The organism is Streptomyces longwoodensis (genome assembly GCF_001514125.1).
GTDB classification, from domain to species: domain Bacteria; phylum Actinomycetota; class Actinomycetes; order Streptomycetales; family Streptomycetaceae; genus Streptomyces; species Streptomyces longwoodensis.
In genome coordinates this window covers 595,438-707,231 of the sequence record NZ_KQ948549.1, presented here as the reverse complement: position 1 = coordinate 707,231, position 111,794 = coordinate 595,438, and the positions used below count along the sequence as shown (strand labels likewise).

100 protein-coding genes and 2 pseudogenes are annotated in these 111,794 nt (G+C 73.5%); 52 read left to right on the top strand and 50 right to left on the bottom strand.

Features of this window, described 5'->3' with window-relative positions:
- Positions 1-525 (top strand): alpha/beta hydrolase (locus AQJ30_RS03180; protein WP_245726781.1); only part of this gene is annotated, 525 nt, incomplete at its 5' end.
- A gap of 30 nt (positions 526-555) precedes the next feature.
- Here AQJ30_RS03180 and AQJ30_RS03175 read toward each other — a convergent pair.
- A complete protein-coding gene (locus tag AQJ30_RS03175; protein ID WP_067228957.1) occupies positions 556-1,023 on the bottom strand; it encodes a flavin reductase family protein in 468 nt (155 codons plus the stop codon).
- Positions 1,024-1,245: 222 nt separating this feature from the next.
- On the opposite strand from AQJ30_RS03175, the gene AQJ30_RS03170 reads away from it, so the two are divergent.
- Positions 1,246-1,779 carry a DoxX family protein gene (locus tag AQJ30_RS03170; RefSeq protein ID WP_067228289.1) on the top strand — a complete coding sequence of 178 codons (534 nt, stop codon included), beginning with the start codon at positions 1,246-1,248 and terminating at the stop codon, positions 1,777-1,779.
- 136 nt (positions 1,780-1,915) lie between these two features.
- Positions 1,916-3,490, top strand: a complete 1,575-nt coding sequence (locus AQJ30_RS03165; protein ID WP_079083756.1) for a hypothetical protein — start codon at positions 1,916-1,918, stop codon at positions 3,488-3,490.
- A 28-nt stretch (positions 3,491-3,518) separates the two neighbouring features.
- On the opposite strand, the gene AQJ30_RS03160 is transcribed toward AQJ30_RS03165, so the two are convergent.
- Entirely contained in the window at positions 3,519-4,997 is a 1,479-nt protein-coding gene (locus AQJ30_RS03160; RefSeq protein ID WP_067228287.1) for a glutamate-cysteine ligase family protein, read from the bottom strand.
- Positions 4,998-5,206: 209 nt separating this feature from the next.
- Between AQJ30_RS03160 and AQJ30_RS03155 the strand changes: the two genes are divergently transcribed.
- Positions 5,207-6,388, top strand: a complete 1,182-nt coding sequence (locus AQJ30_RS03155) for a PP2C family protein-serine/threonine phosphatase (protein WP_067228285.1) — start codon at positions 5,207-5,209, stop codon at positions 6,386-6,388.
- Between the two features lie 9 nt (positions 6,389-6,397).
- Here AQJ30_RS03155 and AQJ30_RS03150 read toward each other — a convergent pair whose 3' ends face one another.
- Entirely contained in the window at positions 6,398-6,589 is a 192-nt protein-coding gene (locus AQJ30_RS03150) for a hypothetical protein (RefSeq protein ID WP_067228283.1), read from the bottom strand.
- Between the two features lie 252 nt (positions 6,590-6,841).
- Between AQJ30_RS03150 and AQJ30_RS03145 the strand changes: the two genes are divergently transcribed.
- Positions 6,842-7,639 (top strand): SAM-dependent methyltransferase, encoded by a 798-nt coding sequence (locus AQJ30_RS03145; RefSeq protein ID WP_067228281.1) that lies wholly within the window; start codon positions 6,842-6,844, stop codon positions 7,637-7,639.
- Between the two features lie 38 nt (positions 7,640-7,677).
- On the opposite strand, the gene AQJ30_RS03140 is transcribed toward AQJ30_RS03145, so the two are convergent.
- Positions 7,678-8,655, bottom strand: coding sequence for an alpha/beta fold hydrolase (locus AQJ30_RS03140; RefSeq protein ID WP_079083754.1), 978 nt, complete (start codon positions 8,653-8,655; stop codon positions 7,678-7,680).
- Between the two features lie 153 nt (positions 8,656-8,808).
- Here AQJ30_RS03140 and AQJ30_RS03135 point away from each other — a divergent pair, with 153 nt between their 5' ends.
- Positions 8,809-9,501: a lysophospholipid acyltransferase family protein gene (locus AQJ30_RS03135; protein WP_067228280.1), complete on the top strand. Its 693-nt coding sequence runs from the start codon at positions 8,809-8,811 to the stop codon at positions 9,499-9,501.
- Between the two features lie 88 nt (positions 9,502-9,589).
- Here the strand turns inward: AQJ30_RS03135 and AQJ30_RS03130 are convergent, their stop codons facing one another.
- Positions 9,590-10,576: a polysaccharide deacetylase family protein gene (locus AQJ30_RS03130; protein ID WP_067228278.1), complete on the bottom strand. Its 987-nt coding sequence runs from the start codon at positions 10,574-10,576 to the stop codon at positions 9,590-9,592.
- A 32-nt stretch (positions 10,577-10,608) separates the two neighbouring features.
- On the bottom strand, positions 10,609-11,589 hold the full coding sequence (locus AQJ30_RS03125; RefSeq protein ID WP_067228276.1) for a glycoside hydrolase family 11 protein: 981 nt from the start codon (positions 11,587-11,589) through the stop codon (positions 10,609-10,611).
- 374 nt (positions 11,590-11,963) lie between these two features.
- Between AQJ30_RS03125 and mgrA the strand changes: the two genes are divergently transcribed.
- On the top strand, positions 11,964-13,007 hold the full coding sequence (gene mgrA, locus AQJ30_RS03120) for an L-glyceraldehyde 3-phosphate reductase (protein WP_067228274.1): 1,044 nt from the start codon (positions 11,964-11,966) through the stop codon (positions 13,005-13,007).
- A 58-nt stretch (positions 13,008-13,065) separates the two neighbouring features.
- On the opposite strand, the gene AQJ30_RS03115 is transcribed toward mgrA, so the two are convergent.
- Positions 13,066-14,139: an NAD(+)/NADH kinase gene (locus AQJ30_RS03115; protein WP_067228273.1), complete on the bottom strand. Its 1,074-nt coding sequence runs from the start codon at positions 14,137-14,139 to the stop codon at positions 13,066-13,068.
- Positions 14,140-14,363: 224 nt separating this feature from the next.
- Between AQJ30_RS03115 and AQJ30_RS03110 the strand changes: the two genes are divergently transcribed.
- Entirely contained in the window at positions 14,364-14,690 is a 327-nt protein-coding gene (locus AQJ30_RS03110) for an antibiotic biosynthesis monooxygenase family protein (protein WP_067228271.1), read from the top strand.
- Positions 14,691-14,708: 18 nt separating this feature from the next.
- Here AQJ30_RS03110 and AQJ30_RS03105 read toward each other — a convergent pair whose 3' ends face one another.
- A complete protein-coding gene (locus AQJ30_RS03105) occupies positions 14,709-16,760 on the bottom strand; it encodes a discoidin domain-containing protein (RefSeq protein ID WP_067228270.1) in 2,052 nt (683 codons plus the stop codon).
- A gap of 138 nt (positions 16,761-16,898) precedes the next feature.
- Positions 16,899-18,125 (bottom strand): aminotransferase class V-fold PLP-dependent enzyme, encoded by a 1,227-nt coding sequence (locus AQJ30_RS03100; RefSeq protein WP_067228268.1) that lies wholly within the window; start codon positions 18,123-18,125, stop codon positions 16,899-16,901.
- A gap of 319 nt (positions 18,126-18,444) precedes the next feature.
- Here AQJ30_RS03100 and AQJ30_RS03095 point away from each other — a divergent pair, with 319 nt between their 5' ends.
- The 4 genes from AQJ30_RS03095 (at position 18,445) to AQJ30_RS03080 (ending at position 23,189) form a co-directional block, all read left to right on the top strand.
- Positions 18,445-19,164, top strand: coding sequence for an FAD binding domain-containing protein (locus AQJ30_RS03095; RefSeq protein WP_067228266.1), 720 nt, complete (start codon positions 18,445-18,447; stop codon positions 19,162-19,164).
- A gap of 66 nt (positions 19,165-19,230) precedes the next feature.
- On the top strand, positions 19,231-20,409 hold the full coding sequence (locus AQJ30_RS03090) for a YihY/virulence factor BrkB family protein (protein ID WP_079083749.1): 1,179 nt from the start codon (positions 19,231-19,233) through the stop codon (positions 20,407-20,409).
- Between the two features lie 169 nt (positions 20,410-20,578).
- On the top strand, positions 20,579-22,006 hold the full coding sequence (rox, locus tag AQJ30_RS03085) for a rifampin monooxygenase (RefSeq protein WP_067228265.1): 1,428 nt from the start codon (positions 20,579-20,581) through the stop codon (positions 22,004-22,006).
- A gap of 169 nt (positions 22,007-22,175) precedes the next feature.
- Positions 22,176-23,189, top strand: a complete 1,014-nt coding sequence (locus tag AQJ30_RS03080; protein ID WP_079083746.1) for a GNAT family N-acetyltransferase — start codon at positions 22,176-22,178, stop codon at positions 23,187-23,189.
- 155 nt (positions 23,190-23,344) lie between these two features.
- Here AQJ30_RS03080 and AQJ30_RS03075 read toward each other — a convergent pair whose 3' ends face one another.
- From AQJ30_RS03075 to AQJ30_RS03050, 6 genes are read right to left on the bottom strand one after another with little or no spacing between them, the layout of a single operon-like run.
- Positions 23,345-23,770 (bottom strand): hypothetical protein, encoded by a 426-nt coding sequence (locus AQJ30_RS03075; RefSeq protein WP_067228263.1) that lies wholly within the window; start codon positions 23,768-23,770, stop codon positions 23,345-23,347.
- The gene (locus tag AQJ30_RS03070) at positions 23,767-24,660 is read right to left on the bottom strand and encodes an STM4011 family radical SAM protein (protein ID WP_067228261.1); all 894 of its coding nucleotides are present in this window, start codon (positions 24,658-24,660) and stop codon (positions 23,767-23,769) included. The genes AQJ30_RS03075 and AQJ30_RS03070 overlap by 4 nt, the downstream gene beginning before the upstream one ends.
- Positions 24,661-24,669: 9 nt before the next feature.
- Positions 24,670-26,067, bottom strand: coding sequence for an STM4012 family radical SAM protein (locus AQJ30_RS03065; protein WP_067228260.1), 1,398 nt, complete (start codon positions 26,065-26,067; stop codon positions 24,670-24,672).
- On the bottom strand, positions 26,064-26,879 hold the full coding sequence (locus AQJ30_RS03060) for an STM4013/SEN3800 family hydrolase (protein ID WP_067228258.1): 816 nt from the start codon (positions 26,877-26,879) through the stop codon (positions 26,064-26,066). The genes AQJ30_RS03065 and AQJ30_RS03060 overlap by 4 nt, the downstream gene beginning before the upstream one ends.
- 55 nt (positions 26,880-26,934) lie before the next feature.
- Positions 26,935-28,185, bottom strand: a complete 1,251-nt coding sequence (locus tag AQJ30_RS03055; RefSeq protein ID WP_079083745.1) for an STM4014 family protein — start codon at positions 28,183-28,185, stop codon at positions 26,935-26,937.
- Positions 28,182-29,138: an STM4015 family protein gene (locus tag AQJ30_RS03050; RefSeq protein ID WP_067228257.1), complete on the bottom strand. Its 957-nt coding sequence runs from the start codon at positions 29,136-29,138 to the stop codon at positions 28,182-28,184. Before AQJ30_RS03050 ends, AQJ30_RS03055 begins: the two co-directional genes overlap by 4 nt.
- A 166-nt stretch (positions 29,139-29,304) precedes the next feature.
- On the opposite strand from AQJ30_RS03050, the gene AQJ30_RS03045 reads away from it, so the two are divergent.
- The 3 genes from AQJ30_RS03045 to AQJ30_RS03035 all read left to right on the top strand — a co-directional run bounded on the left by AQJ30_RS03045 (position 29,305) and on the right by AQJ30_RS03035 (position 33,704).
- Entirely contained in the window at positions 29,305-29,631 is a 327-nt protein-coding gene (locus tag AQJ30_RS03045) for a hypothetical protein (RefSeq protein WP_067228255.1), read from the top strand.
- 197 nt (positions 29,632-29,828) lie between these two features.
- Positions 29,829-30,839 (top strand): DUF6745 domain-containing protein, encoded by a 1,011-nt coding sequence (locus AQJ30_RS03040; RefSeq protein WP_425424125.1) that lies wholly within the window; start codon positions 29,829-29,831, stop codon positions 30,837-30,839.
- A 312-nt stretch (positions 30,840-31,151) separates the two neighbouring features.
- Positions 31,152-33,704 (top strand): discoidin domain-containing protein, encoded by a 2,553-nt coding sequence (locus AQJ30_RS03035; protein ID WP_067228939.1) that lies wholly within the window; start codon positions 31,152-31,154, stop codon positions 33,702-33,704.
- 82 nt (positions 33,705-33,786) lie between these two features.
- Here AQJ30_RS03035 and AQJ30_RS03030 read toward each other — a convergent pair whose 3' ends face one another.
- Complete coding sequence (locus tag AQJ30_RS03030; protein ID WP_067228253.1) at positions 33,787-37,161, bottom strand: pyruvate carboxylase; 3,375 nt, start codon at positions 37,159-37,161, stop codon at positions 33,787-33,789.
- A 368-nt stretch (positions 37,162-37,529) separates the two neighbouring features.
- Between AQJ30_RS03030 and AQJ30_RS03025 the strand changes: the two genes are divergently transcribed.
- Entirely contained in the window at positions 37,530-38,852 is a 1,323-nt protein-coding gene (locus tag AQJ30_RS03025) for a lipase family protein (RefSeq protein ID WP_067228252.1), read from the top strand.
- An 85-nt stretch (positions 38,853-38,937) separates the two neighbouring features.
- On the opposite strand, the gene AQJ30_RS03020 is transcribed toward AQJ30_RS03025, so the two are convergent.
- Both AQJ30_RS03020 and AQJ30_RS03015 read right to left on the bottom strand, forming a co-directional pair.
- Positions 38,938-39,714 (bottom strand): chitosanase, encoded by a 777-nt coding sequence (locus AQJ30_RS03020; RefSeq protein ID WP_079083839.1) that lies wholly within the window; start codon positions 39,712-39,714, stop codon positions 38,938-38,940.
- A gap of 258 nt (positions 39,715-39,972) precedes the next feature.
- Positions 39,973-40,245, bottom strand: a complete 273-nt coding sequence (locus tag AQJ30_RS03015) for a hypothetical protein (RefSeq protein WP_067228248.1) — start codon at positions 40,243-40,245, stop codon at positions 39,973-39,975.
- A 183-nt stretch (positions 40,246-40,428) separates the two neighbouring features.
- On the opposite strand from AQJ30_RS03015, the gene AQJ30_RS03010 reads away from it, so the two are divergent.
- On the top strand, positions 40,429-41,130 hold the full coding sequence (locus AQJ30_RS03010; RefSeq protein WP_245726780.1) for a hypothetical protein: 702 nt from the start codon (positions 40,429-40,431) through the stop codon (positions 41,128-41,130).
- 9 nt (positions 41,131-41,139) lie between these two features.
- On the top strand, positions 41,140-41,658 hold the full coding sequence (locus AQJ30_RS03005; RefSeq protein WP_067228246.1) for a molybdenum cofactor biosysynthesis protein: 519 nt from the start codon (positions 41,140-41,142) through the stop codon (positions 41,656-41,658).
- 51 nt (positions 41,659-41,709) lie between these two features.
- Here the strand turns inward: AQJ30_RS03005 and AQJ30_RS38635 are convergent, their stop codons facing one another.
- The 8 genes from AQJ30_RS38635 to AQJ30_RS02970 all read right to left on the bottom strand — a co-directional run bounded on the left by AQJ30_RS38635 (position 41,710) and on the right by AQJ30_RS02970 (position 47,310).
- Positions 41,710-41,880, bottom strand: coding sequence for a hypothetical protein (locus AQJ30_RS38635; RefSeq protein ID WP_169808452.1), 171 nt, complete (start codon positions 41,878-41,880; stop codon positions 41,710-41,712).
- Positions 41,881-41,988: 108 nt separating this feature from the next.
- Positions 41,989-42,759, bottom strand: a complete 771-nt coding sequence (locus AQJ30_RS03000; RefSeq protein ID WP_067228245.1) for a metallophosphoesterase family protein — start codon at positions 42,757-42,759, stop codon at positions 41,989-41,991.
- Complete coding sequence (locus AQJ30_RS02995; protein WP_067228243.1) at positions 42,756-43,022, bottom strand: hypothetical protein; 267 nt, start codon at positions 43,020-43,022, stop codon at positions 42,756-42,758. Before AQJ30_RS02995 ends, AQJ30_RS03000 begins: the two co-directional genes overlap by 4 nt.
- Positions 43,019-43,711 (bottom strand): nucleotidyltransferase family protein, encoded by a 693-nt coding sequence (locus AQJ30_RS02990; RefSeq protein ID WP_067228241.1) that lies wholly within the window; start codon positions 43,709-43,711, stop codon positions 43,019-43,021. Before AQJ30_RS02990 ends, AQJ30_RS02995 begins: the two co-directional genes overlap by 4 nt.
- Positions 43,712-43,826: 115 nt before the next feature.
- On the bottom strand, positions 43,827-45,467 hold the full coding sequence (pgm, locus tag AQJ30_RS02985; RefSeq protein WP_067228240.1) for a phosphoglucomutase (alpha-D-glucose-1,6-bisphosphate-dependent): 1,641 nt from the start codon (positions 45,465-45,467) through the stop codon (positions 43,827-43,829).
- Positions 45,468-45,566: 99 nt separating this feature from the next.
- The gene (locus AQJ30_RS02980) at positions 45,567-45,839 is read right to left on the bottom strand and encodes a DUF6510 family protein (protein ID WP_067228238.1); all 273 of its coding nucleotides are present in this window, start codon (positions 45,837-45,839) and stop codon (positions 45,567-45,569) included.
- 158 nt (positions 45,840-45,997) lie between these two features.
- The gene (locus tag AQJ30_RS02975; protein WP_067228236.1) at positions 45,998-46,711 is read right to left on the bottom strand and encodes a ferredoxin reductase; all 714 of its coding nucleotides are present in this window, start codon (positions 46,709-46,711) and stop codon (positions 45,998-46,000) included.
- Positions 46,711-47,310: a molybdopterin-dependent oxidoreductase gene (locus tag AQJ30_RS02970; protein ID WP_067228235.1), complete on the bottom strand. Its 600-nt coding sequence runs from the start codon at positions 47,308-47,310 to the stop codon at positions 46,711-46,713. Before AQJ30_RS02970 ends, AQJ30_RS02975 begins: the two co-directional genes overlap by 1 nt.
- 158 nt (positions 47,311-47,468) lie before the next feature.
- Here AQJ30_RS02970 and AQJ30_RS02965 point away from each other — a divergent pair, with 158 nt between their 5' ends.
- Positions 47,469-48,605 (top strand): aromatic acid exporter family protein, encoded by a 1,137-nt coding sequence (locus AQJ30_RS02965; protein ID WP_107119464.1) that lies wholly within the window; start codon positions 47,469-47,471, stop codon positions 48,603-48,605.
- A gap of 103 nt (positions 48,606-48,708) precedes the next feature.
- Complete coding sequence (locus AQJ30_RS02960) at positions 48,709-49,182, top strand: hypothetical protein (protein ID WP_067228233.1); 474 nt, start codon at positions 48,709-48,711, stop codon at positions 49,180-49,182.
- 57 nt (positions 49,183-49,239) lie between these two features.
- On the opposite strand, the gene AQJ30_RS02955 is transcribed toward AQJ30_RS02960, so the two are convergent.
- From AQJ30_RS02955 to AQJ30_RS02930, 6 genes are read right to left on the bottom strand one after another with little or no spacing between them, the layout of a single operon-like run.
- Positions 49,240-50,859 carry a fused response regulator/phosphatase gene (locus AQJ30_RS02955; protein WP_067228231.1) on the bottom strand — a complete coding sequence of 540 codons (1,620 nt, stop codon included), beginning with the start codon at positions 50,857-50,859 and terminating at the stop codon, positions 49,240-49,242.
- 15 nt (positions 50,860-50,874) lie between these two features.
- A complete protein-coding gene (locus tag AQJ30_RS36450; RefSeq protein WP_079083743.1) occupies positions 50,875-52,974 on the bottom strand; it encodes a hybrid sensor histidine kinase/response regulator in 2,100 nt (699 codons plus the stop codon).
- Entirely contained in the window at positions 52,971-54,008 is a 1,038-nt protein-coding gene (locus AQJ30_RS02945; RefSeq protein ID WP_067228931.1) for an ATP-binding SpoIIE family protein phosphatase, read from the bottom strand. The genes AQJ30_RS36450 and AQJ30_RS02945 overlap by 4 nt, the downstream gene beginning before the upstream one ends.
- Entirely contained in the window at positions 54,005-54,424 is a 420-nt protein-coding gene (locus AQJ30_RS02940; RefSeq protein WP_067228230.1) for an ATP-binding protein, read from the bottom strand. The genes AQJ30_RS02945 and AQJ30_RS02940 overlap by 4 nt, the downstream gene beginning before the upstream one ends.
- Entirely contained in the window at positions 54,421-54,789 is a 369-nt protein-coding gene (locus tag AQJ30_RS02935) for an STAS domain-containing protein (RefSeq protein WP_067228228.1), read from the bottom strand. Before AQJ30_RS02935 ends, AQJ30_RS02940 begins: the two co-directional genes overlap by 4 nt.
- On the bottom strand, positions 54,786-55,634 hold the full coding sequence (locus tag AQJ30_RS02930) for an STAS domain-containing protein (RefSeq protein WP_067228227.1): 849 nt from the start codon (positions 55,632-55,634) through the stop codon (positions 54,786-54,788). Before AQJ30_RS02930 ends, AQJ30_RS02935 begins: the two co-directional genes overlap by 4 nt.
- Before the next feature lie 336 nt (positions 55,635-55,970).
- On the opposite strand from AQJ30_RS02930, the gene AQJ30_RS40015 reads away from it, so the two are divergent.
- Positions 55,971-57,773: a sensor histidine kinase gene (locus tag AQJ30_RS40015; RefSeq protein ID WP_159052287.1), complete on the top strand. Its 1,803-nt coding sequence runs from the start codon at positions 55,971-55,973 to the stop codon at positions 57,771-57,773.
- A 264-nt stretch (positions 57,774-58,037) separates the two neighbouring features.
- Here AQJ30_RS40015 and AQJ30_RS02920 read toward each other — a convergent pair whose 3' ends face one another.
- The gene (locus tag AQJ30_RS02920) at positions 58,038-58,694 is read right to left on the bottom strand and encodes a TetR/AcrR family transcriptional regulator (protein WP_067228224.1); all 657 of its coding nucleotides are present in this window, start codon (positions 58,692-58,694) and stop codon (positions 58,038-58,040) included.
- 83 nt (positions 58,695-58,777) lie between these two features.
- Between AQJ30_RS02920 and AQJ30_RS02915 the strand changes: the two genes are divergently transcribed.
- Complete coding sequence (locus AQJ30_RS02915) at positions 58,778-59,515, top strand: SDR family NAD(P)-dependent oxidoreductase (RefSeq protein ID WP_067228222.1); 738 nt, start codon at positions 58,778-58,780, stop codon at positions 59,513-59,515.
- 25 nt (positions 59,516-59,540) lie between these two features.
- Here the strand turns inward: AQJ30_RS02915 and AQJ30_RS02910 are convergent, their stop codons facing one another.
- From AQJ30_RS02910 to AQJ30_RS02900, 3 genes are read right to left on the bottom strand one after another with little or no spacing between them, the layout of a single operon-like run.
- A complete protein-coding gene (locus AQJ30_RS02910; RefSeq protein WP_067228220.1) occupies positions 59,541-60,341 on the bottom strand; it encodes a phosphatase PAP2 family protein in 801 nt (266 codons plus the stop codon).
- Position 60,342: 1 nt separating this feature from the next.
- Positions 60,343-61,296: a YihY/virulence factor BrkB family protein gene (locus tag AQJ30_RS02905; protein ID WP_067228219.1), complete on the bottom strand. Its 954-nt coding sequence runs from the start codon at positions 61,294-61,296 to the stop codon at positions 60,343-60,345.
- 1 nt (position 61,297) lies between these two features.
- Positions 61,298-63,055 (bottom strand): bifunctional phosphatase PAP2/diacylglycerol kinase family protein, encoded by a 1,758-nt coding sequence (locus AQJ30_RS02900; protein ID WP_079083738.1) that lies wholly within the window; start codon positions 63,053-63,055, stop codon positions 61,298-61,300.
- 226 nt (positions 63,056-63,281) lie between these two features.
- On the opposite strand from AQJ30_RS02900, the gene AQJ30_RS02895 reads away from it, so the two are divergent.
- The 3 genes from AQJ30_RS02895 to AQJ30_RS02885 all read left to right on the top strand — a co-directional run bounded on the left by AQJ30_RS02895 (position 63,282) and on the right by AQJ30_RS02885 (position 69,772).
- On the top strand, positions 63,282-64,787 hold the full coding sequence (locus AQJ30_RS02895) for an MFS transporter (RefSeq protein WP_067228216.1): 1,506 nt from the start codon (positions 63,282-63,284) through the stop codon (positions 64,785-64,787).
- Between the two features lie 377 nt (positions 64,788-65,164).
- Positions 65,165-68,002 (top strand): PQQ-dependent sugar dehydrogenase, encoded by a 2,838-nt coding sequence (locus AQJ30_RS02890; protein WP_079083737.1) that lies wholly within the window; start codon positions 65,165-65,167, stop codon positions 68,000-68,002.
- Between the two features lie 18 nt (positions 68,003-68,020).
- Positions 68,021-69,772, top strand: coding sequence for a ThuA domain-containing protein (locus tag AQJ30_RS02885; RefSeq protein WP_067228214.1), 1,752 nt, complete (start codon positions 68,021-68,023; stop codon positions 69,770-69,772).
- Between the two features lie 23 nt (positions 69,773-69,795).
- Here the strand turns inward: AQJ30_RS02885 and AQJ30_RS02880 are convergent, their stop codons facing one another.
- Positions 69,796-70,248, bottom strand: a complete 453-nt coding sequence (locus tag AQJ30_RS02880; RefSeq protein ID WP_067228212.1) for a flavodoxin family protein — start codon at positions 70,246-70,248, stop codon at positions 69,796-69,798.
- A gap of 324 nt (positions 70,249-70,572) precedes the next feature.
- Between AQJ30_RS02880 and AQJ30_RS02875 the strand changes: the two genes are divergently transcribed.
- Complete coding sequence (locus AQJ30_RS02875) at positions 70,573-71,064, top strand: hypothetical protein (RefSeq protein WP_067228211.1); 492 nt, start codon at positions 70,573-70,575, stop codon at positions 71,062-71,064.
- A gap of 10 nt (positions 71,065-71,074) precedes the next feature.
- Here AQJ30_RS02875 and AQJ30_RS02870 read toward each other — a convergent pair whose 3' ends face one another.
- Entirely contained in the window at positions 71,075-71,455 is a 381-nt protein-coding gene (locus tag AQJ30_RS02870; RefSeq protein WP_425424118.1) for an SCO0607 family lipoprotein, read from the bottom strand.
- Positions 71,456-71,600: 145 nt separating this feature from the next.
- On the opposite strand from AQJ30_RS02870, the pseudogene AQJ30_RS36445 reads away from it, so the two are divergent.
- The 7 genes and pseudogenes from AQJ30_RS36445 to AQJ30_RS02830 all read left to right on the top strand — a co-directional run.
- A pseudogene (locus AQJ30_RS36445) lies at positions 71,601-71,959 on the top strand (zinc-binding dehydrogenase); the annotation flags it as partial.
- A 244-nt stretch (positions 71,960-72,203) separates the two neighbouring features.
- The gene (locus tag AQJ30_RS02855) at positions 72,204-73,778 is read left to right on the top strand and encodes an ATP-binding protein (protein WP_245726779.1); all 1,575 of its coding nucleotides are present in this window, start codon (positions 72,204-72,206) and stop codon (positions 73,776-73,778) included.
- On the top strand, positions 73,775-74,197 hold the full coding sequence (locus tag AQJ30_RS02850) for a roadblock/LC7 domain-containing protein (protein ID WP_067228206.1): 423 nt from the start codon (positions 73,775-73,777) through the stop codon (positions 74,195-74,197). The genes AQJ30_RS02855 and AQJ30_RS02850 overlap by 4 nt, the downstream gene beginning before the upstream one ends.
- Positions 74,194-74,553 carry a DUF742 domain-containing protein gene (locus AQJ30_RS02845; protein ID WP_067228204.1) on the top strand — a complete coding sequence of 120 codons (360 nt, stop codon included), beginning with the start codon at positions 74,194-74,196 and terminating at the stop codon, positions 74,551-74,553. The genes AQJ30_RS02850 and AQJ30_RS02845 overlap by 4 nt, the downstream gene beginning before the upstream one ends.
- Complete coding sequence (locus AQJ30_RS02840) at positions 74,528-75,148, top strand: GTP-binding protein (RefSeq protein WP_067228202.1); 621 nt, start codon at positions 74,528-74,530, stop codon at positions 75,146-75,148. The genes AQJ30_RS02845 and AQJ30_RS02840 overlap by 26 nt, the downstream gene beginning before the upstream one ends.
- Complete coding sequence (locus tag AQJ30_RS02835) at positions 75,145-76,383, top strand: cytochrome P450 family protein (protein WP_067228201.1); 1,239 nt, start codon at positions 75,145-75,147, stop codon at positions 76,381-76,383. Before AQJ30_RS02840 ends, AQJ30_RS02835 begins: the two co-directional genes overlap by 4 nt.
- Entirely contained in the window at positions 76,380-77,597 is a 1,218-nt protein-coding gene (locus AQJ30_RS02830; RefSeq protein ID WP_067228199.1) for a cytochrome P450 family protein, read from the top strand. Before AQJ30_RS02835 ends, AQJ30_RS02830 begins: the two co-directional genes overlap by 4 nt.
- Before the next feature lie 129 nt (positions 77,598-77,726).
- Here AQJ30_RS02830 and AQJ30_RS02825 read toward each other — a convergent pair whose 3' ends face one another.
- Positions 77,727-79,244 carry a helix-turn-helix domain-containing protein gene (locus AQJ30_RS02825; protein ID WP_067228197.1) on the bottom strand — a complete coding sequence of 506 codons (1,518 nt, stop codon included), beginning with the start codon at positions 79,242-79,244 and terminating at the stop codon, positions 77,727-77,729.
- Between the two features lie 145 nt (positions 79,245-79,389).
- Here AQJ30_RS02825 and AQJ30_RS02820 point away from each other — a divergent pair, with 145 nt between their 5' ends.
- The 3 genes from AQJ30_RS02820 (at position 79,390) to AQJ30_RS02810 (ending at position 82,246) form a co-directional block, all read left to right on the top strand.
- The gene (locus AQJ30_RS02820; RefSeq protein WP_067228195.1) at positions 79,390-80,010 is read left to right on the top strand and encodes an L-threonylcarbamoyladenylate synthase; all 621 of its coding nucleotides are present in this window, start codon (positions 79,390-79,392) and stop codon (positions 80,008-80,010) included.
- A 53-nt stretch (positions 80,011-80,063) separates the two neighbouring features.
- Positions 80,064-80,837: a dienelactone hydrolase family protein gene (locus tag AQJ30_RS02815; RefSeq protein WP_067228194.1), complete on the top strand. Its 774-nt coding sequence runs from the start codon at positions 80,064-80,066 to the stop codon at positions 80,835-80,837.
- Between the two features lie 215 nt (positions 80,838-81,052).
- Positions 81,053-82,246, top strand: coding sequence for a glycoside hydrolase family 64 protein (locus tag AQJ30_RS02810; RefSeq protein ID WP_067228192.1), 1,194 nt, complete (start codon positions 81,053-81,055; stop codon positions 82,244-82,246).
- A 75-nt stretch (positions 82,247-82,321) separates the two neighbouring features.
- Here the strand turns inward: AQJ30_RS02810 and AQJ30_RS02805 are convergent, their stop codons facing one another.
- A complete protein-coding gene (locus tag AQJ30_RS02805; protein ID WP_067228191.1) occupies positions 82,322-84,724 on the bottom strand; it encodes a M4 family metallopeptidase in 2,403 nt (800 codons plus the stop codon).
- 362 nt (positions 84,725-85,086) lie between these two features.
- On the opposite strand from AQJ30_RS02805, the gene AQJ30_RS02800 reads away from it, so the two are divergent.
- The 6 genes and pseudogenes from AQJ30_RS02800 (at position 85,087) to AQJ30_RS02780 (ending at position 93,340) form a co-directional block, all read left to right on the top strand.
- Positions 85,087-86,592: a metallophosphoesterase family protein gene (locus tag AQJ30_RS02800; RefSeq protein ID WP_067228189.1), complete on the top strand. Its 1,506-nt coding sequence runs from the start codon at positions 85,087-85,089 to the stop codon at positions 86,590-86,592.
- Between the two features lie 147 nt (positions 86,593-86,739).
- Positions 86,740-87,771, top strand: coding sequence for an LLM class flavin-dependent oxidoreductase (locus tag AQJ30_RS02795; RefSeq protein WP_067228923.1), 1,032 nt, complete (start codon positions 86,740-86,742; stop codon positions 87,769-87,771).
- A gap of 325 nt (positions 87,772-88,096) precedes the next feature.
- Positions 88,097-88,921: an NAD(P)H-binding protein gene (locus tag AQJ30_RS02790; protein ID WP_211278914.1), complete on the top strand. Its 825-nt coding sequence runs from the start codon at positions 88,097-88,099 to the stop codon at positions 88,919-88,921.
- Between the two features lie 411 nt (positions 88,922-89,332).
- Positions 89,333-92,125 carry a serine/threonine-protein kinase gene (locus AQJ30_RS02785; protein ID WP_483855232.1) on the top strand — a complete coding sequence of 931 codons (2,793 nt, stop codon included), beginning with the start codon at positions 89,333-89,335 and terminating at the stop codon, positions 92,123-92,125.
- 134 nt (positions 92,126-92,259) lie between these two features.
- Positions 92,260-92,491, top strand: a pseudogene (locus tag AQJ30_RS36440) (IS5/IS1182 family transposase); the annotation flags it as partial.
- 204 nt (positions 92,492-92,695) lie between these two features.
- A complete protein-coding gene (locus AQJ30_RS02780; protein ID WP_067228185.1) occupies positions 92,696-93,340 on the top strand; it encodes a GAP family protein in 645 nt (214 codons plus the stop codon).
- Here AQJ30_RS02780 and AQJ30_RS39075 read toward each other — a convergent pair.
- From AQJ30_RS39075 to AQJ30_RS02770, 3 genes are all read right to left on the bottom strand, one after another.
- The gene (locus tag AQJ30_RS39075; RefSeq protein WP_245726810.1) at positions 93,333-93,671 is read right to left on the bottom strand and encodes a DUF1214 domain-containing protein; all 339 of its coding nucleotides are present in this window, start codon (positions 93,669-93,671) and stop codon (positions 93,333-93,335) included. The genes AQJ30_RS02780 and AQJ30_RS39075 overlap by 8 nt on opposite strands.
- Positions 93,590-94,666, bottom strand: a complete 1,077-nt coding sequence (locus AQJ30_RS02775; RefSeq protein ID WP_245726778.1) for a DUF1254 domain-containing protein — start codon at positions 94,664-94,666, stop codon at positions 93,590-93,592. The genes AQJ30_RS39075 and AQJ30_RS02775 overlap by 82 nt, the downstream gene beginning before the upstream one ends.
- 164 nt (positions 94,667-94,830) lie before the next feature.
- Positions 94,831-95,850, bottom strand: a complete 1,020-nt coding sequence (locus AQJ30_RS02770) for a TauD/TfdA dioxygenase family protein (RefSeq protein WP_067228184.1) — start codon at positions 95,848-95,850, stop codon at positions 94,831-94,833.
- Positions 95,851-95,989: 139 nt separating this feature from the next.
- Between AQJ30_RS02770 and AQJ30_RS02765 the strand changes: the two genes are divergently transcribed.
- Entirely contained in the window at positions 95,990-96,820 is an 831-nt protein-coding gene (locus AQJ30_RS02765) for an aldo/keto reductase (protein ID WP_067228918.1), read from the top strand.
- 27 nt (positions 96,821-96,847) lie between these two features.
- On the opposite strand, the gene AQJ30_RS02760 is transcribed toward AQJ30_RS02765, so the two are convergent.
- The 4 genes from AQJ30_RS02760 to AQJ30_RS02745 form a co-directional block, all read right to left on the bottom strand.
- Positions 96,848-97,315: a peroxiredoxin gene (locus AQJ30_RS02760; RefSeq protein ID WP_067228182.1), complete on the bottom strand. Its 468-nt coding sequence runs from the start codon at positions 97,313-97,315 to the stop codon at positions 96,848-96,850.
- Positions 97,312-97,692 carry a MauE/DoxX family redox-associated membrane protein gene (locus AQJ30_RS02755; RefSeq protein ID WP_067228180.1) on the bottom strand — a complete coding sequence of 127 codons (381 nt, stop codon included), beginning with the start codon at positions 97,690-97,692 and terminating at the stop codon, positions 97,312-97,314. Before AQJ30_RS02755 ends, AQJ30_RS02760 begins: the two co-directional genes overlap by 4 nt.
- A gap of 143 nt (positions 97,693-97,835) precedes the next feature.
- Positions 97,836-98,249, bottom strand: a complete 414-nt coding sequence (locus tag AQJ30_RS02750; protein ID WP_067228178.1) for a VOC family protein — start codon at positions 98,247-98,249, stop codon at positions 97,836-97,838.
- A gap of 10 nt (positions 98,250-98,259) precedes the next feature.
- Complete coding sequence (locus tag AQJ30_RS02745) at positions 98,260-98,634, bottom strand: helix-turn-helix transcriptional regulator (protein ID WP_241678818.1); 375 nt, start codon at positions 98,632-98,634, stop codon at positions 98,260-98,262.
- 166 nt (positions 98,635-98,800) lie between these two features.
- On the opposite strand from AQJ30_RS02745, the gene AQJ30_RS02740 reads away from it, so the two are divergent.
- From AQJ30_RS02740 to hemC, 5 genes are all read left to right on the top strand, one after another.
- Positions 98,801-99,244 (top strand): VOC family protein, encoded by a 444-nt coding sequence (locus AQJ30_RS02740; RefSeq protein ID WP_067228915.1) that lies wholly within the window; start codon positions 98,801-98,803, stop codon positions 99,242-99,244.
- A gap of 90 nt (positions 99,245-99,334) precedes the next feature.
- Positions 99,335-101,797, top strand: coding sequence for an ATP-binding cassette domain-containing protein (locus AQJ30_RS02735; RefSeq protein ID WP_245726777.1), 2,463 nt, complete (start codon positions 99,335-99,337; stop codon positions 101,795-101,797).
- 110 nt (positions 101,798-101,907) lie between these two features.
- Complete coding sequence (locus AQJ30_RS02730) at positions 101,908-102,888, top strand: ATP-dependent DNA ligase (RefSeq protein ID WP_067228174.1); 981 nt, start codon at positions 101,908-101,910, stop codon at positions 102,886-102,888.
- Between the two features lie 181 nt (positions 102,889-103,069).
- Positions 103,070-103,846, top strand: coding sequence for an NPP1 family protein (locus tag AQJ30_RS02725; protein ID WP_067228172.1), 777 nt, complete (start codon positions 103,070-103,072; stop codon positions 103,844-103,846).
- Positions 103,847-103,907: 61 nt separating this feature from the next.
- A complete protein-coding gene (hemC, locus tag AQJ30_RS02720) occupies positions 103,908-104,843 on the top strand; it encodes a hydroxymethylbilane synthase (RefSeq protein WP_067228171.1) in 936 nt (311 codons plus the stop codon).
- Positions 104,844-104,862: 19 nt separating this feature from the next.
- On the opposite strand, the gene AQJ30_RS02715 is transcribed toward hemC, so the two are convergent.
- A complete protein-coding gene (locus AQJ30_RS02715; RefSeq protein ID WP_067228169.1) occupies positions 104,863-105,387 on the bottom strand; it encodes a hypothetical protein in 525 nt (174 codons plus the stop codon).
- A 422-nt stretch (positions 105,388-105,809) separates the two neighbouring features.
- On the opposite strand from AQJ30_RS02715, the gene AQJ30_RS02710 reads away from it, so the two are divergent.
- The gene (locus tag AQJ30_RS02710; protein WP_067228167.1) at positions 105,810-106,601 is read left to right on the top strand and encodes a SigB/SigF/SigG family RNA polymerase sigma factor; all 792 of its coding nucleotides are present in this window, start codon (positions 105,810-105,812) and stop codon (positions 106,599-106,601) included.
- A gap of 163 nt (positions 106,602-106,764) precedes the next feature.
- A complete protein-coding gene (locus AQJ30_RS02705; protein ID WP_067228166.1) occupies positions 106,765-107,568 on the top strand; it encodes a VOC family protein in 804 nt (267 codons plus the stop codon).
- Between the two features lie 86 nt (positions 107,569-107,654).
- On the opposite strand, the gene glgX is transcribed toward AQJ30_RS02705, so the two are convergent.
- A complete protein-coding gene (gene glgX / locus AQJ30_RS02700; RefSeq protein WP_067228164.1) occupies positions 107,655-109,817 on the bottom strand; it encodes a glycogen debranching protein GlgX in 2,163 nt (720 codons plus the stop codon).
- Entirely contained in the window at positions 109,814-110,311 is a 498-nt protein-coding gene (locus tag AQJ30_RS02695) for a pep a2 (protein ID WP_067228162.1), read from the bottom strand. The genes glgX and AQJ30_RS02695 overlap by 4 nt, the downstream gene beginning before the upstream one ends.
- Positions 110,312-110,560: 249 nt before the next feature.
- Here AQJ30_RS02695 and AQJ30_RS02690 point away from each other — a divergent pair, with 249 nt between their 5' ends.
- Positions 110,561-110,812 (top strand): DUF5133 domain-containing protein, encoded by a 252-nt coding sequence (locus tag AQJ30_RS02690; RefSeq protein WP_067228910.1) that lies wholly within the window; start codon positions 110,561-110,563, stop codon positions 110,810-110,812.
- 127 nt (positions 110,813-110,939) lie between these two features.
- Positions 110,940-111,794: maltotransferase domain-containing protein (locus AQJ30_RS02685; protein WP_159052286.1), on the top strand; the 855-nt coding region annotated here is incomplete at its 3' end.

Sequence of the window (111,794 nt, the reverse complement as noted above, 5' to 3'; positions counted from 1 at the left end):
GCCCAGGGCCTGGACGCCACCCGGCTGGCCGTGGCCGGTGACTCGGTCGGCGGCAACATGAGCGCCGCCCTCACCCTCATGGCCAAGGAACGCGGCGACGTGCCCCTCGTCCAGCAGGTGCTGTTCTACCCGGTCACCGACGCGAGCTTCGACACCCCCTCCTACCACCAGTTCGCCACCGGCTACTTCCTGCGCCGCGACGCCATGCAGTGGTTCTGGGACCAGTACACCACCGACGAGGCCGAACGCGCCCAGATCACCGCCTCCCCCCTGCGCGCCACCGTCGAACAGCTCACCGGCCTGCCCCCGGCCCTGGTCATCACCGGCGAGGCCGACGTCCTGCGCGACGAGGGCGAGGCCTACGCCAACAAGCTCCGCACAGCCGGTGTCCCCGTCACCGCCGTCCGCTACCAGGGCGTCATCCACGACTTCGTCATGCTCAACGCCCTGCGCGAGACCCACGCCGCCGAAGCCGCCATCACCCAGGCCGTCACCACCCTGCGCACCGCGCTCCACACCGCCTGACCCGGCCGGCCCCCGGCCCCGACCGCCCCGTCACTCCGCGGGGTGGCCGGGGTCGATGTCGTGCGCGTCACCCAGGCGCAGCAGCGGGCCGGCCGCCGGGTCACCGGCGTCCCACTGCACCGGGTCGAGCACGAACCCCATGTGGTCGCCGCCGTCGAGGCGCTGGACGACGGCGCCGACGAACCACGCGGCCGCGTCCGGCAGGACGACCGCCCCGCCGTGCCCGGTGGTCCACCGCACGCGGGCGAACTTGTCCACCTCGTCGCCCGTCTCCCCGCCGAACAGCTCCGCCAGCGCGTGCTGGTCGCGGCCGAGCAGGTGGACGGCGAGGAAGTCGGCGTCGCGGGCCACGCCGAAGGTGTGGTTCGCCTTGGACAGCCACACCGCGAACCGCACCGGCCGCAGGGAGCACTGCGAGGAGAAGCCCACCAGGCATCCCGACCGCTCCTCGCCCGCCGTCGCGGTGACCACGCACATCTCCGGATCCAGCCGGTGCATGAACGCATCGGCATCGGCGTTCGCCACGCCCCCCACTCCCGTCCACGTCGTCGGTCCGCACTCCTGCGGCTGCCGGCACACGCGTGCCCCGCATCCCGCGCCCCTCACCTGGCCGTCCGGGCGGACGGCGGGCCGGACGCGGCGCCGATTGGCCCGTCCGCGGACGGGGAACCCGTTGGCCACGCTCCATCACCCAACTGGTCAACCCTCTGGAGAAGGCCCATGACTTTGTTGCGCCTGGTCGGTCGTCCTCTGCTGGCCTCCATGTTCGTCTCCGGCGGCCTGCAGTCCCTGCGCGCCCCCGAGCAGGTCTCGCCGGTCGCAGAGCCCGTCGTCCGCCCCGTCACCGACCAGGTGACGGCGCTGCCCGACCGGACCGAGGACGTCGTACGCCTGACCGGGGCCGTGCAGGTCGCGGGCGGGCTGCTGCTGGCGACCGGCCGGGTCCCGCGGGTGGCGGCCCTCGCCCTCGCCGCGACCCTGGTGCCCACCACCTGGGCGGCCCACCGGTTCTGGGAGGCGGAGGACCCCGAGGAGCGCACCCAGCAGCGCCTGCACTTCCTCAAGAACCTCTCGATGCTGGGCGGCCTGCTGATCGCGGCCGCGGACACGGGCGGCAACCCGTCCCTGGCCTGGCGCGGCCGGCACGCGGCGCGGGGCGTGCGCCGCGAGGCGCGGCTGGTCCGGCGGTCGGTGCGGGCCACCGCGCGTCCCGCGGCCGCCGTGGGCGCGGTGCGCGCCAAGCTGCCGGGCTGACCGCACCGCCGGCCGCACGGCGGCCACGCCCTCCTCGCGCCCACCCGCGTGCCCCGGGCTCCCTGTCGCCCGCGCGACGGTGCCCGTACACTGCCAAGTCTGCGGCGTGCGGGCGTAGTTACGGGGGGAGCCAGCCATGTCCGAGGGTCGGTCCGGCATGTACGACGGCACGTACGGTCAGCCTTTCGTCCCACCGATGCCCTCGGCGCCGCCACCGGCGCCGGCCGACCCCGTCCGGGCCCTCGCCGTCGCGGTGCTCAACCTCAGCGGCCTGGGCCTCGGGTACGCGGTGGTGCGGCGCTGGGCGCTCGTGGCGCTGTGCTGGCTCGCCACCGGGGTCCTGCTGTTCGTGGCGCTGCCCGCCGACCCGGGCGGTGTCCCGGTGGCCGCGCTGGTGCTGTACGCCCTGTTCCTGCTCGCGGTCGCGGCGCACGGCGCGCGCGTGGGCCTGCGCACCCGGCTGTCGGGCCCCGGCCCGGCGCCGCTCGCGCTCGCCCTCGGCCTGGTGCTGCTCGCCGTTCCGGCGGGGGGCGTGGTCTGGTACGACAGCGCCCGCGACGAGGCCGTCCAGCAGATGCTGCTCGACCGGCTGGAGCGGGCCGACCGGCTCGTCGCCGCGGCCGGCGGGAAGGCGTTCGGGAGCGGCGAGTCCGACTACCGGCGCGCCCTCGCGGCCTACGAGGACCTCAGCGCCGCACACCCCGGCTCCCGGGCCGCTCGCCAGGTGCCGGCCCGGATGCGGACGTACTACACGACCGTCGGCGCCCCCTACGCCCAGGGGCAGTACTGCGACGCGATCGCGCCGCTCACCTACCTGCGCACGGTGCCCGGGCACATGCCGCGGACCCGGCTGGGCGAGCTGGCGTCCTGGCCCGACGACCGGCTGGCCGCGTCGCTGTACGCGTGCGCGTCGAGCGGGCTGGCCGGCGGGCAGTCCACCTGGCCGCAGCAGTTCGGGCAACTGCTCACCACGTTCCCCCGGTCGGACCAGGCCGCCCAGGTGCAGCCGGCCGTCGCCTCCGCGGTCACCCGGGCGGCCGCCGACCTCGGCGGCACGGACCCGTGCGGCGCGATCGACCGGCTGCGCACGCTCGGGTCGAGCATCGGGACCATCACGGCGGGCGGCGCGGACGCCGGCGACGCGCTCGGCAAGGAGGCCCGGCGGGCGACGGCCTCCGCGGACTCGGGGACGTACGCCTGCGGCGTCGACCAGTACCGCGACGGTGACTTCGAAGCCGCGCAGAGCACGATGGACGACTTCGTGAAGGCGAACCCCCAGCACAAGAACCGGGCGCTGGCCCAGAAGATCGCGATCGCCGCCGAGATCGCGCAGACCGTGCCGGCCGCCGGGAAGCGGCTGCCCACCACGCGCAGCGGCGGCGGCATCGCCGTCACCGTCCGCAACGACAGCCCCGACCCGGTCACCGTCCTGTACACCGGCCCCGTCACGGGCAGCTTCACCCTGAAGGGCTGCTCGGGCTGCACCGCCTACTCCCTGGTGGACACGCTGTCGCCCGGGTTCAAGCCGTGCCACGGCGGCCGCTCCTACCCGCAGCGCACGATCAGCCTGCCGGCCGGCACCGTCTACTTCCTGCACAAGCCGAACGGCGACAGTTCCGCCTCCCCCGCGTCCGACACCGCGAAGCTGTCCCCGGGCTACGTCTACACGGAGTGCGCCTACACCACCCAGTCGCTCGGCAGCGGCACCTGACCCGGCCGGGCGGGCGCGCCGCCCGGGCTCACTCGACGGGCCAGGTGTGCACCGGGGCGTTGAGGTGCATGTAGGCGATGTACTGCTCGGTCATGCGGCGCAGCGCCTCGTGGCGGCCGCAGTGGGCGCGGGACTCGATGTGGTGGACCATCTCCTTCTGCCACACCGCGCCGTTGCGGGCCGTGACGCACCGCTGCTCGATGATGCCGAGCAGCGGCTCGCGCCACGCCTCGTCCATGCCGGAGCGCTCCAGGCCCTGGTGGGCGAGCGGCAGCAGGCGGCGCAGCACCAGCTCGTTCGCCGGGACCTCGCCGGTGCCCGGCCAGTACAGCCGGGCGTCGATGCCGTGCCGGGCGGCCGCGTGCAGGTTGTCCTCGGCGGCGGAGAAGGACATCCGGGACCACACCGGCCGGTCCTCCTCGACGAGCGCACGGGTCAGGCCGTAGTAGAAGGCGCCGTTGGCGAGGGTGTCGGCCACGGTGGGGCCGGCCGGCAGCACCCGGTTCTCCACCCGTACGTGGGGTCTGTCGTGGGCGATCGCGTAGACCGGCCGGTTCCAGCGGTAGATGGTGCCGTTGTGCAGGGTCAGCTCGGACAGCTCCGGGACGTCCCCGCGCTCCAGGACCTCCCCGGGGTGCTGGTCGTCGCACAGCGGCAGCAGCGCGGGGAAGTAGCGCAGGTTCTCCTCGAAGAGGTCGAAGACGCTGTTGATCCAGCGTTCGCCGAACCACACCCGGGGCCGCACGCCCTGCACCTTGATCTCCTGGGGGCGGGTGTCGGTGGCCTGTTCGAAGAGCGGGATCCGGGTCTCGTGCCACAGCTCCTTGCCGAACAGGAACGGCGCGTTGGCGGCGAGCGCGACCTGCACCCCGGCGATCGCCTGGGCGGCGTTCCAGTAGGGGGCGAACTCCTGCGGGGAGACCTGGAGGTGGAACTGGGTGCTGGTGCACGCGGCCTCGGGGGTGATGGTGTCCGCGTAGGTGCGCAGCCGGTCCTCCCCGTCCACCTCGATCAGCAGGTCCTCGCCGCGGGCCGCGAAGACCTGGTCGTTGAGCAGGCGGTAGCGGGCGTTCTCCGACAGCGCCCCCTCGCCGACGTCCTGCTGGCGCAGCGTCGGCAGGATGCCGATCATGATCAGGTGGCTGCCGACCGACCGGGCGCGCTCGTCGGCGTGGTTGAGCGCGGCGCGGATCTCCGACTCCCAGGCGTCGGGGCCGCCCGCGATCAGCCGGCGGGGCGGGACGTTGATCTCCAGGTTGAACCGGCCCAGCTCGGTGGACCAGGCGGGGTCGGCGATGGCCTCCAGCACGTCGACGTTGCGCATCGCGGGCTCGCTCCGGTCGTCGACCAGGTTCAGCTCGATCTCCAGGCCCACCTGCGGGCGTTCCGCGTCGAAGCGTGCCTCGCGCAGCATCTGCGCGAAGGCGTCGAGGCACTCCTGCATCTTGATCCGGTACCGGCGGCGGTCCTCGCGGGTGAAGACCAGCGCCGGAACGTCTCGTCCCATCGGTTCTCCCGGCTCCTCCTGGGGCCCTTGTCCCTCCAGCCTCGCACCGGCGGGCCACCGCGACCAGGTGGGACCGCCACCGGTGGCGCGCGGACGCGGGGTCCGGCCGGGAGGCGTCCGCACTGCGGCGGCCCCGGCCCGGTGTGAGACTGCTGCCGAGCGGTCCACCCGACCGCCGTGGCGCGCGCTGTCGGAGGAGGCGAGTCCGTGTGGTGACGCCGGAGACCGGTGACGACCTGCTCCAGGAGTTCCTGGCCGACCCCGCCAACCGGACCGTCGACCTCGCGACCGCCCTGGCCCGCTGCACCCGGGCCCTCGGGCTGCCGCACGCCGTGGCCTACCTGGTCGACATCCAGCAGCGCCACCTGGTGCCGCTCACGGACGTCACGGCCTCGCTGCCCGTCGACGCGTCGCTGGCCGGGTGGGCGTACCGCACGCAGTCGCTGCGGGTGGAGTCGTCCGACGCGGGGGCGCTCACCGCGTGGTTCCCGCTGGTGGACGGCGCCGAGCGGCTCGGGGTGCTCGCGGTGCACACCCCCACCCTCACGGCGGCGGCACTGAGCCGCGGCCGGGCGCTGGCCACCCTGGTGGCGATGATGGTCACCTCACGGCGGTCGTTCAAGGACACCTACGTACGGCGTACCCGCACCGAGCCGATGCGGCTGCCCGCCGAGATGCTGCGGGCGTTCCTGCCGCCGCGGACCATCGGCGACGGCACGGTGGTGTCGACGGCGGTGCTGGAGCCGGCGTACGAACTCGGCGGGGACGCCTTCGACCACGCGCTCACCGAGACGACGCTGCACGCGACCGTCCTGGACGCCATGGGCCACAACCTGGCCTCCGGGCTGACCAGCGCGGTGTCACTGGCGGCCTGCCGCAACGCCCGGCGGTGCGGCACCGATCTGCCGGAGCTGGTGTCCAGCGTCGACGAGGCGCTGACGCAGTGGCTGCCGGACCAGTTCTGCACCGGGGTGCTGGCCGAGATCGACCTGGCCACGGGGGTGCTGCGGTGGAGCAACTGCGGGCATCCGGCGCCGTTGCTGATCCGCGACCAGCGGCTGGTCGCGGACGCGCTGGAGCGGGAGCCGGACCCGCCGCTCGGTCTGCCGTCCCTGCTGACCGACCGCCCGCGGCGGGTGCACGAGATGCCGCTGCAGCCCGGTGACCGGGTGCTGCTGTACACCGACGGCGTCACCGAGGCCCGCACCCGCGACGGCGAGCTGTTCGGGCTCCAGCGCTTCGCCGACTACGTCATCCGGGCGACCGCGGCCGGGGAGCTGGCGTCCGAGACGCTGCGGCGGCTCATCCACTCGATCCTCGACGTGGAGACCAGCCGGCTGCGCGACGACGCGACGATCGTCATGGTCGAGTGGCAGCCGCCCCGGACGTGACCCGGGGCACTACAGAGTACCGAAGGGAAGGAACCCGCGGGCGGGCGGCAGCGACTGCTGCGCGGGCAGCCCGGCGGACAGCGGGGCGGCCATGATGCGGCCGAGCTCGCGCTGGATCCGTTCCGCCTCGGCGCGGACCTGGGTGGGGATGTCACCGCGTTCGGTGACGAGACGGTCGTAGATCGGGGTCTGGCTGAACAAGGGTGACGGGCCTTCGGTAGGGACGGGGACCGGGGCGGCGTCCGCGAGGCACCGCGGGAGCCGTCGGACCTGGTGGACTGTCAACGCGACTGCCCCGCAAGGCTACCGCCCGGCCCCCCGGGCCGGGCACGCCAGCCCCGGGCGGACTTCCGGCGACCCGCCGGAAACGCGAACTGATGTGTGGGACAGCGGTGTTCGCCAGTAGGTTGGGCACGCACGGATCCAGCCTCGGCCGAAAGACGGACACGACTCATGACCGACCCCGCGACGCACCAGAAGATTGACACGTCGGTGCCGCACTCCGCCCGTATCTGGAACTACTGGCTGGGCGGGAAGGACAACTACCCGGTGGACGAGGAGGCCGGCGACGCGTACACCGCGGTCTTCCCCGGCATCGTCACCATCGCGCGCGGCAGCCGGGCCTTCCTGCGGCGCACCATCACGTACCTGGTGAACGAGGCGGGCATCCGTCAGTTCCTCGACGTCGGCACGGGGTTGCCGACCGCCGAGAACACCCACGAGGTCGCCCAGGGGCTCGCCCCCGAGGCGCGGATCGTCTACGTCGACAACGACCCGATGGTCCTGGCCCACGCCCGTGCCCTGCTGTACTCCTCCAAGGAGGGCGCGACCGCGTACATCGACGCCGACGTCAGCCGGCCGGACGTCATCCTGGAGTCCGCCGCCAGGACGCTGGACCTCGGCCGTCCCACGGCGCTGATCCTCAGCAACATCCTGGGCCACGTGGCCGACTACGAGCAGGCCCGCTCGATCGTGGACCGGCTGGTGGGCGCCCTCCCGTCGGGCAGCTACCTCATGGTCAACGACGGCTCGCTGGGCATCGACCCGGTCTTCGAGGAGGCCCAGGAGGGCTACAACCGCAGCGGCGCGGTGCCGTACAACCTGCGCACGGTCGAGCAGATCGCCTCGTTCTTCGACGGGCTGGAGCTGGTCGAGCCGGGCGTGGTCCCGGTCACCCAGTGGCGCCCGGACCCCGGCTCTCCCGCCCCGGGGGTCGTCGCCGAGCACGGCGGACTCGCCCGCAAGCCCTGACCCACAAGCCCCCGGGCGGCACGGCGCCGCCCGGGGCGTCAGACGGGGTCCTGGCCCTCGGGGTACTCCAGCGCGCCGAGGTACGGCAGCCCCGTCAGGGGGTGGTCGCCGCAGAAGCTGCGGATGAGGTCGACGTGGGCGGCGACCTGCTCCAGCGGGAACATGTGGTCCGCGTCGCGCAGGGTCGCGAACGGCGCCCCCAGTTCACGGGCGAGCCGCAACCCCTGGGCGGGCGTGGTCAGGTGGTCGTGCTCCCCCGTGTACACCAGGGTCGGTGCCGCGGGGACCTCGGGACGGCGCCAGGCGTGCCGCTCCATCCGGGCGTTGTGGGCGCAGGCCTTCGCGAGGTCGTCCGGGGTCTGCGTGCGGAACTGGTGGTTCAGCATCCGCCACACGGCCGCGTGGCGGTGGATGCGCGGGTCGGGCGCCACGACGAACGTGGACAGCAGGCTGTCGGCGAGTTCCGCACGCCGGTCCTCGGCGACCAGCCGGCGCCACTCGGGGATCATCTCCAGGTAGGACGCGGGCAGTTCGCCCGTCATCGCCCCCAGCATCAGCCGGGCCACGTGCTGCGGGTGCCGCTGGGCGCAGCGCAGCGCGACCGCGCCGCCGTAGCAGGTGCCGAGCAGGTTGACCGGGCCGGTGTCCAGCTCGGTCAGCAGGTGGCCGAGGGCCGCGGCGAGGAAGTCGTAGCCGTACTCGGCGGGCAGCGGGTCGGCCGCGCCGAAGCCGGGCAGCTCGACCGTGACCACGGAGGCGTGCGCGCGCAGCGGCCGCTCGTGCGAGGTCCAGGAGTTGCGGTCCTGCATCATGCCGCCGATCACCACCAGCGGCTCGGTGACGGGCGCGGGGGACGTCGCGACGCGGCAGACGTACCGGAACCCCTCGTACTCCAGCCAGTGCTCCTCGGCCGCCGCCGGGCGCTCTGGCCCGGCGCCGGGTCCGGGGTCCTGTCCGGGGCGGGTGCGCGAGGCGGGCGGCGGCGGGGCGGCGACCGTGTGTCGGGCTGTGCTCATGCGTGGTTCAACGGCTGCCCGGCGGGTGTCGTCACGGCCTGGCCGTCCCGGTCTGCGAGGACGCCCGGTTGAGTACGGGTACTCAGGCCCGCCCGGCCCTCCCCGACGACGATGGGGGCACCAGGACAGTGAACGGGTGAACGGGAGAACCACATGCTCAGCCGCCTCGCCGACGCGCTCACTCCGGCCGCCGGGCGCCTGACCGTGACGACGGACGCGGGCGCCGCGTTCGCGCCGGGCAGCGTCGTCGTCGCCAACCACACCTCGCTCGCCGACCCCGCGGTGGTGCTCGCGGCCCTGCACCGGCTGGACGTGCGGCCCGTGGTGATGGCGACGGCCGGGCTGTGGCGGGTGCCGCTGCTGGGCCGGCTGCTGTCCCGGGAGGAGCACATCCCCGTCCACCGCCGCGACCGCCGCGCCGCGCACGCCCTCGACCTCGCCGCCCGGGCGCTGGAGCGGGGCCGGCTGGTCCTGGTCTACGCCGAGGGCGGCCTGCCCGCCCGCGGGGACGCCGCCGAGGAGGCGCCGCGCGCCTTCCGCAGCGGACTGGCCCGGCTCACCGAGCGCACGGGGGCGCCGGTGGTCCCGGTCGGACAGGCGGGCGCCCGCCGGATCACCTCCGGCGGGACCGTCAAGCAGGTGGCGGGGCTGGTCACGGCGCCGCTGCGCCGGCCGCGGCTGCACGTGCACGCGGGCCGCCCGGTCGTCCTGGCCGGGGACCGGCGGACGCGCACGGTGCAGGCGCGGGCCGCGGTGACGGAGGCCTGGCGCACGGCCGCCGCGGAGCTCGGCGAGCCCGCCGCGGCGGCGCTCGGGGCCGGGCCCTCGACCGGCGGGTGCCGTTGAGCACGCGCGCGGGGCGGCGCGGACCACTCCTCGTCCGTGCCGCCCCGGTGGCCGGGGTGCGGCGGCGGGTGGCCGCCGCACCGGTCGGTCAGGTCGTGCTGCAGGAGACGGTGGGCCAGGTCCAGTTGCCGTTGTGCTGGATCGTCACGCCCCAGGTGTTGCCGCTGCCGTTGGGTTTCGCCACCAGCACCTGACTGCTCGGGAAGCTGGTGCTCACGTTCCAGGTGGACAACACCTTCGCCGGGGACGGGACGTTCATCGTCACCGTCCAGGTGCTGGAGCCCGAGACCGTGACGTTGAGGTTGTACCGGTCGCTCCACTGCTGCCCCGCCGACAGGGTCGCCGTGCACGAGCCGGTACCGCCGCCACCGCCGCCACCCGAGCCACCGTCGGGGGCCACGGCGCGGCCGGTCTGCGGGGAGATCATCCCCGCGCACAGGCCACGGGCGGCCAGTCCCTGGGCGATGCGCGGGATCGCGGCGATGGTGTTGGCCGGCCAGTCGTGCATGAGGATGACCTGGCCGTTGGTGAGCCGGCCGGCGGCCTGCACGATGGCGTCGGTGCTCGCACCGTTCCAGTCCTGCGAGTCGACGTCCCAGATGATCTCGGTCAGGCCGTACTTCGCCTCGACGGACTTCAGCGTCGCGTTGGTCTCGCCGTACGGCGGGCGGAACAGCTTCGGCGTGCCGCCGCCCGCGTTGGCGATGGCCTGCTGGGTCCGGGAGATCTCGGAGTCGATCTGCGCCTGGCCGAGCTGGGTCAGGTGCGGGTGCGTGTAGCTGTGGTTGCCCACCCACATCCCGGCGTCGACCTGGGCCCGGACCAGGGACGGGTTGGCGGCGGCGTACTGCCCCTCGTTGAACATCGTGGCCCGCAGGCCGTTCTGCTTGAGGGCGTTGAGCAGGGACTGGGTGGTGCTGGACGGGCCGTCGTCGAAGGTGAGGCCGACGTAGCCGTTGCAGGTGGCGGCCTGCGAGGGGGCCGCGCCGACGGTGAGGGTGCTCACGGCGGCCAGGGCGGCCGCGGCGAGCGTGGAGAACAGGGTGCGCAGCGCGGTGCGCTGTCTGCGTGCCATGGGGAGGGTTCCTCCAGCCGGGGGTGGGGGGGTCAGCTCGCGCTGCAGGAGACGGTGGGCCAGGTGTAGTTGCCGTTGTGCTGGATGGTCACGCCCCAGGTGTTGCCGCTGCCGTTGGGTCTGGCGACCAGCTGCTGGCTGCTCGGGTAGCTGGCGCTGACGTTCCAGGTGGACAACACCTTCGCCGGGGAGGGGACGTTCATCGTCACGGTCCAGTTGCTGGAGCCCGAGACGGCGACGTTGAGGTTGTACCGGTCGCTCCACTGCTGCCCCGCCGACAGGGTGGCCGAGCAGGTGCCGGTGCCGGTGCCGCCACCACCTCCACCGCCGCCACCTCCACCGCCCGAGTCGGTGCCGCCGACCGTGATGTCGGAGCTGCCGCTGCTCTGGTAGCCCTCCGTCGCGAGGATCATGTAGTAGGTGAAGCTGCCGAGGTTCATGCCGGCGCGGGCCCAGGCGTCGAAGTGGTTGCCCGTGGTGATGGTCCCGCCGGTGCGCCGGGTCTGCCGGACGCTCCAGTACTGGTCGAAGGTGCGGGTGCCCTCGACGGACGGGGCGTTGTACCGGGTCGTCTTGTAGATGTCGTACGTCCCGCCGTCACTGGTGACGGTGCCCATGAAGGTGCCGGTGGGCCGGTAGGTGCCCCAGTTGTCGACGATGTAGTACTCGACGAGCGGGTTCGAGGTCCATCCGTACAGCGCCAGGTAGGCGTTGCCGGACGGGTTGAAGGTGCCCGAGTAGGTGACCGCGCGACGGCCGCCGTTGCTCCAGCCCTTGCCTGCGACGAAGTTGCCGCTGTTGCTCCACGAGGTGCTGTAGTTGCCCCCGGAGCCGAGGTTCATGGAGACGCGGCCGCCGCCGTCGGTCCAGAACGAGTAGTAGTAGCCGTTGTTCGTGCCCGTCTGGTTCGTCGTGATGACGGTGTCGGCGCCGGCGGTACCCGGCGCGACGAACGCCACGACGGCCGCGAGCACCATGACGCAAGCGCTCCTGAATCTCAGGAGTAGGCGCATGGACGTGGTCCTTCCAGGTGAAGGCGTGCGGGGCCTTGACGGCGAACAGTGTTGGTCTGCCCCTGACAACTGTCAACACTTTCGGTACTTGTTTCGAAAGATTCGCCAGGCCTGAATGCGGTACCGAACAGAGAATCAGCAGTTCAACGGGCACACTAGGCACTGCTGGGTGATACGCGCTCCCGCATGCGCTCAACTCAAGATCTCCCCCATGCCCGCGATTCTCGAATGTTTCGGAAACAATTCCGGAGGATCCACCCCTCACCATTCAGAAACGACACCGCTGAATGCGATCCGCGGGAAGGGTTGGACTTCCGGATCATGTCGGAGCAAGGTGGGCATCCCGCCCCTGCACCACCCCGGAGATCACCCCGATGAACCACGTGGCGAACCCCGAGCGCTACGACGGCCCCATGCGGTACCGGCGCACCGGACGCTCAGGGCTCGACCTGCCCGTCCTGTCCCTCGGCTACTGGCACAACTTCGGCGACGACCGCGCCTTCGAGACCCAGCGCGAGATCGCCCTGCGCGCCTTCGACCTCGGGATCACCCACCACGACCTGGCGAACAACTACGGCCCGCCCTACGGCGCCGCCGAGAGCAACTTCGGCCGGCTGCTCCGGCGGGACCTGGCGCCGTACCGGGACGAGCTGGTGATCTCCACGAAGGCCGGCTGGGACATGTGGCCCGGTCCGTACGGCCAGGGCGGCGGGTCGCGCAAGTACCTGCTCGCCTCGCTGGACCAGTCGCTGCGCCGGACCGGCCTCGACTACGTCGACATCTTCTACTCCCACCGGCTCGACGCGAGCACGCCGCTGGAGGAGACGATGGGCGCGCTCGACACCGCGGTCCGCCAGGGCAAGGCCCTCTACGTCGGCATCTCCTCCTACGACGCCGAGCGCACCCGCGAGGCCGCCGCGATCCTCCGGGACCTCGGCACGCCCCTGCTCATCCACCAGCCGTCGTACAGCATGCTCAACCGCTGGATCGAGACGGAGGGGCTGCTCGACGTCGCCCAGGAGGAGGGCTTCGGCGTCATCGGCTTCACCGCGCTCGCCCAGGGCCTGCTGACCGGGCGCTACCTCGACGGCATCCCCGAGGGCTCGCGGGCCGCGCGGGGCACGTCGCTCGACCCGGCCTGGCTGACCGACGAGATGCGCGGCCGGCTGAACGCCCTCAACGACATCGCCGCCCGCCGGGGCCAGACCCTGGCGCAGATGGCGCTGGCCTGGGCGCTGCGCGACCCGCGCGTCACCTCGCTGGTCATCGGCGCGTCGAGGACCGAGCAACTGGAGCAGAACGTGGCCGCCCTGGACCGCCTCGACTTCACCGCCGAGGAGCTCGCCGAGATCGACCAGCACGCCACCGACGGCGGCGTCGACCTGTGGCGCGACGCCCGGCTGGGCAACCTCGGCTGACACGCCGACGCCCTGACACGCTGGACTCCCCGGGGCGCGCCCCCGCCTCCTCCCGCGCTCAGGCCTGCGGTGCGGCGCCGTCCGGCGCCGTGACCAGGCTCAGGTGGGCCATGTCCCCCGGCGGCGGGGTGGTCACCGACCAGAAGGGGGTGGGGGTGCCGTCGGCGACGGCCGCGGGGGCGTCGGTGAGGTTCATGCGGTCGCGCAGGCGGCCGTAGAAGTCCATGGGGCCCAGGCGCACCGCCCGCAGCCGGCGCTGGGCGGCGTAGACGCCGATCCAGTCGCCCGGCTCCAGGACGCCCCGCACCTGGCCGTCGATGCTGACGGCGGCCCGGCCGGAACGTTCCAGGACGCGCAGGCCGACCGGTTCGTCGGGGGCGGTGACCACCGAGCGGTTGAACGTCATGTGCGGGGCGACCGGCGTGAAGACGAGGGCCTCCGCACGCGGCGAGACGACGGGGCCGCCGGCGGCGAAGCTGTAGGCGGTCGAGCCGGTCGGCGTGGCCACCAGGAGCGCGTCGGCGGAGTACGACGCGAGCAGCCGGCCCGAGACGTAGACGCCGACCGACACCTGGCGGTCGCGGGCCAGCTTCTCCAGGACGACGTCGTTGAGGGCGGTGACGTGCAGCGGGACGCCCCACTCGTCGTCCACCACGCAGTCGCTGCGCACGGCGGGCGGCGGGAGCAGCGGGCCGCGCCCGTAGCGCATCAGCGACTCCACGTCCGGCGGCATCTCCAGGCGGCGCGAGGCGCGCAGCGTGAGCAGCATCCGGGTGTCGGGTTCGAAGCGGTCCTCGCGCACCGCGTCCAGCGCCGCGCGCACCGACGCGGCCGACACCTCGGTCAGGAAGCCCACCCGGCCCAGGTCGACCCCGAGGACCAGCGCGTCGTTCTCGGCGGCCAGCCGCGCCCCGCGCAGGAACGTACCGTCGCCGCCCAGCGTGACGACGAGGTCGGGGTCGCCCGCGGCGGCGACCTCCTCGCGGGCGCTGCGCCGCCCCCCGTCGTGCCACACGTCGATGTCGGTGCACTGGACGTCGTACCGCGCGCACCAGGCGCGCACCACGTCGGCCGCCTGGACGGCCTCCGCCCGTCCGCCGTGCACGACCAGGCCGAGCCTGTTCACTGCCACCACTGCCTCCCGGGCCGCTCGTCGTGTCGGTGCGCGGGTGCCCGTCACGTCGCCGTTCATCTCTGCCCGCCCCGCCCCGGCGGATCACCGGGACGGGGCCGACGGGTGGACGCGCGTCCGGTGCCGTCCGCCCGCGGTGCGCGCCCCGGCGTGTAGCAGACTGATCGCATGCGGCCCGGCGGCAGGACGTACGGGCCGGGTCCCGACCGGCGAGAGGTGTCGACGTGTCCGTCGTGAAGATCAATGTGCTGACCGTTCCGGAGGAGCAGCGGGAGGTGCTGGAGAAGCGGTTCGCGTCCCGGGCCGGCGTCGTGGAGTCGCAGGACGGGTTCGAGTGGTTCGAGCTGCTGCGGCCGGTGGAGGGTACGGACCAGTACCTGGTGTACACCCGCTGGCGCAGCGAGGAGGACTTCCGGAACTGGATGTCCGGCCCGATGCAGGCGGCGCACCGCGGCGGTGGCGAGGGCGGCGAGCGCCCGCGCCCGGCCGCCTCGGACTCCACCGTCTGGTCCTTCGAGGTGGTCCAGCAGGCGGCCCCGAAGGCCGGCTGACCCCGTGCGGCAGCGCGGTCAGTCGCTGTGGACGGTCATCTCGTACAGCGAGTAGCCCCAGTTCGTGCCGCGCTGCACCCCGTGGACGCGTACCCAGCGTGCCGGGGTGCCGGTGAAGGTGGCCGTGTCCAGGCCGCCGTCGCCGGTGGTGGTGGACCAGGCGGTCCGCCAAGTGGTGCCGTCGGTGGACAGTTCGATGCGGTACGACCTGGCGTACGCCCGTTCCCAGTCGAGGGTGACCCGGCCCACCCGGTGGGTGGCGCCGAGGTCGGCGGTCAGCCACTGGTCGTCGCTCCAGTCGGCGGCCCAGCGGGTGTCCCGGTTGCCGTCCACGGCCCGGCCGGGCGCGTAGCTGGTGAACGGGTTCCACTCCGTCGAGCTCGCGGTCGCCGTCGCGCCGTCGGCGAGGTTCACCGCCGCCTGGTGGTGCTCCGTCGCGCCCCAGGTGCCGAGGTAGGACTCGGCGCCGCGGAAGAGGTCGCCGACCACGTCCTGGCCGCCGACCTGGCGGATGTCCTCGATCCAGTCGGGGATGAGGCCGGCGTGGGCGCCGCCGTCGGTGTTGACGTCCCAGGTGCGCTCGCCGGTGACCTGCCGGTCGACGACCGAGCCCCCGTCGACGCTGCGGAAGGGGTACGTCACCTTGTGCGGGGCGTCGGCGCCGCGCGGGGCGGGATGGGAGCCGACGCCGTTGAAGTCGGTGCCGTAGCCGTAGCCGACGCCGTACCGGTCGCGCAGCGCCTTGGTGCGGGCGGCCTCGGCGACGAAGCCCTCCGAGCCGTGCATGTACTGGGCGACGAAGCCGCCGAGGCGGTACACCCGCTCGGTCCAGTCCATGTCCATCCAGCTGTGCGAGGAGAGCACGCCGGGGTAGCGCGCGGACTCGAAGATGTCGAGAGCCCGGCCGACGGCCTTGACGCTCATGTGGTCTATTTCCAGCATCATCTTGCGCTGCATCATGCCGCGCACGGCGTACTCGCCGAGGGCGGTCAGCCCGCGGGTGTTGCACTGCGCGTCACTGTCGTAGCGCGGGACCGAGGTGCCCGCCGGCAGGTCGGCCTCCGCGGCGGACGGCTGGGTGCCGATGGGGTTGTCGTGTTGCGGTCCGGTGCACTTCTCCGTCTTCCAGAAGGTGCCGGTCGACAGGAACTGGCCGACGTTGATGGCGGTCCCGAGGCCACCCTCGTCGAAGCGGACGCCGCACAGCGCGTTGTCGAACTTGTGGCACAGGAACATGCTGCGCACGCCCAGCGCGTACAGCTCGTCCAGGCCCTTGTCGATGTCCGCCCTGCTGCACTGCGGGAGGTCCAGCACCTGCTTGCAGCCGAACGGTTCGGACGTCTCCACGCCCAGGACCACGGCGAGTTTGCCCTGTTCGATCACCTGCCGGGCCTGCGCGCTGTCGGTGACGACGCGGAACCAGCCCTTGCCGGTGCCGCCGTACATCCGGTCGACGTAGGCCTGGAGGTCGTACGTCAGCTTCGCCTGGAGCCGGATCGAGGTCATCTCGTCGCAGCTGCGGTCCTTGAAGAAGTAGACCGAGCAGATCACGCCGTTGGTCACGAGGTCGTTGACGAGGACGCGCTGGCCGCCGCGCCAGGCCCGCTCCACCCAGGCGTAGTAGTTGGCCTGGTGGGTCATCGAGTCGTAGGCGGGCCAGTCCTTGAACGTCGGCCAGCCGACCGGGTCGTGGCGGCCGTCGCCGCCGTGGGTGATGTAATCGAAGACCGCGAGGGTGCCGTCGGGGTAGTGCTCGGGGCAGTCCTTCAGGGCGTCGGCGACACCGGCCTCGGAGAACACCTTGCCGCAGATCAGCCGCCCGCCGAACGCCTCGTTGGAGAACAGGTGGTCGTGCGCGTCGACGAACCCCCGTACCCGGCCGTCCGGCGTCGTGCCCCGGAACGGCTCGCCGGTGACGCCGATCTGCGAGTCGGGGGCGGGGCGTGCGGTGGGCAGCCACCAGGCGTCGTCGGCCCCGGCGGCGGTGGCCGGTGCCGGGCCGAAGGTGACGGCGAGGACGAGGAGCAGCAGGGCGAGGACCACGGTGTGCGGGCGTCGGGCGTCTGTCACGGTGCACGTCCCTCGGTCGGCGGGGTGGCGCGGTCGACCCCCCATGCTTGTCATGACCAGCGCAACGTTGCTGACGCAGGATCACCACTGGCCGGCTCCCCCGTCAAGGGCCGTGCCGCACTTGGGTGTTACGAGGGGTTACAGCCCGGTCGGCGCCTCGCGCGCCCAGCGCCGGACCACCGGTACGCACCGCTCGGCGAACCGCTCGTAGTCCTCGGGGGTGTTGTACACGTGGGCGGACAGGCGCAGGTACCCGACGCCCGCGAAACTGGTGAACGCGGCCTCCGCACCCAGCTCGGCGGTCGCCCGGTCGCGCAGCGCGTCCGCCTCGACGCGGGTGGCGGCCAGCCCCTCCGGGAGCCGGACCAGCCGCATGCCCGGCACGGGCATCCCGACGTCGACCGCGCCGGCTCCCGGTCCCGTGAAGGCCTCCGCGACCACCCGCGCGCCGTACTCGGCCAGTTCGTCCAGGTAGCGCCGGGCGGCGTCCCAACTCCAGGTCCGCTCCACGAAGTCCAGGGCCGTGGGTGCGGCGAGGCAGCCGGTGGCGTCCAAGGTGCCCTGGTGGTCGAAGCGGTCCGGGTAGGGCTCGGCCGCGCCCCACGAGTCGATCAGCGGGTGCAGCTCCTCGCGCAGGGGGCCGCGCGCGACCAGGGCCGCCGTGCCACGCGGGGCGCAGCCCCACTTGTGCAGGTTGCCCACCCAGGCGTCGCAGACCAGTCCGTCCAGGGGTGCGGCCAGCAGCCCGGGCGCGTGGGCACCGTCGACCAGGAACGGCACACCGAGCCCGGCCAGCTCCGCACCCACCGCCCCCACCGGCAGGCGGCGGGCGGTCGCCGAGGTGATCTGGTCGACCACGACGAGCGCGACCCGCTCGTCCACCTCCGCCAGCACCGCCCCGGACGCCTGCCGGGCGTCGGCGTCCAGGGGCACGCGCGCCGTGCGCACCCGGCCGCCCCAGCGCCGGGCCAGTCGCTCCGCGCCCATCGTGACGGCCCCGTAGCCGTGGTCGGTGACCACCACGTCGCCGCCGGGGCGGGCGGCCAGGGCGGCGTGGACGACGCTCGCCCCGGCGCTGGCGTTGGGCACCAGGGCCAGGTCCCCGGCGTCGGTGCGCAGGAAGTCGGCGACCCGGGACCGCGTGGCGGCGATCCGGCCGGGCAGCGCCGGGAACCAGGCGACCGGCGCGCGCTCCATCTCGGCCCGCAGCTCGTTCTGGCGCTCCTGCGCCACCCGGGGGACGGCGCCGAAGGAGCCGTGGTTCAGGTGCAGCATCCCGGGGTCGAGGGTCCACGCCCGGGCGGCGGGGCTGCCGTCGTCCAGCGACAACGGACGGGGGGCGACGACGACGTCTGCCTGGCTCACGTCACTCCTCACGCGCCCGGAGGGGCACGGGCGGGCACCGGTGGAAGGGGGTCGCGGTCACGATACCCAGGGGGTGGGCGGGGTGAGGTCCGGGGCTCTCACGCGCGCGTGGAGCGGCGGGGCGGGCAGCGGCGCGTCCGGACGGGGCGGGCGATGGGTCCCACGCGGGCCGCGCATCCCCCGGGGGGCGCACGGCGCCGGAGTGTGAACCCTGGATGCGCCCCGGGCCCGCCGGGGACAATGCCGGTCACCACTGATCACGAGGTCGCGGGGGCGCGCCGCGCCGCCGTGGGCCCGTCGGGAAGGCAGGTCTGCCGCTGTGTTGTTGCGTCTGCCCACGTCCCTGTCCGAAGCGCGGGAGTGCGTCGCCGAGGGAGCCGTCCCGATCGGCGGGGCCACCCTCGTGTGGGCCGCCTTCCAGCGCGACGGCTTCCCCGAACAGGCCGTGTCCCTGCGGCACCTGCCGGAGGCCACGGCGATAGGACCCGACGTGCTGGGCTCGGCCGTACGGCTGCACCAGGTCGACGACCGGGTGCCCGAGGTGCTGCGCGCCGCGGCGGCCACCGTGGGCACGGGTGCCGTGCGCCGGACGGCGACCGTCGGCGGGAACATCGTGGGCAGCACCCTGCGCTGCCTGCTGCCCGCGGCCCTCGTCCTGGACGCCCGGGCCACCGTGCTGGAGCAGGCGGGCGTGTACGAGACCGACCTGGCCGAGGTGGTGGAGAAACGTCAGCTCCTGCTGAGCATCCGCTGGCGGGTGCCCCTCACCAGCGGCTACCACAAGGCGCCCGGCGAGGCGGGCGGTCCGCCGCCGCTGGTGGTGGCGAGCGCGGTGCACGCCGAGGGCGGCGAGCGGATCCTGCGCGTCGCCGTCCGCGACGGCTACGACGTGCTCCGCGCGACCGCGCCCTGCGGCACCGGCGTGGACCCGGTCCTGGACGCGCTGGAGCGCTCCGACCTCGCCGCGCTCCCCACCGGCGCCCGGGAGACGGTCCGCGTCCACGTCAGGGACGTCCTGGGCCGTTCCCGCGACCGCTGAGCACAACGGACGTCCCGTGCGCGGCCGGTGGGGAGTGGACCGTCGGACGCGGGATACCCGCAGGGCATGGCTCGCTTCCCCAGGCTTGGACACAGAGACACGGACGAGACGCCCGACCGCACGGCCGGGCCCCGAGCTGCCGCGGAACGGGAGTCCCCGCTGCACTCCAGGAACGACGACGAACAACGCCACGACGCCGCGGGCGAGAAGCGCGACGGCGCGACCGACGACGACCGCTACGGGCCCGACGAGGAGGTCGAGGAGGCCGCGCCGGACAGCCCCACCGCCCTGCCCCGCCACTCCTGGGGCCGGGTCCTCAAGGGCACTTTCAAGGAGTTCAAGGACGACGAACTGACCGACCGGGCCGCCTCGTTGACCTACTACGGCGTACTGTCGCTGTTCCCGGCGCTGCTGGTGCTCGTGTCGGTGCTCGGCATCACGGGCAAGTCGGCCACCGACAAGGTGCTGGACAACCTCCGCCAGCTGACCCCGGGTTCGGCGCGGGACATCGTCACCCGAGCCGTGGAACAGTTGCAGGGCAACGCGGGCACCGGCTCCGTGATGGCCATCGTCGGCCTGGTGCTGGCCGTGTGGTCGGCGTCCGGCTACGTCGCCGCGTTCATCCGCTGCGCGAACGCCGTCTACGACATGCCCGAGGGACGGCCGGTGTGGAAGATCCTGCCGATCCGGGTGGCCCTGACGGTGGTCCTGATGGTGCTGGCGGTCGTCAGCGCGCTGATCGTGGTGTTCACCGGTGGCATCGCCCGCCAGGCCGGCACCGCGCTCGGCATCGGCGACACGGCGCTGACCGTGTGGTCGATCGCCAAGTGGCCGGTGCTGGTCGTCCTGGTCACCGCCATGATCGCGATCCTCTACTGGGCGAGCCCCAACGCCAAGGTCAAGGGCTTCAAGTGGATCACTCCGGGCAGCTTCCTGGCGCTCCTGGTCTGGCTGATCGCCTCCGCCGGGTTCGCCTTCTACGTCGCCAACTTCGCCTCGTACAACAAGACCTACGGCACGATGGCCGGCGTCATCGTCTTCCTGGTGTGGCTGTGGATCAGCAACCTGGCGATCCTGCTGGGCCTGGAGTTCGACGCGGAGACCGCCCGCCAGCGCGCCGTCGCCGGGGGGTTCCCGCCCGACGCGGAGCCGTACACCGAGCCGCGCGATACGCGGACCTGGGACGAGCAGGACCGGCGGCGCCTGGACGAGACGCTCCCCGAGCAACTGCGCCCGGCGGAGTGATCCGGAGAACGATCCGGAGAACGACGCGGCGGAAATGACAAAGGCAAGGAGTTCACGGACTCCTTGCCACTCTCAAGCTATAGCGCACAGGGGGGCTTGCGGCAAGAGCCCCGTCATGCCGCAGAATCACCGGCCTGAACCGGGAACTGCGGACATGGCGGGGTTTGTGATGATCGATGTGATGGTGGCCGGTGCCGGACCGACCGGGCTGATGCTGGCCGCGGAGCTGCGCCTGCACGGGGTGCGGGTGCTGGTGCTCGACAAGGAGGCGGAGCCGACGCCGGTGGTCCGCGCGCTGGGTCTGCACGTGCGCAGCATCGAGGTGATGGACCAGCGCGGGCTGCTCGACCGGTTCCTCGCCCACGGCAAGCAGTACCGGGTCGGCGGGTTCGTCGCGGGCATCGACAAGCCCTGGCCGGACCGGCTGGACACCGCGCACGGGTACGTCCTCGGGATCCCGCAGCCCGTCACCGACCGCCTGCTGGCCGAGCACGCCGTCGAGCTGGGCGCGGAGATCCGGCGCGGCTGCGCGCTGGTCGGGCTGGAGCAGGACGACGAGGGCGTCACCGCCGAGCTGTCGGACGGCACGCGGCTGCGGGCGCGGTACCTGGTCGGCTGCGACGGGGGTCGCAGCACGGTCCGCAAGCTGCTCGGGGTGGGCTTCCCCGGGGAGCCCAGCCGGGTCGAGACACTGCTGGGCGAGATGCAGGTGGGGGTGGACCAGGAGACGCTCACCAGCGTGATGACCGAGGTGCGCAAGACCCAGAAGCGGTTCGGCTTCGGGCCCCTCGGGGACGGCTTCTACCGGGTCGTGGTGCCCGCCGAGGGGGTGGCGGAGGACCGTACGGTCCCGCCGACGCTGGAGGAGTTCCAGCAGCAATTGATCGCGGTCGCCGGCACGGACTTCGGGGTGCACTCCCCGCGCTGGCTGTCCCGCTTCGGCGACGCCACCCGGCAGGCCGAGCGCTACCGCGCGGGGCGGGTGCTGCTGGCCGGCGACGCGGCCCACGTCCACCCGCCGACCGGCGGGCAGGGCCTCAACCTCGGCCTCCAGGACGCGTTCAACCTCGGCTGGAAACTGGCCGCCGAGGTGGCCGGATGGGCCCCGGAGGGGCTGCTGGACACCTACCACGGCGAACGCCATCCGGTGGCCACCGCGGTGCTGGACCACAGCCGCGCGCAGTTGCACCTGATGTCGACCGAGCCGGGCCCCCAGGCGGTGCGCCGGCTGGTGGCCGAGCTGATGGACTTCGAGGAGGTCAACCGCTACCTGATCGCGAAGATCTCGGCCCTCACCATCCGCTACGACTTCGGCGACGGCCCCGACCTGCTCGGCCGGCGGATGCGGGACGTCCAGCTGAAGCGGGGCCGCCTGTACGCCGAGATGCACCGCGGACGCGGCCTGCTCCTCGACCAGACGGGCCGCCTGTCGGTGGACGGCTGGGCCGACCGCGTGGACCATGTCGCCGACGTCAGCGAGGAGTTGGACACTCCGGCGGTGCTGCTGCGTCCGGACGGCCACGTGGCGTGGCTGGGCGAGGACCAGGAGGGCCTGCGGGAGTCCCTGGCGCGGTGGTTCGGCACGTCGACCGGTTGAGCACGGTCCGCGCTCCGGAGCCGAGCGGGCGGGGGTCCGGGGAAATTGCGTTGCGGGCGGGGGGCGTGCGGCCGACGCTGGCCGCATGTCCTAGGGGGTGTCTTGTCGATCAGGCCGGATCAGGGAGCGGCGTCTGGTGCCGTGCATCGCAAGGCGGAGGAGGGAGTCGATGCGGAGCATCGGGGACCGACGACAACGCGGCGAGGCGCGGTGCCAGACGCCGCGAGCCCGGCCTGATCGACAAGACACCCCCTACGCCCTGCGCCCCGCCGCGCTCGACGACTCCCCCGCGGTGACCGAGCTGCTGAACGCCGTCGACGTGCTGGAGATCGGACGGCCGGAGACGGACCTGCACACGGTCGAGGCCGACCTGAAGCACCCCGAGGTCGACCTGGCGCGGGACTCGTGGCTCGCGTTCGACGGGGAACGGCTCGTGGCCTACGGGCTGTTGTGGGACGAGTCCGGGGGTGAGCGCATCGACGTGGACCACTACGTGCTGCCCGGCCACCAGCGGGCCGGGGAGCTCGTGCTGGACGCGCTCCAGGCGCGGGCCCGGGAGAGGGCGCGGGAGAACGGCGCCGGACGGGCGGTGGTGCACCTGCACCTCAACGTCCGGCCCACGCTCGACGTCCGCCTGCTCCAAGAGCGCGGCTGGGGTGTCGTACGGCGGTACCACGTGCTGCGGCGGCCGCTGGACCCGGCCGGGGACCGTCCGGTGCCGCCGCCGACGGGCGTACGGGTCCGGGCCTGCACCGCGCCGGCCGACCGGGCGCGCGTCCACGCGCTGTACCAGGCCGCGTTCGCCGGCCACTTCGACTTCCAGCCGCGCGGACTGTCCTCCTGGCTGCACGACGTCGACGCGGACGGGCTCGACTGGTCGCTCGTGTGGATCGTCACCACCGACGACCTCGGCGACGCCGGCTTCCTGATCGCCCGTGACGACCGTGCCGCGATGGGCTGGATCCGCAGCGTGGGCGTGCTGCGCGAGGCACGCGGGCGCGGGCTCGGAGGGCTGCTGCTGCGCCAGGCGTTCGCCGCGTTCGCGGCGCGGGGGCGGGACACCGTGGGGCTGGGCGTGGACACCGCGAACACCACCGGGGCGCCCGCGCTCTACGCCCGCCACGGGATGACCGTCCACTACGCGGTCGACACGTGGGAGGTCGCCCTGCCCTGCCGCCCGTGAGTCGCCCTACCCCAACCGGGCCTCGGAGCACAGCAGTCGACACAGCGACGCGCCCCTCCCCCGCAGCAAGGAATCACGTGGGGGAAGGACGCGTCGGTGGGCCGGGTCGGCGCGGGCGCCGCTGTGCGGCCCGCGCGCCTGTCGTCGCCAGGACGTCAGATCCGGCCGTTGGTGAGGCGCGTGAGCGGCCCCTGCGGCTGGTGGCCGGAGCGGCGGCCCAGGGCGTAGGACGCGGCGCTCAGCGCGGTGATGCCGGCGCCGACGCCCGCGGCGACCAGCTTGCGGTGGGCGATCACCGTCCAGGCCGTCTTGGCGGTCGCCGCGACGTGACCCGAGGCGGTGATGACGGCCTTGCGGCCCGTGGCCACGGCGTCGGCGGCCGAGTGGGCGACACCGCTCGTCGCGTCCGCGGCACGCGCCGCGCCGCCCTTGGCCGTTGACGCCGCGTCACCGGCGGCGTCGGCGGTCTTCCTCGCCGTCTGGGCCGCCGGAGCGGTCGCCTTGCCCGCCGTGCGGCGGGCCTTGGACGCCGTCTGCCGGGTGGCGGACTGCTTGCTCGTGTCGTTGTTCGTTTCACTCATGGTAGTCGCATACCCCCGCGGCGCGCGGCAAACGTGGGTCCGTCGACCGGGCGCGCGGGGATGCGTTCGAGGACTCCGCCCGCGAACTCGTCGTACAGCGGCAGGGTTTCGAGGTGGACGTAGCCGATGTGGCAGTCGCACACGGCCAGGGGGCAGGGACGCGGGCGCAGGGCCGTGCGGTACGAGCCGTCGTAGAGGTTGCCGAGCTCGGCGCGCACGAAGTGGCAGCGGCGGACGGTGCCCTCGCCGTCGACGGAGACGACCGACTCGCCGGTGCGGCAGGGCAGTCCGGCGCTGGCGTGCGGGTGGCGGCTGTAGGGGAACAGCGGGTCGAGGGCGGTCCACCGGTCGGCCTCGGCATCGTCGTAGGTGTGGCCCTCGGCGGCGTTCACCCAGAGGTAGACGTGCGCGGGCAGGTCGGCGCGCAGGCGGCGGGCCGCGTCGAGGTGCTCGGGCAGGCCGACGATGCCGACGCTGTGGCGGACGCCCCGGTCCGCGAGGTCACGGCACTTGGCGACGAAGCGGTCGTAGGGGGTCTGGCCCGGGTGGTACGTGCACCACAGGGCCACGGTGTCGGGGTCGGCGTCCGCGAGCCAGTCGGTGCGGCAGCTCAGGTTGGTCTGGATGGCGACGCGCCGCACGTGCGGCAGCCGGGACAGGTCGACCAGGGCGCGCCGGTACCAGGAGCGCACCAGCCCCTCGCCCCAGGGCGTGAACAGGATCGACAGGCGGTCAGCGGTCTGCCCGGCCACCCAGCCGGTGAAGCGGTCCAGGCAGGCCCGGTCCGTGCGCAACTGCGCCGTGCTGTCGCGCCGCTTGGCGAACGGGCAGTACGGGCAGTCGTAGTCGCACGAGGCCAGCGGCCCGCGGTACAGGATCGTCAGGTCCATGGGACAGCACTACTTCCGCTCGTACGCGGCCATCGCGGCCCGTACCGCCGGGGAGAACAGCTCCGGGCCGATCGCGTCGGAGTGGGCCAGCCCCTCGGGGGTGAGCCGCAGCCGCGGTGAGCCCGGGCCGTCGTCCGCCAGCCAGCCGCGCGCGGCGAACCGGTCCAGCTCGGGGCCGAAGTGGTCGGCGGGGCCGGCGCCGAAGCGGGCGCGGTAGTCGTCGGTGTCCAGGCCCTCGGCCTGCAGCAGGGACTGCAGCAGGTGGCGGCGGCGGGCCTCGTCCGGGGTCATCCGCCGGCCGTGCTCGGCGCGGGCGAAGTCGGCGGCCGGGCGGGACACGTAGTCGTCGATGATGCCGCGGATCTCGTGCATGCCGACGGCGTAGTCGAACGAGTAGTGCAGCCCGGCCGTGTACGACCGGGCGCCGCAGCCCAGGCCGATCATGCCGTCGGTCTGGCAGGCGTAGTCGTCCGCGCCCTGGGGCGGTGCGTCGGCGCGGCGGAACATGCGCATGGACTGCTGCGTGTAGCCGTGGGCGAGGAGGTGGTCGCGGCCGAGGCGGTACAGGCGCAGCCGCTGCGCGTCCCAGGCCGGGTCGGGGCCGCCGCGGCGGCGGTCGAGGCCGGTGAGGGGGCGGACGTACAGCGGGTAGAGGTACAGCTCCTCCGGTCGCCAGGCCAGGGCCGCGTCCAGCGAGTGGAGCCAGGTGGCGTCCGTCTGGCCGTCGATGCCGTAGATGAGGTCGATGTTCAGCACCGGTATGCGCGCCTCGCGGACGCGGGCGAGGGCCGCCTCCACGTCCGCCCGGCGCTGGGGGCGTACGGCGGCGCGCGCCTCGGAGTCGACGAAGCTCTGCACACCGAGGCTGAGCCGGGTGGCGCCGCGCTCGGCCAGGACCGCGAGGCGGTCGGCGGTGGCCGTCGCGGGCGAGGCCTCCACGGACAGCGGCACGGCCCGCAGGTCGGCGCCCATCCGGTGCTCGGCGATGTCGCACAGCCGGGTCAGCTCGGCGGCGGTCAGGAAGGTGGGCGTGCCCCCGCCGAACGCGGCCGTCGCGAAGCGGAGCCCGCCCCGGCCGCCCGCGCCGTCCCGGCCCCGCCCGCCGTCCTCCAGGGCCTCGCGGACGGCGGTCGCCTGGCGGTCCAGCGCGTCCAGGTAGGCGGTGGTCAGGCCGTCCGGGGCGCCGATCCGGGTGAACAGGTTGCAGAAGCCGCAGCGGACCTCGCAGAACGGGACGTGCAGGTACAGCGAGAGCGCGTCCTTGGGCTCGTCGGCCCACAGGGTGCGCAGCGCCGGGCGGTCGGGCAGCGGGCGGTACGCGGTCTTGTGCGGGTAGGCGTAGACGTAACTCTGGTACGGGGACGCCGTGGTGGCCGTCGCCGGGGTCCCGGTCGCCGTCGCGGTCATGGGGTGGTCGCCTCCCCGTCGAGGAAGAAGTGGGCGTAGGGCACGGTCCAGACCGACGGGTGGCCGATGCGGTGGCCGGTGTAGCCGTCGTCGCCGTAGGCGGTGCCGTGGTCGGAGCAGACGACGGCGAAGCAGCGGCGCCTGCTGCTCGCCGCGGCGAACAGGCGGCCGATGTGCCGGTCGACGTACTCCAGCGCGGCGGCGTGCGAGGCGCGGGTGTCGCCGGCCTCGCGGGTGGCGCCGGGCAGGTGGAACCAGTTGGGCTGGTGGAGCGCCGAGACGTTCACGAAGAGGAACAGGCGCCGGTCGGCGGGCAGTCGGCGCACGACGCGCTCGGCGCAGGCGACCTGGGCCTCGAAGGAGGTGGGCGAGGCGACGCCGAACTCCGGTTCCCAGTGGGCCTCCTGGAACAGGCCGGGCAGCACCGAGCCGAGCGGGCCCTGCCGGTTGAAGAAGCCCACTCCCCCGACGCAGACCGTGTGGTAGCCGGCCGCCGCGAGACCGCTCACCAGGTCGGGGGTGTCGTACACGTAGGTGCCGTCCGCCGTGGTCTCGCTGCCGGCGAAGCGGGCCGCGAACAGCCGCGGGTGCGGGCCGGGGGACGCGGGGGTGGGCAGGAACCCGGCGAAGATCGCCTGGTGGGAGGCGTAGGTGAAGCTGCCCGGGGCGTGCCGCTCCTCCCAGCGGCCGCCGGGCAGGTGGCGGGCGAGGTTCGGCAGGCGGCCTGCGGCGGCCAGTTCTTCGGCGACGTCGTGGCGGAGGGTGTCGAGGGTGACGAGCAGCAGGTCGTGGCTGCCGACGATCCGGTTCATGTCCGGGTGCGGGTGCGGGGGCGGGACGCTCGGCGGGTGGTGCGGGGGCGTCGGGTCAGGCGATCGCATGAGCGGATCCCGTTCTGGTGTCGTGCGGGTGGAGCGGGTGGTGCGTGCCGTGCGGGACGTTCGGTTCGTTGGCGTCCCGCGGATCGTTCGGGTCGTCGGGGCGTTGGGGGTCGTGCGCGCCGGGTGCGCGCGTGGGCCCGTGCCGGCGCAGTGCCGCGGTGACCTGGGCCGCGTACGTGTCCCGGCCCTCGGCGCCGCTGCCAGGGAGGCCGGTGAGGCGGGGCAGGAGGTCACCGAACGCGTTGACCTCGCCGACGGCCGCGCGGCGCCAGCCGATGGCCGGGAGGAGGTCGACGCCGACGCACAGCGTGCGCAGGAAACAGGCCGCGGCCCGCTCGCACACGGTGAGGACGTCCGTCCAGCGGGCGCCCGCCGACTCCACGGCGGCGCGGGCCTCGTCCAGGTCCCCGCGGCGCCCGCCGAGGTGGAGATTGGTCAGCGGTGAGGTGCTGGTGCGCACCACGGCGTGCGTGGCCCGGCCGTCGACCACGACGACCCGCAGGTCCGCGGCGCGGCCCCGCTGGGACGCCTTGGGCAGCCAGCGCTCCAGGTGGAGTCCGTCCGGGGCCAGCGCGTCCACGACGGCCGCGATCTGCCGCTCGTCGGTGTAGCGGCGGATCCGCAGGGAGTTATAAAGGCGTCCGTCCGGGGCGAGTTCGACGGAGGTGGTGGCCCGGATGCGGCCGCCGCCCGCCGACTCCACGGCGAGCACCCCGGACGCGGACGACCCGTGGGCGAGCTTCACGAACAGCCGCGGCATGCGGTGCTCGCGCATCAGCGCCCGTACGTCGTCCCAGCCGCGCACCGGCGGGGCGCCGGGCCCGGAGGTGGGCGAGGCGGGGACGGGCACCCCGGCGGCGGCCAGGACGGCGTGGCAGCGGCGCTTGTCGAAGAGCACCGCCAGGTCGTCCGGGTCGTCCAGGCGCCGGCCGCCGCGCAGTCCGCGCAGGGCGGACGTGAACGTGGCGTACCAGCGGGCCGAGCCCTCGACGCGGGTCGGGTCGTCCGTGCCGCGCAGCAGCCGGTCGACGTCGGCGTCCTCCCCGGGCGAGTCGAGGCGGACGATCTCCCCGGGCGCGAAGTCGGCGCCGCCGTCGCGCAGGACGTCCGCCCAGGGGACGACGCGGGGACCGGGCAGGCCGGCCGCGCGCACCGCGTCGGCGAAGAGGTCGACCCGGCGGTTGCCGGGGTTGCCCACCACCGCGAAGCGCGCTGCGGCCGGCCCGCCGGAGGTCACTCGCCCACGGCGACGTAGCGCCAGACCGTGCCGTCGCCGTCCTCGTCCTCGTCGGCGTCGCCGCGGTCGAGGTCCAGGAGGACGCCGGCCGGTTCGAGGGTCTGGCGCAGCCGCTCCTGCAGGGGTTCGCCGATGTAGTGGTGGTGCAGGTCGAGCGCCTTGAGGTGGGTGAGGGGCTGGCCGCCGAGCAGCGCGGCGGCGCCCTCGTCGGTCAGGACGCCCATGGACAGGTCCAGCGTCTCCAGCCGGGCGACCACGGGCGCGGAGGCCACGGCGGCGGCGACGGCGTCCTGCATCTCGCTGTTGCGCAGGGCCAGGTGGCGCAGGCGCGGCAGGCGGGCGCCGGACAGGATCGGCTCCAGGTCGGACGCCTCGCTGTCGCCGCCGTAGTCCGGGGTGCCGAGCCACAGGTCGAGGTGTTCCAGGGCGGGCAGGTCGCTGGCGCCGATGCCCCGCACCACCTCGGCGGGCAGGCCGCCGGTCTGCACGGTGAGCCGGCGCAGCGCCTCGTGCCGGACCGCCGGGAAGCGCAGTTCCGTGCCGCCGCGCACGCCGAGCTCCTCCAGCGCGGGGAAGGCGGCGAGGAGCGGGGTGACGTCGGTCTGGTGGATCCAGGAGATCTCGCACTCCTCCCCCACCATGTCGCCGACGAACAGGGCCCGCAGGGCGGGCAGCCGGTCCCGGGCCGCGACCAGTGCCTCGACGACGCCGGAGGGGTCGGTGTCGTACGCCTCCTGCCAGGCGCCGACGACCAGCGCGCGGACCGCGGTGGTGTCGACCGCGTCGAGGAAGCGGGCGAAGGCGCTCTCCCACTCCTCGTCCGCGTCGTACACGTCGCTGGTGACGCGCCAGGCGACCGAGTCCGGGGCGGGGAGTTCCGCCTTCGCCTCGGGGTCGGGGAAGGTGAACGCGGGCAGCCCGTGGAAGGCGTGCAGGTGGTCACCGATGGTCATGCGGCTGCTCCCGGGGATGGACGGACGCGGTCTGTGTGGTCGCAGTTCTACCAACAGGCACTGACACCGCACGGGCCGGGTCGGGGTTCGGGGCGTTGTCAGTGGGGGCCCCTACTGTCGCGGTCGTGAGGGGCGGCGCACGGGGCGCCGCCGGAGGGGAGCACGCATGTACCGGCAGGGAGACGTCCTGCTCGTGCCCGTGGCCGACGGGGCGGTTCCGTCCCACGTCACGGGCGCGCCGCGGGAGCCGAGGGACGGACGGGGGCGGCTGGTGCTGGCGCTGGGCGAGGTGACCGGCCACGCCCACGCGGTGGTCGGTCCGGGCGAACTGGTGCGGGAGCCGGGGCCGTTCGGGCCGATGCTGCTGCACCTGCCCAAGGGCGGCCGGGTGGTGCACGAGGAGCACGCGGTGATCGCCCTGCCGAAGGGCTGGTACCGGGTGGTCCGGCAGCGGGAGTACGTGCCGGGGTCGGTGCGGATCGTGGCGGACTGAGGCGGGAGCGGCGGACGGTGACGCGGGTGTCGGCGGACGGCGGACAGACGGTGGCGGCGACGAGGGGTGCGCGGACGGTGACGGAGACGGGAGCGGAGACCGTGGCGGGGACGGAGAAGGAGACGGAGACGGTGGCGGGGACGGCGGGTGACGATGTGCCGGAGGCATCGCGGACGGTGGCGGTGGGCGGCACGGCGGTGGGCGGCCCGGCGGTGGACCTGGACGCGGTCGCCGACTGGCGTGCGTGGGCCGCCTCGACGGCGCCGGCGGATCGGGCGCGGGCCGAGGCCGGGGTCCGGCTGGCGTACCGGCGGGCCGGCCTGGCGGAGCCGGAGCGGGTGGTGTGGGCGGCGTCGCCGCGCGAGGCGGTGACGCTGGTGCGGGCGCTTCGGGACCCGGGCCCGAGTGTGCGGGAGGCGGTGCGCAGCGCTCCGTGGGCGCGGGAACGGGCGCGGCTCCACGCCGCGTTGGGTCCGCAGGGCTGGGCGGCGCACTGGTCGGCGACCGGTGGCCGGCTGTGGGACTTCACGCAGGCGCTGGTCGACCGGATCCGCGCGGGCGTGCTCGAGGAGTTGGGCGACGGGGCGGAGACCCGGCTCGTGCTGCTGGACGCGGTCCTGGGGCAGCACGACGCGCCGTGGCTGGCGGCGTTCGCCACCCGGGAGGGTCCGCTCGACGGGCTGGCCGAGGTGTGCCGCGCCGCGGGCTGGTGGTGGCCGTATCGCGAGGTGGCCGTCGTGTGCGAGCGCCCGGTCGCCTTGCACCGGGACGAGGCAGGACGGCTCGACCGCGGCGACGGCCCGGCGCTGGCCTACCCGGACGGCTTCGCGCTGTACGCGTGGCGGGGCATGCCGGTCCCGGCGGCGTTCCTCGAGGAGCTGCGGACGCTGACCCCGCAGCGCATCCGGGACGAGGAGAACGCCGAACTGCGCCGGGTGATGCTGGAGTTCTACGGCTACGAGCGCTACCTGGCCGACTCCGGGGCCCGCCCGCTGCACACGGACGAGACCGGCACGCTGTGGCGGATCGACCTGGTCGGGGACGAGCCGGTCGTGATGGTGGAGGTGCTCAACTCCACGCCGGAGCCAGACGGTTCGCGGCGCACGTACTGGCTGCGGGTGCCGCCCACGACCCGGACCGCCCGGGAGGGCGTGGCCTGGACGTTCGGTCTGGACGCGTCGGTGTACGCGCCGCTGACGCAGACCTGAGCGGGGGCCGGGCCGCCGACGCCCGCGCGTGGTCCACGCGGTGGGCGCGAAACCTCCACGTCTTGAACACGGGTGCCGTCACCGCGCGGCACCCGTGGTCAACGTTTCAAAGATTCCTGCTGCCGACGTCTTGCCGTGACACTGGGGTCATCAGTTAAATCAAGCCGTGAACTAAGCCGTGGGGCCGCCCGATCCGGCTAGTCACTCGCGTGCGGTTTTGTTCGGCGATCCCGTTCGCCGATCCCGTTCGTCGACCACGTCCGTCCCGTTCGTCTCGCCCTTCCGTCGCATCCGCAGGGACACCGTATGAGACTGAGAAAGAGATCGCTGGGTGTCGCGCTCGCCGCCACCGCAGCGCTGATCTCCCTTCCGACCACCCACCCCTCCGCGGTGGCCGCCGACGCCCTGCTGTCGCAGGGCCGCACCGCCACGGCGTCCTCCACCGAGAACGCCGGCACGCCCGCCGGCTACGCCGTGGACGGCTCGACCACCACCCGCTGGTCGTCGGCCGCGACCGACAACCAGTGGCTCCAGGTCGACCTGGGCGCGAGCGCCTCGGTCAGCCGGATCGACCTCAACTGGGAGGCTGCCTACGGCAAGGACTACATCCTCCAGATCTCGGCCGACGGCCAGAACTGGTCCGACCTGAAGTCCGTCACGGGCGGCGACGGCGGCACCGACTCCGTGACCGTCTCCGGGCAGGGCCGCTACGTCCGCATGCTGGGCGTGCACCGCGCCACGCAGTACGGCTACTCCCTCTGGGAGTTCCAGGTCTACGGCTCCTCGGGCGGTGGCTCCACGACGACCTGCGGCACCGCCAACGCGGCCCAAGGCAAGCCCGCTTCGGCGTCCTCGACGGAGAACGCCGGCACCCCCGCCTCCGCCGCCTTCGACGGCAACACCGCGACCCGCTGGTCCAGCCTGCCCACCGACCCGCAGTGGGTGCAGGTGGACCTGGGCTCGGTGCAGGACCTGTGCAAGGTGGACCTGAACTGGGAGGCCGCGTACGCCAAGGACTTCCAGATCCAGACGTCCGGCGACGGCCAGAGCTGGACCACCCTCAAGAGCGTCACGGGCGCGACCGGCGGCCAGGCGTCCTACGACGTCAGCGGCTCGGGCCGGTACGTGCGGATCAACGGCACCGCGCGGGGCACCGGGTACGGCTACTCCCTGTGGGAGGTCGGCGTGCACACCGGCTCCTCGGGCAACGGCGGCGGCCCGATCCAGGGCGGCGGCGACCTCGGCCCCAACGTCATCGTGGTCGACCCCTCGACCCCCAACCTCCAGCAGAAGTTCGACCAGGTCTTCGCCCAGCAGGAGACGGCCCAGTTCGGCAGCGGCCGCTACCAGTTCCTGCTGAAGCCGGGCACGTACAACGGGATCAACGCCCAGCTCGGGTTCTACACCTCCATCTCGGGCCTCGGCCTGAACCCGGACGACACGCAGATCAACGGTGACGTCACCGTCGACGCGGGCTGGTTCAACGGCAACGCCACCCAGAACTTCTGGCGTTCGGCGGAGAACCTGGCCCTGCGGCCCGTGAACGGCACCGACCGCTGGGCGGTCGCGCAGGCCGCGCCGTTCCGCCGCATCCACGTCCAGGGCGGTCTCAACCTCGCCCCGAACGGCTACGGCTGGGCCTCCGGCGGCTACATCGCTGACTCGAAGGTCGACGGCACCGTCGGACCGTACTCGCAGCAGCAGTGGTACACCCGCGACAGCTCGGTCGGCGGCTGGACCAACGGCGTGTGGAACATGACGTTCACCGGTGTCCAGGGCGCCCCGGCGACGAACTTCGACAGCGGCCCGTACACCACGCTGGACACCACCCCGGTCTCCCGCGAGAAGCCGTTCCTGTACCTGGACGGCAGCGAGTACAAGGTGTTCGTGCCCGCCAAGCGCACCAACGCGCGCGGTGTGTCCTGGCCGGCCAACAGCGGCGGCACGTCGCTGCCGCTCAGCCAGTTCTACGTCGTCAAGCCCGGCGCGACGGCGAGCACCATCAACGCGGCGCTCGCCCAGGGCCTGAACCTGCTGTTCACGCCCGGCGTGTACCACCTGGACCGGGCCATCGAGGTCACCCGCGCCAACACCGTGGTCCTGGGCCTCGGCCTGGCCACGCTGGTGCCGGACGGCGGCGTGGACGCGATGCACGTGGCGGACGTGGACGGGGTGCGCCTGGCCGGCTTCCTGATCGACGCCGGCACGGTCAACTCCGACACGCTGCTGCGGATCGGCCCGGCCGACGCGAGCGCCGACCACGCGGCCAACCCGACCACCATGCAGGACGTGTTCGTGCGCGTCGGCGGCGCGGGCGCCGGCAAGGCCACCAACTCGGTCGTGGTCAACAGCGACGACGTGATCATCGACCACACCTGGCTGTGGCGCGCGGACCACGGCGACGGCGTCGGCTGGGACACCAACCGGGCCGACTACGGCCTGCGGGTCAACGGCGACGACGTGCTTGCGACCGGCCTGTTCGTCGAGCACTTCAACAAGTACGACGTGTACTGGGCCGGTGAGCGCGGCCGGACGATCTTCTTCCAGAACGAGAAGGCGTACGACGCGCCCAACGCCGCCGCCATCACCCACGACGGCATCGTCGGCTACGCCGCCTACAAGGTGGCCGACACCGTGAACACCCACGAGGCGTGGGGGCTCGGCAGCTACTGCAACTACACGAGCGATCCGTCGATCGTCCAGCACCACGGCTTCCAGGTGCCGGTGAAGTCCGGCATCAAGATGCACGACCTGCTGGTGATCTCGCTCGGCGGCAAGGGCCAGTACGCGCACGTGATCAACGACACGGGCGCACCCACCTCGGGCACGGACACCGTGCCGTCGAAGGTGACGTCCTTCCCGTAGGTCCCGGTCCCCGACCGGGTGGGGGCGCGGGCTTCGGCCCGCGCCCCCTTCGCCTGTCCGGCCGCCGAACGGCCGGTCCGGATCAGGCCAGTTCGACGAGCAGGTCGCCGCCCTCCACCTGCTGGATGCGGGTGATGGCCAGGCGGCCGACCCGGCCCGCCCTCGGGGCGGTGATGGCGGCCTCCATCTTCATCGCCTCGATGGTGGCGACGGTGGCGCCGGCCTCCACCTCGTCGCCCTCGGCGACCGAGAGGGTCACCACGCCGGCGAACGGCGCGGCCACGTGGCCGGGGTTGGCGCGGTCGGCCTTCTCGGTGGCGGGCACGTCGGAGGCGGCGGCCCGGTCGCGGACCTGGATGGGCCGCAACTGGCCGTTGAGCGTGGCCATCACGGTGCGCATGCCGCGCTCGTCGGCCTCGCCGACGGCCTGCAGCCCGATCAGCAGGCGCACGCCGGGCTCCAGGTCGACGGCGTACTCCTTGGCGGGGCGCAGGCCGTAGAAGAAGGCCTTGCTGTCGAGCACGCCGGTGTCGCCGTAGGTGTGGCGGTGGGTCTCGAACTCCCGCGTCGGGCCAGGGAACAGCAGCCGGTTGAGGGTGGCCCTGCGGTCCTTCTCCAGGCCCTCGCGGTCCTCGGGGCCGAGCTCCTGGACGGGCTTGGCCGCGGGGCGGCCCCTCAGCGCGCGGGTGCGGAACGGCTCGGGCCAGCCGCCGGGCGGGGTGCCGAGTTCGCCGCGCAGGAAGCCGATGACCGAGTCGGGGATGTCGAACCGCTCGGGGGTCGCCTCGAAGTCCTCCGGGGTGACGCCCGCGCCCACCAGGTGCAGGGCCAGGTCGCCGACGACCTTCGAGGACGGGGTGACCTTCACCAGCCGGCCGAGGATGCGGTCGGCGGCGGCGTACATGGTCTCGATGTCCTCGAAGCGGTCCCCGAGGCCGAGCGCGACCGCCTGGGTGCGCAGGTTGGACAGCTGGCCGCCGGGGATCTCGTGGTGGTAGACGCGCCCGGTGGGCGAGGCCAGGCCCGCCTCGAAGGGGGCGTAGACCTTGCGGACACTCTCCCAGTACGGTTCGAGGTCGCCGACCGCGCGCAGGTCCAGGCCGGTGGGGCGGGCCGAGTGGTCGGTGGCGGCGACGATCGCCGACAGCGACGGCTGGGAGGTGGTGCCGGCCATGGAGGCGACGGCTCCGTCCACGGCGTCGGCGCCGGCCCCGATCGCGGCCAGGTAGGTGGCGAGCTGCCCGCCGGCGGTGTCGTGGGTGTGCAGGTGCACCGGCAGGTCGAACTCGCGGCGCAGCGCGGAGACCAGGGTCGCGGCGGCCGGTGCGCGCAGCAGGCCCGCCATGTCCTTGACGGCCAGCACGTGGGCGCCGGCCTCGACGATCCGCTCGGCGAGGCGCAGGTAGTAGTCGAGGGTGTAGAGCCGCTCCCCCGGGTCGGACAGGTCGGCCGTGTAGCACAGGGCGACCTCGGCGACGGCGGTTCCGGTGGCGCGGACGGCGTCGATGGCGGGGCGCATCTGGTCGACGTCGTTGAGGGCGTCGAAGATGCGGAAGATGTCGATGCCGGTGGCGGCGGCCTCCTGCACGAAGGCGTCGGTCACCTCGGTCGGGTACGGGGTGTAGCCGACGGTGTTGCGGCCGCGCAGCAGCATCTGGAGGCAGAGGTTGGGCACGGCCTCGCGCAGGGCGGCCAGGCGCTCCCAGGGGTCCTCGGCGAGGAACCGCAGGGCCACGTCGTAGGTCGCGCCGCCCCAGCACTCCAGGGACAGCAGTCCGGGCAGCGTACGGGCGACGACGGGGGCCACCGCGAGGAGGTCCTTGGTGCGCACGCGGGTGGCGAGCAGCGACTGGTGGGCGTCGCGGAAGGTGGTGTCGGTGACGCCGATGGTGGGCGACTCGCGCAGCCCGCGGGCGAAGCCCTCGGGCCCGAGGTCGACCAGGCGCTGCCGGGACCCGGCGGGCGGCTCGCCCTCGGGCAGCGGGGGCAGCTTGACCAGGGGGTCGAGCAGGTCGGGGCGTTCGCCGTGCGGCTTGTTGACGGTGACGTCGGCCAGGTAGGTGAGCAGCTTGGTGCCGCGGTCGGCCGAGGAGCGGGCGGTGAGCAGGTGCGGGCGCTGCTCGATGAAGGAGGTCGTGACCCGCCCGGCCCGGAAGTCGGGGTCGTCCAGGACCGCCTGGAGGAACGGGATGTTGGTGGCGACGCCGCGGATGCGGAACTCGGCCACGGCACGCCGGGCGCGGCCGATCGCGGCCTGGAAGTCGCGGCCCCGGCAGGTCAGTTTGACCAGCATCGAGTCGAAGTGGGCGCTGATCTCCGTACCGGCGTGGGTGGTTCCGCCGTCGAGGCGGATGCCCGAGCCGCCCGGGGAGCGGTAGGCGCTGATGCGGCCGGTGTCGGGGCGGAAGCCGTTGGCGGGGTCCTCGGTGGTGATGCGGCACTGCAGGGCCGCGCCGCGCAGGGTGACGGTGTCCTGGGACAGGCCGAGGTCGGCGAGGGTCTCCCCGGCGGCGATGCGCAGCTGGGCCTGGACCAGGTCGACGTCGGTGACCTCCTCGGTGACCGTGTGCTCGACCTGGATGCGGGGGTTCATCTCGATGAAGACGTGGTTGCCGTCGCGGTCGAGCAGGAACTCCACGGTGCCGGCGTTGCGGTAGCCGATCTCGCGGGCGAAGCGGACGGCGTCGGCGCAGATCCGGTCGCGCAGCTCCGGGTCGAGGTTGGGCGCGGGCGCCAGCTCGATGACCTTCTGGTGGCGGCGCTGGAGGGAGCAGTCGCGTTCGTAGAGGTGGATGACGTTCCCCTCGCCGTCGGCGAGGATCTGCACCTCGATGTGACGGGGTTCGACGACGGCCTTCTCCAGGAAGACGGTGGGGTCGCCGAAGGCGGAGGCCGCCTCGCGGGCCGCGGCCTCGATGGACTCGCGCAGCTGCTCGGGCCGGTCGACGCGGCGCATGCCGCGCCCGCCGCCGCCCGCGACCGCCTTGACGAAGACGGGGAAGCCGACGTCGTCCGCGGCGCGCACGAGTGCGTCGACGTCGGTGGAGGGCTGCGAGGAGCCGAGCACGGGCACGCCGGCCGCGCGGGCGGCGGCCACGGCGCGGGCCTTGTTGCCGGTCAGTTCCAGCGTGTCGGCGTCGGGGCCGACGAAGGTGATGCCCGCCCCGGCGCAGGCGCGGGCCAGTTCGGGGTTCTCGGAGAGGAACCCGTAGCCCGGGTAGACGGCGTCCGCGCCCGCGCGGCGTGCCGCGGCGACGATCTCCTCGACGGAGAGGTAGGCGCGCACCGGGTGGCCGGGCTCGCCGATCTCGTAGGCCTCGTCGGCCTTGAGCCGGTGCAGCGAGTTGCGGTCCTCGTGGGGGAAGACCGCGACGGTGCGCGCTCCCAGCTCGTAGCCGGCGCGGAACGCCCGGATCGCGATCTCGCCTCGGTTGGCGACCAGCACCTTGCGGAACATGCGGATCCCTTCAGCCTGCCGGTGACGGGACCATCGTGTCGGTGTCGTCCGGTCAGTGCCATGTGAGCCGGGCCACTCACCGCACCGGGTCCCTCGTCCGCGGGTACGGCCGCGCCCGGCGCGGCGTTCACGCCCGGTTACATTACCGAACCGTAACCTACCGACCAGTACCGCCGGTAACCCCGTCCCCGTTACCGTCCTGACACTCCGTCCGAGAACGGTGCGCGGCACGGGCCGGGACGTCCGCTGCCGCGCGCCGTCGCCAGCCCCGCCCCACGGGGACCGGCGAACGACCCCGCCCCACCGGGTCGTTGCGTCACCGAGCCGCAGACGCGGGCTCGGCCTCCCCACGTTCCGGAGGTCCCGCCATGCCCACCCCTGCCCGCATCCTGGCCGCGGCCGTCACCACCGCCGCCTGCCTGGGCGCCACCGCCCTCCCCGCCGCCGCGGGCCAGAACGGCGCCGTCGTCTCACGCGGTGTCACCATCCCGGCCTTCTACACCCCGCCGGACACCCTCCCGGCGGCCGACGGCGCGCTGGTGCGCAGCGAACCCCTCCACCTGGCGCTGAGCCTCCCGGGCCTGGACGGGCCCCTCCCGGGCACGGCGACCCGGCTGATGTACAAGTCCACCGACTCCAACGGCGCACCCGTCGCCGTCACCGGCGCCTACGTCGAACCGTCCGCCGCCTGGCGCGGCGGCGGCCCGCGCCCGCTCGTCGTGCTCGCCCCCGGCACCATGGGCCAGGGCGACCAGTGCGCCGCCTCCCTGGGCCTGGAGCACCCGCTGGTGATCGGCGCGGGGACCCTGTCCGTCGGGTACGAGGACCTGGCCGCCTACCGGCTCCTCGCGCGCGGCATCGCGGTCGTGGTCACCGACTACGCGGGCCTCGGCACCACGGACCGGCTGCACACCTACGTCAACCGGGTCGACGAGGCGCACGCCGTCCTGGACGCCGCCCGCGCGGCCCGCGCCCTGTCCGGCAGCTCCGTCACCGCCGCCTCCCGCGTGGCCCTGTACGGCTACAGCCAGGGCGGCGGGGCCACCGCGGCCGCCGCCGAGCTCCAGCCCTCCTACGCCCCCGACGTGCGCCTCGCCGGCACCTACGCCGGCGCTCCCCCGGCCGACCTGGTCGAGGTCACCAAGGCCATCGACGGCAGTGACCTGGCCGGCGCGCTGGGCTGGTCGGTCAACGGCTTCCTGCAGTCCGACCCAGAGCTCAGGCCCATCGCCGAGTCCCACCTCAACGCCACCGGCAAGGCGGCACTGAGGGACCTGTCCACCCTGTGCGTGGGCGACGCCCTGCTCGCCTACAACTCCGCGCGCAGCACCGCCTGGACCACCGACGGGCGGTCCCTGAGCGAGATCATCGCCGCCGAGCCGAGGCTGAAGGCGTTCCTCGCCGACCAGCGCATCGGCGCCCTGAAGCCGGCCTCGCCCGTACGGGTGGCCACCGGCACCGCCGACGACCTGGTCCCGCACCGGCAGGCCCGCGACCTCGCCGTGGCCTGGTGCGCCAAGGGCGTCGACGTGACGTACAAGCCGGTGGTGCTGCCGGACCTGGGCCGGTCGATCATCAACCACGTCACGCCCCTGCTCACGGACCAGGGCGCCGCCCTCTCCTGGCTCACCGACCGCCTCGAGGGTGAGCGGGCCGGCTCGAACTGCGCGTCGCTGCCGCTGCGGCCCTGAGCACCGGGGCGCGTGCGCCCCGTGACGTGCGGCGGGGCCGCCGGGTGAGGTGTCCCCGGCGGCCCCGCCTTCCCACGTCGGCCGGTCAGCCGATGTGGTAGCTGTCGCCGTAGACCTTCCAGTCCAGCGGCGGGTTCAGGTCGAGGTTGCCGTTGCGCAGGAAGACCCGCTGCGCCGTGTCGACGCGGCTGGTGTCGCTGTGCGCCTCCTCCTGCTTCATCGCCCACACCCGGGCGTCGAGGAAGGCGTTGAGGTACGTCGTCTCGTTGCCGCCCTGCGCCGGCGGCTTGGCGCTGCGCAGCGCCCGCTTGCGGATGTTGCGGAAGCTGGTCGGGTCGTCGCCGTCGCCGTGCATGACGATCGCGTCGTAGTAGGCGAACTGGCCGAGGGCGCGCAGCCCGTCGGTCTTGCCCTGGCGGACGGCCGGGTTGAAGTAGACGCGGTCGCGCTCGTCGTTCTGCGCCTGCTGGAACGCCGTGTCCTGGGCGGCCCTGCGCCAGTCGCGCGGGAAGTTCGGGTCGAGGCCGGCATGCGAGTCGGTGCCGTCGACCCGGCGCAGCGCGGGCAGGTAGCCCGCGAGGACGTTGCCGGGCTTGCGGTCGGTGTAGAGCTGCACCAGGTCGAGCATGTCGCCGGTGCCGGAACAGAAGCCGATGATGCCGGCGGTGTAGCCGCGGCCGTCGCCGATGTCCTCGATGTACTGGTACTGCGCCTTCCAGTCGAGCGAGGAGTTCTCCGCGCTCGACACGAGCTTCATGGCGATCTCCTTCTTCGCCGGGTCGTCGAGGCCGACCGCGGCGAGCGGCCGGGTCGCCGCCTCGCCCGGGGAGGCGAGCAGCGGGGTCGCGGCCAGGGCGCCCATCAGGGCGATGACCGTGCGACGGGAGGTGCCGGAGGGTCCTGCTGTGTCGTCGGGTGTGCGCACCACGGGTTCTCCAGGGGTGGTGGGGGGTGGGAGGGGGGGTGGAACCGCGTCGGTGTCGCGCGGCCCCGTACCGGTGGACCGGTGGCGCGGCCGAGCGAACTGACAGGAAGGTTTCCTATCAGCTGACGTGTACACGCGGCACCCCTTCGCGCACAGGTTCGTAGGATCGAACAAGCCGGGTCGGTGCGGCGGCCCTCAGAGCGCGCCCGGCGTGTCCTCCACCCAGTCGAAGCGGCGGGCGTCGGCCGGGCGGCACCGGTACACGGCGCGCCCGCCCGGCCCGTAGCGGCCTATCTCCGTGGTCAGCGCGACCTCGCGGGGCGCGTCGTCGGGGCGGCCGGTGACGTCGAGCAGCAGGCCGTCCAGCGGGCCGCCGACGAGTTCGGCGTAGGCGCGGCCGGGGCGGGGGCTCGCGTCGTCGTGGTCGGCGCCGTACACACGGCCGCGCATGAACTCCGTCTCGTCCATGGCCAGCAGCCTCGCACGCGCCACTGACAACGGCCCGGCCGGCACTTCCGGCGGCGGCCCCGGCGAGGCCCGGCTCACTTCGGCCAACCCTTGGCCTGATTGCGCCGCACCGGGGCACCGCGTCGTGCCGATGGGTATCCCCTCCTCACACGAGGGCGTGTCCGGGGGCGGGGGGCGACGCCGATGACGGGCGGCGACGGACGGGGACCGGAGGGCGCACGGGCGCGTGCCGGGAGCGGCCGCTCGACGCGCGCGACGGGGCGGGACGGCCCCCGGCTGCGGCAGGTGCTGCCCGCGCTCACCGGCCTGGTGGCCGTCGTGTGCGCCGCGACGGCGGGCCTCGCGCTGGCCTGGCGCACCGTCGGGCCCGCGGCGGTGGTCTCCGTCCTGGCGGCGGTCACGGTGACGGCCGTCGTGGCGGGCCGCCGCTTCCGGACGCGTGTACGACGCAGCGCGGGCTACTACACCGCGCCCGAGCTGGCCGAACTGGACGTCCCGGCGCTGGCCGTGGCGGTGGCCCGGATGCTGCGCCGGGACGGCTGGCGGGTGCTGCCGCCGTCGGAGCACACCGTGCCGCACCTCGCCGCGCGCGACCGGCACGGCCGGCTGCTCGACGTGGTGTTCCGCCCGGTCGCCGAGCCCCTGCCCGACGAGGAGACGTCCTGCGCCTGCCGCACGCGGCTCCCGGCGCGGCGGAGGTCAGGGCCGTGGCTGCGGCTGGTCGTGCACCGCGGCACGTTCTCCCACCGGGACGTCGTGTGGGCCTCCCGGCAGGGTCGCACCTACCTCGTCGACGGCGCCCGATTACGCCTGTGGGCGGCCGGGACGCCGCTGACGCAGGTGGCCGGGCCGGAGCGCACCCCCGCGGGCGAGGAGACCCCCTAGGGTGGGCCCATGATCCGGGTCGAGGTGGTGCAGCTGCTGGTCTCGCCGGCGCACCGGTACGCCGGGCGTCCGGCCGACGGGCCCTCGCCCGGGCCGGACGACGAGCGCGTGGAGTCGGTGGAGGTACGGCGCCACCTCGGACTGGTCGGCGACCGCTACTACGCGCGGCCCGCGCACCGCGACGCGTCGGTGACCCTCATGGCCGAGGAGAACCTGCCGCGCGCCATCGCCCCCTGGGCGGACCTGCGGCACACCCGCCGCAACGTCCTGCTGCGGGGCGTGGACGTGGATGCGCTGGTCGGCGCCACCGTGGAACTGGACTGCGGCAGCGGCCCGGTGCGGTTCGCGGTGAACCGCCCGGCCCGCCCCTGCGCCTGGATGGACGCCACCCTGGGACCGGGCGCGCAGCGCGCCCTGCGCGGCGGGGGCGGCGTGCGCTGCACCCCACTGTCGGACGGCATCCTCACGGTGGGCGGGGCCGCCTTCCGCGTCGTCCCCGCCGACGACGACGGCCCGGCCGGAGGCTGACCGGGGGGTCAGCCGTCCGCCGGGCCGTGGCCGGCCTGCGGGGGCGCGGGGTCAGCGCTCCTCGAAGTCGTCGGGCTCGACCCCCGCCTCCTCGAGCGCCTCGCGCATCGTGCGGCCCGAGGCACCCCCGGCCGGCGAGCCCTGCTCCTCGGTCTCCTCGGCCGACGTCAGCACCTCGTCGGTCGACTCGGTCTTGGGCCGGTTCTCCTCGGGGACGGTCATCTCGGCACTCCTTCGGGACGGGAGGTGTGACGTGGTGTCTCGTGCGCCCCGCGAGTACCGCGTGGTCCGCTGGTCACACCCGTGGTCCGCGACCCGCTGCCGGCCGGTTCAGCCCGCCGTCGAGGAGGCCGCCCCGGCCGCCGAGCCCGCCCGCTCCTGCGGGCGCAGGTGGTAGACGTGGAAGGCCCGTCCGATCACCGGCTGGGCCACGTTGCGCACCTTGACCCCGCCGGTGGTCATGCCGTGCTCGGTGCCCGCGTGGGCGTGGCCGTGCACGGCGAGGTCGGCGCCGGCCGTGTCGATCGCCTCCGCGAGCAGGTAGCTGCCGAGGAAGGGGTAGATCTCCAGCGGTTCACCGGCGAGGGTGTCCGGCACGGGCGAGAAGTGGGTGAGCGCCACGCGGACGTCGCAGTCCTGCTCCGCCAGCTCCCGCAACGCCCCGCGCAGGCCGTCGGCGCAGCGCCGGGAGTAGGCGACGAACTCCTTCATGACCGGCTCGCCGAACTCACCGGCGCAGCGGCCCACGAAGCCCCCGCCGAAGCCCTTGGTGCCCGCCACCCCGACCTTGGTGTCCCCGCAGGTCAGCACCGCGCTCTCGCCCTCCAGGACGTGGGCGCCCGCCTCCCGCAGGATCGCGGTGACCTCGTCGGGGTGGTCGTCGTGGTGGTCGTGGTTGCCGAGCACGGCGACGACCGGGACGCCCAGGTCCTTGATCTCCGCGGCGACCACCTCGGCCTCCTCCGGCGTACCGTGCCGGGTCAGGTCACCGGCCAGCAGCAGCAGGTCGGCGCACTCCGGCAGCGTCTCGAACGACGGCCGCAGCGTGCCCCTGCTGTCGGGGCCCAGGTGGATGTCACCGACGGCAGCGACGCGGATCACGAGACCTCCTCGGCGTGGTCGGGGGCGGAGGCGTCCGCGACGAGGATGTCGCAGTGCACCGGGACGTCCGCGAGTTCGCCGCGGACCAGGCCGCACACGTCGTCGCGGCAGCGGGCGGACGGCACCGTGCCCTCCACCAGGACGGTGCCGCCGCGGACGTCGAGCCGCACGCCCAGCTCGCCGAGCGGGCCCGCGGCGAGGGCCTCGCCGAGCCGCGCGACCCGGTAGTCGAGCGGCTCGGCCGCCGCGTCATGGGTGCTCATCGGGACTCCCTCCGCGCGTCGATGATGTCGAGCCGTTCGAGCAGGAACAGGAAGGCGTCCGCCATCGGCTCCTGCCCGCACCGCTCCCGTACGTCGTCCCAGTCGACCTTCTCGCGCAGCACCCGGGCGACCGGGAGCACCGCGCCGAAGTCGCAGTGGTGTTCGCCGAACGCGGCGAGCAGGCTCCACATCAGGTCGGTCGGCGCCAGCACCGGCATCCGCACCGAGTCCACGGACAGTTCCTGCGCCCGGGCGAGCAGGTCCGGGGTCACCGGGCGGTGGGCCAGCTCGAAGATGATGTCGACGTCCTGCCCGAAGCAGGTGGTCTTCACCAGCCAGTCCTCCGGGGGTTCACGCACCACCAGGCCCGCCTCGCGCAGCGTCTGGGCGACCGCGTCGGCGTCCTCGCGCAGGACGCAGAAGTCGGCGTCGTGCTGGAGCCGGCGCTGGCCGCCCAGGGCGTGCACGGCGACGCTGCCGGCCAGGGCGAAGCGGTGTCCGCCCCGCTTCAGGAGGCTGCCGATCTGCTTGGCCGCCTCGAGGATGGCCTGGGTGCGGTCGGGCGGCAGCTCCTGCGGCGTGGGGCCGGGCCCGGTGGGCGGCACCGGCTCCGGATCGTCCGTGGCCAGACGCAGTCCCGGTGCCGTCGACCCCCGGGGCAGTTCCGCCCCCTCAGCGCGCTGCGCCATGACCCCTCCGCATTCTGCCGGTTGCGGCCGGGCAGTCGCACCGGCCTGGACACCGGTCCGGGTACCCGGCGGCCGGGCCGTGACACCGCGCGGAGGGGGCGGACGGGAGCGCCGGTCAGCCGCTGAGCGCCGCCAGGACCACGCCCTTGGCCTCCTCCTGCACCCGGGCCAGGTGGTCGGGGCCGAGGAAGGACTCGGCGTAGACCTTGTACACGTCCTCGGTGCCGGAGGGGCGGGCCGCGAACCAGGCGTTGGCGGTCGTGACCTTGATGCCGCCGATGGAGGCGCCGTTGCCCGGGGCCTCCGTGAGCACCGCGGTGACCTCGTCGCCGGCCAGTGAGGTGGCCGTGACCTGCGCCGGCGAGAGCTTGGCGAGCAGGGCCTTCTCCTCGCGGGTGGCCGGGGCGTCGATGCGGGCGTAGGCCGGCTCCCCGAAGCGGGAGGTGAGCTCGGCGTAGTGCTCGGAGGGGGTACGCCCGGTGACCGCGGTGATCTCCGAGGCGAGCAGGGCGAGCAGGATGCCGTCCTTGTCGGTGGTCCACACCGAGCCGTCGCGGCGCAGGAAGGAGGCGCCGGCGGACTCCTCGCCGCCGAAGCCGATCGTGCCGGAGACGAGCCCGTCCACGAACCACTTGAACCCGACGGGCACCTCGACGAGGGGCCGGCCCAGGTCGGCGGCCACCCGGTCGATCATCGCGGAGGAGACGAGCGTCTTGCCGACGCCGGTGCCGGCCGGCCACTGGTCGCGGTGGTGGTACAGGTACCGGATGGCGACGGCGAGGTAGTGGTTGGGGTTCATCAGCCCCGCGTCCGGGGTGACGATGCCGTGCCGGTCGGCGTCGGCGTCGTTGCCGGTGGAGATCTGGAAGCGGTCGCGCTGCTCGATCAGCGAGGCCATCGCGTACGGCGACGAGCAGTCCATGCGGATCTTGCCGTCCCAGTCCAGCGTCATGAACCGCCAGGTGGGGTCGGTGTACGGGTTCACCACGGTGAGGTCCAGGCCATGCTGCTCGGCGATGCGGCCCCAGTAGGCGACCGACGCCCCGCCCAGCGGGTCGGCGCCGATGCGCACGCCCGCGGCGCGCACCGCGTCCAGGTCGAGCACGGCGGGCAGGTCGGCGACGTAGGTGCCGAGGAAGTCGTAGCGCGCGGTGGTGGGGGCGGCGAGGGCCCGCGCGTAGGGCAGGCGTCGGACGTCCTTCAGGCCGCCCTCGATGATCTGGTTGGCGCGGTCCTGGATCCAGGAGGTGGCGTCCGAAGCGGCGGGGCCGCCGCTGGGCGGGTTGTACTTGAAGCCGCCGTCGGCGGGCGGGTTGTGCGACGGCGTGACGACGACGCCGTCGGCGAGGCCCGAGGTGCGCCCGCGGTTGTGGGTCAGGATGGCGTGCGAGACGGCCGGGGTGGGGGTGTAGCCGTCGGCGTCGTCGATGAGGACGGTCACGCCGTTGGCGGCGAACACCTCCAGCGCGGTGACCCGGGCCGGCTCCGACAGGGCGTGGGTGTCCGCGCCGAGGAAGAGGGGGCCGTCGGTGCCCTGCTGCGCCCGGTACTCGCAGATGGCCTGGCTGGTGGCGGCGATGTGGTCCTCGTTGAACGCGCCCGCCAGGGACGAGCCCCGGTGTCCCGACGTGCCGAAGGCGACCCGCTGGCCGGGGTCGGCGGGGTCGGGGTGCAGCGCGTAGTACGCGGTGACCAGCCGGGAGACGTCGACGAGGTCCCCGGGGCCGGCCGGGCTGCCCGCTCGCTCGTGCTGCATGGGTGCGTCCTCCGCTTCGGTGGTGCCGTGGTGAGCCTGCTCTGCCCCTCATCTTCCCCGGCGGGGCCCCGGCGTGCGAGGGTGCGCGCGTGGCGGTGATCACGCCGTCGGGAAGCGGAAGGCCCCGGCGGCCGAGCCCATCGTCAGCCAGGCGTAGCCGTCCTCGCGGACCAGCCGCAGGGCGATGTACGCGCACCCCGGGCAGCGGGCGGTCAGACCCGGTTCGGGACCGTAGACGTGCAGTTCGGCGAGCGGTCCGGAGCGGGCGCACTCCGGGCAGCGCCACCAGGCCGCGGTGGGCTCGACGGCGAGGATCTCCGACAGCGGCCCGGCGAGGCTGTTGCCGTCGAGGTGGGCGGCGGTGTCGGCCATGGGTCCTCCCGGGGTCGGTCGTGGACGGGGCGGTCGCGAGGGGCGGGCGTCTCGGTCGTGGGCGGGCCAGTCGGTCGTGGGCGGGCGGGTCGGTCGTGGGCGGGCGGGTCGGTCGTGGGCGGGCGGGTCGGTCGGCGACGGGTCGCGGGCGGGCGGGGTCAGCCGAAGCGTTCGGTGCGGACGGTGGCCGGGTCCACGCCGAGGCCGGTCAGCAGGTCGGCGGCCGACTCGACGAACCCGGTGGGGCCGCAGACGTAGGCGGTGCCGTCCGGCCCGAGGGCGGCGGCCGCGGCCGCGAGGTCCCGCGCGGTGATCCGCTCGGGTCCGCGGCGGTCGCCGGGCGGCGCCACGCGCGTGTACAGCAGGGCGAGGTCGAAGTCCGCGTGCCGGTCCGCCCACTGCTCCCGGTACCAGAGGTCGTCGGGGCCCCGGACCGAGTAGAGCAGCCGGAGCGGGCCGCGCAGCGCCGCCGCCCGGTGGGCGCGGACCATCGACACCAGCGGGACGACGCCCGCTCCCCCGGCGACCAGCAGCACCGGGGCGAGCGTGCCCGGCCGGAGCACGAACCAGTTGCCGAGCGGTCCGCGCACCTCGACGAGGGCGTCCACCGGCAGGACGTCCGCGAGGTACGGCGAGACCTCCCCGCCGGGCACCGACTGCACGCCGAGCTCGACGCGCTCGCCGTCGGCCGGCGCGGCCAGCGAGTAGCTGCGCACGGCCCGGTACCCGTCGGCGGCGGTGAGCCGGACGTCGACGTGCTGGCCGGGCAGGTGGCCGGGCCAGCCGGGCACGGAGAACACCAGGGTGCGGGCGGTGGGGGTCTGCGGGCTGCGCGCCAGCAGCCGGGCCGGGCGCCACGGTACCGGGCGCATCAGTCCCCCCAGGTGCGCTGCTCGCGCCAGGGGTCGCCGTAGTCGTGGTAGCCGGCGCCCTCCCAGAAGCCGGGCTCGTCCTCGTGCGTGAGCCGCAGCCCGCGCACCCACTTGGCGGACTTCCAGAAGTACAGGTGCGGCACGAGCAGCCGGGCGGGGCCGCCGTGCTCCGGCGACAGCGGGTAACCGTCGTAGCTGTGGACGAGCCAGGCGCGGCCGTCGCGGAGGTCCTGCAACGGCAGGTTGGTGGTGTAGCCGCCGTGGCCGGCGACCACGGCGAAGTCGGCGCTCGTGTCGACCTCCGCCAGGAACACGTCGAGCGGGACGCCCCGCCAGTGGGTGTCGAACTTCGTCCAGCGGGTCACGCAGTGGATGTCGTGGACGGTGTCCTCCTGCGGCAGCGCCATCATCTGCTCCCACGACCAGCGGTGGGTGGCGCCGCGCTCGGTGGTGACCGTGAACTCCCACGTCGCGGTCGGCACCTTCGGCGTCGGGCCCGCCGACAGCACGGGGAACTGTTCGGTCGGGTACTGGCCGGGCGGCAGCCGGTCCGCCGGGCGGCGGCCGCGGCCCTGGAAACCGGGCGAGAAGGAGGTCACGACGTCATCTCCGGCTCTTCTGGACCCCCGGGGACCGGGTCCCCGGGGCCGGTGGGGCTCGGCCACCAGTGTCGAGCGGCGCGGCAGGACGCACCAGTCGGGACCGAACCCACAGGCATCCGTCGGCCGTCCCGTGGCACTTGGTCGGGATGGGTTGGATGAACGAAGCGCGGAAGGCGGCGCACGGGACGGCACGGCGGGTGGAGGCGGGCCTCGGGCCCCTGCGGCGGGCCTGGGCCGGGCCCGGGCGCGAGCGGGACCTGGTGGTGCAGTCCCTCAAGGCGGCGCTGGCCGCGTGGGTGGCGTGGGCGGTCGCGGGATGGTGGCTCCAGGCGCCGGTGGCGTTCGTCGCGCCGTGGGTGGCGGTCGTCCTGGTCGAGTCGACGGTGTACCGCTCGATCGCGCACGGGCTCCAGCAGCTCGGCGCGATCGCCGTGGGCACGGTCATGGCCACCCTGGTCGGCCTGGTGCTGCCGGCGACGGTCGCACTGGCGCTCGTCCTGCCCGTCGCCGTGCTGCTGGGCAGCTGGCGGCGCCTCGGCAGCCAGGGCATCTACGCGGCGACCGGCGCGCTGTTCGTGCTGACCGGCGGCCCGGTCGGGCTGACCACCTCGGCGGCCCGGATCGGGGAGGCGGCCTTCGGGGCGCTGGTGGGGATCGCGGTGAACGCGCTGGTGCGGCCCCCGCTGTACCTGCGCGACGCGCGCGCCTCGCTGCGGGACGCGACCCAGGAGGCGCACGACATCCTGGCCGCGGTCGCCGACGGCATGGAGCGCGGCGGGTGGAGCGCCGACGACGCCCACGAGTGGCACGACCGGGCGCTGCGGCTCGGATCCCTGGTCGAGCAGGCGCGCGCCGCGATCGGCCACGGCCGGGAGAGCGCCCGGGTCAATCCGCGGCGCCGCACGGTCGCCGCGCAGGGCAGCGGCCACGACGACGCGCTGGTGGTGCTGGACTACGCCGCCGTGCACACCGCCGGGGTCACCCGGACCGTCCTGGAGGCGACCGAGCGCGACCACCGCGAGGAGTGGCCCCGGCGTGCGGTCGCCGGATACTACGCCGCGTTCCTGCGCCGCACCGCCGAAGCGCTGCGGCTGTACAGCGCCACCCGCTTCGGGCAGGGCGACCGCGAGCGGCTGGAACAGGTCGTGGAGGAGCTGCGCCGGATGCTGGAGGAACTGCGGGTGCGGCTGCCCGGGGTGCTGACCGACGACCCCGAGGACGTCGCGTCCTACGGCTCCCTGCTGGCCCAGGCACGCCGCCTGGCGGACCAGCTGGTGCCGCTGGGGGGCTGACCGGCGGCCCGGCGTTGGTCCGTGCGAGTGGTGCGCGCCCGGTGGCGGTCGTAGCGTCGAGAGGGGAGCCACGCGGGGGCGGATCGCGGAACCGGGAGTCGACATGGCTGGACACAGGACGAGGACGACCCTGGCGGCCTGCGCCGCACTGTCACTGGCGGCTCTCGCGGGCGCCGCCACCGCCCCTCCGGGCAACGCCGCGGCCGGCGAGCGGACGGTGGCCGTGGCGCGCAAGGCGCCGCTGCCCGTCCTCGTCGACTGCTTCGACAAGGCCCGGGTGCGTCCGGCGGACTTCGTCCTGGCCTGCGGCGACGGCAACAGCCGCCTGGTCTCCCTCCACTGGTCGCAGTGGAACGCGCGCAAGGCCGTGGGCCGGGGCGTGAACGTCGTCAACGACTGCAAGCCGTACTGCGCGGCCGGCACCTTCCGCTCGTACCCGGTGAGGGTACGCCTGGACCGCCCCGCCTCCTGGACGAAGCACCCCGGGGTGCCGCACTACACGCGGCTCACCCTCGTCTATCCCGACGGGCGGCCCGCCGGGTACCGGCCGGTGGTGACGTACCAGCTCTGGAACTGACCACGCGGCGGTCAGCGGGGGGACGGTGCGGGCTGGTGGTGATGTGGCCGGGCCGCGTCACCCCTGCTGGGGCGCGTTGACGCGGACCGCCATCAGCGCCACGTCGTCGCTGCCGTCCGGGAGCAGCCGGTCGAGGAGCGCGCCGCACACCTCCTCCGGGTCGGCGCCCGTCTCCTCCACCAGGGCCGCGAGGGTCCGCAGGGAGTGTTCCAGGTCCTCGTGGCGGCGTTCGACGAGTCCGTCCGTGACGAGGATGAGGAGTGATCCCGGCTCGACGGTGATCCGGTGGGCGGGCGGGTGGGACAGGCCGAGCCCGAGCAGGGGGCCGTGCTCACGGCTGTAGCGGGCGGCGCCGTCGGGAGTGCGGATCAGGGGCGGCAGGTGCCCTGCGTTGGCGATGTGCAGGGTGGACGAGTCGGCCTCGACCAGGATGACGCAGAGGGTGACGGTGGCGCCCGGCTCCACCGACATCAGCAGGTGGTCGAGCTGGGCCAGGATGGTCTGCGGCGGATGCCCCTCGGCGGCGTAGGCGCGCAGGGCGTGCCGCACCTGGCCCATGACCATGGCCGCGTCGAGGGAGTGTCCGGCGACGTCACCGACGGCCACGACGAGCCCGGCGGGCGTCATGAGGGCCTCGTAGAAGTCGCCCCCGATCTCGGTGCGTTCGCTGGCGGGCAGGTAGCGCACCGCCAGGTCGGCGCGCGCCGTCCGCGGCAACCTCTCGGGCAGGAAGCTGCGCTGGAGCGTGAGGGCCAGGGCGTGTTCCTCGCTGTAGCTGCGCAGCGCCTCCAGGGCCAGGGTGCCCGCCTGGGTGAGCTGGGTCAGCAACTGCTCGTCCTCGGGGGTGGTGATCGCGTCCCCGGGAGTGACGACGACGACCGGCTGCCGGTCCGCCTTGGCGCGGCCGATGACGACGCGCCGTCGTGCCGGGTCCCTGAGTCCGGGCGGTGCGCAGCGCAGGTCGGGTCCCGCTGCCGGCCGGCCGTCGCGGGCGTCGTCGGGTCCGCTGGTGGCCGCGCGGCCGTGGACCGGGTGGACCTGCGGTCCGCCGGAGGGCGCCGGGCCGGTCCCGTCCCGCCAGCTGTGGGCGACGAGCTGACCGCCCTGCGGCGTGGTGAGGAAGACGGCGACGTCGCTGCGGAAGATCGCGCCGGCCGCCTCCGCGGCCACCTTGACGAGTGTCTGCGCGTCCGGGGCGCTGTACAGGGCGAGGGTGAAGCGGTGCAGCAGGTGCAGGCGGTCGGCGAGCAGTTCGGCGCGGCGGCGGGCCCGGGCGTAGCGCAGGGTCGCGGTGACGGTGGCGAGGAGTTCCGCGGGGGCGACGGGCTCGACGAGGTAGACGTCCGCCCCGCGGTGGAGCCCGTGGGCGCGGTCGTCCACGGTGATGGCGGAGGCGGAGATGTTGATGACGGGGACGGCGGCGGTGGCCGGCGTGTTCTTGATGTGCTCGCACACCTCGACCCCGCTCATGTCGGGCAGGCGTACGTCGATGATGGCGAGCTCGGGCAGCGGTCCCGGGCCGGCGAGGAGTTCGAGCGCACGGGTGCCGTCCTCGGCCTCGGTGACCTGGTGCCCGGCGCGCCGCAGGATCGTGGCGAGGACGTAGCGGTTGGTGGGGGTGTCGTCCACCACCAGGATGTGCGCCGGACTGCGGTCCGTGTCGGTCGGTCGGTTCATCGGGGTTCCTCGGCCCTAGGTGTCGTCGGGGTGGGGCGCGTGCGGGCGCGCGGCGCCCGGTGGCGTCGGGAGGCCGGCGAGGACGGCGGTGACGTCCTCCGGTGTGAGGCGGGACTTGTTCAGCACGGCCCGCACCCCCGGCAGACGGGAGCCGTCCACCTGGTCCGCCTCCAGCGCCGTCAGCACGGCGACGGGAATGTGCCGGGTGCGCGGGTTCGCGGCCAGGGACCGGTGCACCCGGTAGCCGTCGGCGACGGGCATGGTGAGGTCGAGCAGGACGAGGTCGGGCTGCTGGCTCTCGACGGTGGCGACGGCCCGGGAGCTGTCCGACAGGACGGTGACGGAGGCGGCGAGACCACGGAGCAGCGGCGCGACGACGGCGAGGAAGGCCTCGTCGTCGTCCACGACGACGACGTGCGCGACGACCGGCGGTTTCCCGGCCGCGGGGCTGTCGGCTCCGTCGGTGCGGCGAGACGGGGCGGGTGAGCCGGCCGCGACGGGCGGGTCCGGTGCCGGCGACGGGCTCTGCGGGCCGGCCGGGTCCGGTACGGGCGACGGGCTCTGCGGGCCGACCGGGTCCGGTACGGGCGACGGGCTAGGCGGGCCGGCCAGGTTCGGTCCCGGCAGGGGGCTCTGCGGGCCGGGCGGGTTCGCCTCGCTCGGCCCGGTCGGCCCGCCCGGTGCGCTGGGCGGGGCGGGGCGGTGTGCCGGGTCGTCCGGGGCGGTCGTGGCGTCCTGCGGTACCGGCCAGGGCAGGCGGGCGGGGAGGCGGAAGGTCACGGTCGTGCCGTGCCCGGCCTCGCTGTCGAGCGTCAGGGTGCCGCCCAGCAGTTCGGCGAGCCGGCGGGCGTAGGGCAACCCCAGTCCGGTTCCCGCCCGGCCGCGCTGGTGCGGGCCCTGCACCTGGTAGAACTCCTCGAAGACGCGCTCCAGTTCCGCCGCCGGGATACCGACGCCGGTGTCGCGGACGCGGAAGACGAACCGTGCGCCGTCGCCGCTGCCCTCCTCGGAGACGTCCAGGGCGACCGAGCCGGCGGGGGTGAACTTCAGCGCGTTGGACAGGACGTTGCGCAGGATCCTGGTCAGCATGACCTCGTCGGTGACGAGCGGCCCCTGCTGGACGTGGTCCGGGATGGAGAGCGCCACCCCGGGCCGGGCGGTGCCCCGCAGTGTGCCGCGCAGCTGGTGCAGCAGCGGGCGGAGGTCGACGTCCACGGGGTGTGGCTCCAGGCGGCCGGATTCCGCCTTGGCGACGTCGAGCAGTTCGTCGACGAGGGCCAGCAGGGTGCTGCCCGAGGCCTGGACGAGCGCCACCTGCTGTTGCTGCTCGTCGCTCAGGGGCTCCGCCGACGGGTCCAGCAGGAGCCGGGCCAGAGCGATGATGGAGTTGACCGGCGAGCGCAGCTCGTGGCTGACGTTCGCCCAGAAGCGGGTCTTGTACTCATTGGCGAGTTCGAGCTGGCGGGACTTGTCCTCCAGCTCGGCGTAGAGCGCGACCACTCCGGTGTTGGTCTCCTCCAGTTCGCCCGCCAGCTCCGCGTAGAGCGCCATCACACCGGCGTTGGTCTCCTCCAGTTCCGCGTTCAGCCGCTGGAGTTCGTCCTGCTGGTGCTGCGACTCCTCCAGGGCGGCCAGCAACTGGCCGTTCTGGGTGCGCAGCGCCTCGATCAGGTCGGCCGCCGTGTCACCGTCCGCGAGCCTGGCGCGCACGTCGGCGGCCAGGCCGCCCAGGGACTCCGGCGGGACGGGCGTGCGCTGCGCGAGCAGCAGTTCCTGGGCGCCGTCCTGCGACGACGATCCCAGTCCGGAGCCGTCGAGGAGGCGGCCGGCGGCGGCCAGCAGGGTCGCGGGGGGCCGGCGGTCACCGGGCCAGCGCAGACGGACCGTCATCATGACCGCGTCGGTCTCCTCCAGGCGCAGGTGCGCGCTGAGCCCGGGCGTGCCCAGCAGGTGCTCGCCGGCCTCGCTGACGACGGTGGTCAGCCGCACCAGGGGGCTGCCGGTCAGCCCCGCGGCGCGGCACGCCACCTGTGTGCACCGGCGCAGCCTGATCACGTCGCCGCCCTCGCGCAGCGCGATCGTGAGCAGGTCGTGGCCGGGAGGACCCGGTGTCATGACGGCCGGTGCAGGGCCACGAGGATCCCGGCGTCGTCCCTGCGCACCGCGTTCTGGTTCAACAGCTGCCCGGCGACCAGCGAGGGGTCCCGTGCGAAGAGCCCGGGGAAGTCGAGCGGCTTCCACCGGTCGCTGAGTCCGTCGGAGTGCATGACGAGTGCGGTACCCGGCGGGAACGCCGTCGCCTGGGTGCGGGGACGGGGCAGCTGCGCGCCGACGATCCCGGGCATCGACAGCAGTCCGTTGCGGCGGTCGTCGTGGACGAGCAGCGCGGTGATGTTGCCGACGCCGGTGAAGTGCACGCGCTGGTCGGTCATGTCGACCAGCGCGATCGCGACCGCTGCCCCGCGGCTGCCCTTCAGTCCCTGGTGCACGTCGCGCAGCACGGCATCGGGGCCGATGTGCCGGCTCTCACGGAAGGCGGCCCTGGCCTGGTCGCCGACCCGGGCCGCCAGGGGCCCGTGTCCGAGGCCGTCGCACATCATCAGCAGCAGCGCCCCCGCGGAGGGCCCGTCCAGGGAGCGGACGGCCCAGGTGTCGCCGCACAGTTGCTCGCCCGTGATCGGGCGGGTGAGACCGCCCGTCGCGACGGTCTCCGGCTCCGCCGTCCGGCCGTCCGACCAGAAGCGGGCGCAGACCACGGTGCCGCGGCCGGGCAGGGAGTGGATGCCGGAGGCGTCGGCGAGCCTCCCGATGGCGCCCATGCCGATGCCGAGGCTGCCGTAGCCGGAGGTGCCGTCGCGCAGCGCCCGTCCCACGTCGTCGATGCCCGGGCCGTTGTCCAGGGACAGGCACTCGACGCCGGCGCGCCCGCGGGAGCGCACCACGCGCAGGGCGAGGGAGCCGTCGTTCGCGTGCTTGAGGAGGTTGGTGGCCATCTCGGTCACGCACAGCTCGACCTGCGCGGCGCGCTCCTCGGACAGTCCGACGGCGCGGGCCAGGTGGCCGGCCTGCCGACGGGCCGCGGCCGCCAGGGCGATGTCCGCCCGCAGCCAGTGGACGTCGCCGGCCTCGGCGACGATGCCTGTGGTCACCGACCCCACTTCACAATGCGCACGGTGGTGCCCCCTTCGCCGGTCGCGATGTCGAACTCGTCGACGAGCCGCTTGGCGCCGCTGAGTCCGAGCCCCAGGCCGCTGCCGGACGTCCAGCCGTCCTGCATGGCCGTCTCTATGTCGGGGATGCCGGGCCCCTGGTCGCGGAACTCGACGTAGACGCCGGAGCGGCCGCTGTCGGCGACCAGGGCCGCGCGCACCACGCCTCCCCCGCCGTAGATCAGCATGTTGCGGCCGAGTTCGCTGGCCGCCGTGACCAGCTTGGTCTGGTGGACCAGCGGCAGCCCGCCGCGCTGGGCCAGGGTGCGCACCACCTGGCGGGCGTTGACGACGTCGCTGCTGGTGGTGACCTCGACGGTTTCGGCGGTCGCGACGGCTGTGCCGTAGTCCTTCATGCGCGTCCTGCGGCGAGACGCCGCAGCAGCTTCAGCCCGCGCTCCAGGTTCATGGCGGTGCGCACACCGTTCAGGGACAGGCCCAGCTCGACGAGGGTCATGGCCACCGCGGGCCGCATGCCGACGACGATCGTCTCGGCGCCGAGGATGCGGGATATCGACGCGTTGGTCGCCAGCATCCGCCCGACGAACGAGTCGACGATCTCCAGCGCCGAGATGTCGATGACGACGCCCTTCGCGCCGGTGGCGACGATGCGGTTGGACAGGTCCTCCTGGAGGTCCAGCACCGTCTGGTCCTCCAGGTCGAACTGGATGGAGACCAGGAGGATCTCGCCGATCTTCAGGACGGGGACGCGGTCGGTCACAGCAGGCCCTTCACGTCGTCCTCGGCATCGCGGGCGATCTCCGTCAGCGCCTGGCGCAGCGCGTCGGCCAGCGACGAGTTCGTCGGTATGTCACCGAACTCGATGCCCAGCGCCACGATGGTCTGGGCGATCTGCGGCCGGATGCCCGAGATGATGCACTGGGCGCCCATCATGCGGGCGGCGACGACGGTCTTCAGCAGGTGCTGCGCGACCTGGGTGTCCACGGTCGGCACGCCGGTGATGTCGATGATGGCGTGCGTGGAGTCGCTGTCGACCAGCGTCTGCAGCAGCTTCTCCATGACGACCTGGGTGCGCGCCGAGTCGAGGGTGCCCACCAGGGGGACCCCGACCACGCCGTCCCACAGCTTGACGACCGGGGTGGACAGCTCGAGGAGCTGCTCGGCCTGCGAGGAGATGATCTCCTCGCGGGTGCGGATGTAGGCCTCGGTGGTGAGCAGGGCGAGGTCGTCCAGCAGCCGGGCGAACTGGAGGTAGGTGCGTGCGCCCTGCTCGTCGGTGGCGAGGGCGGGCTCCAGCACCTCCTTGAGGGCGAAGACGCTGCGGGCGGTCTCGGTGGGCGTGAAGCCCTGCCGGGCGCGGCTGCGCGAGAGCTCGATCAGCAGGCTGCGCGCCTCGTCGAACTGCTCGGCACGCCCGTCGAGGCCCCCCTCGGTGACCGCCGCGAGGATGCTGTCGTACAGCTCGCCCAGTTCGCGTCCGAGTTCGGCGGTGCTCAGCCTGCCCTGCAGGTCGCCGCCGACGACCCTGATCCACTGGTCCAGGAACGTGTCCCGGTTCGCGGCCAGGGTCTCGACAAGGAGGTGCGTGCTGCTCTCAGCGGCCACGTGGTCCCCGCAAACACTTGATTGAATATGCCGCGCAAACCATACGACAGTCGTTCTACCAGGTCCGCGCTACCCTCACCGGCGCTTCACGGAGCGGAACGCGGGGAGGTGCAGGCGCCTCGATCGTGCCGAGGGACGTGGTGACGGCACTGCCGCACCCAGCAGGGTCAGCTGCTGCGATCGGGATCGTCGGTTTCCCGGCGACGACGGTGTGCCCTCCATGCCGCACGAGCCCCGAACGCTGCAGCGGCCAGCTGCAGAACCGCCGTTCCCAGACCAATGATCTGTCCCACGCTGTACATCTCGCTCCTCCGGATCGGCGCACGCGTCCACGGCGTGCAGGAGAAGCGTCACCACCAGAACATTGATGCGCCAGAGACAAGATCCACTTGTCGGTTCTTGCCGCCTCCCGGCAACAAAGGCGGCACCATACCGACCGGAGAGGAGCTGTTGCGGGGGATGCAAGAACCACGGCGCGGGCGCCCGTTGAGCGCCCTTGACCCGAAACTGAGTCCGGAGATGACGGTCTGGGCTGAACGGCTGCGCGAGTTCTACAAGAGTCTGGGGCTGACCCTGCTGGCCCTGGAGAAGCTGCTCGGCATCGACGCCACCACCCTCTCCCGCTACCTCAACGGGCAGCGGCTGCCCGAGATCACCTTCCTGAAAGCTCTCGACGAGGCGATCGGCAAGCGGACGGGAGCGCGCCTCAAGCCTGAGGTGATGGCGGCCGTGCGCGCCGAGTACCTCGCCGCTTGCCTGGTGCACGAGCCGCAGCGCCACGAGGTGTACGTGCTGCGTGACGAACTGGATGAGGCCCGGTCCCGGCTGGTGGCTGCCGAGCAGACCGTCGTCGAACTGCAGGAGCAGATCGCGGGAGAGCAACGTCGCCGTCAGGAACTGACGTCCGGTCTGCGCGAGTTGGAAGTGGTGGCGGCCAGCGGCCTTCGCGATGCGGAGGTGCTTCGACGCGAACGGGACACGGCTCTGGTCGAGCGCAACCTGCTGGACGAACTCCTGCAGGAACACTTGATGGAACTGAGGCTGGCCAGCCGAGACCGCGTCATCAGCCTGCAGCTGGAGAAGGAGGTGACCCGGGCCCTGACCGTGGCCGAGCAGGCTCTCGAAGACGTGCTCGCGGAGGAGGACGAAGCGGTCGGGCAACAGTCGTCCGCGGAGACCGAGTCCGGTCGGGCGAAGACGCGGTGGTGGAAGCGGACGCCGTCCGCCGATCTCGCCAGGCTCCGCGAGCAGACAGCGCTGGCAGCCCAGGTGCACATCCCTGAGCTCGTGAAACGACTGGGCGGATGGGACGTGCAGGATCCCGTCGATCTGTCCATCCCCTCGGTGGGCAGCTACTCCAGTCCGGAGACCGCGCAGTTGGCCTCCGTGATCGACTCCTTGCTGCGTGAGTCCGTCCGGTTGGCCGGTGAGCAGGCCCTGCTGCGGGGCAACGTCAACGCGATGTTCAGCAACCTCTCGCGCCGCTCCCAGGGCCTCATCCAGCGCCAGCTCTCGCTCATCTCCGAGCTGGAGTCGCGCGAGGCCGACCCGGACCAGCTGATCTCGCTGTTCAAGCTCGACCACCTCGCGACCCGCATGCGCCGTAACGGTGAGAACCTCCTCGTCCTCGCGGGTGAGGAGCCCGGCCGCCGGTGGAGGCGCCCGGTCCCGCTGGTCGACGTGTTCCGCGCCGCCGCGTCCGAGGTGGAGCAGTACGAGCGCATCGAGCTGGTCGCCGTGCCGGCCGTCGAGATCACCGGCCGCGCCGTCAACGACCTCGTCCACCTGCTCGCGGAACTGTTGGAGAACGCGACGTCGTTCTCCCCGCCGCAGACCAGGGTCGAGGTCAAGGGTGTCTCGCTGCCCGACGGCCGCGCCTTGATCGAGATCCACGACACCGGCATCGGCCTGTCCCCCGAGGGCCTTCTCGAGATCAACGAACGGCTTGCCTCGCCACCCACCGTGGACGTCTCCGTCTCCAGCCGCATGGGCCTCTTCGTGGTCGGCCGACTGTCCCAGCGGCACGGCATCCGCATCCAGCTGCGCCCGTCCGACTCCGCCGGCACGACCGCGCTGGTCATGCTGCCCATGCACGTCGTGGGCCCACAGACCATCACCGATGACCCGCCCGGGACTTGACGTGGCGCTCCGGAGGCCCCGCGCACTCGTCAGCCTCGACCTCTTCACCAGCGCCACCCGGGGCCGGACCGGGGCCGCGCAGGTCCCCTAGGCCGTGTCCGCAAAGTCCTGCCTGCCCTGCGACGCCCGGCACGCACTCTCGCCGCACCGCGCGAACACCCGAGTACGGCCAGTACGCGGGCGTCCGCCCGGCACGCCGAGAGCACGCACCGGACGCCGCAGGGCCCGCCCTCCGGGCGGACGACGGGACTTCGCGGACACGACCTAGGGGGTGTCTCCCTGGTCCTCGCCGCTCGGACCGCGCTCGGTCACGCGGCGTCGCCGCCCCCCGGTCAAGGGCAGGAGCCCCAGCGCGGTGTTCGCGACGGTCCGCAGCGCCTCCGGGGCCAGGCCGGCCTTGCCCACCGCCTCGGCGCCGCGGACCACCGTCAGCAGCAGTGCCGCCAGCGCCTCCGGATCCGCGTCGCGGTCGATGTCGCCGTGGCGCTGGGCGGCGCTGATCTCCGTGCGGAGCAGGGCCAGCAGCGCCCGCATGGCCTCGGCCGACCGTCCGGCGACCGCCGGGTCCTGGTGGGCCAATTCCGCCGCGCCCTTGGCCAGCAGGCACCCGCGGCGTTCGGTGTCGGATGCGGAGTTCTCCGCCATGAGGTGCACGTATCCCGACAGCCGGTCCAGGGCCTCCGCGTCCGGACCACCCGTCAGGTGCTCCCGGGCCACCTCGACGACCGCGGTGCACCAGTCGTCGAACACCCGGTGGAAGAGCCCGGCCTTGTCGCCGAACGCGCCGTACAGGCTGCCCTTGCCCAGGCCGGTCGCCCGGGAGATGTCGTCCATCCGGGTCCCCGCGTAGCCGGTCGCCCAGAACTGCTCCCTGGCCCGCTCCAGGACGTGGTGTTCGTCGAACGCGCGTGGTCTCGCCATGGGTTCAGCCTAGCCATTCTTGACTCGATCGTCCATTACTGCCTACGTTATGGACGATCCATTCCACAACTGAAGGGGTTCCCATGGCAGGCGTGCTGCAGGAGAAGGTGGCCGTGATCACGGGAGGGACCAGCGGCATCGGGCTGGCCATCGCCCACCGCTTCGTCCGGGAGGGCGCCCGGGTCTTCGTGACCGGCCGGGACGCCGGCCGCCTGGACGCGGCGGTCGGGGAGCTGGGACCCGCGGCCACCGGCGTACGCTCCGACGTCTCGGTCCTGGCCGACCTGGACGCGCTGTACGCACGCGTCCGGGAGGAGGCCGGACGGATCGACGTGCTGGTGGCCAACGCGGGGATCGTCGCGGACGCCACCCTCGGCGCCCACACGGAGGAGAACGTCGACCTGACACTCGCCGTGAACGTCAAGGGCCCCCTGTTCACCGTGCAGAAGGCGCTCCCGCTGCTCGCCGAGAACGCCTCCGTCCTCGTCATCGGCTCCAGCAACAGCGTGCGGCCCAACGAACAGCTCGAGGTCTACAGCGCCTCGAAGGCGGCGCTGAGCAACCTCGTGCACAACTGGGCCCGGCAGTCACGGGAGCGCCGCTTCCGGGTCAACGTCCTCAGCCCGGGACCCACGCGGACCCCCGCCTTGCTGCGCGCCGCGGGGCCGGACGCCGACCGGTTCGCCGAGGCCGTGGTGCCCCTGGGGCGGCTGGCCGACGCCGGAGAGATCGCCGAGGCCGCCCTCTTCCTGGCCTCGGACGCCTCGTCGTTCGTCACCGGCGCCGAGCTCTTCGCCGACGGCGGGTACACCCGCGCCTGAGCCGAGGCCGCCGTCAACCACACTCTCAGCGGGTCCGGGGACGGGGTTCCGGCGTGGCTCCGGTGAGTTCCGGCTCCAAGCCGTCGCTCACCGGGGTACGGCCCCGTCCTACGTCGACGCGCCAGGCCTCGAAGGCCCATGCGGTCAGGGCGGTGACGGTCAGGCCCAGCAGCCAGCCGCCCAGGACGTCGCTGAACCAGTGCACGCCGAGCGCGACCCGGGTGAAGCCGGTACCGAGGACGCAGAGCACGGCGACGCACCAGCCCGCGGTGCGCCAGGCCCGCGGCAGCAGGGGTGCCAGGACCAGCATGAAGACGGCGAAGGAGGTGGTCGCCGTCATCGCGTGGCCGGACGGGAAGGAGTAGCCCGGGGCGTGCGCCACCGGGTCCTGGAGCACAGGCCTGGCCCGGCCCACCACGGACTTGACGAGCAGTCCGACCAGCCCGCCGGCCACGGCGGTGACCGCCGCCCAGGCCGCCAGGCGCCAGGCGCGGCGGTAGAGCAGCCACGCGGTCAGCAGCGCGACGGCCGCGCGCAGCGTCACGGGGTCCCAGATCCGGTCGGAGAGCAGGCGCAGCACGGCCGTCCACTCCCCGTGGCGCATGGCGTACCGGTGCAGGTCCTGCGCAGCGGAGGCGTCGAGGTGCGACAGGGGCCGCCACTGGCCCTCGATCAGGGTCAGGAGCAGTCCGAAGGCGACCGCGGCCGCGGCGGCGACGCCGGCGGCGGCCAGCAGCCGCGCGCTGAACCTGCGGTCGGCCTGCCGGCGGCGTTCACGGCGTGCTCGGCGGTCGCGGAGGAGCCGCAGGGCGGTCAGGTCGTGCATGTCAGACTCCGGGATCGGCTTGGATCGGGCCGGGACGGCGGCCGCTCGCCGCCTCCAGCTGCGCGGCGAAGGCCAGCCCGAGGAACAGGGCGACGGATGTCAGGTAGGCCCACAGCAGCAGGGACATGAAGGCGCTCAGGGGGCCGTAGACGGTGTCGAACGAGCCGCTGAGGTCGAGGTAGAGGCTGAGCAGCCAGGTCAGAGTCATCCACAGCACCAGGTAGACGGCCGCGCCGAAGGCGAGCCAGGTGTAGCCGGGCTGCTTGCGGCGCGGAGCGCGGCGGAAGATGACGCTGGCGGACAGGAGCGCGAGCAGCAGCCCGAAGGGCCAGCGCAGCAGGTCCCAGGCGGCCCGGGTGCTGTCGTGCAGGTGGTAGACGTCCACCGCCGCCGAGGCGAGGTCGTCGCCGGCGATCATCGCGATGAAGCCGAGGCCGAGCGGGAACCCGGCGCCGACGGACATCAGCAGGCCGCGCAGGTACTTGAGGTGGAAGGGGCGGTCGCGTTCGTTGCCGTAGAGGCGGTTGGCGCCCCGCTCGATCTGGCACATGGCGGTGGTGACGTTGACGAGGGAGAAGGCGGCGCCGAACCAGAGGGCGAGGGCGGCGCCGTCGCCCGCCGTGCGCTGGCTGCGGTCGAGGGCGTCGTCGACCACCTGGGCGCTCGGGCCCTGGGCGAGGCGGTGGATGGTCAGTTCGGCCAGTCTGCCGATGTTCTCGGTGTGCAGGGTCGTCGACAGGCCGACGAAGGCGATGGCCAGCGGGATGACGGACAGCACCGTCTGCAGGGCGAGCGCGCGCGAATGCGTGAAGCCGTCGGCGTAGCGGAAGCGGAGGAAGGCGTCCCGCAGCAGGGACCAGCCGCCGTAGCGGCGCAAGGACGCCCACGCCTCGTCGCCGGACAGTTCCTCGCCGTCCATGTCCCGCGTCTCGGGGACTTTCGTCGCGGTGCCCATCTCACTGCTCCCGTGTCGGCAGCAGCACGGTCAGGGCGCCCGGCGCGACCTCGGCGGTCAGGTGCCGGCCGGCGGTCACCGGGTCGCCGTCCAGCTCGCGGGGCAGCTCGGTGTCGAAGGTGATGTCCGCGCGGCGGAAGGTGAAGAACTCCACCGGTGCGCCGCCCTCACTCCCCTCCCGTGCCGCGGTCGTGCCGCCGCGCAGCAGCGTCCACAGCGCGGACAGCCAGCCGCCGATGCCGCGGGGGTCCAGGACCAGCAGGTCCAGGCGTCCGTCGTCGGCCCGGGCTTCGGGCAGCAGGGTCACTCCGCCCTGGACGGTGCCGATGTTGCCGACCAGCACCATGCGGGCCGTGCGGCGCAGGGCGGGCGCGCCGTCGAGGCGGACGCTCAATCCCGTGCGCGGGGTGCGCAGTTCGCGCAGGACGGCGAGCACGTAGGTGGGCCAGCCGAAGACGGCCTTGGCGCGGTCGTTGGCGTTGGCCCGCCGCATCGTCGCGGCGTCGAGGCCGGCGCCGGCCATGGCGGCGAAGTACGTGGAGGGCAGGCCGTCGCCCTCGATGCGGCCGAGGTCGATGCGGTGGGGGGTGCCGCGCAGTGCGGCGTCGAGGGCGTCGGCCGGTGCGAGCGGCAGGCCGAGGTTGCGCGCCAGGAGGTTGCCGGTCCCGCAGGGCACCAGGGCGAGCGGTACGTCGGTGCCCGCGAGGGATGCGGCGGCCGCGCGGAGGGTGCCGTCGCCGCCGCAGACCACGACCAGGGCCGCCCCGTCGCGGACCGCGCGGGCCGTCTGGCCACCTCCGGGGTCCTCGGCGGTCGTCTCGACGAAGACCGGTGCGGTGTGGCCGTGGTGTTCCAGGACGCGGCGCAGGGCGTCGCGGCCGGCCTCGTCGGTGACCGTGGGGTTGAAGACCACGGCGGTGCGGCCGGGGGCCACGGGCCGGGCCGGGCCGGCCGTGGGCGTGGACGCGGGCGCGGGGGGAGCGGCGACCGCGCCGTCCGCGAGCAGTGCGCGCCGTGCGATCAGCAGCGACAGGGTTCCGTTGACGAGGCCTCCCATGACGTCGGTGGGGTGGTGCATGCCCCGGTAGAGGCGGGCGAGGCCCACGAGGAGGGGCAGGACGCAGAGCAGGCAGGCCACCACGGTCCGCCAGGGGCCGCGCAGCCGCGACAGCGCCAGCAGCGCCAGGCCGCCGTAGAGGGCGGTGGCCGCCCCGGTGTGCCCGGACGTGTAGCTGGAGGTGGGCAGGGAGCCGTCGAGGCGGTGCACCTCGGGGCGGTGCCGCTCGACCGCGACGGTGATGACCAGGAAGACCAGCGACTGCAGGCTGACGGCGACGGCGAGGAAGACGGCCTGCCGCCACATCGGCAGCCGCGGTAGCAGCACCAGCGCCAGGCAGCTCGCCAGGGTGACGCCGATGACCGTCCCGGTGTTGCCTCCCTGCGAGGCGACCGAGGACAGGGTGGTGAGCGTGCCGGTGCGCAGGCGCACGAAGGCCTCGTTCACGCCGTCCTCGGCCGTGAGCGGCCACAGGTGGCGGGCCGGGCCGGTGATCAGCAGCCCGAGGCCGACCATGAGGGTGGCCTGACAGACGGTCAGCGCCGCGATCCACCGCACGGACCAGCCGATGCCGCGCGGCATCGCCGGACGGCTCGGGGAGACGGCTCCGCGTCCTGCGCCCCGTCCGGCGCCCGGCGGTTCGGCGGTGAGCTCGACCGGTCTCTTGGGCCCGACGGGTCTCTCCGGCACGGCAGTCGACATCAAGTACCTCTCTCGGCTCAGCGCTTGGCGACACCTTCGCCGGTGGCTGTCCTCCTCCCCCGGCACACCGCCGTATGCCCGCTCCGCCGAGGAGCAGACGCGCACCCTTGTGCGGCGGGCCCCGGACGAAACGAAACGTTGCCGTTTCGCTGAAACTGCTCTAGCCTCGATCTGTACGAAACGGTTTCGTTTACGCGTCCACGCGAGCTTCCCGGAGTGGTCTCCCATGCCCCAGAAGACTGTCGGCGACGGCACCCCCACGGGGGCCCTCGCGAACGCCCCCGCCGAGGCCCCGGCCCACCGCTGGTGGATCCTCGCGGTCATCGCCGTCGCCCAGCTGATGGTGGTCCTCGACGCCACCATCGTGAACATCGCCCTGCCGTCCGCCCAGGCCGACCTCGGCTTCTCCGACGGCAACCGGCAGTGGATCGTGACCGCCTACGCGCTGGCGTTCGCCTCGCTGCTGCTCCTCGGCGGACGCATCGCCGACCTGTTCGGCCGCAAGCCCGCCTTCCTCGTCGGCATCGTCGGCTTCGCCGCGGCCTCCGCGCTCGGCGGCGCCGCGAACGGCTTCACCATGCTGGTCGTCGCCCGCGCGCTGCAGGGCGCCTTCGGCGCGCTGCTCGCGCCGGCCGCACTGTCGCTGCTCAACACCACCTTCACCGACGCCCGTGAGCGGGCCCGCGCGTTCAGCGTGTACGGCGCCATCGCCGGCGCCGGCGGCGCGATCGGCCTGCTGCTCGGCGGCGTGCTGACCGACGCGTTCGACTGGCGCTGGACCCTGTACGTGAACGTCGTCATCGCCGTGGTCGCCTTCGTCGGCGGCTGGGTGCTGCTGGGCAGCCACCGGGACGCGGCGGACGCCAAGCTGGACGTGCCCGGCACGGTCCTGGTCGCCGCGGGCCTGTTCTCCGTGGTGTACGGCTTCTCCAACGCCGAGACCCACGACTGGGGTTCGCCGCTGACCTGGGGCTTCCTGGTCGCGGGCGGTCTGCTGCTGGCGGCCTTCGCCTGGTGGCAGACCCGGGCCGCGCACCCGCTGCTGCCGCTGCGCATCCTGCTGGACCGCGACCGCGGCGCCTCCTTCATCGCGGTGCTCCTGACCGGCGCCGGCATGTTCGGCGTGTTCCTCTTCCTGACCTACTACCTCCAGCTCAACCTCGGCTTCAGCCCGACGAGGACCGGCGTCGCCTTCCTGCCCATGGTCGGCGCGCTGATGGTGGCCGCGCAGGTCGGCACCACCGTCCTGATGCCCCGGATCGGCCCGAAGGCGGTCATCCCGCTGGGCTTCGCGATCGCCACGGCGGGCATGGCCTGGCTGACCGGCATCGATCTCGGCTCCTCCTACCCGAGCGCGGTGCTGCTCCAGGTGATCGTGATCGGTGTGGGCCTCGGCCTGGTCATGCCGCCCGCCATGCAGCTGGCCACCGGCGGGGTCGCGGCCGAGGACGCGGGCGTCGCCTCGGCCACCGTCAACGCCATGCAGCAGGTGGGCGGCTCGATCGGCACGGCCCTGCTGAACACGCTCGCCGCGAGCGCCGCCACCGACTACCTGGCGGGCCACCGCCCGCCGAGCAGGCAGGTGCAGGCCCAGGCCACGATCGAGAGCTACACGACCGCCTTCTGGTGGTCCGCGGTCCTCTTCGGCGCGGGCACGGTCATCACCTTCCTGCTCTACCGGCGCGGGGTGCCCCGGCAGAACGCGGACGCGGCACCGGTCGTCCACATGTGATCCGCCGTCACCGAGCGCCGCGCTCGCCGTGACCCTCCCGAGGGGCCGCCGTCACCACGACGGCGGCCCCTCGCGCGCTCGGGACGACACCGACCGGTACGACCCGGCCGCGCGCCACTTCACCGCGCCGCTCGCAGCACCCTTAGTCGCCTCGCCCCGGACGGAGCCGCCCCTTTGTCCCGGCCGTGGAAGAAGTACCGAGATCTTGTGCGCAACGGGTTACGGACTGCGACAAAGCTCGCTAGCTTCTTTGAAATGAACCGGTCATGAGACCGTGACCGGTCCTGACGGCGCGACGGCGCGCGCCGGTGAACAGGCACCTGCACCTCCTGGACGTCACTGCCTGTCGGCATCCCACCCCACTTCGGGAGACCTCTGTGCGCACGAGACCGCTCCGCCTTCTGCTGACCGCCGTGGCCTGCGCCCTCGGCTGTCTGCTGCCATTACCCCCGGCCGCCGCTTCCCCCGCACCGCCCGTCACCGGGGACCTGGCCCCCGCCGTCCCCGAGTTCCAGCAGGTCACCCTGGCCAAGGGCGTGGCCGAGACGGGTGAGCCCATGACGCTCGCGGTGCTGCCGGACCGGTCGGTCCTGCACACCTCGCGGGACGGCACCCTCCGCCTCACCGACGCCGCGGGCACCACCACCGTCGCGGGCAAGCTGAACGTCTACAGCCACGACGAGGAGGGCCTGCAAGGAGTCGGCGTGGACCCCGCCTTCGCGTCCAACCGGTACGTCTACCTCTACTACGCGCCCGTGCTCAGCACCCCCGGCGGCGACGCCCCGGCCGACGGCACCGCCGGCGACTTCGCCGCCTTCGACGGTGTCAACCGGCTGTCGCGCTTCGTCCTGAGGACCGACGGCACCTTGGACCTGACCAGCGAGAAGAAGATCCTCGACGTGCCCGCCTCCCGGGGTATCTGCTGCCACGTGGGCGGCGACATCGACTTCGACGCGGCGGGCAACCTGTACCTGTCCACCGGCGACGACACCAACCCGTTCGCCTCCGACGGCTTCACCCCGATCGACGAACGCGCCTCCCGCAACCCCGCCTACGACGCGCAGCGTTCCTCGGCCAACACCGACGACCTGCGGGGCAAGGTGCTGCGCATCAAGGTCGAAGCGGACGGGTCCTACTCGATCCCGAACGGCAACCTCTTCCCACCCGGCACCGCGAAGACCCGTCCCGAGATCTACGCGATGGGTTTCCGAAACCCGTTCCGGATGAGCGTCGACAAGGCCACGGGCATCGTCTACCTCGGCGACTACGGCCCGGACTCCGGCACCGCGAGCCCCACCCGCGGCCCCGCCGGGCAGGTGGAGTTCAACCGCATCACCACGGCGGGCAACTACGGCTGGCCGTACTGCACCGGCGCCAACGACGCCTACGTCGACCACGACTTCGCCGACGGCGCTTCGGGAGCCGCGTTCAGCTGTACGGCCCCGCGCAACACCTCGCCACGCAACACCGGCCTGACCGACCTGCCCCCCGCGCGGCCCGCCTGGATCCCCTACGACGGCGGATCTGTACCGGAGTTCGGCTCCGGATCGGAGTCCCCGATGGGCGGCCCGGTCTACCGCTACGACGCCGCCTCGGCCTCCGAGGTGAAGTTCCCGCAGGAGTACGACGGCGACTTCTTCGCCGGGGAGTTCGGCCGCCGCTGGATCAAGCGGATCGAGTCCGGCGGCGACGGCGCCGTGCAGGCCATCAACTCCTTCCCCTGGAGCGGCACCCAGGTGATGGACCTGGCCTTCGGACCGGACGGCGCCCTGTACGTCCTCGACTACGGCACCGGCTACTTCAACGGCGACGAGAACTCAGCCTTGTACCGCATCGAACACGTCTCCGGCGGACTCGCGCCGACCGCCCAGGCCACGGCCGACGTCACCTCGGGGAAGGCACCCCTGACCGTCTCGTTCTCCTCGGCCGGCAGTGCGGACCCCGAAGGGGGCGCCCTCGGTTACGCGTGGGCCTTCGGCGACGGTGTCACCTCGACCGCGGCCAACCCCTCCCATACCTACACCGCCAACGGCCAGTACACGGCCACCCTGCGGGTCACGGACCCCACCGGCAGGTCCGCGACGGCCTCCGTGCACCTCACCGTCGGCAACACGGCCCCGACGGTCAGGCTCGGCCTGCCCGCCGACGGACGCATCTACGACTTCGGCGCCGCCATCCCCTTCCAGGTGACGGTCACCGACCCCGAGGACGGCACGGTCGACTGCTCCAGGGTGAAGGTCACCTTCATCGTCGGCCACGACAGCCACGGCCACCCGCAGACCTCCGCCACCGGCTGCACCGGCACCCTGCACACCCTGGCGGACGGCGAACACGACCCCAACGCCAATGTCTTCGGCGTCATCGACGCCGAGTACACCGACCAGGGCGCCAACGGCCAGCCCGCGCTCACCACCCACGACCAGCACGTCACGCAGCCATCTCACCGGCAGGCCGAGCACTACGGCGACTCCTCAGGCGTCCAGGTCGTCACCCACGGCCCCGCGCACGGCGGCAGGACCGTCGGCTACATCGACAACGGCGACTGGATCGCCTTCGCCCCGTACGCCCTCGACAACGCGACCCGGTTCACCGCCCGAGTCGCCTCGGCGGGCGCCGGCGGGACCATCGAGGTACGCGCCGGATCGCCGACCGGTCCCCTGCTCGGCACGGCGACCGTACCGGTGACCGGCGGCTGGGAGACCTTCCAGGACGTGTCGGCCGACCTGACCGCCCCGCCCAGCGGCACGACCAAGCTGCACTTGGTCTTCAAGGGCGGCAGCGGCTCGCTGTTCGACGTCGACGACTTCTCCTTCACCACGTCCGCCGACGGTCCGCGGTCGGGTGCGGTGAAGGGGGTGAACGGCAAGTGCCTCGACGTCGACGGCGCGCAGACCGCCGACGGGACCAAGGTGCAGCTGTGGACGTGCAACGGCACCGCGGCACAGAAGTGGACGCTCGGCGGCGACGGCACCCTGAAGGCGTTGGACAAGTGCCTGGACGTCTCCGGAGGCGGCACCGCCGACGGCACCCGGATCCAGCTGTGGACGTGCAACGGCACCGGCGCACAGAAGTGGACGCCCCAGTCCGACACCACGGTCCGCAACCCCCAGTCCGGCAAGTGCCTGGACGCATCCGGCAGCACCTGGAACGACGGCACCCCCGTCCACCTGTGGACCTGCACCGCCGCCACCCACCAGAAGTGGACCCTGCCGTAGCCGAGGAGGCGACCCCCCATGCGTGCACCCTGGAACGTACCCCTCGCACTGTTCGCCGCCGCCGCGCTGTGCCTGGCCCCCCAGGCCGCGGCCCAGCCCGCGAGCGGGAGCCCGTCCGTCCGCCCGGAGATCCGCGTGACGGACGACCCGGCGTACAAGATCCTCGTCTTCTCCAAGACGGCCGGCTTCCGGCACTCCTCGATCGACGACGGCATCGCGGCCCTGCGGAGCCTGGGCGCGGACGGCCACTTCACCGTCGACGCCACCGAGGACGCGCAGGCGTTCACGGCCGGCAACCTCGCTGCGTACAAGGCCGTCGTCTTCCTGTCGACCACGGGTGACGTGCTCGACGCCACCCAGCAGACGGCCTTCGAGCAGTACGTACGCGGCGGCGGCGGGTACGTCGGCATCCACGCCGCCGCCGACACCGAGTACGACTGGCCCTTCTATGAAGGCCTCGCCGGGGCCCTCTTCCAGTCCCACCCCGCCGTCCAGCCGGCCACCGTCGAGGTGGAGGACCGGGCGCACGACGCCACCGCCCATCTGGGCAGCACCTGGCAGCGGACCGACGAGTGGTACAACTACCGCACCAACCCGCGCACCAGCGCCCACGTCCTCGCCTCCCTCGACGAGTCCAGCTACTCGGGCGGCGCCATGTCCGGCGACCACCCGATCGCCTGGTGCAAGGACTACCAGGGCGGCCGGGCCTTCTACACCGGCGGCGGTCACACGGACGAGTCGTACGCCGAGCCCGCCTTCCGCCGGCACCTCCTCGGTGCGATCCGCTGGGCCGCCGGCATGACCCACGCCGACTGCCGTCCCGAGACCGGCTACACATCGCTGTTCGACGGCTCCTCCACCACCGGCTGGCAACAGGCCGGGCCCGGCGGGTTCACCCTCGCCGACGGCACCCTCACCTCCCACGGCGGACTGGGGATGCTCTGGTACTCGGCACAGGAGTTCAGCGGCGACTACTCCGTCAAACTCGACTGGAAGGCGGCCGGCGACGACAACTCCGGGGTCTTCCTCGGCTTCCCGGCCTCCGACGACCCGTGGTCCGCGGTGAACAACGGCTACGAGGTGCAGATCGACGCCACCGACGCGCCGGAGCGCACCACGGGCGCCGTCTACGGTTTCCAGTCCGCCGACCTCGCCGCCCGCGACGCCTCACTCAACCCACCGGGTGAGTGGAACACCTACGAACTCCGCGTCACCGGCGAGCGGCTGGAGGTCTTCCTCAACGGCCGCAGGATCAACGACTTCACCAACACCGATCCGGCACGCAGCCTCGCCCAGGGACACATCGGCATCCAGAACCACGGGGACGGCGACGAGGTGGCCTTCCGCAACATCCGCGTCAAGCAGGGAGGCGGACAACAACCCGGTCCGCGGTCGGGTGCGGTGAAGGGGGTGAACGGCAAGTGCCTCGACGTCGACGGCGCGCAGACCGCCGACGGGACCAAGGTGCAGCTGTGGACGTGCAACGGCACCGCGGCACAGAAGTGGACGCTCGGCGGCGACGGCACCCTGAAGGCGTTGAGCAAGTGCCTGGACGTCTCGGGAGGCGGCACCGCCGACGGCACCCGGATCCAGCTGTGGACGTGCAACGGCACCGGCGCACAGAAGTGGGCACCCCAGTCCGACACCACGGTCCGCAACCCCCAGTCCGGCAAGTGCCTGGACGCATCCGGCAGCACCTGGAACGACGGCACCCCCGTCCACCTGTGGACCTGCACCGCCGCCACGAACCAGAAGTGGGCCCTGCCCTGACCGGTGCCGGCACGAACGCACTGTCAGTCCATCAGGCCCGCCGCCAGGGTCGCGCCGAGTTCCCAGCACGCCTCGGTGTCGGCCCTGCCCGGCTCCCCGGTGACGGTGACCGGCTCGGCGGCGCGCCGCCAGGCCAGACCGGTGGTGATCGCCTCGATGCCGCGCACGGCGCCGGTGACGTCGTTGCCGCCGTGCACCCAGTAGCCGAAGGGCCGGCCCCGGGTGGCGTCCAGGCAGGGGTAGTAGACCTGGTCGAAGAAGTGCTTGAGCGCACCCGACATGTAGCCGAGGTTCGCCGGGGTGCCGAGCAGGAAACCGTCGGCGGCCAGCACGTCGGACGTGGTGGCCGCCAGGGCGGCGCGCCGCTCCACGCGCACGCCGTCGATCTCCGGCGCGGTCGCGCCCGAGACGACCGCCTCGAACAGCGCCTGGCAGTTGGGCGAGGGCGTGTGATGCACGATCAGCAAAGTGGCCACGGCACGGAACCCTGCCCGCCGGGCGGGCGGGACGCAACCGGGGCGCGGTCGGCACAGGGCGCGCGGGACGCCACCGATACCGCACGCGCGACAACGCCCCGGCGTACGCTCCGCGCGCCCCCCGCTCGGGTGGCGGCCATCGAACGCGAGCGCGAGAACCGAACGGAACAGGGCAAAGCGCCAGGCCGCGCCACCCCTTCCGCCACCCGCAGATATCTACCAGCATGCATATGCCGGGTCGCCGAGCGGTCGGAGGCGGCGTACCCGGCGATCGTCCGCGGCCCGCGTGCGGCCGCGCCCCAGGGACCTCACACGGAGCCGGACATGAGCGATGCAGGGTGGATGCGCGGCGTGGAGTGGCTGGCCGCCGCGGCGACGGACCCCCGGGCCTGCAAGCGCGACTGGGACCAGGGGAACGGCGTCGCGCTGTTGCAGGCGGGCCGGTTCTGGGACGTGCTGAGCGTGCCCGACCGGCTGGGGCTGCTCACCCTGGACCTGCTGTGGCAACCCTCGCTGCCGGTGCCGGGGCCCACGCTGGTCGACACCGCCGCGCACCGGGTGGGGTTCTTCCTGCCGCCGGACCCGGGCAGCCGGTGGGTCGGGGCGGGGGTGCGGCACGCGCGCCGGGGCGCCTGGGTCGCCGTACCGCCGCCGTACCGGGCGGCCCGTTGCCTGGAGTGGCTCGTGCCGCCGGACGGGAGCGGCGCGCTGCACCGGCCCTCGATGCTGGAGCAGGCGCTCCGGCAGGCCAACGGCAGCCTCGCGGTGTGGACGCCCTCCTCCCGGCGCCGGGCCGAACCCCCGCGCGACGGGTGACTCGCGCCGCTCAGTTCCCGGCGGGGACCTCGACGATCGCACCCTTCTCGTCGACGGTGTGGGTGCGCCAGTAGGTGTCCCACTTGTCGTCGACCTCCTGCGGCACCTTGCCCCGCGGGTACTTCACGTACCCCGCCGGGGGCGCCTCCCCCTCGGGGACGCAGGTGGAACCGGTCGTGCCCACGTTCAGGGCGGGGTACTCGCCGTCGGAGCAGATGTGCTCCCGGTACTCGAACCCGGCGCAGCCGGTCAGCGCCGCGAGGGCCGCCGCGCTCGCGAGGACGGCGGCGACGGCACGGACCGGGCCGGTACGGGGAGCGGCGGCGCCGGGGACACGGCGGGACATGCGCATGGTCTTCTCCAGTCGTTCGTTCGTTCGGAATGGCTCCACGATCACCTCCCGGAGGCCTTGATCCCTGAGTACGCGTACTCAGAATCCATCGGCCGCAGCACCCAATCCCACCGAGTACGAGGGGAGTCGGAGCAGCATCAGCAAGCGGGCGGACCGGCGGCAGCGCAAGGCGCGGCAGACGCGCGGCGCGCTGGCCGCCGCCGCCCTCCAGCTGATCCTGCTGCGCGCGCTGAGCCCGGCCCGGGTGGTCGCGCTCCACGTCAGCGAGGACAAGCTGCGCCTCGCCCGCAGGTCGGCGCCCACGAGACCGCGCTGTCCGACGCGGCGGCGGTCGGCGTGGTCCGTGAACGCACCGGCGGGCTGGGCGCGCAGGCGGTGTTCGACCTCGTCGGCGGCGAGCTGATCGAGGTGCTGGCGCCGGCCAGGGCCGGGGCGGTGTCGGTGCACACCGAGACGTTCTCGCTGGACGACGCGCCGCTGGCGTGCGAGCGGCTGCACGCCGGGGCGGTCGACGGCCGCGCGGTGATCCTGCCGAACGGCTGACCGGCCGGGGGCGGCGCATTCCCGTCAGCTCAACTGGCCTGCGCCGCACGGCAATTCCGACAGTCGACGCAGAAGCGAACAGAAGACGGGCGGATTCGGAGCGAAGTACGGGACGACCGTGCGAGACCGGTCGATGACGGTGTGTACTGTGCTCCGGAGCCGCCCGTCCGACGGGCTCCGGACTCCCGCCTGCCCGCTTCCCGACCGGAACGCCGACCGCCCCGATCCCCCTGGAACCGCATCGATGACCGCTCTACCGGATCTGGCCGCCGGTGGCCTCGCCCTCGGCACCCTGTCCGCGTTCGCCCTCGGGGGCGGACTGCTGCGACTGCGGCGCCGGGACGCCCGCCGGCGCGCCGAGATCGCGGCGCTGCGCACCCAACTCGACGGTTCCCTGCGGGCCTTCACCTCCGAGGTCGAGCACTTGGCCGCGCGCCGGGTGCCCGCCGCGGCCCGGCAGGTGACCCACCCGCACGTCGACGTGCCGGGCCCGCTGCAGCCGTTGACGGACGGCACCCCGCTGGGCCGGGCGCTCGACGACGTCCTGGTCGCCGTGCAGAGCGAGGTGGCCGCCCAGCGCACCCGGGTCGACGCCGCCGCCCAGGCGGGCATGCGCGGGGCCACCCGGGAGATCCAGGCGGCGCTGTACCGGCTCCAGGACGCCCTGCGCCGGCTCCAGCAGCGCTACGACGACCCCGAGTTGGCGCAGACCCTCTTCGCGCTCGACCACGAGAACGAGCAGTCGCTGCGGCGCGCGCAGGTCGCCGCCGTGGTGTGCGGGGCCTGGGTGGGCCTGGCCCGCGAGGAGTCCCACCTGGTCGACGCGGTCACCGGCGGCCAGGCCCGGCTCGCGGGCTACCACCGGGTCACCGTGCACAACCACCTCGAACCCGGCACGGCCCTCGTCTCGCACGCGGTCGAACCGGTCGCCATCATCGTCGCCGAACTGCTGGACAACGCGCTGCGGCACTCCGCCCCGGACACCGACGTCGTGGTCAGCCTGGAGCACGTCCACCACGGCGTGTGCGTGACCATCGACGACGCGGGCCTGGGCATGACCGAGGACGAACGCCGGCGCGCCCAGCGCCTGGTGGCCGGCGACGACCCGATCCTGCTCACCGACCTGGGCGATCCGCCGCGCATGGGGCTGGCCGCGATCGGCCGGCTGACCCGGCAGTTCGACCTGCGGGTCGACGTCTCCTCCGCCTCCCCGTACGGCGGGGTCCGGGCGGTCCTGCGGGTCGACAGCCACCTGCTCAGCCGCCTCGACCCGGACGAGAAGCCGCCCGCGGCGAGCGCCCCGCGCACCACCCGGCGGCCCGCCCCGGCCCGGCCGGCCGCACCGGCCCCGGGCTCAGGACCGGCACCGGCACCGGCACCAGTCCCCGCTCCGGCCCACGGCTACGACGCCGAGCGCACCGAGTCGGAGGCGGCCGGGCACCAGGGGCCCGCCGAGGACGGCCTGCCCCGGCGGCGTCGTCGTACCGCGACCGCCGCGCCCCGGCCCGCTCCCGCCGCGGACCGTCCGGCGCGCCGCCCCGAGGACGCCGCGGCCGCGCTCGGCGCGCTCCAGGCGGGCACCGCGGCCGCCCGGTCCGCCGCACCCCACCCCGGCGGGCAGCACGACGACGGCACGACCGACGGCGGGACGACCGACGGGGACGGCAGGGGCACCGAGGGCGCCGGACCCACCGGACCAACCAGGCCCACCGGGCCCGCCCAACCCGCCGGACCCGCCGGACCCGCCGACCAAGACCAGCGCGCCGGCCGCAGCTCAGCGCACGAACCGACCGACCACGAAGGGGGAGCGGCCCGATGACCAGCCGCAACACGGGCGACACGGCCTGGGTCCTGGAGCCGATCCTCCAGGTGCCGCACGTCCTGGCCGCCGTCATGCTGACCCGCGACGGGCTGGTGACCGGCCACACCGACGCGCTGTCGCAGGCGTCGGCCGAGCGGGTGGCCGCGATCACCAGCACCGTGCAGGGTGCCTGCCGGACCGCGGCGGCCGCGTTCGCCGACGCCGAGCGGGCCGAGGTGCGGCAGGTGGTCGTCGAGTCCGACCTCGGCTACGTACTGATCGTGCCCACCGACCACGGCACCTGTGTGGCCGCCTACGGCGACGGCGAGGTCCGCCTGGACCTGCTGGCGCACCGGGTGCACTCGCAGGTGGCGCGGCTCGGCGAGAAGGCCATGGCGGCCGCGGTCCGGGGAGCCGACGACGACGCGACGGCATGACCGGCCGCCCGGCCGGACGCCCGCTGGTTCCCGCGTACCTGTCGACCGGCGGGGTGGCCCGGCCGAGCCGCCCCCAGCTGGAGCGGCTGTCGGTGCTCACCCGCGGTGACGCTCCGGTGCCCGCCGGGCTGCCCGCCGCCGCACTCGCCCTGCTGGACGTCCTGGAGGGCGGCGCGCTGGCCCTCGTGGAGGCGGCGGCCCTGCTGCGGCTGCCGGTCTCCGCGGTCCGGGTCCTCGCCGCCGACCTGGCCGACCGGGACCTGGTCCTCGCCCGGGCGCCGATCCCGCCCGCCGACCGCTTCGAACCCGACCTGCTGAAGAGAGTGGCCGATGGCCTCCGCGCCCTCAAGCACTAGCGCCTCCCCCGCCGACGGGATCCACCTGCCCGACACGGCCCGCGACCTGGTGAAGATCCTGGTCGCGGGGCCGTTCGGAGTGGGCAAGACGACCCTGATCGACTCGGTGTCGGAGATCCGGCCGCTGCACACCGAGGAGCACCTCAGCGAGGCGTCCGCGAGCGTGGACGACCTGGCCGGGGTGCGGGACAAGACGACCACGACGGTCGCGATCGACTTCGGCCGGGTGAGCCTGGCGGGCGGGGTGGTGCTGTACCTGTTCGGCACGCCGGGCCAGGAGCGGTTCCGCTCGCTGTGGGACGACATCGCCTACGGCGCGCTCGGCGCGCTGGTGCTGGTCGACAGCCGCCGGATCGACGCGTCGTTCGACGTGCTGGGGCTGGTCGAGGAGAGCGGACTGCCGTACGCGGTGGCGTTCAACGCCTTCCCCGACGCGCCCCGCCATTACGGTGAGGCGCAGCTGCGCCGGGCGCTGGACCTGGAGCCGGGCACCCCGATGGTGACGTGCGACGCGCGGGACACGAACTCCTCCGTCGACGCGCTGCTCGCCCTGGTGGACCATCTGATCGCCACGCAGGAGGCGGTGTCCCGGTGAGCGCGTACCCCCCGGACCGGCACGACTTCTCCCGCTCGGCCCCCGTACGGCTGTGGGAGGACGGGTTCGCCGCGGACCCGCACCGCTACTACGCGGCCCTGCGCGCCCAGGGCCCGATCGGCTGGGCGGAACTGGCGCCCGGCGTCCCGGCGTATGTCGTGACCGAACGGCGGGCGGCGCTGGAGGTTCTGCGCGACACCGAGCGGTTCTCGCACGACCCGCGCGCCTGGGAGGAGACGGTGCCGGCGGACTCGCCGGTGCTGGGCATGATGCGGTGGCGGCCCAACGCCCTGTTCGCCGACGGCGGCGCGCACGTGCGCTACCGCACCACGCTGCTCGACGTGTTCGACCTGCTCGAGCCGCACGACCTGCGGGCGCGGGTGCACCGGGCGGTGCGGCTGCTGGCGGACCGGATCGGGCCGCGCGGCGAGGCGGACCTGGTCGCGGACTTCTCCCGGCCGCTGGTGGCGCTGGTCTTCAACGACCTGTTCGGGATGCCGGTGAGCGCCGGTGACCGCCTCGACGCGTCCCTGGGCCGGATGATGGAGGGCGGCGCGGGGGCCGCGGAGGGCGAGGCGGAGTACGCCCGGTACGTGCTGGAGCTGATCGCCGCCAAGGCCGAGCGGCGCGGCGACGACCTGCCCAGCCGGCTCCTGGACCACCCGGCGGGGCTCACCCCCGAGGAGGTCACCTGGCAGGTGTTCCTCACCCTCGGCGCGGGCTACGAGCCGACGGCGAACCTGGTGTCCAACACGCTGTCGCGGATCCTCGGCAACCCGGTCTACTACTCGACCCTGACCAGCGGGGCCCGGCCGGTCATGGACGCGGTGGTGGAGGTGCTGCACCACGAGACGCCGCTGACCAACTACGGCATCTACTACGCCCGCGAGCCGGTCGCCTGCCACGGGGTGTGGCTGCGCGACGCGGTACCGGTGGTGGTGTCGTTCGGCGCGCTCACGTCCTTCGCCGAGCAGGAGGACACCGGCGGGCGGCACCCGGGGGACGCCTCCCACCTGTCGTGGGGCGCGGGCCCGCACGCCTGTCCCGTCAAACAGCACACGCTGCTCATCGTCACCGAGGCGATCGAGCAGCTCACCCAGTGGCTGCCGGACCTGGACCCGGTGCTGCCGCGCGAGCGCCTCGGCTGGCGGCCCGGTCCGTTCCACCGGTCGCTGACCGCCCTGCCCGTCCGCTTCACCCCCCGCTCCCCCGACCACCCTGGAGTTGAGTCGTGACCGTCACCGACCGCATCGCCCTCGACCCGTTCGGGGCCGACATCCCCGCCGAGAGCGCCCGGTTACGGGCGCTCGGCCCGATCGTCCCGGTGGAGCTGCCCGGCGGCATCCCGGCGTGGGCGCCGACCGGCCACGCCGTCCTCAAGGACCTGATCCTCGACCCGCGGGTCAGCAAGGACCCCCGCCGGCACTGGCGGCTGTGGCCCGAGATCGGCGACCACCCGTCCTGGGGCTGGATCCTCGGCTGGGTCGGCGTGGTGAACATGCTCTCCACGTACGGCACCGACCACGCGCGGCTGCGCAAGCTGGTCGCGCCGAGCTTCACGCACCGGCGCACCGAGGCGCTGCGCGAGCGGGTCGAGGTGATCACCGCGGAGCTGCTGGACGGGCTCGCGGCGGGCGGGGACGAGGCCGACCTGAAGGCGGCCTTCGCGCACCCGCTGCCGATGCGGATCATCTGCGAACTGTTCGGCGTGCCCGAGGGGATGCGGGACGCGACCGCGCGGCTCATCGCGGCCATCATGGACACCTCCGACCCGAGCCCGGAGCACGCGGCGTTCGTGCAGGAGCAGATCGGCACCGTGCTGGGCGGGCTGGTCGCGCACAAGCAGGAGCACCCCGGCGACGACATGACGACCGAGCTGATCCGGGTGCGCGACGAGGACGGCGACCGGCTCAGCGCCGAGGAATTGGTCCACACGCTGCTGCTGGTCATCGGCGCGGGCTTCGAGACGACCGTCAACCTCATCGGCAACGCCGTGGTGGCGCTGCTGCGCCGGCCCGAGCAGCTGGCGGCGGTCCGGGCCGGCGCGATCGGCTGGGACGCGGTGGTGGAGGAGACGTTGCGGGTGCACCCGTCGATCGCGTCGCTGCCGCTGCGGTTCGCCGTCACCGACCTGACGGTGGGCGACGTGACGGTCCCGGCCGGGGACGCGATCATCACCACGTACGCCGCGGCGGGCCTGGACCCGGCGCACCACGGCCCGGACGCGGACGTCTTCGACGCGGCGCGGGGCACGGACGACCACCTGGCGTTCGGGATCGGCGTGCACCGCTGCATCGGGGCCCCGCTGGCCCGGATGGAGGCGCTGACCGCGCTGCCCGCCCTGTTCGAGCGGTTCCCCGGCCTGGCCCTGGCCGGCGGGGAGCTGACGCAGGTGCCGTCGTTCATCGCGTTCGGCTGGCAGGAGATCCCGGTCCGGCTGCACGGCTGACCCGGCACGGCGGCGGGGGGCCCGACCGGTCCCCCGTTCCGGTCGCGGCACCCCCGCGGCGGATCGAACTTACGTGCCCGGCGGCGGCCTTGGGAACCGTGTCCGTGCCCATTCGGGCGCCGGCGGGGCTCACCCGTGCACGGGTGCGCCCGGAAGGTCCGGTTGTGTCCGGGGCAGGGCGGGCACGGTCAGCTCGCGGGCGGCCAGGTGGGCGAGGACGACCTCGTACAGGTCGCTGCCCGAGGCCAGCAGCTGGCGTTCCAGGACGGGTTCGGCGCCGCGCACGTGGTCGCGCACGGTCTGGGCGTGCACCCCGAGGCGTCCGGCGGCGCGTTCGGCGTTGCCGTCGGCGGCGATCCAGGCGCGCAGGGTGCGGCGCAGGTCGCGGGCGTCGCCGTCGAGGCGGCCGAGCAGGTCGTGCGCCCAGGTGCGCAGCGCGGGCCCGGCGAGGAGGTCGCCGAGGCGGGCGGCGCCCGCGCCGTCGGGGGCGGCCGGAGGGGGCTCGTCCTCGGCGCGGGCCAGGTGCGCGGTGAGCGCCAGGTGGACGGCGGCGCGGACGGTCAGGTCGGAGAAGTCGGCGTGCAGCAGGCCCTCGACGCGGTCCATGCGGGCGCGCACGGTGTTGCGGCTGACGCCGAGCACCTTGGCGGCGCTGATCGCGGTGAACTCCAGGCCCAGCCGGGTGGTGGCGAGGAGTTCGGCGCGGGTGTGGTGCGCCAGCGTGTCCAGCGGGCGCAGCAGCCGGGCGGTCCAGGCGCGCAGGGCCGCCGGGTCCATCAGGCGCTCGGGGTGGGTGCGTTCGGCGTGGACCGCCGCCCGGCCGGGCCGGAAGCGGGCGACGGCCAGGGCGCTGACGGCCTGTCCGTAGGCGGTGGCGGTGCGGGCGAGGCTCTGCCGGACGCTGCCGCCGAGGTACGTGCCGGGGCGCCGTCGCAGCAGTGTCCGCAGCCGGGCGCCCGCCGCGTCGTGCGGGGCGACGACGATGACGTGCGCGTCCACGGCGGGGCAGCGCACCACCAGGGCCCGCTCCCCGGTCGCCGTACGGCACTCCTCGGCGAGCCGGTCGCGGTCGCCGGGGCCGGTCTCCATGACGTACACGCAGGCGGTGTCGGTGTCGAGGAGGCCCGGCCAGAACCCGGCGGCGACGCGGCGGGCCGCGACGACGTCCTCCACCATCAGCAGCTGGAGGACGGCCAGCCGCAGGTCGGCGGTGGCCCGTTCGAGGCGGTGCCCGGCGGCGGCGGTCTCCTGGGCGCGCAGCAGGAGTGCGAGGACGGTGGCGGTGCGGGTGACGACGTCGGAGACCCGCCGGTCGAAGGGGGCGGTGCGGACGAGGGCGAGGACCCCGGCGGAGGCGGGCGGCGGGAGGGCCACCCGCACCAGCCGGACGTGCCGGCCGCCGTCCTGTGCGGCGGCGGAGGCGAGGCGGCCGGCGGCGATGTCCGCGAGGAGGCGGCGCTCCAGGGGCAGCGCGGTGCCGGCCAGCACCGTGCCGGTGTCGTCGTAGAGGCAGACGGCGGCGCCGGTCGCGGCGGCGAGCCAGTCGACGATCCGGCCGACGTCGGCGCCGCCCGGACGCAGGTGGTCGAGGAGTTGCTCCGCCCACGCGGCGTCCGTGGGGCGGGGTGCGTCGTCCCGGCCGGCCATGTGGGTTCCGCTCCTCGTCGCGCCGTACGGTCCGGCGTCCCGGACCCGTCGTACCGGTCGGCGACGTTACCCCAGGACCGGCCGGGGGCGCCCGTGCCGGGGTGGCCGCGCGCCCGGGGCGACGGGGACGGCATAAGCTCGTCGGATGGCGAAGTACTACGACGTGCACCCCGACAACCCCCAGCCGCGCACCATCGCCCAGGTCGCGGCCGCCATCCGGGACGACGCGCTCATCGCGTACCCGACGGACTCCTGCTACGCACTGGGCTGCCGGCTGGGCAGCCGGGACGGGATCGACCGGATCCGGACCATCCGCCACCTCGACGACCGGCACCACTTCACGCTGGTCTGCCAGGACTTCGCACAGCTCGGTCAGTTCGTGCGGATCGACAACGACGTGTTCCGGGCGGTCAAGGCGTCCACGCCCGGCAGTTACACCTTCATCCTCCCGGCGACGAAGGAGGTGCCGCGGATGCTCCAGCACCCGAAGAAGAAGACCGTGGGCGTGCGCATCCCGGACCACGTCGTCACCCAGGCCCTGCTGGCGGAGCTGGGCGAGCCGCTGCTGTCCAGCACGCTGCTGCTGCCCGGCGAGGAGGAGCCGATGACCCAGGGCTGGGAGATCAAGGACCGGCTCGACCACGTGGTCGACGGTGTGCTGGACTCCGGCGAGTGCGGCACCGAACCGACGACGGTGGTCGACTTCTCCAGCGGGGAAGCCGAGATCGTGCGGCGCGGAGCGGGGGACCCCTCACGGTTCGAGTGAGCTCCAGCGGGGGGGCGCGCGGACCGTTGGGTGGTGCGTGCAACCATGTGGCCATGACCTCCATCCAGGGAAACCAGGGCATCCAGGGCGGCGACGTCGACGTCCGGACCGAGGACGGCGTCGCCGACGCCTACTTCGTGCACCCCGACGGGCCGGGTCCGTACCCGGGCGTGCTGCTGTACCAGGACGCGTTCGGGCTGCGCCCGCACCTGAGGTCGATGGCCGACCGGCTCGCCGGTGAGGGCTACGCCGTGCTGGTGCCGAACGTGTTCTACCGGCACGGGCGCACCCCCGTCTTCGACCTGCCCGCGTTCATCGACCCGGAGGCCCGTCCGGAGATCTGGCAGGCGATCGGTCCGGTCATGCAGGCGCTGACGCCGGAGCTCGTCGTGCGGGACGCGGACGCGTACCTGCGCCGGCTGGAGGAGGACCCGCTGGTCACCGATGGTCCGGTGGCCGTGACGGGGTACTGCATGGGCGCCCGGCTGGCCCTGTACACGGCGGGCGCCCACCCCGGCCGGGTCGCGGCGATGGCCGGGTTCCACGGCGGGCGGCTCGCGACGGACGCGCCGGACAGCCCGCACCTGGTCGCCGACCGGGTCACCGCCGAGGTGTACTTCGGCCACGCGGACGCCGACTCCTCGATGCCGCCCGAGCAGCAGCGGCGGCTGGAGGAGGCGCTGACCGCGGCCGGCGTCCGCCACCGCTGCGAGGTGTATCCCGGGGCGCACCACGGCTACACCCAGGCCGACACCTCGGCGTACGACAAGGACGGCGACGACCGGCACTGGGCGGCCCTGCTGGACCTGCTCGCCCGCACCTTCTGAAGCGACAGCTCCCTCACAGCTCCCCTACGGCTCCCCTGCAGCTCCCTTTACGAGCGCTCGCGGCCCGCTCGCCGCGAGCGCTTCTTCACGTCTTGAACATTGACATGGCCACAACTGAGCGCGACCCTGAGAGCGCTCTCAGAACAGGTACGGACCAGTCCCCACCGGTCCGCCCTTCGGACCAACCCCACAGGTCTCCCGCACGGAGGTGGAGAGTGCTCAGAGGTCTCAGGCACCGACTCGCGGCGGTGGCCGGAGCAACGGCTCTGGTCGGCGCACTGCTCTCACTGGGACACCCGGCCCAGGCCGCGGTCCCGGACACCATTCCCTTGAAGATCACGAACAACTCGGGCCGCGGCGACGCCGTGTACGTCTACACCCTCGGCACCCTGCTCAGCACGGGCCAGCAGGGGTGGGCGGACGCCAGCGGCACGTTCCACCCGTGGCCGGCGGGCAGCGTACCGCCCGTGCCGGCCCCGGACGCGTCCATCCCCGGACCGGCCGCGGGCCAGTCCAAGACGATCCGCATCCCGAAGTTCTCCGGCCGGATCTACTTCTCCTACGGCCAGAAGCTGGTGTTCCAGCTGGCCACGGGCGGGCTGGTGCAGCCGGCCGTGCAGAACCCCAGCGACCCCAACCGCAACATCCTGTTCAACTGGTCGGAGTACACGCTCAACAACGACGGGCTGTGGATCAACAGCACCCAGGTGGACATGTTCTCGGTGCCCTACGCGGTCGGTGTGCAGCGCTCCGACGGCAGCACCGTGAACACCGGCCACCTCAAGTCGGGCGGCTACAACGGCTTCTACAGCGCGCTGCGCGGCCAGCCGGGCGGCTGGGCGAACCTGATCCAGACCCGGTCCGACGGCACCGTGCTGCGGGCCCTCTCCCCCGGCCACGGCCTGGAGACCGGTGCGCTGCCGGCGTCCGTGATGGACGACTACATCAACCGCGTCTGGCAGAAGTACGCGAGCTCGACGCTGACGGTGACCCCCTTCGGCGACCAGCCGGGCACCAAGTACTACGGCCGGGTCTCGGGCGGGGTCATGAACTTCACCAACACCTCGGGCGCGGTCGTCACCAGCTTCCAGAAGCCGGACGCGGACAGCGTGTTCGGCTGCCACAAGCTCCTCGACGCCCCCAACGACCAGGTGCGCGGCCCGATCTCCCGCACCCTGTGCGCGGGCTTCAACCGCTCCACGCTGCTGGTCAACCCCAACCAGCCCGACACCACGACCGCGAACTTCTACCAGGACGCGGTGACCAACCACTACGCCCGCAAGATCCACGCCCAGATGGCCGACGGCAAGGCGTACGCGTTCGCCTTCGACGACGTGGGCAACCAGGAGTCGCTCGTGCACGACGGGGCGCCGCAGCAGGCGTACCTGACGCTCGACCCGCTCAACTGACCTCGCACAGGACCGACATGACGGAGCCCCACCCCGCAGCCGCGCGGGGTGGGGCTCCGTGCCCTACGGGGTCGGTCAGCCGGTCGTCACGGCGGTGTCGTCAACGACGAAGCTGGTCTGCAGCGAGGAGTCCTCGGCACCCGTGAACTTCAGGGTGACCGTGGAGCCCGCGAACGAGGACAGGTCCAGGGTCCTCAGGGTGTACCCGGTGGCCTTGTTGAGGTTGGAGTAGGTCGCCAGGGTGGTCGAACCGGCGGTCACCGTCAGCTTGTCGTACGCGGTGCTGGTGGTGGTCTCCGCGGTGTCGACGTGCAGGTAGAAGGTCAGCGTCGCCTTGCAGCCGGCCGGGATCGCGACCGACTGGGACAGCGTGTCGGTGTGCGTCGAGCCGTAGCCGTCGAGCCACGCCTTGTACGAACCGCCGTGCGCCGCCTCGCCGGTGTCGTTGGTGATGACCCCGCTGCTGGCCGTCCAAGTGGTGTTGCCCGACTCGAAGCCGGGGTTGCCGAGGAGCTGGGCGGAGGTGCAGGTGCCGCCGCCCCCGCCGGTGCCGACCGTCCAGGTGAAGGACGCGGTGCCGCTGGCGCCGGTGGAGTCGGTCACCGTGACGGTGGTGCTGTAGGTGCCGGCCGTGGTCGGGGTGCCGGAGATGACGCCCGTGGAGCTGTTGATCGACAGGCCGGCGGGCAGGCCGCTCGCGGCGTAGGTCAGCGCGCCGCTGTTGGTGCTGCTGGCCGTGATCTTCAGGCTGACCGCGGTGCCGACGGTCGAGGACTGGCTGCCCGGGTTGGTCACCGTGACGCCGCTGCTGGGCGGGGTGATGTGGCCGCCGACGTTGATGCCGGCGAAGGCGTTGCCGACCCCGGCGTACTGGGTGGAGCCCGAGCCGTACAGGGCAGCGGCCGCGTTGAGCGCGGCGGTGCGGGCACCGGCGTAGTTGGTGCTGGACGTCATGTACGTCGTCAGCGCCTTGTACCAGATCTGCAGGGCCGCGGCCCGTCCGATGCCGGTGACGGCGACGCCGTCGGAGGTGGGGCTGTTGTACGTGACGCCGTTGATGGTCTTGCTGCCGCTGCCCTCGGACAGCAGGTAGAACATGTGGTTCGCCGGGCCCGAGGAGTAGTGCACGTCGAGGTTGCCGACGCCCGAGTACCAGCTGTCGGCGGAGCCGCCGTCCTTGCTGGGCTTGTCCATGTAGCGCAGCGGGGTGCCGTCGCCGTTGATGTTGATCTTCTCGCCGATGAGGTAGTCGCCGACGTCGGAGGAGTTGCCCGCGTAGAACTCCACGCCGGTGCCGAAGATGTCGGAGGTGGCCTCGTTCAGTCCGCCCGACTCACCGCTGTAGTCGAGGCCCGCGGTGTTGGACGTGACGCCGTGGCTCATCTCGTGGCCGGCCACGTCCAGCGAGGTCAGGGCGTGGGTGTTGCCGCTGCCGTCGCCGTAGGTCATGCAGAAGCAGCTGTCGTCCCAGAAGGCGTTGACGTAGCCGCTGCTGTAGTGGACGCGCGAGTAGGCGGCGACGCCGTCGTTGCGGATGCCGCTGCGTCCGAAGGTGTTCTTGTAGAAGTCCCAGGTCTCCTGGGCCCCGTAGGCCGCGTCCGCGCCCGCGGTCTGGGTGTTGGAGCCGGACCCGTTGCCCCAGACGTCGTCGGCGTCGGTCATCAGCGTGCCGGTGCCGGAGGTGCCGGCGTTGAGCGAGTACGTCTTGTGGCCGCCGCGGGTGGTGTCGTACAGCTGGTACGTCGAACCCGACAGGGTGGTGCTCAGGGAGACGGAGCCGCTGTACTGGGTGTTGCCGGTGCCGGTCTTGACGTCCTGGAAGCGGTACAGCTCGGCGCCGCTGGTCGCGTCGGTGACGACGTGCAGGCGGCTCGGCGTGCCGTCGTCCTGGAGGCCGGTGACGACCGTCTCCCAGGCGAGCCGGGGGGTGCCGCTGCCGGCCCAGATCACCTTGCGGGCGCTGTCGGCGGCGGGCCGCTGGGCGTCGAGCGAGCGCGCGGTCGTGAGCGCCTTCGCCTCGGCCGCGGACTTGGTGTAGGTGGCCGTGGTGGAGGCGACCTTCACCGTGCGGCGGTTGTTGTTGAAGGTCGTGGTGACCGTGCCGGCGGCCTGGGAGGCCGGGGGCGTGTGCACGACGAGGTCGCCGCCGAGGACCGGCAGCCCTGCGTAGGTGCGCTCGTAGCGGGTGTGGACGGTGCCGTCGTTGTCCTTGACGACGTCCTTGACGACGAGCTTCTCCTGAGCGCCGAGGCCGAGGCTCCGTGCGGTGCTCGCCGTGTCCGCCTGGGCGCTCCTGACGAGCGTCGCGTGCTGGGCGGGGGTGAGGTCGGCGGGCAGGCCGCCGGTGCGCAGGGGGCTGGGGTGGGGGGCCGCGGGCTGGGCGGACGCCGGGGCCGACGGCAGGCCGACGGCGAGGAGAGCTGCGGTGGAGAGCAGGGCTGCTCCGACCGCGGTCCGCTTGCGGGGAATGCGTCTCACTCGTACTCCTACTGCGGCGGCCGCGGGGCGCGGCCGGTGACAGACCGGGCAGCCGGGTGTGCTGTCCGGGACGAGCTGACCTGTGCGGGTCCGTCCCTGGGTGCAGGGAACGCGCCGCGCGGTGCGGCAGTTGGGAGGGAGGATGTCAGTCTTGACAGTTCCATGTCAGTCAGACGCCGTCGCATCAAGGGTTATCCCTCTGCGGGAGCCGCCATACCGAGGGGACGTCTCTGCGTCCGCTCTGCGGACCCTCTGAGTTCGCTGTGCGCGCGGGGCGGCCGGGCGCACGCCGACCGGGGCCGCCGACTCGCGTTCCCCGCCCCGCCGTTCCGCACCCGCGTGATCGTTGTTACCGTGCACCGGTGTCCGATTCCTCACGCGATACCGCGGCGGGTGCCGGCTGGGGCGACGCCGAACGGGGCGTCTACCGGCACCTGGTGCCGGAGCGGGTCGAGAAGATCTCCTGGCTCAATCCCCGCCTGCTGTGGGCCGCGCGCAACGGCGTGCTGGCCTCCTGGTTCGGCGATCCCACCGGCCGCACCCGCGACCGGTGGGTGGCACAGCGCGCCGCGGCCGGGGCACCCGCCGACAAGGTGATCCGCCGGGACGACCCCGACCGCTTCTCCTTCATGGTGCTCGGCGACACGGGCGAGGGCGACGAACCCCAGTACGCCGTCGTACCCGGCTTCCTGACGGTCAGTCAGAACACCGCGTTCGCGGTCATCGCGAGCGACGTGATCTACCCGGTGGGCAGCGCCGACGACTACGACACCAAGTTCTTCCGGCCGTACCGGGACTACCCCGCGCCGATCTACGCGGTCCCCGGCAACCACGACTGGTACGAGGGCCTCGGCGCCTTCATGCGGGTGTTCTGCGACGACGCCCCGCCCCTGCCCGCCGAGCCCGCGCCGCGCCCGCCCGGCCGGGCGTGGCTGCGCTCCCTGCTGTGGCACCGGCCCCGCCCCGGCGACGGCCGGCGCCTCGACGCGGCCCGCGCCCAGCGCTCCGCGCCCGCCCAACGGGCCGTGCAGCCGGGGCCGTACTGGGCGATCGACGCGGGTCCCGTGCGGATCGTGGGCATCGACACCGGTCTCCTCGGCACCCTCGACGCCGCGCAGGGCGCCTGGCTGCGCGAGGTCTCCCGGGACCCGCGCCCGAAGATCCTCGTCACCGGCTCACCGCTGTACGTGGACGGCGAGCACCACCCCTGCGCCATCGAGGGCGGCGGCACCGTCGACGAGATCGTCCGCGACCCCGCGCACCACTACGTGCTCGCGATCGGCGGCGACATCCACAACTACCAGCGCTATCCGGTGCGGTTGGCGGACGGCCGCACCCTCCAGTACGTCGTCGCGGGCGGCGGCGGCGCGTTCACCCACGCCACGCACACCATCCCCCGGGTCGACGTCGCCGGGGTCGGCGAGGACGACTTCCGCTGCTACCCGCTGCGCGGCGACTCGCTGGCGTTCTACAGCCGCCTCTACGGCCGCCGGCTGCACCTGCGCCGCTTCTTCACGCTCACCGAGGACGAGGGCGCCGCGGTGATCGCGCGGCGCCTGGGCGTCACACCCGCCCGTGCCCCGGCGCCCGGGACCCGGGTGACCTGGCGGACCCGGCTGGTGGCGAGCCTGCTGGGCGCGGGCCGGCGCCCCGACCGCCGGGCCCGGTTCCGGCTGCCGGTGCGCAAGATCTACACGCAGCTGTTCTCGCCCGGCTCGGCGACCTACAGCCCGCCGTTCTTCAAGTGCTTCCTGCGCCTGGACGTCTCCCCCGAGGCGGTCCGGCTGCGCTGCCACGCCGCGACGGGCAACCGCGCCCAGGAGCTCGACCCACCGGTGGAGGACGAGGTACTGATCCCGCTGGTCTGACGGCCGTGCGCCGAGGTCTGCCGCCGCGCGGCCGGGCCCGGCGGGCCCTCCCGCGCGCTTCACACCGCCGTCATGATCGGAACGTACGATCGACGGCGAACGACGTGAACGGCACGCGCGCCCGTGCCGTGGACGATGGAGGAGCCCGTGCCGTCCAGCCCCCGCCCGCTGCGCAAGCTGGGCTTCCTGACCATCGGCCTGTTCGACGAGGCCGACCCGCGCCGCGGGCACGAGACCACGCTGGAGATCATCGAGCTGGGCGAGCGGCTCGGCTTCGACAGCGCCTGGCTGCGCCACCGGCACCTCCAGTACGGCATCTCCTCCCCCGTGGCCGTCCTCGCGGCGGCCTCGCAGCGCACCCGGCGCATCGAGCTGGGCACCGCGGTGACACCGCTCGGCTGGGAGAACCCGCTGCGGCTCGCCGAGGACCTGGCCACCGTCGACCTGCTGTCCGGCGGCCGCCTCAACCCGGGCGTCAGCGTGGGCCCGCCGATGCACTACGACCGGGTCCGGGACGCGCTGTACCCGGACACCGCCGACGCCGAGGACTTCTCCTACGAGCGGGTGCGGCGGCTGCTGGCGTTCGTGCGCGGCGAGCCCGCGAGCGCGTTCAGCGGGACGGAGGGCTTCGAGGTCTTCTCCGACCGGGTCCAGCCGCAGGCGCCGGGCCTGGGCGGGCGGATGTGGTACGGCGGCGGCAGCCTCGACTCCGCGCGCTGGGCGGGCGAGCACGGCATGAACCTCCTGACGAGCAGCGTCGTCAAGGCCGAGGACCCGGACGGCCCCTGGGACTTCGCCGAGATCCAGCTGTCCCTGGTGCGCGCCTTCCGCGCCGCCCACCCCGACGGCGAGGCGGCCCGGGTGTCGCAGGGACTGGTGGTGATCCCGACCGACTCGGCCACGCCCGGACAGCGCGCGAAGTACGAGGAGTACGCCGCCCGGCGCCTGCCGCGGACGGCCACCCCGCAGGGCCCGGGACGGCTGCTGTTCGCACCGGACCTGGTGGGCCCCTCCGCCGAGATCGCCGAGCGCCTCCACGCCCACGCGGCGTTCCGCGAGGTCGACGAGGTCGCCTTCGCCCTGCCCTTCACCTTCGAGCACGAGGACTACGTCCAGATCCTCACCGACATGGCCACGGTGCTGGGCCCGGCCCTGGGGTGGAAGCCGGCGGAGGGCTAGGGGGTGTCTTGTCGATCAGGCCGGATCAGGGAGCGGTGTCTGGTGCCGTGCATCGCAAGGCGGAGGAGGGCGGCGATGCGGCTCGAGCAACGACCAGTCGCGATTCGGCAGATCCCCCCGACCCATGACCGAACCGACGAGCGCTACTGGATCGTCCTACCAGCCGGCCCGAATGCCGTCCCAGCGCTCCAGTCCCACTCCGCCGGGCCTTCGGAAAAGGTTTTGACGCGCGGTGCACTGTTCGCCGAAGGTGAGCCGGACGTTCGACGCGGGTCGTCCGAGCCGCTGTGCCGACGGCGGCCGCCTCGCGGTAGGGGAGTTGTGCATGATTGTCGTGTCGGCTGCTTCGGGAGCTTTCGGCAGGCTGGTCATCGACCGGCTGCTGGAACAGTGCCCCGCCGACCGAGTCACAGCCGTGGTGCGTGACCCGGGCAAGGCCGCGGATCTCGCCGACCGCGGGGTGATGGTTCGTGCAGGTGACTACGACGTGCCGAAGACGCTGCGTACGGCGTTCGAGGGCGCCAGCCGGCTGCTGCTGATCTCCTCCCCCGAGCTGGACCCCGCCCGGCGTGCCGCTCAGCACCGGGCGGCTGTCGACGCAGCACGCGATGCCGAGGTGGGCTCGATCGTCTACACCAGTTTCCTGGGGGCCGGCACCCAGGCGGGCGGGATCACCGCGGCTCATTACGCCACCGAGCGCCACCTGGCGGCGAGCGGATTGCCCCACACACTGCTGCGTCACCCCTTTTACAGTGAGGCGTTCCTCAACCCGGGCCTGCGCGATGCCGTCGATTCGGGCGAGCTGGCCGACGGCACGGGCGGACGCGGCATCAACACCGCCCTGCGCCGTGACCTCGCCGAGGCCGCGGCCCGTGTGCTGACCGAGGACGGTCACCTCGGCCGCGCCTATGACTTCACTGGCCGCTTGTGGACCTACGAGGACCTCGCCCACGCACTGAGCCGTTCCGGAGGCAGGCCCGTTGTGCGCAGGGACCGGCCCGACCGCGCGCCCGGCGCCCAGGGCTGGCTGGAGGAACAGGTCCGGAGCGGCGCTCTGGAGCAGCAGACCGGCGATCTGTCGCAGGTTCTCGGCCGCCCGGCCACCACCCTCGACGAGGCCGTCGCCGCCGTTCTTGCTCCGCACGCGTAGCTCGGCCATGACGGATCGCACCAAGTCCCGCAGGCCGAAGTCCTCATGCAGGGCGGCGAGCCCGCCGCTTGCGCACCGATGGCCGCCTGCACATGTGTGTGAACCCGCCAGGGAGCGAACGGGTCCGGACCGGTCGCGGGGCCGGGCCGGGTGCAGCGCCTGCAAGACGTGCTGCCCCCGTGTGACTCATCGCTCCGGTGAGCATCGTGGCTTACCTGGCCGTCCGCTCGTGGGAAGCGCTGCGCCGGCGCAGCTGTACCACGGAACATGTGCCCCCTGAGAGCGAGGCACGCACTCTCCCCTGGGGATTACTCGGCAAGCGATCAGGCCCCACCGGAGATTGGGTAGCTTGGATCGGCACGAAGGCCGTACATGTGACGTCTGTTGACGCTCCGACGTGGGGGTGGGTCTGTGGTGAAGTGGGGCAGGCGCAAGGCGAAGGGAACGTCGGACACCGGGGATCGCCCGTTACCACCGGCTGACACCGCGGCGGCTGAACAGGCAGGCCGACGGGGAGACGCCGCCGAGGCCGTGAGCCGCTACGAAGCTGCGGTCGCCGAAGCGGTGCGACAGTACGGGCCCGAGGCCGTCGAGACGCTGGCGGTGCGCCACCAATTGGCGCACTGGACAGGAGAGTCCGGGCATCCCGAACAGGCGGTGGAGCTGTTCGCCCGGTTGCTGGCGGACCGGGAGAGGCTCCAGGGACCGCACCACCCGGACTCCGAACTCGCCCGGCACCAGTTGGCGCACTGGTACGGCAGGGCCGGCCGGTTCCAGGAGGCCGTGGACCGCTACGAGATCATGCGGCGAGTGGCCGTACAACAGGGCCGCTGCGAGACGGCATTGTCCATGATGTGCGAGGTCGGGTACTGGCAGCATCAGGCAGGTGACACCGCGGCCGCGCTGCGTACCTTCGCGGAGATGCTGCGCGGCGCACAGCGGGAACTCGGGCCCACGCACCAGCTGACCGGGATCGCCCGCCAACGCTATGCGGAAGTCGCCGCAGGTCTGCCGTTCGGCAACGAGGGCGGTCACGACGGTCTGCAGAACCTCATCGCAGCAGCGGCAGAAGTCGAGGCCTCCGGTGACTTCCGCCGGGCCGGGCGCCTGTACGGCCAGATAGCGGCCCAGTCCGAGAACCTTTACGGACACGCCAGTGCGCAAACTCTCTCCGCGCTCGTCGCGCAGGCCAAGGCCGCGGTGAACGCGGGGGACCACGCGGAGGCGGCCGAACGCTTCGACGCGGTCCTCGCCTGCATGGCCCTGCAGGGACGCGGGCCGGGAACTCGCGAGTACGACATCCTTCTCGGCCAGCGCGAAGAGCTCGCCCGCAGCGCCGCACACGTCACCTTCCGCATCGGGCAGCAAACCGGAACGCTGTTGGGGCAGAAGGTGCAGGCCGCGCCCCAGACGGCGTGCGGTGTCCTGGCACGCCGGCCGGACACCGCGCACACCACGTGTGTCGCCGTCGTCCTCGACGGGACGGACAGCCGTGCGCCGGACCAGGTCACCGCGGAGCAGTGGTCGGCGGTCATACGTCACCTGACGGAGCAGCGTTGGGAAGCGACGGCGCTGTACTTCGCCCGCCCGGACCGTCGGCCCTGGGCCGCGGACGCCCGACTGTGCCGTCGTCTGGGGCTGTTGGGGGTGTACGTGTCGAGCATGGACTCCTCGAATGTCCAGGTGGAGGCCTACACCTTCACCGGTGCTGAACCGGTGTACGCCCCCGTGGTCGTCGTACCGGAGGAGTCGGCTGCTCCGGAGCAGGCAACCGCACAGCTCGCAGCCGGTGGCGTGACGTTCCACCCGGGAGCCCAGGCGTTCGGGCAGTGGCGGGAGGTGGGCCGGGTGCGGCCCGCCACGGACGCGGAGGGACCGTCCGCGTTCGGCAGGTACGACGTACTGGAGCGAGTGGGCCGGGGCGGCTTCGGCGACGTCTACCTCTGCCAGGACCCCGACGGTGTGATGGTTGCGGTGAAGACCCTGCACGCCCGGTACGCGAACGTTCCCACCGTCAGACAGGGCTTCGCCCACGAGGTGCAGGCGGCCCAACGGGTCAGCGGACGGTTCACCGTGCCGGTGATCGCCGCCGACCCCGACGGCGACACGCCGTGGATGGCCGTGCCGTACGTGGCCGCCCCCTCGCTCCAGGAACTCCTCGAGCAGAGCGGCACGCTCGACGAGCCGACCGTACGAGGACTGGGAGCCGGCATGGCGGCCGCTCTCGGCGCCATCCACGCGCAAGGGATAGTCCACCTCGATCTGAAACCGGGCAACGTCCTGCTCACGGCGGACGGGCCGCGCGTCATCGACTTCGGCATCGCACAGATCGAGCAGCTCACCGAGCCACGCCGCGGCTTCGCTGGAACCTACGCCTACGCGTCGCCCGAACAGCTGCGCGAGCAGCCTGTGTTCACCGCGGCCAGCGACGTGTTCTCCCTGGGAACCGTGCTGGCCCGACTGGCGCTGGGGCGCAGTCCCTGGGGCGGGGACACGGCGACCGCCGTCGCCAACATCCGGTCCGGCACACCGGATCTGCGCGGACTGCCCTCCGCACTGCACGACGTGGTGCGCTCGTGCCTGCAGCTCGATCCGGCACGGAGGCCGACGCCCCACGAGGTGGCCGAGGCCCTGCAACCCGGAGTGGCGGACGGCGATCTCGGCCCTCTCCCCCTCTCGCAGGAGGCCCAGGAGCTCGTCGCCGCGTATGCCACGATGCCGGCCACCCGCTTCTACGAGACGCTCGCCGACACGAGGGCGAGGGCTGCTGCCGAGGGTGACGTGGCCCCGACGCGCGCGCTGTCGACCGGCGCGCTCACGGCGCCTGTCGCCGACAGCCTGGAAGGCGAGGGTGTCCGGCGTGCCATGCCCTTCCGCGACACGGCACCTGCACGTAGCACCGCCGCAGAGCTCGAAGCGCGGATCCATGCGTGGGAGCAGGAGGCCGAGAACCGGGAGATGGCGCAGACGCGTCACGAATGCGGCGAGTTCATGCAAGAGGCGCGTACCCTCCTCGGCGCGGCGCACCCCCTGACGCTGCGACTGCGCGTCTCACACGCCATGCTCGGCTGCGACCAGCCCGGCGGGGTGGCCAACGCCGAACGGGTGGTCGGGGAGGCGGTCAGACACCTCGGTGAAGCGCATCCCACTGTGCGGGACGCTCGCGTACTGCTGGAGATGCTGAAATCGACCGGAGGAACGTGAGCTCCCGCGTCTGTGAGCACGGGTACGCGGGCGCTGAGTGCGCACATGGCCCTCGGTCATGGGTCGGGGGGATCCGACGAATCGCGAGTGGTCGTTGCTCGAGCCGCATCTGCCACCTCTGGGTGGCCGGGGCGGACCGGATCCGGGTCCCTCGCCCGCTGGGCGGGCGGCCCCGGACCCGGCCCGACCACGTCAGCGGCGACAAGGCACACAACTCACGCCGCAACGGCCGCTCCCTGCGAAGACGCCGCATCCGGCACACGATCCCGGAACTCCCGCGCGGTCGCGACTCGTTACGACAAGCGGGCCTACGTCTTCCCCGGCACCGTCACCACCGCAGCAGTCCGGCTCCGGCTCCGCCAGTGATCCGCCGAACAAGAACCTGGTCCCGCGTCCGGACAGTAGGCATCCGTGTCACGGACCCGCGGCGCGGGCGTGGCCTGCTTGACCCGTCGGGGCGCCCCCTGCACAGTCGGGACGCGGGACCGTGACGGCCCGCTCCCCCTGCCGTTCGGCCCCCGCCCCCGCCCGGGTCGTGCACGGCCCCGACACCCGGGAGTGACTGGTCCGATGGTCCTCGACCTGTTGGTGATCGGTACGGCCATCACCCTGGGGCCCCTGCACAACAGCGCCTTCATCCTGCTGCTGTCCGCGCGGCGCGGCGTCCGTCTGGGTCTGGCGTTCCTGCTGTCGTGGCTGGCCAACCTGATCGCCGTGGTCGCCGTCGTGGTGCTGCTGACCGGGGGCCGGCCCCCGGCCCGTCACAGCGCGCCCTCCACCGCCGGGATCGCCGCGAAGCTCGCCATCGGCGTGGCGCTGGTGCTGTACGGCGCGCACCGGCGGCGCCGCCCGCCCCGCCCGCACGGCCCACCCCGCTGGGCCGCCCGGATCGACAACGCCTCCTGGATCTCGGCCGCGGGTCTCGCCTGGCTGGTGCAGCCCTGGGCACTGGTCGGCGCCGGGGCCGCCACCGTCCTCGAGGCGCACCTCTCCACCGTCGGCGACTGGCTCGCGCTGACCGGCTACTGCCTGCTGGCCACGCTCAGCCTCATCGTCATGGAGATGTACGCGGTCTGGGCGCCGACGGCCGCGGGGGCCCGGCTGAACGCGCTGCGGACCTGGCTGGGCGGGCACCAGGAGCAACTGATCGTCACGCTCTCCCTCCTCGCCGGCCTGTGGCTGACGGGGGCGAGCATCTTCCAGCTGGTCAGCTGACGTCGGTGCGGCGCAGCGGCGGCGGGGTCCAGTCGCCGGTGAGGGCGGACTGCCGGGGCCAGTACAGCCGCAGGAAGACGTGGAAGCTGCCCGCGGGCGCCGGGAGCCAGTTGCTCTCGCGCTCGGGGCCCGGGTTCTCGTGCTGGACGTGGATGTCCAGGGAGCCGTCGGCGTTGGTCCGCAGGCCGCTGCGGTCACCGATCGCGTACCGGTCCAGCGGGTTGTCGGCGAACAGCTGGCGCTCGTTCATCATCGTGAGGGACCAGAAGCCGTCGACGGGCGGGGTCGTCCCGGCGTCGAAGTGCAGGACGTAGGTGTGGGCGCCGTCCAGGGGGCGGCCGTCGGCGTCGGTGGTGGCGTGCGGGTAGAGGGCGTCGGCGTCGAGGTTCGCCCGTACCCGAAGCGGGTGAAGACCGCGCGCTTGGTGTAGTCGGTGCCGTAGTCCCCGAGGCCCCGGTGCACGGTCCAGCCGCCGGCGTTCGCGGACTCCGCCCGGGCGAGCAGGTCGCGCAGGGTCTCCGGGCCCCGCCGCGCGCCCGCGTCCAGGGCGGCGATCTCCTCGGCGGCCGGCTCGTCCGGGCTCCCGCCGGGCACGATGCCGAGTTTCGCGAGGCGGCCGAGGAGCGGTGCGTCGGCGGGGTCGGGCGGGTTGTCCACCATCAACCGGTTGAGCAGGGTGGCGTACTCGCGGCCGCCGAGCGCGTGGACCTGGTCGACGGGCGGCGTCGTGGTGTCGGCCCCGGCGGGGACGGGGACGTCGGTGGGGGGCGCGTAGGTGTCGGGGTCGCCGGTCCACTCCGACAGCGGGATCAGCCGTGTGGCGTCCTGGAGCCGGTTGACGGCCGGGAAGTCCGACGGGCCGCTGGTCGCGTACCGGGCGATGATCCAGTTGGTCGCGGTGGGCGACCTCAGCAGGGTCAGCCCGGGCGGGGTGGGCTGCGACCAGGACGGCCCGGCGATCAGGAACGGCCCCGCGGACGAGCCGTGCGTGCGCCGGCCGACGACGGCGCAGACGTCGGACCAGGCGTCCAGGACCGGGACCATCCAGAAGCGGTCGCCGAAGTCCGGCAGGGTCAGCACCAGGGGCTGGTCGGACAGGTCGAGCCAGGCGCTGGAGTACAGGGTGTCGGCGTTCGGCGAGACGACCTCGGTGAAGTCGGCGTCCGGGGTGGAGCGCATGGAGCAGAACTGGTTGACCGGGGCCTTGCGGCGCTCGTCGTCCCGGGCCGGGACCGCCGTCATGGCGGCCTTCACGGCCGCGGTGACCAGCGGGTACCCGTAGAGCCAGGCCTGCGTGGCCAGCTCCTCCCTCGACTCGTCCGTCATCGGCTTCTCCCAGGTGCTCCGGCGGATCCCGTCCGGGCCCGACGCTACGAGCGCCACCCGGCCCCGCGCGGCGGGCCCGCCGAACGGGGGACGCGGCAGGGACGGAGCGGCCCGAGCCCTGGGGACGGGGCGCTCGCCCGCCGAGGACGCGGTGCCCCGTCCCGTCACCACCTCCCGGGCGCGGTCCCCACGACCGGCTCGGCCGGCCGGCCGTCCACGCCGACGGGTACGTCCCCGGCGAGCATCACCCGGTGCATGGTCCGGGGGAAGTCCAGGTGGGCGGTGTCGGAGGGGGCGAGGTGGACGGTGGCCCGGTTGTCCCAGAAGGCGACGGTGCCCGGCTGCCAGCGCAGGCGGACGGTGTACTCGGGCCGCACCACCTGCTCCAGCAGCATGTCGAGGACCGCCCGGCTCTCGGGCCGGGACAGATCGGTGATCTGCTCGACGTAGTAGCCGTTGACGAACAGCACCCGCTCGCCCGTCTCGGGGTGCACGCGCACCAGCGGGTGCACGGAGGCGACCTGGCGCTCCAGCAGGTGCCGCACGTAGGCGTCGTCGCCGGGGCGGGGCTGGTAGCCGACCCCGAGCCGGTGCTCGGCGCGCAGGCCGTCGACGAACCGCCGTACGGGCGCGGACAGTCCCTCGTACGCGGCGGCCAGGTTGGCCCACGTGGTGTCGCCGCCGTAGGGCGGGACCGTCTCGGCGCGCAGGATCGTGAAGGCCGGCGGGTCGACGCGGGCCCCGTGGTCGCAGTGCCAGCCGCGCAGCAGCGTGTGCCGGCGCCGTGCCAGCCACTCCTCGTGCTCCATCCCGAACCGCCCGCCCAGCTCCAGCCGGTCGGCGGTCGTCTCCACCTCGGGGAACGCGGCCGGTGAGGCGCTGCCGCGCCGGGGCAGCACGACCGGCTCCCCGAAGCGGCGCGCGAACGCCACGTGCCCGGCGTGGTCCAGGGACTGCCCCCGGAAGAACACCACCTTCCAGCGCAGCACCGCCGCCCGGACCGCCGCGACGCGGGCGTCGTCGAGGGGGCCGGCGAGGTCGACGCCCTCGATGTCGGCCCCGATGTGCCCGGCGGCCGGTGTCACCGAGATCCCGGCCGCCTTCGCGGCCGTCTCCCAGTCCGTCGTCCCCTGGTCCGTCGTCCCCTGTGCCGTCGTCCCCTGCGTCGTCCGGTCCGTCGTCATGCGCGCTCCGTGATCGTCGGTACGGGTCGACAGGATCGTGTCAGTGATCGGCGCCGGTGGCGACCACCCGTCCGCTTGATCGGTCCCGCGGCCGTCACGGAGGCTGGGGGTGTACGACACCGTCGAGGGAAGGCCGCACGTGAACAGCACCCCCACCCACACGCTCAACGACGGCACCACGCTCCCGGCCGTCGGCCTGGGCACCTGGCCGATGGACGACACCGAGGCGGAACAGGCGGTCGCCGAGGCGCTCGGCCTGGGCTACCGCCTGGTGGACACGGCGACGAACTACCGCAACGAGACCGGGGTGGGACGCGGCCTCGCGCACGCCGGCGTGGACCGCGGGGAGATCGTCGTGACGACGAAGCTCCCGGGCCGCCACCACGGCTACGAGGAGACCCTCGCCTCCTTCGAGGAGTCGCGCCGCCGCCTCGGCGTGGACTACGTCGACCTGTACCTGATCCACTGGCCGCTCCCCCGGGTCGACCGGTACGTCGACTCCTGGCGGGCCATGATCAAGCTCCGGGAGGACGGCCTGGTCCGCTCGATCGGCGTCTCCAACTTCACCGCCGGGCACATCGAGCGGCTGGAGGAGGAGACCGGCGTGCTGCCCTCGGTCAACCAGATCGAGCTGCACCCGCTCTTCCCGCAGGACGCGCTGCGCGCCTTCCACACGTCCAAGGGCATCGTCACCGAGAGCTGGAGCCCGCTGGGCCGGGGCTCGGAGCTGCTGGAGGACCCGGCGGTGGCCTCTGTCGCCGAGGCGCACGGCGTGACACCGGCCCAGGCGGTCCTGCGCTGGCACGTCCAGCTCGGCGCCGTGCCCATCCCCAAGTCGGCGGACCCCGGGCGGCAGCGGGCCAACCTGGACGTGTTCGGCTTCGAGCTGGACGCCGGCCAGCTGGCGGCGATCGGCGGGCGCCCCCACCGGCGGCTGGGCGGGGACCCGGAGACCCACGAGGAGTTCTGACCGGCCCGGTACGGCGCCCTCGGGCCCCTAGCCGCGGTGGGCCCGCACCGCGGCCAGCGCGCGGTCCGCGTGGGTGTTCATGCGCAGTTCGCTGCGCACGACCTCCAGGACGGTGCGGTCCGGCCCGATGACGAAGGTGACCCGCTTGGTGGGCGCCAGGGAGAAGCCCCGCTTCACACCGAACCGCTCCCGGACCGCCCCGTCCTCGTCGGACAGCAGCGGCATGCCGAGGGTGTGGCGCCCGGCGAACTCCTGCTGGCGGTCGACGGGGTCCCCGCTGACGCCGACCGGGCGCGCGCCCGCCTCGGCGAACTCGGCGGCCAGGTCACGGAAGTGGCAGGCCTCGGCGGTGCAGCCCGGGGTGAGCGCGGCGGGGTAGAAGAACAGCACCACCGGCCCGTCGGCGAGCAGTTCGGACAGCGTGCGCACGGTGCCCGTCTCGTCGGGCAGGGCGAAGTCCTCGACGCGGTCGCCCACCTGCGGCGCCCGGGTCACGACCGGCCCTCCGCGCCCGCCGCGACGCCCCGCGCCCACAGCACGAGCGGCACCTGCAGCGGCAGGCGCGCGAAGGCGGCGGCCTTCTGCGGGGTGGGGCGGTGGCGCCAGTCCAGCGCCATCTTCACGTTGGCCGGGAACACCCCGGCGAAGAACGCCGCGGTGGCCAGCGCGGCACCGCGCCGGGTGCGCGGCAGAGCGAGACCGGCCGCCAGCGCCAGCTCGGCGGCGCCGCTGGCGTAGGTCCAGGCGCGGGGCGTGCCCGGCAGGGCCTCCGGCACGATCGCGTCGAACGGGCGGGGGGAGGCGAAGTGGGCGGCGCCGGCGACGGCCAGCAGGCCGGCGAGCAGCAGGGGTGAGCGTTCGGACCGTGACACGGTTCCTCCTCGGACGACCAGGCACGCGATATTACTGGACGGTACGCACCCGTCGGGCAGCGGCCCCCTCGGGCCGGCTCACCCCTCGTCGGCGTCGTGCGCAAAGTAAGTTGCCCGCCGTGCCAAGTGCCTGACCGCCGGGCCTACTTGAGCGGCTGGGTGAAGCGCAGCAGGTTGCCCGCCGGGTCGCGGAACGCGCAGTCGCGCATGCCGTAGGGCTGGTCCATCGGTTCCTGGAGCACCTCGGCGCCCGCGCCGCTGATGCGCTCGAAGGTCGCGTCGCAGTCGTGCGTCGTGAAGATGACACCGCGCAGCAGGCCCTTGGCCATCAGCTCCGCCATGGTGCGCCGGTCGTCCGGCGAGGCGTTGGGATCGGCGAGGGGCGGCTCCAGGACGATGTTCACGTCCGGCTGCTCGGGCGACCCGACGGTCACCCAGCGCATCCCCTCGAACCCGACGTCGTTGCGCACCTCGAGACCGAGCACGTCCCGGTAGAAGGCGACCGCCGCGTCGGGGTCGTCGACGGCGATGAAGCACTGGGAAAGCTTGATGTCCATGCCGCCGAGGCTACGGCCCGGCGGGACGGCCCGCTTCTCCGTTCCTGACCGGACGCGTGTGGATCTTGGCGATGCACGCGGGGATGGCGGCGCCGTCCTCGTGGTCGCGGGCCCGGTAGGCGCTCGGGCTCTCGCCGACCAGCTCGGTGAACCGCGAGCTGAACGACCCGAGCGACGTACAGCCGACCGCGAAGCAGACCTCGGTCACCGTCAGGTCGCCGCGCCGCAGCAGGGCCTTGGCCCGCTCGATGCGGCGGGTCATGAGGTAGCTGTACGGCGTCTCGCCGTAGGCGGCGCGGAAGCTGCGGGAGAAGTGGCCCGGGGACATCAGCGCCTCGCGCGCGAGCGCGGGGACGTCGAGCGGCTGCTCGTAGTCGCGGTCCATCCGGTCGCGGGCCCGCCGCAGCCGGACGAGGTCGTCGAGGCTCTGCCGTTTCACCCCCCGAGTCTCGCACGGCGCGGCCGCCGGGACCGTCCCTCCGGCCGGATCCGGGCGGACCGGTCAGGATCGGAGAAGCGCCGGCCGCTGCGGCGCTCCTAGCGTGGTCGGCATGGAGCTCATCGTGCAGTGGACCTTCCTCCCCCACGACGACCCCGACGACGCGCTGGCCTTCTACCGCGACGCCCTCGGCTTCGAGGTCCGCGCCGACGTCGGCAGCGGGGCGCGGCGCCGGATCACGGTCGGTCCCCCGGGGCGCACCGGCACCGCGATCGTCCTGGAGCCGCCGGGCGCCACGCACGGCGTCACCGACGACGAGCGCCGCACCATCGCCGAGATGATGGCCAAGGGCACCTACGCCCGGATCGTCCTGGCCACCGACGACCTGGACGCCGCCTTCACCCGGCTCCGGGCGCGCGGCGCCGAGGTCGTCCAGGAGCCGGCCGAGCAGCCGTGCGGGGTCCGCGACTGTGCCGTCCGCGACCCCGCGGGCAACCTCGTGCGCATCACGGAGGTCGGCGCCGACGCGCCGCTCATCGACCTGCTGTTCGGATGAGCAGTGGCCATACTGCTCGACAAGCTGATCGGATCGGGCGCGGCGACGCACGACGGAGCGGGGGCGGCCCCGCCCACGGAGGGAGACACGATGAGCACCACCACGGGGACGACGGGGAAGACGGGGCCGACAGGGACGACCAGGACGAAGGGGCCGGCGAAGGGCTCGCGGACCGCGGGGGCCACGACCGGGGCGTCCGCGGAGCACGTGGCCGACAGCCACGACCTGATCCGGGTGCACGGCGCGCGCGAGAACAACCTCAAGGACGTGAGCGTCGAGATCCCCAAACGCCGGCTGACCGTGTTCACCGGGGTGTCGGGCTCCGGCAAGAGCTCGCTGGTCTTCGACACCATCGCCGCCGAGTCGCAGCGGCTGATCAACGAGACGTACAGCGCCTTCGTCCAGGGCTTCATGCCGACGCTGGCGCGGCCCGAGGTCGACGTGCTCGACGGGCTCACCACGGTGATCACCGTGGACCAGCAGCGGATGGGCGCCGACCCGCGCTCGACGGTGGGCACCGCCACCGACGCCAACGCGATGCTGCGCATCCTGTTCAGCCGGCTCGCGCGGCCCCACATCGGCGGGCCCAAGGCGTTCTCCTTCAACGTCGCGTCGATCAGCGGGGCCGGCGCCGTCACCGTCGAGCGCGGCGGGCAGAAGGTGAAGGAGCGGCGCAGCTTCAGCATCACCGGCGGGATGTGTCCGCGCTGCGAGGGCCGGGGCGCCGTCACCGACCTGGACCTCACGCAGCTCTACGACGACTCCAAGTCGCTGAACGAGGGCGCGCTGACCGTGCCCGGCTACAAGTCGGGCGGCTGGAACCACCGGCTGTACACCGAGTCGGGCCTGGTCGACCCGGACAAGCCGATCCGCGCGTACACCAAGCGGGAGTTGCAGGACTTCCTGTACCGCGAGCCGACCCGCATGAAGATCGCGGGCATCAACATGACGTACGAGGGGCTGGTCCCGCGCATCCAGAAGTCGATGCTCGCCAAGGACAAGGAGGCGATGCAGCCGCACATCCGCGAGTTCGTGGACCGCGCGGTCACCTTCACCACCTGCCCGGACTGCGAGGGCACCCGGCTCACGGCGGCGGCCCGTTCCGCGAAGATCGGGGGCGTCAGCATCGCCGACGCCTGCGCGATGCAGATCAGCGACCTGGCCGCCTGGGTGCGCGGACTCGACGAGCCGTCGGTGGCGCCCCTGCTGAGCGCGCTGGGGCAGACCCTGGACTCGTTCGTGGAGATCGGCCTCGGCTACCTCTCGCTGGACCGTCCGGCGGGCACGCTGTCCGGGGGTGAGGCGCAGCGCACCAAGATGATCCGGCACCTGGGCTCCTCGCTCACCGACGTCACGTACGTCTTCGACGAGCCGACCACGGGGCTGCACCCGCACGACGTCCAGCGGATGAACGACCTGCTGCTGCGGCTGCGGGACAAGGGCAACACCGTGCTCGTGGTCGAGCACAAGCCGGAGGTCGTGGCGATCGCCGACCACGTGGTCGACCTGGGACCGGGCGCGGGGACGGCCGGCGGCACCGTCTGCTTCGAGGGCACCGTCGAGGGGCTGCGGGGCAGCGGCACGGTCACCGGCCGGCACTTCGACGACCGGGCCGCGCTGAAGGACTCCGTGCGCGAGCCCACCGGGACGCTGGAGATCCGCGGCGCGAACGCCCACAACCTGCGGGACGTGGACGTCGACCTCCCGCTGGGCGTGCTCTGCGTGATCACCGGGGTCGCGGGCTCGGGCAAGAGCTCGCTGGTGCGCGGCTCGATCCCCGCGTCACAGGGTGTGGTCTTCGTGGACCAGGCGCCGATCCGCGGCTCGCGGCGCAGCAACCCGGCCACGTACACGGGGCTGCTCGAACCGATCCGCAAGGCGTTCGCCAAGGCCAACGGCGTGAAGCCGGCCCTGTTCAGCGCCAATTCCGAGGGCGCCTGCCCCACCTGCAACGGCGCCGGCGTCATCTACACCGACCTGGCGATGATGGCGGGCGTCTCCACCACCTGCGAGGAGTGCGAGGGCAAGCGGTTCGACGCGTCGGTGCTGGAGTACCACCTCGGTGGCCGGGACATCAGCGAGGTCCTCGCGATGTCGGTGACCGAGGCGGAGGAGTTCTTCGGCAGCGGCGAGGCCCGCACCCCGGCCGCGCACGCGGTGCTCGGCCGGCTCGCCGACGTCGGCCTCGGCTACCTCACCCTCGGCCAGCCCCTGACCACGCTGTCGGGCGGCGAGCGGCAGCGCCTGAAGCTGGCCACGCACATGGCCGACAAGGGCGGCGTGTACGTCCTCGACGAGCCGACCGCGGGCCTGCACCTGGCCGACGTCGAGCAACTGCTGGGCCTGCTCGACCGGCTCGTCGACGCGGGCAAGTCCGTCATCGTCGTGGAGCACCACCAGGCGGTGATGGCCCACGCCGACTGGATCGTCGACCTCGGCCCCGGCGCCGGCCACGACGGCGGCCGCGTCGTCTTCGAGGGCACCCCGACGGACCTGGTGACCTCCCGCACGACCCTGACGGGCGAACACCTGGCGGCCTACGTGGGGCGGTGACGGGCGGTCAGGCGGGGCGCCGGGGCGCCCTCCTGGGCGGCTGACGCCCGTTCAGGGGAAACCGCGGCGCGGTGTGCGTGGCGGGGCGTGGGGATGTCGACATGTGAGCCGTGGAACTGCCGCTGATCGCCCCCATGCTCGCCACCCCCGGCACGCTGCCGCCGCCCGGTCAGGACGAGCGGTGGGCCTACGAGACCAAGCAGGACGGTCAGCGGGCCGTGGTGTACCTGACCGGGGACGGCGGGCTGGTGCTGCGGTCCCGTTCGGGAGAGGACATCACCGGTGCCTATCCGGAGTTGCGGCCGCTGGGGGCCGCGCTGGGCGGGACGGCCGCCGTGCTGGACGGTGAGGTGCTGGCGCTGGACGCGCAGGGGCGGGGCGACTTCCAGCTGCTCCAGTCGAGGATGGGGCTCGCCCACGCGCCCGCTCGCGCGGCCCGGCTCGCGGTGCGGGCGCCCGTGCACTTGGTCCTGTTCGACGCCCTGCACCTGGGCGGCCGCCCGCTGCTGCGGCTGCCGTACGCCCAGCGCCGGGCGGAGCTGCTGGCGCTGGGCCTGGACGGTCCCCGGTGGTCGACGCCCGCCGCGCTCGTGGGACACGGCCGGGAGGCGCTGGAGGCCACCCGCGCGCACGGCCTTGAGGGACTGGTGTGCAAGCGGCTGGACTCGGTGTACGAGCCGGGCGTGCGCTCCCGCAACTGGATCAAGATCCGCAACATGCGGGGCGTGGACGTCCTGGTCGGCGGCTGGTCGCCGGGCCGGGGCCGGCTGACCGGGACCTTCGGCGCCCTGCTGGTCGGACAGCGCACGCGGACGGGCCTGCGCTACGTCGGCAGCGTCGGCACCGGCTGGAGCGAGGCCGAGCGCGCCCGCACGGCCGGGCTGCTGCGGGACCTGGCGACGGACACCTGCCCCTTCGACCCGGTCCCGCCGGCGGCGGGCGCGCACTGGGTGGTGCCCCGGCTGGTCGGCGAGGTCCGGCACAGCACCCGCACCCGGGCGGGCATGCTGCGCCAGCCCTCGTGGCTGCGGCTGCGCCCGGACCTCACCCCCGAGGAGTCGGCCGCGGACCTGCCGGAGGAGTTCGCCTGACGCGGTGTCAGGGAGGCACGAGGGACCGGTCCGCGGTCGGTGCGGGGAAATATTGGGCTGGGCTTCACCACCGATACGCCTGTGACCCCTTGGCACCGACGGGAAACGCCGGGAAGCTGAACTGCCGAACTTCCCTTCCCCCCACAGCCGTTGGGCTGCGCCCGGACTCGAGGAGGACGCAGTGGCGTCACCGTCGTTCACGGCACACCGCAGGAGGTGGCTCACCGGACTCGCCGGTGCCGCCGCGCTCGTCCTGGCCGTCCCCACCGTCGCCTGGGCCGCACCGCCGCCGGCCCTGCCGTCCAACGCCGAGGCGGCCGAACTGACGTACCAGCCGGCGTTCGACTACGACACCGACGGCTGCTACGCCACACCGGCCATCGGCCCCGACGGCACGGTCAACGGCGGCCTGAATCCGACCGGGGCGCTCAACGGAAACTGCCGGGACGCCTCCGACCTGGACAACACCAACAGCTACTCGCGCTACAAGTGCAACAACGGCTGGTGCGGCTACCTCTACGGCCTGTACTTCGAGAAGGACCAGGCGCTCGCGGGCACCAGCATCGGCGGGCACCGGCACGACTGGGAGCACGTCGTGGTGTGGGTGCAGGACGGCCAGGTGAAGTACGTCTCGACGTCCAACCACGGCTCGTTCACCGTGCACGACGTCTCCACGGTCCGCTTCGAGGGCACGCACGCGAAGGTCGTCTACCACAAGGACGGCATCAGCACCCACTGCTTCCGCCTGGCGAACTCCAACGACGAGCCGCCGGAGAACCACGAGCACACCTGGCAGTACCCGCCGCTGGTCGGCTGGAACGGCTACCCGGCGGGCCTGCGCGACAAGTTGAGCGCGTACGACTTCGGCAGCGCCCACTTCGGCCTGAAGGACGCCAGCTTCGCCTCGCACCTGTCGTCGGCGAAGCCGTCGGGGATCCCCTTCGATCCCAACGCCTGACCCGTGCGCCCCTCGCGGGACGTGTCACCCGCAGGTCCCGCGAGGGTCTATCGTGTCCCGCATGTCCGTTCCCGAAGTGATCCGGATCGTCTCCCGCGACTCACCCATGGCACTGGCCCAAGTGGAGCGGGTGCGGGCGGAGTTGGCCGCCCTGTACCCGTCCGTGCGCACCGAGGTCGTGCCCGTGCGCACGACCGGCGACAAGTGGCTGGGCGACCTGTCCCAGGTGGAGGGCAAGGGCGCCTTCACCAAGGAGGTCGACGCCGCACTGCTGGCCGGCGAGGCGGACCTCGCGGTGCACTGCGTCAAGGACGTCCCGGCGGACCGGCCGCTGCCCGCGGGCACGGTGTTCGCGGCGTTCCTCAAGCGCGACGACATCCGTGACGCCCTGGTCCACCCGGGCGGACTGACCCTGGACGAGCTCCCGGAGGGCACCCGCGTCGGCACCTCGTCGGTGCGGCGGGTGGCCCAGCTCGCGGCCACGCACCCGCACCTGGACTGCGTGCCGTTCCGCGGCAACGCCAACCGGCGGCTGGAGAAGCTGGCGGCCGGGGAGGCGGACGCGCTGCTGCTGGCCGTGTCGGGCCTGGAGCGCATCGGCCGCACCGACGTGATCAGCGAGGTGCTGTCACCCGAGGCGATGATGCCGCCGATCGGCGCGGGCATCCTGGCCCTGCAGTGCCGTGAGGGCGACGCCGCGCTGATCGACGCGGTCAGCGCGCTCGGCGATCCCGCGACCCACCGCGAGGCGGCCGCGGAGCGCATGTTCCTGCACGTCCTGCAGGGCCACTGCAACAGCCCGATCGCGGGCTACGCGCGCGTCGACCGCACCGGTGAACTCTCGCTGCGCGCCTGTGTGTTCACACCCGACGGCAAGACCCGGCTGAACGCCCACGAATGGGCCGGCGCCCTGGACCCGGCCACGCTCGGCACGTCGGTGGCGGTGGCGCTGCTGCGGCAGGGCGCCCGGGAGATCATCGACGGCATCCCGCACTGACGGCCGGTCACCGGCCCGCTCAGGCGGTGCCCTCCTCGGCCTGCCGGCGCAGGAAGCTGCTCACCTGGTGCGCCAGGACGTCGTGCGTCGTGGCGCCGGCCGGGGCCCAGGCACCCTCGTCGCACAGGCCGAGCCCGCCGGTCCACAGCCGGCGGTCGGCCCAGTCGTCGTCGACGCGCACCTGGACCTGCACGTCCACCTGGCCGAGCGCGCCCTCCGGCCCGGCGGCGAACAGCACCGCGGTGACCCGGCGCAGCGGGTAGACGTCGAAGCCCTCGATGAACTGGCTGTTGCGCCAGTCGACGAACGCGCTCTCCCCCTCGGTGCCGACCCGCACGTCGATCTGGCCGTCCTCGAGGTGGACGGTGAAGCGCCGTTCGCCACGGTTCTCGACGGTGATCCGCAGCCGGAAGTAGGTGAGTCCGTCGGCGGCGTCGTCGCGTCCGCGCGGGGGCTCGGCCCGCTCGAGTCCGTGGACGCGCAGACGCAGACCGGCATGCTCGTCGTACTCCTGCCAGTCCCCGACCACGTTCGGCTCGTACACAATCCACCTCTCGACGTCCGTCGGCTGCTTCCTATCCGTGGGCCGAGCGCACTGTCAAATGAGCGGAATGCGCTGTGGCCTGGGGAATCGACCCCTTTGATCGTCGATCAAGCCGTGCGCTGGAAGAACTCGTCCGCGGTCCGCCGCGGCGCCTCGCGCGGGCGTGCCGCACATCACGTCGCCGGGCAAGATCAGCGGGCGGGCCGGCCGAGGAGGGCGGACGTGCCGGGGCGCGACGGGCGCCCCGGGGCGGGCGGCACGGGCTCCGTCACCCCGGTGGAGCAATACCGGCATTTGGTTTCATATCACCCTGTCGGGGGAATGATGGCCTCAGTGCTTCGGACCGGAGGCACATGCGCGGGGCCCTGACCGGGACCCGCGATGGTCCGTCCACCCGGCACTCCGCTGAGGGAGGGACGCGCATGCGTACCACCGTCAGGACCCGTCAGCACCCCCACGACGACGCCCCCGACACGGGTGCCGACTTCCTCCGCCTGTCCCGCCTGCCCGACGGCCCCGAGCGCAAGGCGCTGCGGGACGACCTCGTGAAGGCGTGGCTGCCGATGGCCGAGCGCATCGCCGTGCGCTTCCGCGGCCGCGGCGAGAGCACCGAGGACCTCTACCAGGTGGCCGCCCTGGGCCTGGTCAAGGCCGTCGACCACTACGACCCCGAGCGCGGGCGCGCCTTCGAGGCGTACGCCGTGCCGACGATCACCGGCGAGATCAAGCGCCACTTCCGCGACCACATGTGGACGCTGCACGTGCCCCGTCGCGTCCAGGACCTGCGCAACCGCGTCCGGCACGCCCTGAAGGACCTCGCCGCGACCACCCCGGGCCGCGCGCCCACCGTCGCCGAGGTCGCCGCGTACGCCCAGCTGAGCGAGGACGAGGTGCGCACCGGCATGGAGGCGCTGGAGTGCTTCTCCACCCTGTCGCTGGAGGCCGAGTTGCCCGGCACCGACGGGTACGCCCTGGAGGACGCGCTGGGCGAGCGCGACCCGGGCTACGACACGGTCGTGGACCGGGTGGCCGTCGCACCGTGCCTGCGTTCCCTGCCGGAGCGCGAGCGGACCATCCTCTACCTGCGCTTCTTCGGCGGGATGACGCAGAGCCGGATCGCCGAGCAGCTGGGGATCTCGCAGATGCACGTCTCGCGGCTGCTCAGCGGCTGCTTCGCCCGGCTGCGCGAGGACGTACTCGCCGAGAAGCGGTGACCGGGGCCCGGGTCACCGTGCCGATGGCCTGGTCCACGACGGCGTGGGAGGACACCCATTCCGCCACCGTGCCACCGGCCGCCTCGGCGGGCGCACCGAGCGCATTCCGTCCGACACTGGGAGGAGTTCCCCGTTGCCGGCGACAGATCAGGACGCGAGGGCGATGAACGACCACCCGACCACGGCCCCCGGCAGCGCCGGGGTCGTCTCCACGCACTCCGTCTTCGGCGCCCCCTGCTGGGTCAGCCTGACCAGCCGGGACCTGGAGGCCACGCAGGACTTCTACGGCGCCGTGCTCGGCTGGCGGTGGCGCCAGGCGCAGCTCGGTGAGCGGTTCCGCATCGCGCTCGCGGACGACGTGCCCGTGGCGGGCATCGCCGCCGTCGCCACGATGTGGCAGGTGGCGGTCGCCTGGACGCCGTACTTCGCGGTGCCGAGCGCGGACGACGCGGCGGCGCGGGTGCGCGAGCGCGGCGGCACGACGGCGGTGGGGCCGATCTCCCTGCCGCCGGGCCGGGCCGCACTGCTGGCCGACCCGGACGGCGCGACCTTCGGGGTGTGGGAGGGCCGGCTCATCGGCAACTGGGAGTCCTGGCGGCGCGCGGCGCCCGCCTTCGTCCGGCTGCGCACCCGGGACGCCTTCGCCTCCGCGATCTTCTACGGCCAGATCCTGGACTGGGCGTCGGACGTGCCCGGCTCCTGCGAGGTGCACTACGAGGGCGACGAGGTGGTGCTGCGCAGCAACGGCGACGTGGTGGCCCGGATCGTGTCCGGCGCCCTGGAGGCGGCCCCCGATCCGAGGGTGCGGCCGCACTGGCAGGTGCACTTCACCGTGTCCGACGTCGCCGCCTGCGCGCGGACCGCGGAGCACCACGGCGGCAGCGTGCTGGACCTGACGGCGGACGAGGCGGTGCTGCGGGACCCCGACGGGGCCCAGTTCACGGTGACGTCGGGCTCACGGCGCTGACCCCCGCGCGGCGGCACGACGACGCACGAGGCCGGCCGGGGAGTGCTCCCCGGCCGGCCTTTCCGCGTGCGTGCGCCCGTCTGGCGTCACCCGCCCTTCGGGGACGGCGCCTTGCGGGCGGGCCGGGACAGCACCACCAGGCTGCGGTCCGTCAGCCGCACCCGGGCGTCGGCCTTGTACTCGACCTCGTCGGGGCCGCCGTCCGGCTCCGCCGTGTCGACGCACACCGTCCAGCGCTCCCCGTACGCGGCGCCCGGCAGGCGGAACGTCACCGGCTCCCAGAAGCCGTTGACGAGCAGCAGGAAGGAGTCGTCCACGACCGGCCGGCCGCGCGGGTCCAGCTCGGCGATGGCGTCGCCGTTGAGGAAGGCGGCCAGGCAGTGCGCGTCCGGCTCCTGCCAGTCGGCCTCGCTCATCTCGCGTCCGTCGGGCCGCAGCCACACCAGGTCGGGGAGGCGCTGGTCGGCGTCCAGGACCGTCTCGCCGAGGAAGAAGCGGCGCCGGCGCAGCACCGGGTGGGCGGAGCGCAGCGCGAGCAGCCGGCGCGTGAAGTCGGCCAGGCCGCGCTGCTCGTCGGTCAGCGCCCAGTCGATCCAGGAGACCTCGTTGTCCTGGCAGTAGGCGTTGTTGTTGCCGCGCTGGGTGCGGCCGAGCTCGTCGCCGTGGCAGAGCATCGGGATGCCCTGCGACAGCAGCAGCGTGGCCAGCAGGTTGCGCTGCTGGCGGGCGCGCAGCGCGAGCACGGCCGGGTCGTCGGTCTCGCCCTCGACGCCGCAGTTCCAGGACCGGTTGTGGCTCTCGCCGTCCTGGTTGTCCTCGCCGTTGGCCTCGTTGCGCTTGTCGTTGTACGACACGAGGTCGCGCAGCGTGAACCCGTCGTGCGCGGTGACGAAGTTGACGCTGGCGCGCGGCCGGCGCCGGCTGTGCTGGTAGAGGTCGGGGGAGCCGGTCAGGCGCGAGGCGAACGCGCCGAGCGCGCCCGGTTCCGCGCGCCAGAAGTCCCGTACGGCGTCCCGGTAGGGGCCGTTCCACTCGGACCACAGGGGCGGGAAGTTGCCGACCTGGTAGCCGCCCTCCCCCACGTCCCAGGGCTCGGCGATCAGCTTCACGCGGCTGATCACCGGGTCCTGCTGGATGAGGTCGAAGAACGCCGACAGCCGGTCCACCTCGTGGAACTGCCGGGCCAGGGTGGCCGCGAGGTCGAAGCGGAAGCCGTCGACGTGCATCTCGGTGACCCAGTACCGCAGCGAGTCCATGATCAGCTGGAGCACGTACGGGTGGCGCATCAGCAGGCTGTTGCCGGTGCCGGTGGTGTCGTAGTAGTGCGACCAGTCGCCGTCCACCAGCCGGTAGTACGAGGCGTTGTCGAGGCCCCGGAAGGACAGCGTGGGGCCCCTCTCGTTGCCCTCGGCGGTGTGGTTGTAGACCACGTCGAGGATCACCTCGAGGCCGGCCTCGTGCAGCGCCTTGACCATCGCCTTGAACTCGTCGACCTGCCCGCCGCGGGTGCCGTGGGCGGCGTAGGCGTTGTGCGGGGCGAAGAAGCCGATCGTGTTGTAGCCCCAGTAGTTGGACAGGCCCCGGTCGATGAGCACGCCGTCCTGGACGTACTGGTGCACCGGCATCAGCTCGACCGCCGTGACGCCCAGCGAGGTCAGGTGCTCGATCACCGCCGGGTGGGCCAGGCCGGCGTAGGTGCCGCGCAGTTCGGGCGGGACGTCCGGGTGGGTGCGGGTCAGCCCGCGCACGTGCGCCTCGTAGATCACCGTGTCGGCGTACGGGTGGCGCGGTGGCCGGTCGTCGCCCCAGTCGAACGCCGGGTCGGTGACCACGCCGAGCAGGGTGTGCCCGGCGCTGTCGGCCGGGTCGGGGCGGTCGCCGGCCCGCTCGAACAGCGACGGGTGGTTGTCGGCCTGCCCGTCCACCGCCCGGGCGTACGGGTCCAGCAGCAGTTTCGCCGGGTTGCAGCGGTGGCCCGCCGACGGCGCCCAGGGGCCGTGCACCCGGTAGCCGTAGCGCTGGCCGGGGCCGACGCCGGGCACGTAGCCGTGCCAGACGAACCCGTCGACCTCGGTCAGCGGTACGGTCCGGGCCGGGCCCGAGTCGTCCACGAGGACCAGCTCGACGCGCTCGGCGACCTCGCTGAACAGCGCGAAGTTGGTGCCGTCGCCGTCGTACTCGGCCCCCAACGGGTAGGGGTGCCCGCTCCACACGGGCACCCCTGCGCTGCGTGCGCGTCTGCGCGTCACCGCGCCTCCCCCGCCGCCGCGGGAGCGGCCAGCACGGCCACCGGGACCGCCCGGGGCACCTGGAGCCCCTCGCGCAGGCTGGGCGAGGGCGCGACCGGCACCAGGGGGACGCGCTCCCCGGCGCGGGCCCGCTGCGAGAACCAGATGACGTTCCCGCCGCCGACGGTGGCGCAGCACCCCCAGCCGTCGCTCATCTCGGCGATGTGCTCCAGGCAGGAGCGCAGGTCCTGGTCCGGGCGCAGGTCGCTGTCGTGGTCCCCGACGGCCGTGATGAGGTGCTGGCCGTTCCACCACATCTCGATCGACGTGTGCTTGTCGGTGGCGTGCTCGTCGATGGCCTGCAGCAGCATCTCGGCGCCGTTGCAGACGGGCTCCACCAACGTGTCCAGGTCCCAGAACCGGAGGTGAGCGGCCAGGATGCGCCTGACCTGTCCGACCCGGTCGGGGCTGACTTCCACGTCGAGGTGGTAGTAGCAGGGCACTGCGGTCTTCATCTCTGTGGCTCCTCACCGCGAGGCTCTCGGTCCGGGAACGCCCGGGTGGGCGGAGGGTTTCACACGGAGCGTGAGCACTGTTCGCTTCTGAGTCACCTCCACAGTGGGGGTCTTGCTCCATTCGTGCAACACGAGCACGCCACTGGGGCGAACGAGGTGGTTGAAGAACCAACAAGACGCATGGTCATGGTCCGTGCACCATGAGTAGCCATGGAACCTCGCGAGCCTCGCCAGGCGGACGGCGGCGTCATGCTGCTGCCCTCGAAGGCCGAAGTCACCCGGCAGTTGCGGCGGTACCGGACGTGGGAGCGGATGATGCTCGCGTCCCCCGCCGACCGGGCCGTGCGCACGGCGTTCGAGGACTCCGGCTACACCCTGTGCGTGCTGATGGGCAAGCGGTGCGCACGCGAGGCCGCGGACGCCGCCGAGCACTTCCTCGGCCCGCTCGGGACGGCTGCTCTCCCCCAGGAGCCGGCCCTCGTGGAGACGGCCGTCCGTTGACCCGGCCCGGCCGTCCGCCGACCAGGCGTTCGCCGGACACCCGGACGGAGCCGTGGGCCCCGTCCGGCGCAGGACCCTACCCGGGCCAGTCCCGGACCCGAACGCGAGCGGCGGAGGTGAGAGACCCATGAGTTCGACCCCGGCCATCGGCCGCATTCCCGTCCGGGACGTCCGGCCCGCGGTGGAGTGCGGCGGGCGCCCGGCGAAGGCGGTCGTCGGAGAAACGTTCCAGGTCACCGCGACGGTGTTCCGGGAAGGCCATGACGCCGTCGCCGCCAACGTCGTGCTGACCGGCCCCGACGGGCACCACGGACCCTTCACGCCCCTGCGCGAGCTGGCCCCCGGCTCGGACCGCTGGGGCGCCGACGTGACCCCGGACGCCGAGGGGCGGTGGACCTACCGGGTGGAGGCCTGGAGCGACCCGGTCGCCACCTGGCGGCACACCGCCGCCATCAAGATCCCCGCCGGCATCGACACCGGACTGGTCCTGGAGGAGGGCGCCGACCTGTACGAGCGGGCGGCGGCCGGGGTTCCCGAGGGGCCGGACCGCGCCACGGTCCTCGAGGCGGTCGAGGCGCTGCGGGACGACGAACGGCCCGTCGCCGCCCGGCTGGCCGGGGCGCTGGTGCCCGAGGTGGCCGAGGTGCTGTCCCGGCACCCGCTGCGCGAGTTCGTCACCACGTCCGCGCCGCTGCCGCTGCTGGTGGAGCGGGAGCGGGCGCTGTTCGGGTCCTGGTACGAGTTCTTCCCGCGCTCGGAGGGCACCCCCGAACAGCCGCACGGCACCTTCCGCACCGCCGCGCGGCGGCTGCCGGCGATCGCGGAGATGGGTTTCGACGTCGTCTACCTGCCGCCGATCCACCCGATCGGCACCACGTTCCGCAAGGGACCCAACAACGCGTTGAGCGCGACGCCCGACGACGTGGGGGTGCCGTGGGCGATCGGCTCGCCGGAGGGCGGCCACGACGCGGTGCACCCGCAG

Coding starts and splice junctions, on each gene's coding strand:
- AQJ30_RS03175 (WP_067228957.1), bottom strand. CDS start 1,023: ATGCACCGGCTGGATCCGGAGATGTGCGTGGTCACCGCGACGGCGGGC.
- AQJ30_RS03170 (WP_067228289.1), top strand. CDS start 1,246: ATGACTTTGTTGCGCCTGGTCGGTCGTCCTCTGCTGGCCTCCATGTTC.
- AQJ30_RS03165 (WP_079083756.1), top strand. CDS start 1,916: ATGTCCGAGGGTCGGTCCGGCATGTACGACGGCACGTACGGTCAGCCT.
- AQJ30_RS03160 (WP_067228287.1), bottom strand. CDS start 4,997: ATGGGACGAGACGTTCCGGCGCTGGTCTTCACCCGCGAGGACCGCCGC.
- AQJ30_RS03145 (WP_067228281.1), top strand. CDS start 6,842: ATGACCGACCCCGCGACGCACCAGAAGATTGACACGTCGGTGCCGCAC.
- AQJ30_RS03140 (WP_079083754.1), bottom strand. CDS start 8,655: ATGAGCACAGCCCGACACACGGTCGCCGCCCCGCCGCCGCCCGCCTCG.
- AQJ30_RS03135 (WP_067228280.1), top strand. CDS start 8,809: ATGCTCAGCCGCCTCGCCGACGCGCTCACTCCGGCCGCCGGGCGCCTG.
- AQJ30_RS03130 (WP_067228278.1), bottom strand. CDS start 10,576: ATGGCACGCAGACAGCGCACCGCGCTGCGCACCCTGTTCTCCACGCTC.
- AQJ30_RS03125 (WP_067228276.1), bottom strand. CDS start 11,589: ATGCGCCTACTCCTGAGATTCAGGAGCGCTTGCGTCATGGTGCTCGCG.
- mgrA (WP_067228274.1), top strand. CDS start 11,964: ATGAACCACGTGGCGAACCCCGAGCGCTACGACGGCCCCATGCGGTAC.
- AQJ30_RS03090 (WP_079083749.1), top strand. CDS start 19,231: ATGGCTCGCTTCCCCAGGCTTGGACACAGAGACACGGACGAGACGCCC.
- rox (WP_067228265.1), top strand. CDS start 20,579: ATGATCGATGTGATGGTGGCCGGTGCCGGACCGACCGGGCTGATGCTG.
- AQJ30_RS03080 (WP_079083746.1), top strand. CDS start 22,176: ATGCGGAGCATCGGGGACCGACGACAACGCGGCGAGGCGCGGTGCCAG.
- AQJ30_RS03075 (WP_067228263.1), bottom strand. CDS start 23,770: ATGAGTGAAACGAACAACGACACGAGCAAGCAGTCCGCCACCCGGCAG.
- AQJ30_RS03070 (WP_067228261.1), bottom strand. CDS start 24,660: ATGGACCTGACGATCCTGTACCGCGGGCCGCTGGCCTCGTGCGACTAC.
- AQJ30_RS03065 (WP_067228260.1), bottom strand. CDS start 26,067: ATGACCGCGACGGCGACCGGGACCCCGGCGACGGCCACCACGGCGTCC.
- AQJ30_RS03060 (WP_067228258.1), bottom strand. CDS start 26,879: ATGAACCGGATCGTCGGCAGCCACGACCTGCTGCTCGTCACCCTCGAC.
- AQJ30_RS03050 (WP_067228257.1), bottom strand. CDS start 29,138: ATGACCATCGGTGACCACCTGCACGCCTTCCACGGGCTGCCCGCGTTC.
- AQJ30_RS03045 (WP_067228255.1), top strand. CDS start 29,305: ATGTACCGGCAGGGAGACGTCCTGCTCGTGCCCGTGGCCGACGGGGCG.
- AQJ30_RS03030 (WP_067228253.1), bottom strand. CDS start 37,161: ATGTTCCGCAAGGTGCTGGTCGCCAACCGAGGCGAGATCGCGATCCGG.
- AQJ30_RS03025 (WP_067228252.1), top strand. CDS start 37,530: ATGCCCACCCCTGCCCGCATCCTGGCCGCGGCCGTCACCACCGCCGCC.
- AQJ30_RS03020 (WP_079083839.1), bottom strand. CDS start 39,714: ATGGGCGCCCTGGCCGCGACCCCGCTGCTCGCCTCCCCGGGCGAGGCG.
- AQJ30_RS03015 (WP_067228248.1), bottom strand. CDS start 40,245: ATGGACGAGACGGAGTTCATGCGCGGCCGTGTGTACGGCGCCGACCAC.
- AQJ30_RS03010 (WP_245726780.1), top strand. CDS start 40,429: ATGACGGGCGGCGACGGACGGGGACCGGAGGGCGCACGGGCGCGTGCC.
- AQJ30_RS03005 (WP_067228246.1), top strand. CDS start 41,140: ATGATCCGGGTCGAGGTGGTGCAGCTGCTGGTCTCGCCGGCGCACCGG.
- AQJ30_RS38635 (WP_169808452.1), bottom strand. CDS start 41,880: ATGACCGTCCCCGAGGAGAACCGGCCCAAGACCGAGTCGACCGACGAG.
- AQJ30_RS02995 (WP_067228243.1), bottom strand. CDS start 43,022: ATGAGCACCCATGACGCGGCGGCCGAGCCGCTCGACTACCGGGTCGCG.
- AQJ30_RS02990 (WP_067228241.1), bottom strand. CDS start 43,711: ATGGCGCAGCGCGCTGAGGGGGCGGAACTGCCCCGGGGGTCGACGGCA.
- pgm (WP_067228240.1), bottom strand. CDS start 45,467: ATGCAGCACGAGCGAGCGGGCAGCCCGGCCGGCCCCGGGGACCTCGTC.
- AQJ30_RS02980 (WP_067228238.1), bottom strand. CDS start 45,839: ATGGCCGACACCGCCGCCCACCTCGACGGCAACAGCCTCGCCGGGCCG.
- AQJ30_RS02975 (WP_067228236.1), bottom strand. CDS start 46,711: ATGCGCCCGGTACCGTGGCGCCCGGCCCGGCTGCTGGCGCGCAGCCCG.
- AQJ30_RS02965 (WP_107119464.1), top strand. CDS start 47,469: ATGAACGAAGCGCGGAAGGCGGCGCACGGGACGGCACGGCGGGTGGAG.
- AQJ30_RS02960 (WP_067228233.1), top strand. CDS start 48,709: ATGGCTGGACACAGGACGAGGACGACCCTGGCGGCCTGCGCCGCACTG.
- AQJ30_RS02955 (WP_067228231.1), bottom strand. CDS start 50,859: ATGAACCGACCGACCGACACGGACCGCAGTCCGGCGCACATCCTGGTG.
- AQJ30_RS36450 (WP_079083743.1), bottom strand. CDS start 52,974: ATGACACCGGGTCCTCCCGGCCACGACCTGCTCACGATCGCGCTGCGC.
- AQJ30_RS02940 (WP_067228230.1), bottom strand. CDS start 54,424: ATGAAGGACTACGGCACAGCCGTCGCGACCGCCGAAACCGTCGAGGTC.
- AQJ30_RS02920 (WP_067228224.1), bottom strand. CDS start 58,694: ATGGCGAGACCACGCGCGTTCGACGAACACCACGTCCTGGAGCGGGCC.
- AQJ30_RS02915 (WP_067228222.1), top strand. CDS start 58,778: ATGGCAGGCGTGCTGCAGGAGAAGGTGGCCGTGATCACGGGAGGGACC.
- AQJ30_RS02910 (WP_067228220.1), bottom strand. CDS start 60,341: ATGCACGACCTGACCGCCCTGCGGCTCCTCCGCGACCGCCGAGCACGC.
- AQJ30_RS02905 (WP_067228219.1), bottom strand. CDS start 61,296: ATGGGCACCGCGACGAAAGTCCCCGAGACGCGGGACATGGACGGCGAG.
- AQJ30_RS02900 (WP_079083738.1), bottom strand. CDS start 63,055: ATGTCGACTGCCGTGCCGGAGAGACCCGTCGGGCCCAAGAGACCGGTC.
- AQJ30_RS02895 (WP_067228216.1), top strand. CDS start 63,282: ATGCCCCAGAAGACTGTCGGCGACGGCACCCCCACGGGGGCCCTCGCG.
- AQJ30_RS02885 (WP_067228214.1), top strand. CDS start 68,021: ATGCGTGCACCCTGGAACGTACCCCTCGCACTGTTCGCCGCCGCCGCG.
- AQJ30_RS02875 (WP_067228211.1), top strand. CDS start 70,573: ATGAGCGATGCAGGGTGGATGCGCGGCGTGGAGTGGCTGGCCGCCGCG.
- AQJ30_RS02855 (WP_245726779.1), top strand. CDS start 72,204: ATGACCGCTCTACCGGATCTGGCCGCCGGTGGCCTCGCCCTCGGCACC.
- AQJ30_RS02850 (WP_067228206.1), top strand. CDS start 73,775: ATGACCAGCCGCAACACGGGCGACACGGCCTGGGTCCTGGAGCCGATC.
- AQJ30_RS02845 (WP_067228204.1), top strand. CDS start 74,194: ATGACCGGCCGCCCGGCCGGACGCCCGCTGGTTCCCGCGTACCTGTCG.
- AQJ30_RS02840 (WP_067228202.1), top strand. CDS start 74,528: ATGGCCTCCGCGCCCTCAAGCACTAGCGCCTCCCCCGCCGACGGGATC.
- AQJ30_RS02825 (WP_067228197.1), bottom strand. CDS start 79,244: ATGGCCGGCCGGGACGACGCACCCCGCCCCACGGACGCCGCGTGGGCG.
- AQJ30_RS02820 (WP_067228195.1), top strand. CDS start 79,390: ATGGCGAAGTACTACGACGTGCACCCCGACAACCCCCAGCCGCGCACC.
- AQJ30_RS02815 (WP_067228194.1), top strand. CDS start 80,064: ATGACCTCCATCCAGGGAAACCAGGGCATCCAGGGCGGCGACGTCGAC.
- AQJ30_RS02790 (WP_211278914.1), top strand. CDS start 88,097: ATGATTGTCGTGTCGGCTGCTTCGGGAGCTTTCGGCAGGCTGGTCATC.
- AQJ30_RS02780 (WP_067228185.1), top strand. CDS start 92,696: ATGGTCCTCGACCTGTTGGTGATCGGTACGGCCATCACCCTGGGGCCC.
- AQJ30_RS02775 (WP_245726778.1), bottom strand. CDS start 94,666: ATGACGGACGAGTCGAGGGAGGAGCTGGCCACGCAGGCCTGGCTCTAC.
- AQJ30_RS02770 (WP_067228184.1), bottom strand. CDS start 95,850: ATGACGACGGACCGGACGACGCAGGGGACGACGGCACAGGGGACGACG.
- AQJ30_RS02750 (WP_067228178.1), bottom strand. CDS start 98,249: ATGGACATCAAGCTTTCCCAGTGCTTCATCGCCGTCGACGACCCCGAC.
- AQJ30_RS02745 (WP_241678818.1), bottom strand. CDS start 98,634: ATGGACCGCGACTACGAGCAGCCGCTCGACGTCCCCGCGCTCGCGCGC.
- AQJ30_RS02740 (WP_067228915.1), top strand. CDS start 98,801: ATGGAGCTCATCGTGCAGTGGACCTTCCTCCCCCACGACGACCCCGAC.
- AQJ30_RS02735 (WP_245726777.1), top strand. CDS start 99,335: ATGAGCACCACCACGGGGACGACGGGGAAGACGGGGCCGACAGGGACG.
- hemC (WP_067228171.1), top strand. CDS start 103,908: ATGTCCGTTCCCGAAGTGATCCGGATCGTCTCCCGCGACTCACCCATG.
- AQJ30_RS02710 (WP_067228167.1), top strand. CDS start 105,810: ATGCGTACCACCGTCAGGACCCGTCAGCACCCCCACGACGACGCCCCC.
- AQJ30_RS02705 (WP_067228166.1), top strand. CDS start 106,765: ATGAACGACCACCCGACCACGGCCCCCGGCAGCGCCGGGGTCGTCTCC.
- AQJ30_RS02695 (WP_067228162.1), bottom strand. CDS start 110,311: ATGAAGACCGCAGTGCCCTGCTACTACCACCTCGACGTGGAAGTCAGC.
- AQJ30_RS02690 (WP_067228910.1), top strand. CDS start 110,561: ATGCTGCTGCCCTCGAAGGCCGAAGTCACCCGGCAGTTGCGGCGGTAC.